The sequence below is a fragment of the Streptomyces sp. NPDC001450 genome (assembly GCF_053597295.1).
The window spans coordinates 112,724-225,089 of sequence record NZ_JBSFHY010000001.1 but is presented as its reverse complement, the minus strand read 5'-3'; the positions used below and the strand labels follow the sequence as shown (position 1 = coordinate 225,089).

Below are 112,366 nucleotides of genomic sequence, written 5' to 3'. Positions count from 1 at the left end.
GGGATCGGAGGCGTCGGCAAGACGACCCTGGCGGTCCACGTCGCCCACCGGGCGCGCCCGGCGTTCCCGGACGGACAGCTGTACGTGGACCTCCAGGGCGCAGGCCCACGCCCGGCGGAACCGGAGACGGTCCTCGGCTCCTTCCTCCGCGCGCTGGGCACGGCGGACTCGGCGATCCCGGACTCCCTGGAGGAGCGCGCGGCCCTGTACCGCTCGGTCCTGGACGGCCGCCGGGTCCTGGTCCTGCTGGACAACGCGAAGGACGCGGCCCAGGTACGTCCACTGCTGCCCGGCACGGAGGGGTGCGCGGCGCTCGTGACCTCCCGGGTACGGATGCTGGACCTGGCCGGGGCCCACCTGGTGGACCTCGACGTCATGTCCCCGGACGAGGCACTGGCCCTCTTCACGAAGATCGTGGGCGAGGAGCGCGTGGTAGCCGAACGCGAGGCCGCCCTGGACGTGGTGGCCGCCTGCGGCTTCCTCCCCCTGGCCATCCGCATCGCGGCCTCCCGCCTGGCGGCCCGCCGCACCTGGACGGTCTCGGTCCTGGCGGCCAAGCTGGCGGACGAGCGCCGCCGGCTCGACGAGCTGCAGGCCGGGGACCTGGCGGTGAAGGCCACCTTCGAGCTGGGGTACGGCCAACTGGAGCCGGCCCAGGCCCGCGCGTTCCGCCTGCTGGGCCTGGCCGACGGCCCGGACATGTCCCTCGCCGCCGCGGCCGCGGTCCTCGACCTCCCCCTGGAGGACACGGAGGACCTGCTGGAGTCCCTGGTGGACACGTCGCTGCTGGAGTCGGCGGCGCCGGGACGCTACCGCTTCCACGACCTGGTACGGCTCTACGCGCGAGCCTGCGCGGAGAGGGATGAGCAGCAGCCGCGCGAGCGGGAGGCTGCGATGTCGCGGTTGCTGGACTTCTATCTGGCCACGGCGGCGGGCGTTTACGCGATCGAGCGGCCGGGGGACCGGCTGGTGGACCACCTGGAGCCGACCGAGTATCCGGGGCTGGTCTTCGAGGAGCGGCACGAGGCCCAGGACTGGCTGTATTCCGAGGCGATCTGCCTGCTCGCGTGCGTACGCCAGTCCACCCGGCCCGATCAGCTGAGGCGGGCCGTGGACCTGTTGTGGGCGGCCATCGACCTCGCCGAGTCGGGAGCCAACTCCAAGGAGTACGAGGCAACCGGAACCGCGGTCCGTGCCGCCGCACAGAGCTGCCGTGACGAGCGTGCGGAGGCCCGTGCCCTGGTCACCCTGGCCAACGGCCACCACATGTCCGGCCGCTTCGAACTGGCGGGCCAGGAGGCCGCCGAGGCCGTGCGGCTGGCGGAGGTGGCGGGCGATCCCCTTCCCCAGTGCTGGGCGTCCAACATGCTCGGGGTCATCGCGCTGTACCAGAGCCGGTACGACGCCGGCGAGAGCCATCTGACACGGGCCATCGAGAGCTTCCGTTCCGCCGCAGACCGGCCTGGTGAGGCCAGCGCCCTGTGCAACCTCTCGCGGATACACCTGGCGACAGGCCGCACCGTGAGCGCGGTGTCCCTGGCCCAGCAGGGGACGGACATGTACGACGACATGGGCCACGCCTTCAAGGGCGCCAACGGACGCTACGCGCTGGGACTCGCGCTCACCCAGAGCGGCCAGCTCGATCTGGCCACCGAGCGCCTCGAGGAGGCTCGCGCCGTGTTCCGCGACAGCCGGCAGCGGCTGTGGGAGGGCATGACCCACTTCCGTCTCGCGGAGGTGGACCTCGCCGCCAGGCGTCTCGCACAGGCCGCCACCAACGCGGAGTCGGCGCTGACCCTCCTCCGCGGAATCGGCGGCGAGTGGCGGCGCGGAAACGTGCTCACGGCGCTCGGCCGGGCGCTGAGCGGTATCGGGCAGAGCGGTCGTGCGCAGGTCTGCCTGCAGGAAGCACTGAGCATCTTCGAAACGCTGGGTGCCCCGGAAGCCGATGAGGTGAGGGCTCTTCTCGAGGCGCGTGCAGTGGCCTGAGAGCAGGCTCCTGCACGTTCATCGTTCGTTTATCGCCGCACGGCACTCTCAGTCGTGTCGTTCCGTCGCGTCGGGGGGCAGACGGGACGTCATATGGGCGCACCTTAAGGTGTACCGGCCCATATGTGCCCGCCCGGCCGCCCTCGGGGGAGCGTCCGGGCGGGCCTTTCCGACCCATCGCACAGAGCATCAGGGGAGCAGCCATGAGCGACGCCAAGAAGACGCCGCAGCCGGAGACCTCGGTCCCCGAGGTGACCACGCTGAACACGCACGCCACCAGTGAGCCGCTGAAGCCGACCACTCTGGCGGCGGGCGAGGACACCGGCGTGGCGACTCCGGACAACACCCACGCCACCGACGAGAAGGCCTGATCAGACCTTCACCGGACGGGGATCGGCCGCGGCGGCGCGGAGGGGGAGCCGCCGCGGCCGAGGCGTATCAACAGCGAGTATCCCAGCGCTTCCTGGCGTGATCAGCGGCCCTGGAGACCGACCCGGCATTCGCCAACAATCCCCCGGTTATCCACAGGGCATGCGGCTGGTCATGGATTCTGCGATCTTGCCCGGGTGGAGCGAAGGGACTTGAGGGCGCTGGCGGACAGGGGCGTCCTGCTCACCTCACATGCCGTTGAGGCCGGCTGGCCCCGGCGCAGTCTCACGCGTGCGCTGCGGGCAGAGGGCTGGACCCAGCTTCGGCACGGTGCCTGGGCCGAGCCGGGCCGGGACCCGGATCTGTTCACCCGGCTCCGGGCGGTACAGCTCCGCGAACCCAGACTCATCGTGAGCCACGGTTCATCGGCTGCCCTCTGGCGGATCGAGACGCTCGGCGGTGGCCGCGAGGCGCCGCTGGAGTTCATCGACGGGCACCTCACCATCCGCCGCGTGGGCAGCGGCGTACGCGTGCACCGGATGCCACTCAGCGCGAGGGACGTGCTGGAACGACAGGGGCTGCGGCTCACCACCCCGCCCCGCACGCTCGCCGACCTCCTGCGACGCGGCCCGAGGGACGAGGCGATCGTCGCCGTGGAAGCACGACACTGGCCAAGAAAGCGGGCGGCCCCACAGCAACTTGGCAACACCGGGCCCTGAAGCACCGGCCCCACGGTTACTTCGCGGCGCCGCCCTTCCTCAACTCCCCCTTCACCACCTTCCCGCTCGCGTTCCGCGGCAGCTCCCCCACGAACTCCACCGCCCTCGGCACCTTGTAGTTGGCCATCTCGCGGCGGGACCAGGCGATCAGGTCGTCCCCGGTGAGTACCGAGCCCGGGCGGCGGACGACGTACGCCTTGCCGACCTCGCCGAGCCGCGCGTCAGGTACGCCGATCACCGCCACGTCGGCCACATCGGGGTGTACACCGAGCAGTTGCTCTATCTCCGCGGGGTACGCGTTGAAGCCGCCGACTATGAACATGTCCTTGAGGCGGTCCGTGATGCGGAGGTTGCCGGAGGGGTCCAGGACGCCGATGTCGCCCGTGCTCAGCCAGCCGTCCGGGGAGATCGCCTCCTCCGTCGCCGCCGGGTCCTCGTAATAGCCGCACATGACGTTGAAGCCCCGGACCTGGACCTCCCCGGGCGTGCCGGGCGGTACCCGCGAGCCCTCGGCGTCGACGACCTTCACTTCCGTACCTGGGATCGCCCGCCCGGAGGTGGACGCGATCACCGACGGGTCGTCGCCGCGTCGGCACATCGTGACTATGCCGCTCGCCTCCGAGAGGCCGTACGCCGTCAGGACAGTCCCCACACCCAGTTCGCCGCGCAGGCGTTCCACCAGGCGCAGGGGCACCACCGCCGCGCCCGTCACCACGAGCCTCAGCGCCGAGAGGTCGTGGGTGTCCCGGGAGGGGTGGTCCAGGAGGGACTGGTGGAGCGTGGGCGGGCCCGGCAGGACCGACACCCGTTCCGCCGCTATGTTCGCCAGCGCCGTGTCCACGTTGAACACCGGCTGCGGGATCATCGTCGCCCCGCGCATCAGGCACGCGATCACTCCGGCCTTGTAGCCGAAGGTGTGGAAGAAGGGGTTGACGATCAGGTAGCGGTCGGTGGTGCGCAGGCCGGCCAGGTCCGCCCAGATCTCGTACGCCGTCAGTGTCTGCTCGTGGGTGATCATCGCGCCCTTGGGGCGGCCCGTCGTCCCGGAGGTGAAGATGATGTCCGACAGGCAGCCCCCTGCCAACTCGTCGGCGCGAGCGCGCACTTCGGACTCGCCCACACCCTCGCCTCCCGCCAGGAAGTCCTTCCAGGTGCGGAAGTCCTGGGGGGCGTCGTCCGCGAGGACCACCACCTGTTCCAGCGCCGGCAAGCCCGGCAGCGGATGACCCACGCCCTCGCCGGGCGTCCCCGCCGCCCGCCTCAGCGACGCCACGTACGACGTGCCCAGGAACGTGCCCGTCACGAACAGCAGGCGGGCCCCGCTGCGGCGCAGCACGTCCGCCGCCTCCGTGCCCTTGAAGCGGGTGTTGAGCGGGACCAGGACCGCGCCCGCCGACACCGCGCCCAGCGCCGAGACGATCCAGTCGGCGGAGTTGGGGGCCCAGACCGCCACCCGGTCACCGACCCGCACTCCGCTCGCCAGGCAGGCCGCCGCCGCGCGCTCCACACGGGCGCCGAGTTGCGCGTACGTGATCCTCGTACGGCCCTCGACGACCGCCTCGGTGTCCGCGTACCGCTCGGCCGACCATCGCACCAGACCCGGGATGGTGCCCCAGTCACTCATAGCAGCCCCCTACGCCGTAGCTGACTGTCCGTCAGATTAGCTGTAACCTGACGGACTGTCAGCAGAGGAAGGGTGGGTGCATGCACCATGGCAGGAACGGGACTGAAGGACGCCACCGCCATCGTCGGGATCGGGCAGACCGCCTTCGCCAAACACCTTCCGGAGGACGAGAAGACCCTCGCCTGCCGGGCCGTGCTCGCCGCCCTGGAGGACGCCGGGATCGCGCCCGGCGAGGTCGACGCCCTCGCCTCCTACACCATGGAGGAGACGGACGAGGTGGAGCTGGCCAAGGCGGTCGGCTTCGGGGACCTCACCTTCTTCAGCAAGGTCGGGTACGGGGGTGGCGGGTCCTGTGCGACCGTCGCGCACCTCGCCGCCGCCATCGCCGCCGGGCAGGCCACGGTCGGGGTGGCGTGGCGGTCACGGAAGCGTGGGAGCGGGCCGCGCCCCTGGACCAACACCGCCGTCCAACTCCCCACCCCCGCCCAGTGGACCCGGCCCTTCGGCCTGCTCCGGCCCGCGGACGAGATCGCCATGCTCGCGCGCCGCTACATGCACGAGTTCGGCGCCACCCGGGACCACCTGTTCAACGTCGCTCTCGCCTGCCGGAACCGGGCCAACCAGAACCCGGCGGCGGTGATGTACGAACGGCCGCTCACCCGCGAGATGTACATGACCTCCCGCTGGATCAGTGAGCCCCTCTGCCTCTTCGACAACTGCCTGGAGACGGACGGCGCGCTGGCCTGTGTGGTAGTCAGCAGGGAGCGGGCCCGGGATTGCCGACAGAAGCCCGTGTACGTCCACTCCGCCGCCCAGGGGCTGCCCGCCCAGCACCACGGCATGGTCAACTACTGGAACGACGACCCGCTCACCGGTCCGGCCTGGACCGCCGCCCGGCATCTGTGGAAGCACGCCGACTTCACGCCCGAGGACGTGGACGTGGCGCAGATCTACGACGCGTTCACGGCCCTGATACCCCTCTCACTGGAGGGGTACGGCTTCTGCGGGCGGGGCGAGGGCGGCGCCTTCACCGAGCAGGGCGCCTTGGAGATCGGGGGGCGGCTGCCCGTCAACACCGGGGGCGGCGGGCTCTCCGAGGCCTACGTGCACGGCTTCAACCTCGTCAACGAAGGGGTGAAGCAGCTGCGCGGCACCAGTACCGCGCAGGTTCCCGGGGCCACCACCTGTCTGGTCACCGCCGGCGAGGGTGTCCCCACCTCCGCCCTTCTGCTGAGGAGTTGAGACAGCCATGCTGACCCCCGTCACCGACACCGACGGCGCCCCCTTCTGGGAGTACGCGGCCCATGGCGAGCTGCGCGTCCAGGCCTGCGGCGAGTGCGGCGAGTTCCGGTTCCCGCCCCGGCCCTGCTGCCCGCACTGTCAGTCCTTCGTGAGCGAGTGGCGAGCGGTGTCGGGGCGCGGGCGCGTGTGGTCGTACGTCCTGCCGCATCCGCCGCTGCTGCCCGAGTACGCGGAGCAGGCGCCGTACAACGTGGTCGTCGTGGAGCTGGAGGACGCGCCCCGGATACGGCTCGTGGGAAATCTGGTGAGCCGTGCCGGGGCTCCTCTCAACTCCCTTGATCCCCAGCGCATACGGATCGGCGGCCGGGTCCAGGTCGTCTTCTCCGGCGGGCTTCCGCAGTGGGTGCCGGCGTGAACGCCCTCCAGTTCTCGGCCGACAAGGACACCGGCGTCGCCGTCGTCACGTTGAACCGGCCGGAGCGGCTCAACGCCGTCGACGCGGACATGGTGGACGAACTCACCGCCCTGTGGAGGGAGTTGCGCTTCGAGGACTCCGTGCGCGCCGTCGTCCTGACCGGGGCCGGGGAGCGCGCCTTCTGTACGGGCATCGACCGGGCCTTCGTCGTGCCGCAGCCCTCGTCGCCGTACATGCAGGACGACCCGCTGCTGCGGATCGGGCCGAAGGCGAACGACCTGTGGAAGCCGGTGGTGGCCGCGGTGCGGGGCATGGCCTGCGGCGGGGCGTTCTATCTGCTGGGCGAGAGCGAGTTCGTCGTCGCGGACACGACGGCGGCCTTCTTCGATCCGCACACGACGTACGGGATGGTCAGCGCCTACGAGCCCGTGCTGATGGCCACGCGGATGCCGTACGGGGAGGTGGCCCGGATGATGCTCATGGGCTCCGCCGAGCGGATCTCGGCCCGGCGGGCCCACGAGATCGGGCTCGTGTCCGAACTGGTCGAACAGGGCGAAGCGTTGGAGGCGGCCGTGCGCTGTGCCACCGTCATCGCCGGGTATCCGACGGAGGGCGTGCAGGGGACGGTACGGGCCCTGTGGGCGGCCAAGGAGGCCGGCCGGGCCCAGGCGTTCGCGCAGGCGCCGCACCTCATCGCCCTCGGCAATCTGCCGGCCGAGCGGCAGGGGGAGTTGTTCGTGGGGCGGCCGCGGGAGTACCGGGTGCGTTAGGGCCTGACCTGGGCCTCCGGGTGCGCCTGACAGTGGTCGACCTTCAGCCGGAGGCGCTCGCCGACCGTCACTTGGGTGGTCGCCCTGCCCTTCGCGGGCACCGTGACCGTGTAGGAGGCATTGTCGAGGACCTCGGTACCTTCGTCGTCGTAGAAGGTGACCCGGGCCTGGAACTCGGCCTCACGGTTGTTCGGGTTAGTGATCTCGACCGTCGCATACGGCTTCTTCTCGGTCGCACAGCTGATCAGCTTCGCCGTACCGTCCTCCAGCCGCTTGCCGCTCCCACCGGAAGGGGTGGACGTGGCCCGGTGGGTCGGGCGCCGGGTGTAGTAACCCCCGCTGGTACTGCCACTCGTACTCGTACCGCTGCTGCCGTAACTGTCGTCGTCCGAGCCGCCACCCGAGGTGGACGAGGACGAACTGTCATGGTCCTGGTGGGAGCTGCTGCACCCGCCCCCGCCGCCTCCGCCGCTGTGGCGGCTGTGGTGCCGGCCGGTCGAGAAGCCGGTCAGGCTGAGGACCACGAAGGTCAGTACGGCAGTGAACTTGAGTGTGCGCCCCCGTGTTCTCATGCAATCACCCTAACGGCGGAGCGCTCACCCCGTGGCAGTGCTCCCGCACCCGGGGTGGCGTCTCTCGTCACGTGGTCAGGCCGTTCGGGCCGTCCCCGTCCCCTTCTCCGCGTCGAGCGCGTACACGCAGCGGTCCTTGCTGCACGCGTACACCACGCCATCCTTGACGACGGGCGAGCCGGTGATCTCGCCGCCGGTGGCCAGCTTCCACCGGAGCCGGCCGTCGTCGGCCTTCAGCGTGTACAGCAGGTGGTCGGTGGAGCCGAAGTGGATGCGGCCCTCGGCGACCGCGGGGGCGCCCACGACGTCGCCGCCGGCCTGGAAGCGCCACTTGGGGGTGCCGGTGACCGCGTCCAGGGTGTACAGGCCCTTGCCGCTGCCGACGTGGACATGGCCGGCGGCGACCAGGACGGGCTCGACGGAGGAGCGGGCCTCGGTGGCGATGCGCCAGCGGTCGCGGCCGTCGGTGGCGTCCAGGGCGTAGACCGTGCCCAGGTAGTCGGCGAGGTAGATACCGCCGCCGGTGACGGCCGGGCCCGGGGCGAAGGCGGGCGGGCAGAGGAAGACCGCCGGGGCCTCGAAGTGCCAGCGCACCATGCCGCTCGCCACGTCGATGGCGAGGACGCGGGTACCGGCGGAGACGTAGACGTAGCCGTCGGGGGCCGGGGTGATGCGGACCGGGACGCCGCCGCAGGAGGCCGCGTCGCCGATGGGGTACGACCAGCGCTCCTCGCCGGTGCGGGCCTCCAGGGCGCGCAGCCGGGCGTCCTGCCAGACGTAGACGGTGCCGTCGTGGACGGCGGGGCCGGCCTCGGGGGACTCGAAGTCGGTCTGGCAGCCGGAGATCTCCCACAGTTTCTGGCCGCCGGAGGCCTCCCAGGCCTGGACGCCGCCACCACGGGTGCCGGTGACGACCGTGCCCCGGTCGGCGTGCAGGGAGTACACCCAGGCGTCCGTGGACAGCCGCCACAGGTCGGCGCCCTCGCGGGCGTCCAGGGCGAACAGGGTGGGGCCGTCGGAGGCGTGGATACGGCCGTCCGCCACGGCCATCGACCAGGCGACGTCCCTCGTCTTGAAGCGCCGGCGGCCGGTGGCCACGTCCAGGGCGTGCACCTCGAAGGAGGTGACGTAGACGAGGTCGCCGTCGACGGACGGGGTGCCCCAGACGTCGTTGGACATGCGGAAGCGCCAGGGGCGCCAGCCGGACGCCGTCTCCGGGGGCGCGGGCGGGGCGGGCGGTACGGCAGGGCCTACGGCAGGGTCTGTGCCGTTGACGCCGGGGCGGGGGCGGGACCAGCTGGCGACCAGGCCGGCCTCCGGCGGGGGTGCCTTGACGGCGGCGGCGCGGGCGTCGGCGACCCGGGGGCCGGGGCCGATGGGCACCTGGGCGCCGGCCAGCCGGACCGGGCCGGTGTCGGGCGCGCCCGCCGCACCGACCGGCGCGGGGTCGTAGGACGGCGGTGGGGGTACGGCGCCCCGGCCGGCGCTGCGGGGGCCGGGCGAGGTGGGGGCCGGCTTGGCGGCGGGGCGGCCGCCGCGGCGGGCCTCGATGAGGGCGACGGCCTTCTCCGGCAGCCAGGCGGAGGCGGTGCCGCTGTCGTCGGAGCCGGAGCCGAACAGGTGCGGGGCGAGCTGGGCCTGGAGGTCGGCCGGGGAGGGGCGGCCGGACGCCTCCATCTGCATACAGACCTCGATGAGCGGGCGCAGCTCGTCGGGCAGGCCGGTGAGGTCCGGGCCCTCGCGCAGCAGCATGAAGACGGTCTCGACCGGGTTGGCGCCGTGGAAGGGCGGGTGGCCGGTGGCCGCGAAGACCAGCATGGAGCCGAGCGAGAAGACGTCGCTGGCGCCGGTGACGCTGCGGGAGTCCTTGGCCTGCTCGGGGGACATGTAGGCGGGGGTGCCGACGGCGACGTTCGTCATTGTCAAACGGGTGTTCGAGACGCCGGAGGCGATGCCGAAGTCGATCACCCGGGGGCCGTCCTCGACCACCAGGACGTTGGAGGGCTTCAGGTCACGGTGGACCAGGCCGGCGCCGTGAATGGACTGCAGGGCCTCCGCCACGCCCGCCGCCAGCCAGCGCACCGCCTGGGCCGGTAGCGGCCCGCAGTCGTTCACTATCTCCTCGAGGGAGGGGGCGGGGACGTAGGCCGTGGCGAGCCAGGGCACGGCGGCGCGCGGGTCGGCGTCGACCACGGCAGCCGTGTAGAAGCCGGAGACCGCCCGGGCCGCCTCCACCTCACGGGTGAAGCGGACGCGGAAGAGCTGGTCCTCGGCCAGCTCGGTGCGGACCGTCTTGATCGCCACGCGCCGGCCGGACGCCGAGCGTGCCAAATAGACCAGCCCCATGCCGCCGGCCCCCAGCCGGCCCAGCACCTCGAACGGCCCGATCCGCCGCGGATCGTGCTGCGTCAGCTGATCCACCACTTGCCTGCCACCTCCCCGTACGAGCCGCGCCACCCACATATGTACGCGACCGAAGTGCAGCGTCTCACCACCGCACCGCCATGGCGGCACGCACCCCGATTCTTCCTGGCCGGGCGGCTGGTTGCGAACCCGGTGATGAATCGGGGTGTCTTATGCCGAATACGGTCATTTCATCGCCGTAGTGCCTGCCTCACCGCTGCAGTACCGCGAACGACGCCCCCTGATTGTCGGTGACGACGGCCACTCGTCCGTACGACGTCTCGAAGGCTGGAGCCTGGACCCGCCCGCCGAGCCGCTGTACGGCCCCGACGGCGTCGTCCAGGTCCGTGACCCGGAAATGGGTGAGGAAGTGCGACGGCATCTCGGCCGGGAAGACGTCGGAGACGTCCGCGCGGCCGAAGTCCGGCTCGGCGTCGGCGCCGAACAGGGCGTCGTGGAAGAGGCCGCCGTAGAAGGTGTTCGCGGCGGCGGTGTCGTGGGTGTACAGCTCGACCCAGACGAAGGTGTTCGGCTCGTGCCGCCGCCCGAAGCCGGGGTGGTCGGCGGACTGCCACAGGCCGAACACGGCACCCTGGGGGTCGGCGGCAAGGGCGGCGATGCCCAGGTCGCCCACCGGGAAGGGGGCCATGACCACCTGCCCGCCCGCCGCGACGATCCGCCGGCCGAGGGCCTGGGCGTCCGGAGTGGCGAAGGACACCGTCCAGACGGTGGGCATCCGACCGTCCGTCTTGGGGGCGAGCGAGGCGACGGGCTCGCCGCCCAGCAGGGCCCATACGGCGGGGCCCAGAGCGCCCTCGAAGGTCCACCCGAAGAGCTCACCGTAGAACCGCTTGCCCGCCTCGACGTCGGGAAGCTGGGCGTCCACCCAGCAGGGGACGCCCTCTCCGTACACCGATGCCCTGTTTTCGGCCATGTCGTCAAAGTAACCGCGCCGCGCGCACCCCGCAGACCAGCCACACCACCCCCGATGCCCCCATGCACCCCATTTGCAGTCGGCCGAATCGCGCTCCGATCACCCCTCGGTAAGCTGACGGCATGACAGGACAAGTGCGTACCGTCGACGGCCGCGTGGCCGGCCGGCGTGGGCAGGCGACCCGGCAGAAGCTGCTCGACTGCCTCAGCGAGATGCTCAGCTCCTCCCCCTACCGGGACGTCAAGGTCATCGATGTCGCCCGGAAGGCGGGCACTTCGCCCGCGACCTTCTACCAGTACTTCCCGGACGTCGAAGGTGCCGTCCTGGAGATCGCCGAGCAAATGGCCGCCGAGGGCGTCGGGTTGACCGAGCTGCTGGAGGGCCGGAGCTGGGCCGGCAAGGCCGGGTGGCAGACAGCGCAGGAACTCGTGGACGGGTTCCTGGAGTTCTGGCGCAGGAACGACGCGATCCTGCGCGTGGTCGACCTCGGTGCCGCCGAGGGGGACAAACGGTTCTACAAGATCCGTATGAAGATCCTGAACTCGGTGAACAACTCCCTCGTGGACTCCATCGCGGAACTCCAGTCCAAGGGCAGGGTCGACAAGGACGTGAACCCGGCCGCGGTGGCCGGGTCGCTGGTCGCGATGCTCGCGGCGGTGGCCGCGCACCAGAAGGGCTTCCAGACCTGGGGCGTCAAGCAGGCCGAACTCAAGCCGAACCTGGCCCTGTTGGTGCACCTCGGCGTGACAGGCAAGAAGCCGACGAAGTAGCACCCGGCCCTTTTTCCAGGTCCCAAGTCCTGTCTGGCAGGCGGTGGTTCACCCGAGTGGACCGCCGCCTGCTTTCTCTTCCGGCCCGGGTACGCCACCCGGGGCCTCGGTGGCCTCCGTCCCGCCCACGGCCTCGGCGACATCCGCCCAGCTCCGGTGCCCGGGCCCGTTCGCCGTCAGCCACTCCCGTGCGTAGCCGCACACCTCGGCCCGGCGGTCCAGGGGCGGCGCCGGGTCGCGCAGCAGGGCGAGGAGCACATCGGCCGCGATGGGCCGGGAGGCGTTCTCGGCCAGCCAGGCGAGCGCACGGGTCACGGCGGCCGTCCGCCAGGGGGCGGGTCCGGTGTGCCGGAGCAGTTCGCCCAGCGGGCGTCCCACCACCGCGCGGGTCGCCCGGAAGTCCAGCCAGGCCAGGAACAGCTCGGCCGCGCGGGCCAGTTGCTCCTCGGTGAGGTCGCGCTGGGCCAGCAGGTGCGCGTACACCGCACTGGGGTTGCCCGTGCCGGGCGGGCCGAACTGGTCCAGCCAGGTCAGCGTGTGGTCGATCAGCGCCGCCCGCTGCCGCGCGCCGACCGGCACCGAGTGCAGCAGACCGATGAGGTGGGCGGCGACCGTACGGCCCTTCCTCGACCGGTTCACCACGTACGGGACCAGTCGGGCCGCGTGCTCCGGGGCGGGGCCGGGCCGGGCCAGCAGCGTCGCCAGCAGGGCGATGCCGCCGTCGGCCTCCGGGTGGCGTTCGAGCCAGGCCACCGCCAGGGCCTCGGTGACGGCCCGCAGGTCGCCGACCACGTCGGCGCGGGTCAGCAGCGGGCCCAGCACCCGGTCGGCGCCGGGGCTCGTCGCGTGGTCCCGGAGCCACCGGGTGGTGGCCCGCAGCGTGGCGGTGGCCTCGTCCGGGCCGAGGGTCTGCAGGATGAGCAGCGGCTCGAGGACGAACCCCGCCTCGTCGCTCTCGGCGTGCCCCGCCAGCCAGGCGAGGGCACGGTCCACCACCTGCCAGGCCTGGTCCTCGGGTAGGGCGTCGCGGTGCAGCAGCAGGGGGCGCAGGACGTAGCTGGCGTGCGGTTCGGTGCCGTGCTGGGCCAGCCAGTCCAGGGCGAGACGGGTGGTGTCCGCGCGGCCGGGCTCGGCGGTGAGGAGGTCGTCCAGCAGGAAGCTGGCCTCGGTGGCGGTGCCGTACCGCTTCAGCCACCGTACGGCCCTCTCGGACGCCTCGGCCCAGGCCTCGCCGCCCGGCGGGAGGCGGCGGAGCAGCCAGTGCAGCAGCGCCGAGTCCGGCCCCTGGCCGTGGACCCGCAGCCAGCGCAGGACCGCGTCGACGACCTCCTGGAGGAAGGGCTGCGGCAGGTCGCCGCGCAGGAGGTCGGCCAGCAGGTGCTGCTGGGACTCGGTCACCGGCTGCTGCCGGAGCAGCCTGCCGACGCGCTCGGCGGCCGAGTCGTCCCAGCGCACCAGGGCGCCGAGGACGAACTCCTGCGGTTCGCCGGCGCTGCGGGTCAGCCACTTGTTCGCGTGTCCGACGGCCTGCTGGGCCTCCTCCTCGGTGAGGTCGAAGCGCAGCAGGGGGCGCAGGACGAAGGAGGCCTGCGGGCGCTCGCGGTGGTCGCGCAGCCACTTCAGGGCCTGGCCGACCGCGCGGTCCCGGTGTCGCCCGAGGTCCGTGCGCCGCAGAAGGCGCGGCAGGACGAACGAGACGCCGGGGTTGCCGTTCTGCCGGACGACCCAGGTCAGCGCGGCGTCGAGCACGGATTTGGCGTGGGGTCCGAGGTCGTCGCGGTCGAGCAGCGGGCCGAGCACCACGGAGCCGGCCGAGTGCCCCGGGTTGCGGCGTATCCACTCCCGGGCCGCCTCCACCACCCGCCGGGCGGTCCCGGGGGTCAGCTCCGGGCGGCCGAGGGCGGCGGCCAGCAACTGGACGGAGCGCCGTTCGCCCTGGTGGCGCCGCACCCAGGCCAGGGCGCGGTCGGCGACCACGTCCAGCCGGTCCGGCGCCAGGCCCTCCGCGTACAGCAGGGCCTGCAGGAGCAGGCCCGTCTCCGGGGCGTGGCGGCGGGATTCCAGGCAGGCCAGGGCGCTGCCGAGCAGCTGCTGCGGCAGCGGTCCGACGATGCGGTCCACGGCCTGGGCGAGTACGGCGGGCAGGGCGCGGGGCCGCTCGCGCTCGATCTGGTCCAGCCAAGGTGCGACCAGCTCGTCCCAGAGCCGGAGCATCCCGGCCTGCCAGGGGGTGCGGGCCATCAGGTCGAACGCGGTCTCGCCGAGGGCGTCGCCGGCGAGCAGCTGGCCGATCGGGTCGGCCCGCACCTCCAGCCAGCGGGCGCACGCGTCCTCGATCCTGGCCTGCCGGGCCGCGTCCTGGTCGGTGGTCCAGCGGGAGAGGTGCCGTACGGCCTGGGTGAAGGCCGGGCCGCGGTCGAGCAGCGCGTCCAGGAGTTCCTCGGCGGTGCCGCTCTGGACGGTCTGCCCGGGGACCAGCGTGGCGCCGAGCAGACCGTCCGCGACGATGTCGTGGACCAGTTCGAGCCGGTCGGCGCCGCCCACCAGCCAGCCCTGGTCGCGCAGCAGGGCGAGCACGTCGCCGCCGCGGAGCCCGAAATCGCCGTCGGCGCGCTGGTCGAGGGCCCGGTCCACGGCCTCCCGCACGGCGGCGGAACGGTCCTGCGGGCAGGCCAGCAGGGCCACCGTGGAGGCCAGCAGCGCCACGCGCGGACGGGACAGACCCGCCTCGCGGTCCCCGGCGGTCGGGACACCGAAGTCGCGTTCGAGCCGCCGCCGCAGCCAGTCGAAGAGGCTGCCCCGGCGCAGGTCGGAGAGGTCGGGGGCGTCCTGCCCGGCCCGGGCCTGCTCCTCCAGCGCCCGCGCGATCAGCAGGGCGAGGACCGGCCGGTCGCTGCACGCGGCCACGAGCCGGTCCTCGCCCCACCGCCGCCAGGCCTCCGGAGCGACCTTCTGGAAGATCGCGGCGGCCACCCGGGCGCGGTACTCCTCACCGTCCTCCAGGGGCACCCGGCCGAAGACTCCCTGCACCTCCGACACCTGGAGCGCACCGGGCCGGGCGGAGGCCAGGCAGGCCACCCGTCCCTCCGGGTCGAGGGTCTGCAGTTCCCGGCCCAGCTCCGTCAGCCCGAGCTGCGAGTAGCTGTCCAGATAGTCGAGGACGAGCAGGACCCGGGCCGCGTCCGCGACCCGCGCGTGCGCCAGGGCCGCCTGTACGAGGTGCTCGGCGGTCACGGCGGACCCGGGTGTCACGTGCAGGACGAGCCAGGCGCCGGCGGGTTCCTGTCCGGCCAGCTTCGCCACCTCGAAGCAGGTACGGGTCTTGCCGGCCCCGGCCACGCCCTCCAGCAGCACCCCGCGCCGAGGCTCCGCGTAACCTCCGGGCTCGTACTGTGCGTCGAGCCGGTCCAGCAGGCGGACCGGGGCGGCGCCGCTGCCCGGTCCGGGGCTGACGAACTCCAGCTGCTCCGCGGTGAGGTACTGCTCCTTGTCGTCGAGGTCCCGCAGCACCTGCCCGTGTGTGCGCAGGTGCGGGGAGAACCAGGACAGCTCCCGCGGGGCGAGCGCGGCGAGATCCTCGGTCCTGGCCGTCCACACCGAGTCGCGCAGCCAGCCGTCGGTGCTGTTGTAGCGGGCGCTGACCACACCCAGGACCGCGTCGTCAGAGGTGCGGCGCACGGGGGCGCCGCTCATGCCGCGCAGCAGGTCCTTGGTGCGGAGGCGGCCGAGCCGGACGCCGTCGTCCCGCTCGGTCGTGCGCTCGCAGCGCCCGCCGGCCCTCAGGTACCGGTAGGTGTGCCGGTCGTCGTAGGCGGGGACCACCCCGAAGCCCTCGATGACCAGCTCGGTGCCGGGTTCCACGGTCTCCGTCGGCATCGCGCGGGTCACGGACGCGGGAAGGGGGCTGTCGGTGCGCAGAACGGCCAGATCGTGCGCCTGGTCCACCCGTTCGACCGTGGCCGTGCACGCCGGGCCGCCCGCCAGCGGGGCGAAGCGCACCTGCGCGCCCGGGACCGCGAGGCCGATGCTCTCCAGGACGTGGCAGGCGGTGGCGAGGACGCCGGGCGAGAGCTGGAAGCAGGTGCCCACCGGGTCGTCGGCGGCGGGGGGCAGGACGCTGCCCAGGTATCCGGGGACGCCGGAGGACGACGAGGAGGACGAGGAGGACGAGGAGGACGAGGAGGACGAGGAGGACGAGGAGGACGAGGAGGACACAGACATCAGGACGCCTCGTCGTCCGCTTCCTCGTCGCCGGCCGCCTGGGCTCCCCTCCCGTCGTATGTCAGCTTCACCTTGAGGGTGACCTCGCCGCTCGCGCCGGCCACGATGATGTCGCCCTTGGCCGAGAACTTCACCCCGAACTCCACCTCCAGGGCGTCCGGCCTGGCCGCCCGGCCCGCCTGGCGCAGAGCCGCCGCCGTGGAGGTCGCGATCTCCACGATCGTCGACTGCGCCTGCTCGAAGGCGTCCCGGACGTGCCCGGCGAGGTTCCCCGGCCGCGTGGCCGTCGGCTCCGATCCCGGCAGCCGCACGTCGACGGCCTCCACCAGGACCTGGACACCGCCCACTTCGACCGGAATGTACATGCCGTTCATGTCCGCCCCCGCCTCCCGGATCCGCTGATCGCGTTCTCGGTGTACCACAGGTGACTCCCGCCCCACAGGAGTCAACTCCCTTTCCACACGCACGATTTGAGCCATCGGGCAGCCGGGGGGGCGCCCGCCGGGCTATCCCCGCGCCGCGGGCAGCGGCCGGTCCTGCACCACGTGCTTCATCACCAGCGTCGAGGTCAGCCGCTGCACCCCCGGCAGTGTCGCGAGCCGCTCGTCGTACAGCCGCTGGAAGGCGGCGAGGTCGGCGGTGGCCACCCGCAGCAGATAGTCGGGCTCGCCGAACAGCCGCTGGGCGTCCAGGACGTGCTCCAGCTCGCTGACCGCCCGCTCGAACTCGGCGACCGTCTCCCGGTCCTCCTGCCGCATGGAGACGAAGACCAGCGCCTCGAAGTTCAGCCCGAGCGCGGCCGCGTCCACCACCGCCCGGTAGCCCTGGATGGCACCGGAGCGCTCCAGCTCGCGCAGCCGCCGGTGGCAGGGCGAGACGCTCAGGCGCACCCGGGCGGCCAGCTCGGTCACGGTCAGCCGCCCGTCCTGCTGCAGCTCGGCAAGGATTTTCCGGTCCACGTCGTCCATGAAGAAGATAATTGCTCAGATTTCGCGATCATGGGCAAATTTCAGGAACACTTTCGGGCCATTCACGCCTAATGTCCCCAGCATGGACTCAGGACTGCTCTTCTCCTTCCTCGCCGTGGACCTGCTGCTGGTGTGTGTGCCGGGCGCGGACTGGGCGTTCGTCATCGCGACCGCCCTGCGCGGCCGATCGGTGCCGCGCGCGGTGAGCGGCCTGGTCTCCGGCTACGCCCTGCACACGGTCCTGGCGACGGCGGGTCTCGCGGTCCTGGTGGCGGGCTCGCCCCGGCTGCTGACGGCACTGACCGTGGCGGGCGCCGGATATCTCCTGTGGCTGGGCCTGGGGGTGCTGCGCCGCCCGGCCGTCCCGGGAGCGGCGGACGAGACCGCTGGCGCCGACCGGCACCTGTTCCTGCGGGGCGCCACGATCAGCGGCCTGAACCCCAAGGGCCTGCTGCTCTACCTCTCCGTGCTCCCCCAGTTCCTCACCCTCCGCGGCGCCCACCTGCCCATACCCGCCCAGACCGCGGCCCTCGGCCTGCTGCACATGGCGTGCTGCGCGGCCGTGTACCTCAGCGTCGGCGCCCTGGCCCGCGTCCTGCTGGCGGCCCGCCCGGCAGCGGCCCGCGCGGTCACCCGCACGTCGGGCGCGGCGATGCTCGGAATCGGAGCGTTCCTGCTGCTGGAACGCCTGGCGACGCTCTGACGACCGCTTCCCCGCCGACCACTCCCTCGCCGACCCCTTCCTCGACGACTCCTTCCTCGACGACCCCTTCCTCGACGATCACTTCCGTACGAGCCGAAACACCCTGATCTCCCGCTCCACCCGCGCCTGGTACGTCGCGTACGGCGGCCAGAACGCCAGCAGCGTCTTCCAGGCGGCGGCCCGTTCCTCCCCCTCCAGCAGCCGGGCCGTGACGGGGATGTCCCGGCCCTTCCAGCTGATCGAGGCGTCCGGATGGGCGAGCAGGTTGCGGGTCCAGGCGGGATGGCCGGTCCGGCCGAAGTTGGAGCCGACGAGGAGCCAGCCGCGCCCGTCCTCCTCCGGCATGCAGGCCAGCGGGGTCCGGCGCGGCAGCCCGCTCCTCGCCCCCGTCGAGGTGAGGATCACGCCGGGCAGCAGCTGCGCACTGAGCAGCACCTTTCCCCGGGTGAGCCGGTGGACGGCCCGGTCGAGGGCAGGGATCACATGCGGGGCGACCTTCGCGAAGGCCCGGGTGGCGGACACCTTCTGCACGAACCGCACGCCGACGCCGGCCATCAGACCGCCACCTCCCCGCGCACGAACAGCCCGGCCTCCTCGGCGGCCCGGTCCCGCAGCCGGTGCACGGGCCCGAACAGCAGCTCGTCCCCGGCCGCCCGTTTGAAGTACAGGTGGGCCTCGTGCTCCCAGGTGAAACCGATCCCGCCGTGCAGCTGGACCGCCTCCCCGGCCGCACACCGCAGCGCCTCCAGCGCCTGCGCGAGCGCGAGCCCGCCCACCCGCCCACCCGTCTCCCGCCGCCACCCTTCCAACGAGGCGCTTCGCGCCGCGCCTTCTGATTCACGCACCGTCCCCCAGGCGGCGTAGTACGCGGCCGAGCGGGCGGCCTGCACGCCCACGTACACATCCGCCAGCCGGTGCTTGACCGCCTGGAAGGAGCCGATGGCCCGCCCGAACTGCTCCCGCTGCCCCACGTACTCCACGGTCCGCTCCAGCGCCCGGTCGGCGGCCCCCACCGCCTCGGCGGCGAGCACGGCGGCGACGGTGTCGCCGAGTCCGGCCAGGGCGGGAAGCACGTCCTGGCCGGCCGGACCCAGCGACTCGGCCGGTACGTCCCGGAGTTGGATCCGTCCCTGCGGCCGGGTGGCGTCGAGCGCGGTCTGCCGGGCCCGTACGACCCCCACCGCGTCCCCCGCGACCAGGAACAGCAGGGTCCGGGAGCGCGCGTAGCCGCCGGTGTGCGCGGCGACGACGAGCAGCCCGGCGCTGTGCCCGTCCAGCACCTGGTCGACCTGCCCGTACAGCCGCCACCCGTCCCCGCTCTGCCGCGCCTGCACGCCTCCCGCCCGGCCCCCGCCGGCCCACTGGCCGCCGTTGCCGCCGGTCAGGGCCAGCGCGGTGGTGAGGGCGGGGCCGGGAACGGCCAGAGTGGCGGTGAGGGTGCCGGCGGCGAGGCGGGGCAGCAGGTCGGCGCGCTGGGCCTCGGTGCCGAGGGCGAGGATCAGCGGGGCCGCGAGGACGGAGGTGGCCAGCAGCGGGGAGGGGGCGAGCGTCCGCCCCGTCTCCTCGCAGGCGAGGGCGAGTTCGGCCGTCGAGCAGCCGACGCCGCCGTAGGCCTCGGGGAGGGCGAGCCCGGGCAGGCCGAGCCGCCCGGCGAGGGCGGACCACAGCGCGGGGTCGTACCCGGCCGGGCTGTCGAAGGCGGCCCGCAGCGCCTCGGTGCCACAGCGTTTGTGGAGCAGTTCTCGCAGGGTACGGCGAATCTCGTCCTGCTCGGCGGTGAGACGCGTGTCCATGGCTGATCCGATCCCTCCGACCTGATCTGACGGTGCGTCATATTAGGGCGGCTGGAGAGCGAAGCCCAGGGGTGCGACACCTGCCGCGCGCCGCCGGATCTGATGTACCGTCAGATTCATGAAACCCGGGAACCGGAAAGTCGCCGTGGCCGGGGTGGCCCTCTCCGACTGCGGCCGCGTGGACGACACGACCCCGTACGCCCTGCACGCCCAGGCGGCCCGCCGCGCCCTCGCGGACGCGGGCCTGGACCGCACCCTGGTGGACGGCTTCGCCTCGGCGGGCCTCGGCACGCTGGCCCCCGTGGAGGTGGCCGAGTACCTGGGCCTGCGCCCCACCTGGGTGGACTCCACCTCCGTCGGCGGCTCGACCTGGGAGGTCATGGCGGCCCACGCGGCGGACGCGATAGCGGCCGGCCATGCGAACGCCGTACTGCTGGTCTACGGCTCGACTGCGCGGGCGGACATCAGGGCGGGCCGCCGGACGGGAAACCTGTCCTTCGGCGCGCGCGGCCCGCTCCAGTTCGAGGTCCCGTACGGCCACACACTGATCGCCAAGTACGCGATGGCGGCCCGCCGTCACATGATCGAGCACGGCACGACGATCGAGCAGCTGGCCCAGGTGGCGGTCCAGGCCCGCGCCAACGCCGCCCTGAACCCCGAGGCGATGTTCCGGGACCCGGTCACGGTCGACGACGTCCTGTCCGGCCCGATGATCGCCGACCCCTTCACCAAGCTGCACTGCTGCATCCGCTCGGACGGCGGGGCGGCGGTCCTGCTGGTGGCCGAGGAGTACGCACGGGACTGCCGTACGGCTCCCGTCTGGATCCTCGGCACCGGCGAGCACCTCTCCCACGCCACGATGTCCGAATGGCCGGACTTCACCATCTCCCCGGCGGCGGTGAGCGGCCGGCTCGCCTTCGAGCGGGCCGGGGTACGCCCCGCCGAGATCGACTTCGCCGAGATCTACGACGCCTTCACCTACATGACCCTGGTGACCCTGGAGGACCTGGGTTTCTGTGCGAAGGGCGAGGGCGGGGCGTTCGTGGAGAAGGGCCGGCTGCTGGTCTCCGGGGAACTCCCCGTGAACACGGACGGGGGCGGCCTGTCGGCTCAACACCCTGGCATGCGCGGGCTGTTCCTACTGGTGGAGGCGGTACGGCAGCTGCGCGGGGAAGCGGGTGCGCGCCAAGTACGGCTTCCCGGTGGCGAGTTGCCGTACCTCGGTGTCGCCTCCGGCACGGGGGGCTGGTTCTGTTCCTCGGGGACGGTGGTGCTGGGCCGGTGACGAGGCCGGCTCAGCTGTCGTCCGTACTCTCCTCGTCCCGCAGTCTGCGCCAGACGCGGGTGCGGTGCAGGACGTAGAGCGCGACGAACACCACGGCGACCTGCAGTCCGATGGCGAGCAGCCAGAAGACGGCCGCGCTCTCCAACTCGTCGGTCAGGTAGGTGAAGTTCATGCCGAAGAACCCCGTCAGGAACGACAGCGGCAGGAAGATCACCGACACGATGGCCAGCCGGTTGATCACGGCGTTCTGCTCGCCGGAGACGAGGGTGGTGTAGCTGGCGAAGGCGCGCCGGGAGGCGTCCTGGAGGGACTCGATGTCCGTGTGCACCAGCCTCGCCGTGTGCTGGAACTCCTGGGCGAGCCGCTGGCGCTCCTCCGGGAGGCTGCGGTGCATCATCCTCCGGGTGAACATCTCGTCCACCACCTGGAGGTAGGGCAGGAGCGTGTGGTGCAGGAGGGCGGAGTGCCGTCGTAGCTGTGACAGCCGGTAGATCTGGTCGGGGTGTCGTCCCTCGAACATCTCGTCCTCCAGTTCCTCCACCAGCAGCAGGTCCTGCACGGCGGACCGGCGGTAGGTCGCCAGGGCCTCCTGGAGCAGCAGGAAGAGCACGGCCACGGTGTCGGAAGGCTGCTCGCTCCGCAGCTGCGCGGTGAGGCTCTCCCGCAGGCCGACCTGTCCTCGGTGCACCGTGATCAGATACCGATCGGTCACCAGGGCATGGACATGAGCGACCCCGCCATCCGAGACCACGGGCACGACGAACGCGGCCTGGTCCCCGAGGAACTGGGCCCGCGCGGGTTCGCCCTCCCTGCCGAGCCAGGCCAGACCCTCTGCCTCCAGGCCGAGCTGGTGCGAGACCGGTGACGCCTCGACCGGCGGCGCCTCGGGCAGCTCGATGTCGACGAGCAGAAAACCGGACGTGGCGAGCCGCTCACGTGCCTCCGCCACGTCCGTACGCGTGACGCCCCCCTCCGGCATCGACACCACCGTTACGATCATCGCCCCTCACCGCCGGTCCCGAAGCCCGCAGGTCCCAGCCTGCGTACACTCCGGCGGCCCCGCATGCGGGGGAAGTCCGGACGGCGTACCCGAACGAGGGCCCGGAGCCCGCCCGCCGTTCCACCCCTGGCTGCCAGAGCTGGTCGGGTCCTCGCGCCGAGGGGATCCGCATGCGCCGCCATACTCGGGGGCATGGAAACGGATCTTCACGGGCTCCTGCGGTCCCTGCGGGTGTGGTCACCCGAGGAGACGGAGCTACGGCCCTTCGACCCGGACAAGGCGCCTTCGGCACCGCTGCACCTGTTCACCAGCTGGTTCGCGGAGGCCGTGGAGGCGGGTCAGCCGGAGCCGCACACCATGGCGCTGGCGACGACGGACGAGGACGGTCTCGCGGACGTACGGATCGTGATGCTGCACGGTGCGGACGCGGACGGCTGGTCCTTCGCCACACACGTCACGAGCCGCAAGGGCCGGGCCCTGACCGCCCACCCGTACGCGGCGCTGGCCTTCTACTGGCCGGTGCTGGGACGGCAGGTGCGGGTGCGGGGTCCGGTGACGTCGGCACCGTCGCAGGAGAGCCAGGCGGACCTGCACGCCCGCTCGACCGGGGCCCTGGCGGCGGCGCTCACCGGGCGGCAGAGCGCGGAGCTGTCCTCGCTGGAGGAGCTGCGGCAGGCGTCGGAGGCCGCCTGGGAGCGGGCCCGGCGAAACCCGACGGAGCCGTCCGAGACCTGGACGCTGTACCACCTCCAGCCGGAGGAAGTGGAGTTCTTCCAGGGAGACGCGGCCCGCAGACACGTACGTCTGACATACCGCCGGACAGAGGCCTCGGACGCCGCCGGCTGGTCCAGGCACCTGCTGTGGCCGTGAGAGGCTGCGGGGGGCGGCATGAAGTGGCTGATGCGGGGCCGCAAGCCTCGCACACCCGAGGTGCCGGGAACGGGCCGGTGGCACTGCCCGGTGTGGCCAAGACGGCCACGCCGAGCGCGACGCCTCGACGTCCTGCGTCACGAAGGCGGCCCGCCCCTCGCCCACCTGCGCTACAGGGGCACTCCGCGCTCCGCCGACGGCGGCTGCTTCCTCGCCGACGTCTTCGAGCCCGACGGCTCCGGGTTCCTCGACCAGCCGGGCGACCTCGTCGGCCCGTGGGCCGGGGAGGTCCCCCTGCCCGGCCCCTGTCTGCTGTACGCCCGGTCAGACGGGCCGTGGTCGATCAGTGTGCGCCCGGTGGGCGGCCAGGCCTGAGGCCCTCGAACTCCCACACCGCGAAGTCCGCCACGCCCCGGTAGCCGATCCGCTGGTACAGCCCGTTGCTGGTGCGGTTCGCGAGGTCGGTGAAGAGGAGGATCTGCTCCGTCCCGGACTCCAGGGCCGCCCGGCTCACCTCGGCGGTCACCGCGCCCGCGTAGCCACGGCCGCGCAGGTGCGCCGGGGTGTACACCGTCTGCACCCGCACCTGGCCCGCCGTCTCCGGTGTCACCCCGGCCATGGAGACGGGAGTGCCGTCGGGGGTTTCCCAGAGGGTGAGGCCGCGGTGGGCGAGGCGGGCGTCGGTCCACTCGGCCGCGCCCTGGCCGGCGCGCAGGCCGGCCGCCGCCATGAACTCGTCGTACCAGCGCATCAGCACATCCCGGTCCACCGGGCCGGCCACCCTGGGGCGCCCCTCGGGCAGCCGCTCCGGTGCGGTCAACTCCGCGAGCCGGTAGAGCCGTTGACGATGGCGGATCCCGCCCGTCGTGCCGGTGCGCCGCTGCCAGGCCGCGGCGAAGGCGGCCGCCGTGTCCTGTTCGGCAAAGACGCCGGAGACCGGACGGCCGAGGTCCAGCAGCCGGGCCGCCAGCGCATCGGCCTCCGCCGCGGCGAGCAGGGTGGCGTTGACCGGGTAGGGCGGGGTGTGCAGCAGCGTCGCCCGGACCCGGCCGTCCTCGTCGCTCAGTGTCCCGAAGAGCGGTGCATCCTCACCGAAGGCCCGCGGTCCCCGTCTGCGCAGCGCGTCCGTCACCGTCAGCTGCACCGTGTGCAGGGCCGGCCGGGAGCGCAGGAAGTCGTCGGCGCGGGTGAGGAACCCGTCCAGGTCGTGGGTCAGGTGCCAGGCGTCCGGATGCATCCCTCCATGGTTCCGCTCAGCCGGCCGGCCTGAACACCGGTTTTCCCTCCCGGAACGTCACCCGCAGGGGCATCCCGGCCGCCATGTCCCGGCACTCCACCAGCTCCGTCATCATCCGCGGGCCCTCCGCCAGGTCCACCACCGCGGCCACGTACGGGGTGCGGTCGCCGAAGGGCGGGAGGTCGTTGCGGTGCACCGTGGACCAGGTGTAGAGGGTCGCCCGGCCGCTCGCCTCCTCCCAGGTCACCTCCTCGCTCCAGCAGTGCGGGCAGAACTCGCGGGGGTAGTGGTGGGCCCGGCCGCAGGTGCCGCAGCGGCGGATCAGCAGCCTTCCCTCCGCCGCCGCGTCCCAGTAGGGCCGCGTGAAGGAGTCGGTCTCCGGCTCGTCGAAACGCGCCGCGCTCATCAGAACCACCCCAGTGCCGCGTCCACCGACCACGTCTGCCCCGCCATGCCGAAGAAGCCGACCAGCGAGATCAGCGCCATCATCGAGTTCTGCCCCTGTTCCGCCCAGTCGTGGATCATGAGGACGAAGTAGAGGACGTTCAGGGCCAGGCCGCCCAGCAGGGCCACCGGGGTCAGGAAACCGAGGATCAGGCCGAGCCCCAGGGCGAGTTCGGCGTAGGCCACGACGTACGCCATCAGCTTCGGCCGTGGTGTCACCACCGTCCCGAAGCCCGCCCGCACCGGGGCCCAGCGGTGCTTCTCCGCCACGCCCGCCGCCCAGGCGATACCGCCGCCCTCGAACCACGTCTTCTTGTCCTTGTGCCGCCAGCTCTCCAGCCACCACAGGCCGAGGCCTATGCGCAGCACCGCGAGCCACTCCGCGCCGTCGAGCCAGATCGCGTCCATGGATCTGACGGTACGTCAGACAGCAAGGAAAGCCGAGGGGGTTGCAGTCGATTCGCTGTGCGTTCGCCGTGGGGCTGTGGGCGGCCTGTGAATCACCGGCAGATTGTTGACGATTTTGTTGGCGCCGAATTACGTTCGCAAGCGCAAGGCCAGGAGCCGGCGAGACGAGAGGGCAGCAAGGTGAAGCACAGGGCAGTAAGGCGCAGGACCGTCGTCATGGGCATCGGCGCCACCGCCGGTGTCGCGGCAGTGGGCGGCATCGCCCTGAGCGCGCACGCGTCGAGCGACTCGGCGTCCTCGGCATCCTCGGCGTCGGCCGCGGACTCGCTGGTCTTCGACCCGGACGGCTACACCAAGCTGACCACGACGGTCACGGACACCGACGGCACCGACCACGCGGTCACGTACCACTTCTGGAAGGCGATCACCTACGTCGCCGATCCGGTCGACAAGACCTACCAGAGTCTCAACGTCAGCGTCCCCGTCGAGATCGACGGCACCGCCGTGGACGCCTCCGGCGCGCCGATCCTGTTCGCGAACTCCGTCGGCGGGTACATGCCCTCCTCGGTGGCCGACGCCACCGGGATCGGCGGCGGGGGCATGTCCGGCGGCGGTGCGCCCGGCAGCGCGCCCGGCGGCAGCGCCGCGCCCAGCGCCTCCGCCCCGGGCGCGGGCGCGGGCGCGGGCGGCAACACCAACGCCACCGGCGGCGCCCTGAACACCAACCAGCTCCTGGCCCTGGCCGCCGGCTACGTCGTCGTCGAGCCCGGTGCCCGCGGCCGTACCCTCAAGAACTCCGACGGCGAGTACTACGGCACCGCGCCGGCCGTGATCGTCGACCTCAAGGCGGCGGTGCGGTACGTGCGGTTCAACAAGGGCCGCATCCCCGGGAACGTCGACCGGATCGTCTCGGCGGGCACCAGCGCGGGTGGTGCCGTGTCCGCGCTGCTCGGCGCGTCCGGTGACAGCCCGCTGTACGACAAGTACCTCAGGGAGCTGGGCGCGGCCGACGCCAGTGACGCGATCTTCGCGACCGGCGCATGGTGCCCGATCACCGACCTGGAGCACGCCGACGGCGCCTACGAGTGGAACTGGGGCACGAACGTCACCCAGTCCACCGGCAAGGCCGTCGACCAGAGCGTCTCCAGGGACCTGGTCTCGCAGTTCGCCGCGTACCAGGCCGGCCTCCACCTCAAGGGGCTGAACGGCTTCGGTCCGCTCACCGCCCGCAACCTCGACGACTACCTCGTGAAGCAGTACCTGGAACCCTCGGCCACCAGGTACCTCGCGGACCTGTCGGACGCCGACCGGGCGACCTACCTCGCCGCGAACACCTTCATCACCTGGGAAAACGGCAGGGCCACCTTCGCCTGGGCCGACTTCCTCACCCACGTGGGCGCCCGCAAGAAGACCACCCCGGCCTTCGACGCCTTCGACCTGTCGGCGGGCGAGAACAACGAGTTCGGCGCCGGGACGACCGAGTCCCGCCACTTCACGGCGTACAGCCTGGAACACGACGCCACCGGCGTCACCGGCACGCGCCTCGACAGCGACATCCCCGAGAAGCTGCGGCTGATGAACCCGATGCACTTCCTGGCCGGGAAGGCCAACCCCGGCCGCTCGAAGCACTGGTGGATCCGGCTCGGCACCAAGGACTCGGACACCTCGCTGACCGTGTCCGCCAACCTCGCGGCGGCCGCCGCGGGCCTCGGCGACGACGTCGACCACCTCTACTACTGGGACCAGGGCCACGGCGCCAACACCGACCCCGGCGACTTCGTCAAGTGGATCGCCAAGGTCACCGGGTACCGGAAGGCCCGGTAGAGGAACCCCGGAAGACCGGGCGGAGGCATCCGCGAAGGCCCGGTGGAGGACCGCGGTGCCCGTCTCCCGTCATGCTTCGGACACCGCCCCGCCGCGATGCCCGGCCCCTGCGCACCGGGGCCGGGCATCGCGGTGTTCGTGCACCACTTCCGCCCATCCGAGACACCTACGACACCTGTCCCACCCATATCCCCCACCGATGTGATCAATCCGCAACCAATTCCGGTCTTGACCGAGACCCATCAACGGGGTGGGTGATTACGCTCGCGCTCATGGCCGTCTCCCGCCCCTCCCCCGCGCACCTCTCCGCGACCCCCGCCGACCGCCCCGTGTACGTCATCGGCGCCGGTCCCGGCGGACTCGCCACCGCGTACGCGCTGCGGGCACGGGGCATACGCGCCGTGGTGCTGGAGAAGGCCGACCAGGTGGGCGCCTCCTGGCGGCGCCACTACGACCGGCTCCATCTGCACACCACCCGCCGGCTGTCCGCCCTGCCCGGGCTCGCGATGCCACGCAGGTTCGGCCGCTGGGTGTCCCGGGACAACGTGGTGCGCTACCTGGAGAAGTACGCCGAGCACCACGAGCTGGAGATCGTCACCGGTGTGGAGGTGTTCCGCGTCGAGCGGTCGGCGGACGGGACGGGCTGGCTGCTGCACGCCTCCGGCGGACGGGAGCTGACCGGCAGCGCGGTGGTCGTCGCCACCGGCTACAACCACACCCCGCGCGTGCCCGAGTGGCCGGGCCTGGACGGCTACGGCGGGGAGTTCCTGCACGCCGGCCGGTACCGGAACGCCGAACCGTACGCGGGCCGGGACGTGCTCGTCGTCGGCGTCGGCAACACCGGTGCCGAGATCGCCGTGGACCTGGTGGAGGGCGGGGCCGCGCGGGTGCGGCTGGCGGTGCGGACCGTTCCGCACATCGTGCGCCGCACCACCCTCGGCTGGCCCGCGCAGTACTCGGGTGTGCTGGTACGGCGGCTTCCGGTGCGGTTCGTGGACCAGGTGTGCCGGATCCAGGCCAGGGTCGGCGTCCCGGACCTGTCCGCCCACGGCCTGCCCCGCCCGGACACCGGCCTGTACACCAGGGTCAGGCAGGGCGCCGTCCCGGTCCAGGACGTCGGTCTGATCAACGCCGTACGGAAGGGGAAGGTGGAGATCGTGGCCGCCGTCGAGTCCTTCGAGGACGGGAAGGTGGTCCTCGCCGACGGCACCCGCGTCGAGCCGGACGCCGTGATCGCCGCGACGGGATACCAGCGGGCACTGGAGGGGCTGGTCGGGCATCTCGGGGTACTGGACGACCGGGGCAGACCGACGGTGCACGGCGGTCGTACGCCGGCCCAGGCGCCCGGGCTGTACTTCACCGGGTTCACCAACCCCATCAGCGGGATGTTCCGCGAACTGGCGCTGGATGCCCAGAAGATCGCAAAGGGCGTGGCCAAGGAGTTCAGCACCGGAGAGTAACTTTGCCGCTCCGACCCATTCCTGACAGTCCGTCAATTCAAGTAATCTGACAGAGCGTCAGTTTAATGTGGCTGTCTCACAGGAGCGGGCGGACCGATGCTTGGATCAACCCACGGCACCCTCACCACCGACTCCCGCCGGGCCCGGGTCATCGCCTGCGGTGAGCAGCGGCCCGGACCGGTCGTGCACGATCAGGTCGACGACCTAGACGTCGGCGGACGGCCGTTGTACGCGGACGTACCGGATCTGGCGCGGTTCTTCCGCCCCGGGTCGGTCGCCGTTATCGGCGCCTCGGACGCCGAGGGACGGCCGAACACCGGGATCACCCGGCAACTGCTGGGCTGGGCCGAGCGGGTGGGAGCGCGGGTGCACCCGGTGCATCCGGCCCGCCCGTCCGTGTTCGGCATCCCGTGCTCCGCCTCGGTCGCCGACCTGCCGGAACAGGTCGACCTCGCGGTGCTGCTGGTGGCCGACCCGCTGCCGGTGATCGAGGAACTCGCCGAGGCGAAGGTGAAGTTCGCGGTCGCCTTCGCCTCCGGGTTCGCGGAGACCGGCGAGGCGGGGGCCGAGGCGCAGAAGCGGCTCGCGGAGGCTGTACGGCGGTCGGGGCTGCGGCTGCTCGGGCCGAACACCAACCTCAACGCCTTCGAGCGCTTCCGGGAGGACCTGGAAGGGCCCGCGATAGCGCTGATCACCCAGTCGGGACACCAGGGCCGCCCCGTCTTCGCTCTCCAGGAGCTGGGCGTCCGGCTCTCCCACTGGGCGCCGACCGGCAACGAGGCCGACCTGGAGACCGCCGACTTCATCTCCTACTTCGCCGAGCAGCCCGAGGTGGGCGCCATCGCCTGCTACGTCGAGGGCCTCAAGGACGGCCGCGCCTTCCTGCTGGCCGCCGACCGCGCCGCCCGCCGCCAGGTGCCGGTGGTCGCGGTGAAGGTGGGCCGCACGGAAGCGGGGGCCCGTACGGCAGCCTCGCACACCGGCAAGCTCACCGGCGCCGACGACGTGGTGGACGCGGCCATGCGGCAGTACGGCGTCATCCGCGTCGACGGCCTCGACGAACTCCAGGACACGGCCGCCCTGTTGGCCCGGGCGCGGGTTCCGCGGTCCGACGGGGTCGTCGTCTACTCCATCTCCGGCGGCACGGGCGCGCACGTCGCCGACCTGGCCGCCGGGACCGGGCTGCGGCTGCCGAGGCTGTCGGCGGACCGGCAGGCCGAGCTGCACCAGTGGATCCCGGAGTACCTGAGCGTCGCCAACCCCGTGGACAACGGCGGGCATCCGGTGGGCGACTGGCGCGGCCGGAAGATCATCGACGCGATCCTCGCCGACCCGGAGGTCGGGGTGCTGATCTGCCCGGTCACCGGCCCCTTCCCGCCCCTCAGCGACAAGCTCGTACGCGACCTGGTCGAGGCCGCGGAGGAGACGGACAAGCTGGTGTGCGTGGTGTGGGGGTCGCCGGTCGGCACGGAACCGGCGTACCGGGAGGTCCTGCTCGGCTCCTCCCGTGTGGCCACCTTCCGCACGGTCGGCAACTGCCTCACGGCCGTCCGCGCCTGGCTCGACCACCACCGCTTCGTCAACGACTACCGTTCCCCCTTCGACGAGGCCCCACGCACCCCCTCCCCCTCCTTCCGCAAGGCCGAAGCCCTGATGCGGCCCGGCCAGCAACTCAGCGAGCACGCGGCCAAACAGCTGCTGCGCGCCTACGGCATCCGGGTGCCGCGTGAACAGCTGGTGACCAGCGCGGCGGCCGCCGTCCGCGCGGCCGGGCAGGTCGGCTACCCGGTGGTGATGAAGGCGTCCGGCGCGCAGATCGCCCACAAGACCGAGCTGGGCCTGGTGAAGATCGGCCTCACCTCGGCCAGCCAGGTCCGGGACGCCTACCGCGAGCTGACCGACATCGCCCGCTACGAGGGCGTCTCGCTGGACGGTGTCCTGGTGTGCCAGATGGTCGAGCAGGGCGTCGAGATGGTCGTCGGGGTGAGTCACGACGAGCTGTTCGGGCCGACCGTGACCGTGGGGCTCGGCGGGGTGCTGGTGGAGGTCCTGCACGACGCGGCCGTCCGCGTGCCCCCGTTCGGCGAGGAACAGGCCCGCGACATGCTCGCCGAACTGCGCGGACGGGCCCTGCTGGACGGCGTCCGGGGCCGCCCGCCGGCCGACCTCGACGCGCTGGTGGAAGTGGTTCTGCGCGTCGAGCGCATGGCACTCGAACTCGGCGAGCAAATAGCCGAGCTGGACATCAACCCACTGCTGGTGCTGCCCCGCGGGCAGGGCGCGGTGGCGCTGGACGCGCTGGTGGTGTGCCGATGAGCGACCTCAGGCACGACGTCCGGGAGCAGGTCTCGCACATCACCCTCGACCGCCCCGAGTCCCTCAACGCGCTCACACCCGCGATGCGGGACCGCCTGATCGGACTGCTCGAGGAGGCGTCGGCGGATCCCGGAGTGCGCGCCGTCGTCCTCACCGGAACCGGCCGGGGATTCTGCGCGGGAGCGGATCTGCGGGGCGCCGCGGGGGATGGCGGGCAGCGGATCCCCGGTGACGTGGCCCGTGTCCTCCGGATGGGCGCCCAGCGGCTCGTCGCGGCCGTACTGGACTGCGAGAAGCCGGTGATCGCCGCCGTGAACGGCACCGCGGCCGGGCTCGGCGCGCACCTCGCGTTCGCCTGCGACCTGATCCTGGCGGCCGAATCGGCCCGGTTCATCGAGGTGTTCGTCCGGCGCGGACTCGTACCCGACGGCGGTGGCGCCTATCTCCTGCCCCGGCTGATCGGTCCGCACCGGGCCAAGGAGCTGATGTTCTTCGGGGACGCGCTCTCGGCGCCGGACGCGGAACGACTGGGCCTGGTCAACCGGGTCGTCCCGGACGGCGAGTTGGCGAAATCGGCCCGGGAGTGGGCGACCCGCCTGGCCACCGGCCCGACCCGCTCCCTCGCCCTCACCAAACAGCTGGTGAACGCCTCCCTGGACGACGACCGGGCCGCCGCCTTCGCCGCCGAGGCGGCCGCGCAGGAGATCAACATGACGACCGAGGACGCCGGGGAGGGGCTGCGGGCGTTCGTGGAGCGCAGGAGTCCGGGGTTCCGGGGGCGATGATGCTGAGGGCAGCGTGCCCATAGGCTCTCAGAGTGATTGAGACCATCGTGTTCGACGTCGGAGAGACGATCACGCGGGACGACCGCTACTGGGCCTCGTGGGCGGACTGGTTGGACATTCCCCGTCACACCCTGTCCGCTCTCGTGGGCGCGGTGGTCGCCCAGGGTTTCGACAATGCGGAAGCCCTCCGGCTCGCCCGGCCAGGAATCGACGTGGCCGCTGAATATCATGCGCGCGAGGCCGCCGGTCGCGGTGAACACCTCGACGAGAGCGACCTGTACGACGACGTTCGCCCAGCCCTCGCCGCACTCCGGAAAGCCGGCGTGCGCGTCATCATCGCGGGCAACCAGACCTCCCGGGCGGGTGAACTCCTGCGCGGCCTGGACCTCCCGGCGGATCTCGTCGTGACATCCGGGGAGTGGGGGGTGGCGAAGCCGAGGCCGGAGTTCTACCAGCGGGTGCTGGAGGTGGCGCGATCAGCGCCGGAGGCGACGCTGTACGTCGGCGATCACCCGGCCAACGACATCTTTCCGGCGAAGGCGGCAGGGCTGCGCACGGCGCATCTCCGTCGCGGTCCGTGGGGGTACCTGTGGGCGGGCGACCCTGAGGTTGTGGCGGCGGCGGACTGGCAGGTCGACAGCCTCACCCAGCTGGTAGAGATCGCCGGCGGCTGAACAGGCCGCAGCGTTACCCGCCCGAGGGCTGTTCAGCCAAGGTGTGTACACGCTGCGTCTCGGCGTGGGTACGGTTCGGATGGGATCCACCGAACTGGAGCCGGAATGCCTGCACTTGTGTACGGCCGGGTAGGGCGACGGATCGCCTACTACCGCAGGCTGAGGCGCATCACGCAGCAGCAGCTCGCCGATGCTGCCTGCGTCGCCCTGGGAACGATCCGCAAGATCGAGCGCGGTGAACGGGGCGCCAGCGATGCCACGCTCGAAGCAATCGCCGCAGCCCTCGGTGTGGACCCGCCTCAACTGCGAACGGACCGCGGCCCGGCTCACACGCCGGTTCATGATGCGCTACCCGTCCTCTCGGCAGTGATCGCAGCGTACGACGTCCCGGATGAGGGCCCGGTCCGCCCTCTGAACGAGCTGCGCACTGCGGTCAGGGAAGCTGCCCACTGGCGGCTGTCGGCCCAGTACACGCGCATCGCGCACAAGCTGCCCGGCCTGCTTGACGAGCTCGCCCGTGCCTATCACGCGACTCTTCCAGCTGAGCGAGCCGAAGTCGCTGGTCTCCTAGTCAGGGCTTACCGTTCCGCCGATGCCGTGGCCTACAAGTTCGGTGCCCGTGATCTCTCCGCGCGGCTGATCGAACTCATGAGGTGGGCCGTCCCCGAGGCCGGTGAGCCGCTGCTCACTGCTTCCGTCGCCTACGTGCGCACGGAGACGTTCTTCGCAGCCCACGCCCACACTGCAGGGCTGCGTGCCCTCGAACAGGCTCTGGGTGCCGCTCCCGCACCCACCACTGTGCCCGGGATCGCAGCCCGCGGCGCGCTCCACATGCGCGCAGCGGTCATCGTCGGCCGCGCGCGCGACGCTTCGGCCGCCGTCACCCATCTGGACGAGGCCCGTGCGTTCGCCGACCAGGTGCCAGAGGACGTTTACCACGGCACCGCTTTCGGGCCCGACTCGCTCCGTGTCCACGAGGTGTCCGTCGCCGTCAGCCTCGGCGACGACCACATCGGCCGCGCTCTCGATGCGGCCGGCGAGTGGAAGCCGCCCACAGAGCTTCCCGCCGAGCGGCGCTCAGGGTTCTACATCGAACTGGCCCGCGCCCAGCTCTGGTCGGGAATGGCCGACGACGCGTTCGAATCGCTGAAGGTCGCCCGGCGGATCGCACCCCAGCACACACGCGAACATCCCTGGGTGCGTGAAGACGCCGCGACGCTTCGCCGCTTGAAACGAGCCGACTCGGAGAGCCTCACGAACTTCGCCGAGTGGTGCGCTGCCACCTGAGTCAGTCACCCGACTACCCCTCACTGGGGTAGTTGTTGCTGTTCCCTGCCCCCACCATCTGTTGCACGTGTAGGAACCAGCAGATGGGAACCGGGATGCCGGATGCACTCCCGAGCGCGCCGACGGTCATCGACGGGCGCGTGAGCATCGTCCGACTGCACGGTGAGGCCTGCTTCGACTGCGGGGCGGTCAACAAGACCCTGCGCGCGACTGGGCACGTCGCGGTCCGTGGCAGCACCCGCGTGGGCAGATCGCCACGTGCGGATGCCGCAGCCAGGCGGTCGCCGCGTGAACGCCAGAGGAACGAGCCCTGGACCCCGGCGGCCGGTCACGACGGCCCCGGGGCCTGGCCAACGCTCGAACCTGAGAGGGAGCGTCGAGATGAGGATCGGTACCGCCCGGCCCTGGGCCAAAGCCACGGTCGAGCGCGGCAAAGCCACCCAGCCCCTGTACATCGACACGATGCGGGAGACCGCAGCCATGCTGCTGGGCCCCGATGACGGGCCCGAGGCCCTGCCCCCGTGTCCCGAGGAGCTGGACACGCTCACGACGATGCTGCGCGGGTACGTGGAACTGCTGATCCCCGAGGTGGAGCGGCAGGCCGAGCGGCTGCCGAAAAAGAGCGTTCCGCGACACTGCGCCCTTGCCTGTGTGGGCGAGGCGCGCAGGAAGTTGCGGCTCGGAAACGGCTGCACGCCGCCCACTCGCGTGGCCGTGGCGCGGAAGCTCGCCCGCTGTGTCAACGCCTTGTGCGACAAGTACGAGAACCTGCACGCCGAGCAGCAGTGAACAGGCCTTGGTCCTCGCCCTGGTGCCGACGCGGACGTACGGCTGACGCACCTCATGGCGACCGCCCCTGTACCACCAGCATCCGATTAGAACCGTGAGGAGACTCGATGAGCACCACTTCGCAACTCACGCCCGTCCGCCCGTGGGGACTGAGGCGTCTCGGCCCTTACCCGACGGTCGTCACGATGCCGTTCACTTCCGTCACCATCGACCCGGACACCCAGACCGGCGTGTTCCGCGATGGTGACGGCAGGGTCGTGGAGATGGGCAAGCACGGCACCAGCACCGGCACCGAGACGTCCACCGTCACGAACCAGGACTCCCGGAACGACTCCGGCCACGACCAGGACAGCAACCAGGACTGATGGCCGTGACCGACAGGCCTGTCCTGGTGGCCACTGAACCGATCGACGTCACAGCGGACATGGTGATCAGCGAACTGAACCGGCGCGGTGTGCCGGTAGCCAGGTTCAACCCCGCCGACATCGGAGACGGTCTGACGGTCTCGGCCCTGTTCGGTGTCTGCCCGGCCCCTGTGGTCGGGCAGCTCCGTACCTGGTCGAGAACCGTCAGGCTGGAACATATGCGGGCCGTGTACTGGAGACGCCCGGTGTGGCCGCAGTTCGAGAACCTGGACGCGCAGGACGCTCGCTATGCGGCCGCGCAGACCCGCCACGGCCTCGCAGGCATCCTCCACGGCCTGGAGGACACCAGATGGGTCAACCAGCCGATGCGGGAGGCTGCCGCCGACTACAAGCCCCGCCAACTCGCCGTCGCACAGCGTCTCGGCCTCACCATTCCCGCCACGCTGGTCACCAACAGCCTCCATGACGCTCGCGAGTTCATCGCATCCCACGGTCAAGTGATTTACAAAACGCTGCGCTGGACCCCATACGAACGGGACGGCAACGGCCTGACGAGCTGGGCCGAGCCGGTCACCACAGATGAGCTGGACGAGTCGATCGAGGTGACACCACACCTGTTCCAGGCCGTCGTGGACAAGACGGCCGACCTGCGTGTCCTGGTCGTCGGCGAGCAGGTGTTCGCCGTGCGGATCGAATCCGGGCTGCTGGACTGGCGCAAGGATTACTCGACGCTGTCCTACAGCGTGGTGGATCTGCCGTGCCAGGCGTGCAAGCAGTTGCTCGCCTTTCTGGATCACTTCGGCCTGGTGTCGGGCAGCTTCGACCTGGCCGTCGGCCGGGACGGCGAGCCGTACTTCCTGGAGCTGAACCCGAACGGCCAATGGGGCTGGCTGCAACAAGCCACCGGCCTGCCGATGGCTGCCGCGTTCGCTGACCTGCTCACCGAAGGGAGCACCCGACGATGACCCTGGACACCGCAGCCGCGCGGCGGGCCCTGGCCGACCGCCTTGAAAAGGCCGGAATCCTCACCCCCGTCTGGCGGTCGGCGGTCGAAGCCGTGCCGCGCGAACTGTTCCTGCACCCTGGGGTGTTCCTGCCGACCGAGAACGGGCGCTGGCGGCCGGTGACCGCACTTGGCACGGCCCTGGAAGAGTGGGCGCGGATCGCCTACCGGGAGGAGTCGCTGGTCACCCAGCTGGACGGGCACCTGACCGCCGACCAGGCGGCGGGAGTTGTCGACGGCAACCCCACCTCGTCGTCCACGACACCGGTAACCGTCGCCGCGATGATCGAGCACCTGGACGTGGACGACGGGCACACCGTGCTGGAGATCGGCACCGGCACCGGCTACTCCACCGCCCTGATGTGCCACCGACTCGGCGAGGACAATGTCACATCGGTCGAGGTGGACCCCGACGTCGCGGCCCGGGCCGACGCCGCGTTGGAAGCCGCCGGGTTCTCGACGTGGACCGTGACCGGTGACGGGCTCCTGGGACACCCCCGGCGGGCGCCGTACGACCGGGTGATCGCCACCTGTGCCGTGCGCCGCATTCCGTACGCCTGGGTGCGGCAGACCGAGCCGGGCGGAATCATCCTGTCCACCATCGGCTCGTGGCCGTACGGCACGGGACTGGCCAAGGTCACCGTCCGCGAGGACGGCACGGCCGAAGGCCGGATCATCGGTCGCTCGTCCTTCATGCAGGCCCGCTCCCAGGCCGTAGGTCACGAGGGCGTCGACCTGTCGGCGCGGACGGCATACGCCGACTCCGAGCGGCCCACCCGTATCCCGCCGTCGCTGCTGGACGAGTGGATGCCGGCCTTTCTGGCCCAGCTCACCGCCCCCGGCTCCCAGCTGCTGCATACCTCGGCCAACGGGGTCCACAGCATCTACCTGTTCGATGACGAACGAGAGTCCTTCGCCGCGTTCACCGGGGACGGCGAGGACTGGACCGTGCGGCAGGGCGGACCGGTCGCCCTGTGGGACGACATCGAGGAGACGCTGACCGCCTGGCAGCGCGCCGGCGAGCCAGGCATCAGCTCAGTACGGCTGCACATCACCGACCGCTCGCACACCTACTGGATCGGGGGCCGGCAGATCACCGGTCCGAGCCGGACCGCGTGGATTGCCGACAAGCGTGAGCTGCAATGGGAACACCGCGTTGCCTGACTCTCTTCCGGCGGCCCAAAGTCCCGCGATGTGAACTCAGGACGCGGCGGCCCGCTCCAGCTTCCGCAGGGTGCCCCCGTCCGGGTCGCCGAAGAGGACGAACAGTTCGGGGCTGTCCTCGCTGCCGCTGATCGACCAGTGGGTGTCCTCGCCGCAGTCGCCGTGGAGCTTGAGCAGCACGCCGTCCCGGTCGGTGCTGTCCGAGTCGTCGTCGGGCTCCCAGGTGCCGGATCCCCGGCACACGACGTAGTCCCGGAAGTGGTCGTCGTCGAACGGGGGCTGGGTGGGCAGCTTGACGGCCTCGGCGCTGCCGTCGGGGTGCAGCCGCAGCTCGGCCCCGCTCTCGCCGCGCCAGACCCCGGCCAGCTGAGCGGGGGTCAGCTTCGGGGGCTCGTACTGCTGGATCAGACCGGTCTCGGTGGCGAGCACCCCGCCGCCGAAGGCCAGCACGAAGAGGACGACCGAGCCGACCGCAGCCCGCCACCACACGCCCGCCGGACGCCAGGCCCGCCTGCGGACGAGGCCGACCCAGAGGGTGGGCAGGAGCCCCAGGGCCGCCAGGCCGGCCACCGTGGTGCCGAACGGCCACCCGAAGAGCACGGCGGCCGGTTCGCCCCAGAAGAGGGCGGGGCCGACCGGGGCCATCACATGCCAGATCCACCCCGGGCCGGGCAAGTGCCGGCCCGCGAGCCGGGCGAGCACCACCGAGGGCAGGGTCAGCACGAACGCCGACAGCGCACCGAGGATCGGCAGCAGCAGCGGCGCGAAGAGGAGGAAGCACAACGCGCCGAGGGCCCCGCCCAGCCCGGCCCCGTAGCTGTCCTGGGTGGTGGTCTCGTAGATCCACCACAGCAGTCCGGCCGCCGGCAGCTGGGCGCCCCCGAGGGCCGCCGCCGCGCTCAGATCATCGGGCGCCCAGGTCAGCCCGGTACTCGGCCGCGTTACACGCGTCTTTTCCCACCCCATGGGCGCAGCGTACGGGCACGCTTTCGGCCATCTGCCACCCCCTTCCCATCTGACGAACCGTCAGCTTCAATGGAGGTGTGATGGGACACGCAGGGGCGGCGGCCGCCGCCGTCCGATACCTCAGGTCGGCTCCGGCACCGGGGCCCTTGGAGGCGCTGCCGCGCCCGGAGTTGCGGTGCGTCCGCGAGGACGAGCGGGCACCGGTGGACCAGGCGGAGTTCCGGCGCGTGCTGGGTGACTTCGCGACCGGGGTGACCGTGATCACGGCACCGCCGGCCGACGGTTCGGCCTCCCCCGCGGGCTTCGCCTGCCAGTCCTTCTCCTCCCTCTCCCTGGACCCGCCCCTGGTCTGCTTCATGGTCGGCCGCACCTCCACGACCTGGCCCCGCATCGCCGCCGCGGGCGTCTTCTGCGTCAACGTCCTCGGCGCCGGCCAGGGCGAACTGTGCCGGGCCTTCGCGGTGAGCGGCGCGGACAAGTTCGCGGGGGTGGCGTACGACACCGCCCCCGCCTCCGGGGCACCGCGCCTCGCCGGCGCCGCCGCCTGGATCGACTGCACCGTCCACGCCGTGCACACCGGAGGCGACCACCTCATCGTCGTGGGCCGGGTGGTCGCCCTCGGAGCCGACGGGCGGGGGGATCCGCTGATCTTCCACCGGGGGCGGTTCGGGCGGCTCGACGGGAGCTGAACCCTTCCCGGGTTCAGGACAGCGCGGGCAGTGGAGCCGAGGTGCGCCTGATCACCAGGGCCATCAGGGCCGCCGCCGCGCACAGGGTGCCGGAGGCGTACCAGACCATGTCGTAGGTGCCGAAGACGTCGCGGGCGACGCCGCCGAGGAAGGCTATGAGGGCGGCGCCGACCTGGTGGGAGGCGAGCACCCAGCCGAAGACGATGGCGCTGTCCTCGCCGTAGTGCTCCCGGCACAGGGCCAGGGTGGGCGGGACGGTGGCCACCCAGTCGAGGCCGTAGAAGATGATGAAGAAGATCATCGGGGGGTGGACGGACGGGCCCAGCAGCATGGGGAGGAAGAGGAGCGAGATGCCGCGCAGGGCGTAGTAGACGGCCAGCAGGCGGCGCGGCTCGAAGCGGTCGGTGAACCAGCCGGAGGCGATCGTGCCGACGACGTCGAACACGCCGATGACCGCGAGCAGCGAGGCCGCCGCCGTGACGGGCATGCCGTGGTCGTGGGCGGCGGGCACGAAGTGGGTCTGGACCAGGCCGTTGGTGGAGGCACCGCAGATCGCGAAGGTACCGGCGAGCAGCCAGAACAGGCCGGTGCGCACGGCCGAGCCGAGGACCTTGAGCGTGCGGCGGGCGGCCCCCGTGACCGGCGCCGGCTTCGGTACGAACTCCTTCGCACCGTACGGCTCCAGGCCCACGTCGGCCGGGTGGTCGCGCAGCAGGAGCCACACGAACGGGACGACGGCGAGCGCGGCGAGCGCGACCGTCACGGCGGCCGGGCGCCAGTCGTAGGACTCGACCATCCAGGACAGCAGCGGCAGGAAGATCAGCTGGCCGGAGGCGGAGGCGGCCGTGAGGATGCCGCTGACCAGCCCGCGCCGCTCGGTGAACCAGCGGTTGGTGACCGTCGCGGCGAAGGCGAGGGCCATCGACCCCGAGCCGAGGCCGACCAGCAGCCCCCAGCACAGCAGCAGCTGCCAGGCCGCCGTCATCCACACGGTCAGGCCGGAACCGAGCGCGATCACCGTCAGCGCCACGGCCACCACCTTGCGGATGCCGAAGCGGTCCATCAGCGCGGCGGCGAAGGGCGCGGTGAGCCCGTACAGCGCGAGGTTGACCGAGACGGCCGCGCCGATCGTGCCGCGCGACCAGCCGAAGTCCTCGTGCAGGGGGTCGATGAGCAGGCCGGGCAGGGAACGGAAGGCGGCCGCGCCGATGATCGTGACGAACGTGACGGCGGCGACGAACCAGGCGCGGTGCACACGGTGGCGCCGGCCGGGCGGGGCCTTGACGGGGACTGCGGCTTGGGTTGTCTGAGTCACGTCATAGAGGGTCCTGTTTCGGCTCCCGCACATCGAGTGGCCCGAAGGCCAGCATTCGCTAGGATCGGGCCATGGAGCATCAGGTCGTGAAGGATCGGGCCATGAAGGATCAGGTCATGACTGGCGGCGGCCAGGAGTTCCGTCCGCACCGGATCGCCGTCCTCGCGCTGGACGGCCTGCTTCCCTTCGAGTTGGGCATCCCACACCGGATCTTCGGCCGCCCGCGGGACGCCGAGGGCCGGTCCCTGTACGAGGTCGTGACCTGCTCGGTCCGGCCGCCCGGCCCGGTCGAGACGGACGCCGACTTCGCGGTGCACGTCCCGCACGGCCCGGAGGCGCTGGAGACGGCCGACACGGTGATCGTCCCGGCGTCCTACGAACTCGGCCCGGTCTACGAGGAGGGCAGGCTGACCGAGGAGCTGACCGCCGCCTTCGCCCGCATCCGCCCCGGCACCCGCCTCGCCTCCATCTGCACCGGCGTCTACGTCCTCGCCGCCGCGGGCCGTCTGGACGGCCGCCCGGCGACGACCCACTGGGCGGACGCCGAGCGCTTCCAGCGCATGTTCCCGCGGATCAAGGTGGACGCGGACGTGCTGTTCATCGACGACGGGGACGTGCTGACCTCGGCCGGCGTGGCCGCCGGGATCGACCTGTGCCTGCACATGGTGCGCCGCGACCACGGTACGGCCGTCGCCAACGACGTGGCCCGCCGCACGGTCGTCCCGCCCCACCGCGACGGCGGCCAGGCCCAGTACATCCACCGCCCCGTCCCCGATCCCCAGCTCGCCACCACCACCGCGGCCCGCGCCTGGGCCCTCGGCCGCCTGCACGAGCCGATCCAGCTGCGGGACATGGCCGAGCAGGAGGCCATGTCGGTGCGCACCTTCACCCGCCGCTTCCGCGAGGAGGTCGGCGTCAGCCCCGGACAGTGGCTCACCCAGCAGCGCGTCGAACGCGCCCGTCACCTCCTGGAGTCCACCGACCTCTCGGTCGACCAGGTGGCCCGCGACGCCGGCTTCGGCACGGCCCAGTCGATGCGCCAGCACCTGCAACAGGCCCTCGGGGTGACCCCTACGGCTTATCGGCGGACGTTCCGGGCGGGAGTCAACGACGGGGCGGGGAACCCATGATGACGGAGTAGAACGGAGCAAAAGGGAGTAGGGCTGTCACGGGGCCGTGGGCACCCGGCTGCGGCCGCTCCCTTCGGCCGCCTCGGCTTCCCTCCGGCTCCGCGTCCGCTCCCTGCGTGTCTCGCCCCACCAGCCGATCCCGGTGAGGACCAACGTCAGCCCCACACCCGCGAGAACCGCCGTGGAGGGGGCCGCCAGCTGCAGCAGAGCACCCGCCAGGGAACCCGTGGCCGCGTACCCCGCACCCACGGAGGCGTACATGACCGAGTAGCCCGCGGCCAGCGCACCCGGCGGGAGGGCCTCGCGCAGGGACAGGTTCCGGGTGAGCATCGCCGCCGACTGGAGCAGCCCCGCCACGGCCAGGGCGGCCGCGATGCCGGCTGCGGCCGGTATCAGCGCGACCGCGGTCACCGCCGCCGACATCGCGCACAGCAGCAGCACGCTGCGGGTGGCCAGACGGCCCGGCCAGGAGCGCAGCCCGTACAGGAACGCGCCCACCCCCGCGGCCGCCGACATGCCGAGGAGCAGCGGGCCGGCCCAGCCGACGCCGATGCCGCGCTGTTCGAGCAGGGCAGGCAGGACGAGTTCGGCCAGGGCGAGCAGGGACAGGCCCGCGGCGCCGGTGACGTACGCAGGCCACGCCCCGGCCAGGACGCGGAGCTTCGACGTCCCCGCGGCCCGCTCCTCCGCCTGCCAGCCCTCGGGCAGCAGCCACAGGCCCGCGACCGAGGACCCCATCAGAGCCGCCGCGAGCAGCAGCGGCACGCCCGGGGCCACGCCGAGCGCGAGTCCGGTGACCGCGGCCGGGGACAGCGCCCAGATGCCCGACGTCAGCATCGACTCCACCGAGAGCGCCTGCGCGGCCGCGTGCCCGGGGACCAACGAGGTGAGCAGGGCCCGCAGGCCCCCGGACGCCGCTGCCGGGGCGGCACCGGCGAGGAACGCGAACGTCCCGAGTATCACGGGGTGCGCGCCCGGCAGCGCGCCGAGCCCGGCGAACCCGACGGCACCCGCGGCGAGGCCCACCGCCAGATGGGGACGGGCCCGCCGCGGGTTCAGCCGCATGCCGAGAACGGGGGCGCCGAGGATCTCGCCGAGGACGTAGACCGCGGCGAGTGCGGCACCCAGCGGGTAGCCACCCGGGCGTTCGCGGACCAGGAAGACCAGTGCGAGCGGCGCCATGGCCACCGGCATGCGGGCGCCGACGGCCACCAAGGCCCAGGTCAGGACCGGTCGGGAGACGACATCGCGGTAGCTCATGCGACGACGGTAGGGGGCGGCACGGACAATCGCCGCCGTATTTCCCGCCGCCTGTGGACAACCCACCGACACAGCACTCCCAGCAGCCGCAGCACTCGGACAAGAGTGCTCAGAACGTCAGCACCCCCCGTGCCACCCGCCCCGCCTCAGCGTCCGCCCGCGCCTTCTCGAAGTCCTCCACCGGATAGGTCTCCGTCACCAACTCGTCCAGGAGCAGGCGGCCTTGGCGGTACAGCTCGGCGTACAGGGGGATGTCCCGCTGGGGGCGCGAGGAGCCGTAGCGGCAGCCGAGGATGGCCTTGTCGAGGAACATCGAGGAGACGACGAAGGACGCCTCCGCGGTCGCCCGGGGCGTGCCGAGCAGGACGGCCTGGCCGTGGCGGTCGAGGAGGTCGATCGCCTGGCGGATCAGCTCCACGCGGCCCACGCACTCGAAGACGTGGTCAGCGCCCGTCGGCAGGATGTCCCGCACGCCCGCCGCCGAGGTCAGGAAGTCGGTCGCGCCGAACTGCCTGGCCACCGCCTCCTTCGCGGGGTTGGCGTCCACAGCCACGATCCTCAGGGCCCCGGCAAGACGGGCGCCCTGCAGAACGTTGAGGCCGATACCGCCCGTGCCGATGACGACCACGCTGTCACCGCGGTCCACCCGGGCCCGGTTGAGGACCGCGCCGACCCCGGTCAGCACACCGCAGCCGATCAGCGCGGCCGACGACCACGGAATGTCCTTCGGAATGCGGACCGCCTGCACCGCCTGCACGACCGTACGTTCCGCGAAGGCCGAGTTGCAGGCGAACTGGTGGACCGGCCGCCCCCCGCGGCTGAAGGGCCGGCCAGGGCGGCCGATCGCCTGACGGCACATGGTCGGGCGCCCCCGGTCGCACTCCGGGCACGTCCCGCAGTTGGCCAGCGTGGACAGAGACACGTGGTCACCGGGCGCGACATGCGAGACGCCCGCACCGACCGCCTCCACCACGCCCGCGCCCTCATGGCCCAGCACCACCGGCACCGGGAAGGGGATGGTGCCGTCGACCACCGAGAGGTCGCTGTGGCACAGCCCGGCCGCGGAGACGGCGACCAACACCTCGCCGGGGCCCGGCTCCCGTACCGCCAGATCGTCCACCACCTGCACCTGCTTGCCGTCGAACACCACACCGCGCATCACACGGCCCCCTTCGGCTCTCTCGGCAGACCGAGCACCCGCTCGGCGATGATCGTGCGCTGGACCTGGTCCGAGCCGCCGTAGATGGTGTCGGCCCGGGAGAAGAGGAACAGATGCTGGTCGGGGTCGAGTTCGTACGGCGCCGTCGGCGACCAGTCCGCGGGCCCCGCGGAAGCCTCCGCACCGCGCACCTGAACCGCCAGCTCCCCCAGCCGCTGGTGCCAGTTCGCCCACAGCAGCTTGGCCACACTGGGCGCGCCCGCGTCGCCGGAGCCGCCGAGGGTGCGCAGGGCGTTCCAGCGCATGGCCCGCAGCTCGGCCCACTGCCGCACGAGCCGGGCCCGTACGACCGGGTCGTCGACGGCACCCGTACGCACCGCCGCCCGCACCACCCGACCCAACTCCTCGGCGAACCCGATCTGTTGGGCGAGTGTCGACACCCCGCGCTCGAAGCCCAGCAGACTCATCGCCACCCGCCAGCCCTGCCCCTCTCCCCCGACGACGTGCTCCGCGCGCGCGTGTGCCCCGTCGAAGAAGACCTCGTTGAACTCGCTCGTGCCGGTCATCTGGCGAATGGGCCGTACCTCGATACGCCCCGGCTGGTCCATGGGGACGAGCAGAAAACTGAGCCCGTGGTGCCGACGGGACTCGGCATCGGTCCGGGCCAGCACGAAGCACCAGTCGGCCTCATGGGCGAGCGAGGTCCAGATCTTCTGACCGCTGATCCGGTAGGACGCCCCCTCCCGCGCCGCCGACGTCCGCACCCCGGCCAGGTCGGACCCCGCCCCCGGCTCGCTGTACCCCTGGCACCACAGCTCCTCCCCTGCGGCGACCGGGGGCAGGAAACGGCTCTTCTGCTCCTCGGAGCCATGGATGATCAGGGTGGGGGCAAGCAGGTTCTCCCCGATGTGCCCCGAACGCGGGGGCGCACCCGACCGCGCGTACTCCTCGGCCCAGGCGACCTGCTGGGTGAGGGTGGCGGTCCGATTGCCGTACCCGCCCTCGGGCCAGCCGATGCCGATCCAGCCGGCCTCGCCGAGGACCTTCTCCCAAGTACGCCGGTCCGCGGCGTGGTTGGCATGCGCGGCCAGCCAGGCACGGGCCTCGGCACGAAACACCTCGTCCTCTGCGGTGAACCCGAAGTCCATGGGCCTCTCCTCTCAACACCGTTCGCGCCGACCAGCCCAGGGGCGCGGGGGCTGTATCGATGTGCGGCTGCGCCGTGTGGGCGCGACAGGCCACGTCGAACCCGCAGCCGCCGAACCCAGAACGCCCCCCGAGCTCCTAGGCGTTAGGCCGCTCGCCCCGCGCAGCGGCCCTTTCCATCCCCGCCACCTGCGCCAGCATCGGCATCGGATCCACCCCCACCGACCCCGGCAGAAACTCCGCGATCCGCTCCGGCGTCCAGGCCCCCTCCCCGTAGACCGAACGGAGTTCCCGCGGCTGCGCCCACACAGCGATCTTCGGCCCGGCGATCGTGTACACCTGCCCGGTGACACCCTGCTCCTTCGCCGCGTCGGACAGCAGGTACACCACCAGCGCGGCCACGTCCTCCGGCTCCCCGATCTCCTTCAGCTCCATCGGAACGTTCGCCGACATCCGCGTACGGGCCACGGGGGCCACCGCGTTCGCGGTCACCCCGTACTTGTGCAGCCCCAGTGCCGCGCTGCGGACGAGCGAGATGATGCCGCCCTTGGCCGCGCTGTAGTTGGCCTGGGAGACGGAGCCCTGGTGGTTGCCGCTGGTGAACCCGATCAAGGTGCCCGCCCGCTGCTTGCGCATCACGGCGGAGGCGGCCCGGAACACCGTGAACGTGCCCTTGAGGTGGGTGGCGATCACCGGGTCCCACTCCTCCTCGGACATGTTGAACAGCATCCGCTCACGCAGGATGCCGGCCACACACACCACCCCGTCGATGCGGCCGTACGACGCCAGCGCCGCGTCCACGACCCGCTGCCCACCCGCCATCGTGGAGATGTCGTCGGCCACAGCGATCGCCTCGCCCCCGGCCGCCTCGATCTCCTTGACGACGGCCTCGGCGACCTCGCTGGTCGGCGAGGTCCCGTCCATGGAGACGCCGTAGTCGTTGACGACGACCTTCGCCCCCTCGGCGGCGGCCGCGAGGGCGACCGCGCGCCCGATACCTCGCCCGGCGCCCGTCACGGCGACCACCTTGCCTGCCAAGAAGTTCCCCACGCCCGGCCCCTTCCCGTGATTTCTGACGGACCGTTAGATTTTATGGCGCGTCAGATGTGCGGACACAAGCCCCGGGGAGGCACCGGATGTCACTGCCCGCCGAGTTCCATGAGATCGCCAAGCGCGTCAACAACTGGGGGCGTTGGGGAGCGGACGACGAGATCGGCACCCTGAACCTGATCACCGACGAGGTCGTCCGCGAGGCCGCGGCCTGCGTCCGCACGGGCCGACGGGTCCCCCTCGCCCTCCCGCTCCAGCAGGACGGCGTGCAGACCGGGATGATCCCGGGGCGGGTCAATCCGCTGCACGCGATGGTGCAGATCAACCAGGAGCTGTTCGGGCCGGGCACGGTGGCCTGCAGCGACGACGCGGTGACCATGGGGCTGCAGGCGGGCACCCACTGGGACGCGCTGACCCATGTCTCGCACTCCGGGAAGCTCTACAACGGCCGTCCGGCGCACACGGTCACCGCGCACGCCGGCGCACGGTTCAGCGGCATCGACAAGGCGCGGCACGTCGTCTCGCGCGGGGTGCTGCTGGACGTGGCACGCGCGCGTGGCGTGGACCGGCTGGCGGGAGGGCACGCGGTCACGCCGGAAGACCTGGAGGCGGCCGAGGAGTTCGGCGGGGTGCGGGTGCGGGCCGGGGACGTGGTCCTGGTGCGGACCGGGCAGGTGCAGGTGTATCTGGCCGGGGACAAGCACGGGTACGGCTATCCGTCGCCGGGGCTCTCGGTGCGCTGCCCGGAGTGGTTCCACGCGCGCGATGCGGCCGCGGTCGCGAACGACACGCTCACTTTTGAGATCTTTCCGCCCGAGACCGAGAATCTGTGGTTGCCGGTGCACGCGCTGGACCTGGTGGAGATGGGGATGCTCCAGGGCCAGAACTGGAATCTCGAAGAGTTGTCCACAGCCTGTGGAGAGACGAACCGGTACGCGTTCCTGCTGTCGGCGATGCCGGAGCCGTTCGTCGGCGCGACGGGAACACCCGTGGCGCCGATCGCCCTTCTGTGAAGCCGGTTGACGGCGCGCCCCCTGCGTCGACCACGCGCCGCCACCCGGTGCGACCCACACTCGACGAGGACCGCCGTCACCCAGGCCCTCGCCGTCCCCTCACGGCGAATCGTTGCCCACAAGCGTGTTCAAGCGGTCACAAGCCGTCAACACCGATACGGCGATTCATTACGTACGCCCGATTCATGGTGGCCGCGCACGGATGCACCCCCGGCGCACGCCACTCCGGGACCTACACCGCTTCGAACGCGAGGCCCTCGCGCGCGGACCGCCCGCTGCCGTACGCCACCGCTGCGCCCTCCCGGGGCTGCGAGCAGCGGTCCAGCTCGCACCAGATGCTCTTGCCGGCACCCTCGGGGCTCCAGCCCCAGCGGTCGGCGAGGCAGTCGACGAGCGCCAGGCCGCGGCCGCCGGTGGCGTTACTGCCGGCGCAGCGCGGGACGGGGGCGCGGGGGCTGGTGTCGGCCACCTCGAGGCGGACGGTGGCGGACTCGACCGTGCCCGGGGGCAGGGACAGCCGCAGCACGGCCGGACGGCCGGTGTGCACCACGGCGTTGGTGACCAGTTCGGAGACGAGCAGGATCAGCGTCTCGGTGAGCGGCTCGTCGGCGTCTATACCGGACCCGGCCAGGCGCGAACGGGCCCACCTACGGGCTCGCCCCACCTCTGCGGGGTCGGGCCGGACTTCCAGTTGCACCTGAAGCACCTGCACCGCTCACACCATCCGAACCGGCGGACACGTGACCTCGCGCCACGTACACACCGCGACGAGGGCCACGATCGTAGCCATCTTCTGCATGGCCATATCAACGACCAGCGCAAGGGTCACGGAACGTGACTCCCTTACGAGACAGCATGGTTGACGTACAGTCACCCCAACAAGCGCTTCGGGCATATTCCAGCGCGAAGGATTACCCGTGCGGCATACTGTGCGACGCTCGCAGCGGGGAGTCGAACAGGCCTGTCCCAGCCTCGCCCCGGGGGCATCACCGGCACGGCTCGCGCTCGCAGCCACTCGCATCCCACAGAAGGTACCGGAGTGAGGCGCCGACTCCAGGACGTGACGGGTCACACGAAGGACACAACCCGGTATCGACGCTCCGTGATTCCGGCACGCCACGATCCGCGACATCTTGGGCCATGGCTTCGTGGACGGACCAGCCCAGCGCGCCGCCACACGGTCAGCCCACCAGATCGGCGGCCAACACTTCCTCACTCTCCGTGCTCCCCCCACGACGCCGGGCCCGCGCCCAGGCCCGTTTGAGATGCAGATGGACCTCGGACTCCCAGGTGAAGCCCATGCCGCCGTGCACCTGGAGGCAGTCGCGGGCCCCGCGCACGGCGGCCTCGTCGGCGAGCAGCCGGGCGGCGGCGATGTCGGCGGGGTCGGCGGTCACGGCGGCCGCGTAGACCGCCGCCCGGGCCGTCTCGGTGCGTACCAACAGGTCGGCGCACAGGTGTTTGATGGCCTGGAAGGCCCCGATGGGCTGTCCGAACTGCTCCCGCGCCCGGGCGTGTTGCACCGCCAGCTCGCACGCGCGCGTGGCCGTGCCGAGCTGCTCGGCGGCGGTGAGGAGCACGGCCTCCGGGTCCGGCGCGCCGGCGTCGTTTCCGGGGACGCGGTGCAGGGGGCTCAGCGGGTCGACCGACCGCAGGGGCAGGGCACCGGAGGCGTCCCCGCGCACGGTGTCCGCCGCGTCCAGCCACTCCACCAGGGTGCCGTCCACGCGGGCCACCACGGTCTGCCCGGTGGCCGCCCCGGGTACGGTCCCGGCGGCGAGGTGGTTGGCCAGTACCGGCCCCGGCAGCAGTGCGCGGCCGGTCTCCTCGAAGACCAGCACCGCCTCCGGCAGCCCGAGGCCGACCCCGCCCCGGGCCTCCGGCAATCGCAGCGCGAACAGGCCCGCCGCGCCCAGCTCCCGCCACAGGTCCCGGTCCAGGTGCCCGGGCCGGGCCACGGCAGCCCGCAGCGCGTCCGCGCCGAACCGGCGCTCCAGCAGCTGCCGTACCCCGGCCCGCAACGCCCGTTGCTCCTCGGTGAGTCGGAAGCGCACGGTCACCGTCCCTTCGGCAGGCCGAGGATGCGCTCGGCGACGATGTTGCGCTGGATCTGCGAGGTGCCGGCGGCGATGGTGTACGACAGCGAGGAGAGCCGGTCGAGGACCCAGGGCCGGTCCAGGTCGAGACAGTCCGGGCCGAGCACCTCGGCGGCGGTGTCGTACAGCTCCTGGCGGGCGTGCGAGTACCTCAGTTTGAAGACCGAACCCCCGACACCCGGCACTCCGCCGCCGGCCTCCGCCTCGCTCACGTTCCACTGGGTCAGCCGCCACAGCGCCCGGAACTCGGCATTGAGCCGCCCGAGCCGCCGGCGCAGCACGGGGTCGTCCCAGCGGCCGTTCTCCCGTGCGGTGCGGGCGAGTTCGCCGAGCACCCGGCGGCAGCCGACGACCTCGCCGACGAAGGCCGTGCCGCGCTCGAAGGAGAGCGTCACCATGGTCACGCGCCAGCCGTCGTTCTCCGCCCCGACCCGGTTGCCGACCGGCACCCTGACCTCGTCCAGGAACACCTCGGCGAACTCCGCCGACCCGGCGAGCGTGCGCAGCGGCCGTACGGTGACGCCCTCGGCTTCCATCGGCATGGCCAGCCAGGTGATGCCCTTGTGCCTGGGGGCCTCCGGGTCCGTGCGGACCAGCAGTTCGCACCAGTCGGCGACCTCGGCGTGCGAGGTCCAGATCTTGGACCCGCTCACCACGTAGTCGTCGCCGTCCCTGCGCGCGCGCGTGCGCAGCGCGGCGAGGTCGGACCCGGCGTCCGGTTCGCTGAACCCCTGGCACCACACCTCGTCCCCGCGCAGGATCGGCGGCAGCCAGCGGTCCTTCTGCTCGGCCGTGCCCTCGGCGGCGATGGTCGGCCCCGCGTGCAGCAGCCCGACGAAGTTCGCTCCCACATAGGGCGCGCCCGCCTTCTCCGTCTCCTCCAGGAAGATCAGGCGCATGGTCGGGGAGGAGTCCCAGTGGACGTCGGCGTACCCGGCGTCGTACAGCATCCGCTGCCAGCCGAGGTCGTAGGCGCGGCGGCCGGGCCAGTCGTCCGGGGACGGCCCCGCGGGCAGGGCGGGCAGCACCTTGGCGAGCCACTCCCGCAGCCGGGCCCGGAACTCCTCCTCCTCGGGCGTGTAGGAGAGGTCCATCACGGGATCCGCTCGGTCTTCTTGTCGAGGTCCAGGCCCAGCATGCGGATGGCGTTGCCCCGCATCAGCTTGTGGACGGTCTCGTCGTCGAGGCCCTTCACATGGTCGAGGGCGACCTCCTTGGTGTGCGGGAAGGTCGAGTCGACGTGCGGGTAGTCGGTCTCGAAGGTGGCGTTGTCACGGCCGACGACGTCCAGGGACGCGACCCCGTGCTTGTCGCGGAAGAAGCAGCAGAAGATCTGCCGGTAGTAGTACGTCGACGGCGGCTCCGGGATCAGATCGCGCACCCCGCCCCAGGCGCGGTGCTCCTCCCACACGTCGTCGGCACGCTCCAGGGCGTACGGGATCCAGCCCATCTGCCCTTCGGAGTAGGCGAGTTTGAGGGTGGGGAACTTCACCAGCACCCCGCTGAAGAGATAGTCCATCATCGAGGCCATCGCGTTGTTGAAGCTGAGCGAGGCCTGGACGGCGGGCGGCGCGTCCGGGGAGGCGGCGGGCATCTGCGAGCTGCTGCCGATGTGCATGTTGACGACGGTCCCGGTCTCCTGGCACACCGCGAAGAACGGGTCCCAGTAGCCGGAGTGGATGGACGGCAGCCCGAGATGGGTGGGGATCTCGGAGAAGGTCACCGCCCGCACCCCGCGCGCGGCGTTGCGCCGGATCTCCGCGACGGCCAGCTCCACGTCCCACAGCGGAATGAGACACAGCGGGATCAGCCGTCCCCCGCTGCCCCCGCACCACTCCTCCACCATCCAGTCGTTGTAGGCGCGGACGCACGCGAGCGCGACCTCCTTGTCGTGCGCCTCGGCGAAGGTCTGCCCGCAGAAGCGCGGGAAGGTCGGGAAGCAGAGGCTGGCCTCGACGTGGTTGAGGTCCATGTCCTCCAGCCGCGCCCTGGGATCCCAGCAGCCACGCCGCATCTGCTCCCGCGTGATCCCCTCCAGGGTCATCTCGTCCCGGTCGAAGCCGACGGCGGCGATGTTGCGCTTGTACGGGAACTTCAGGTCCTCGTAGATCCACCAGTCCGTCGGCTGGCCCTCCGGGTCCATGGTGATCTGGTACTTCCCGCCGACGTACGCCAGCTCCCCGATCCCGGCGGTCAGCGGCTTGGGACCCCGGTCCCGGTACTTCGCCGGCAGCCAGGTCTCGAAGAGGTGGGCGGGCTCGATCACGTGGTCGTCGACGCTGATGATGCGGGGCAGTTCGGTCACGATGGTCCCCTCCGCCGGACAGTACTTATCTGATGGTCCGTCAGATAGCATGGCACCTGACGAGTCGTCAGCCAAGCAGGGGGCATACGTGAACGAGACCCCGCACTCCTTGAGTTCCTCCCGCACGCTGTGGGACCTGGTCGTACGCCGCGCCGACCTCACCCCCGACCGCCCCGTCCTCCTCCAGGAAGACCGCCGGCTGACCTTCGGCGAGCTGCGCGAGCGGGCCGAGCGGGTCGCGGCGGGCCTGTACGGCATGGGCGTGCGCCCCGGCACGGTGGTCGCCTGGCAGCTGCCCACGCGCATCGAGACGGCCCTGCTCTCCTTCGCCCTGGCCCGCCTGGGCGCCGTCCAGTCCCCGGTCATCCCGTTCTACCGGGACCGCGAGGTCGGCTTCGCACTGCGCGAGTCCAGGGCCGAGTTCTTCGCCGTCCCCGGCGTCTGGCGCGGCCACGACCACACGGAGATGGCCCGCCGCCTGGGCGCGAAGGGCGTCTTCGAGGCGTACGACACCCTGCCCGAGGCCGACCCGTCCGCCCTCCCCGCTCCCCCCGCCGAGGGCACCTCCGTCCGCTGGATCTACTGGACCTCGGGCACGACCTCCGACCCCAAGGGTGTCCTGCACACGGACCGTTCCCTGATCGCGGGCGGCTCCTGCCTGGCCCACGCCCTGCGCCTCACCCCGGACGACGTGGGCTCGATGGCGTTCCCGTACGCGCACATAGCCGGGCCGGACTACACGGTCATGCTGCTGCTGTACGGCTTCCCGGCGGTGATGTTCGAGCAGTTCGCCCTGCCAGACGCACTCGCGGAGTACCGGCGGCACGGGGTCACGGTGGCCGGCGGTTCGACGGCGTTCTACTCGATGTTCCTGAACGAGCAGCGCAGACAGCCGGACGCGAAGGTGATCCCCTCCCTGCGCCTCCTCGCGGGCGGCGGCGCCCCCAAGCCCCCGGAGGTCTACCACGCCGTCGTACGCGAGATGGGCGTACAACTCACCCATGGCTACGGCATGACCGAGGTCCCGATGATCACCATGGGCGACCCCGGGGACACCCCCGAGAACCTCGCGACGACCGAGGGACGCCCACCGGAGGGCATGGAGATACGGATCGTCGACGGCGAGGTCCGCCTGCGCGGCGAGGCCGTCTGCCAGGGCTACCTGGACCCCGGCCAGACGGCCGCGGCCTTCGACCCGGAGGGCTTCCTGCGCACCGGCGACCTGGGCCATGTCACCGGCTCCGGGCATCTCGTGCTCACCGGCCGGCTGAAGGACGTGATCATCCGCAAGGGCGAGAACATCTCGGCCAAGGAGATCGAGGACCTGCTGGCCGCGCATCCGGCGGTGGGGGACGTGGCGGTCGTCGGACTGCCGGACGCGGAGCGGGGGGAACTGGTCTGCGCGGTGATCGAACAGCCGCCTGGCGCCGAGGAGTTGACGCTACCGAGGGTCGTCTCGTACCTGCGCACGGAAGGGCTGTCCGTGCACAAGCTGCCGGAGCGGCTGGAGGTGGTGGACGCCCTTCCACGGAACGAGACACTGCGGAAGGTGCTGAAGTACAAGCTGCGGGAGCGGTTCTCGCAGCCGCCGGCCGCTACTCGGGAACGGTGAAGTAGCGCGCGAACGCCGGGATGATCTCCGCCTCGCCGATCCTGCCGTCGCCGTCCGTGTCGAGTGCGGTGGCGGTGGTGCGGGCGATGTCGGCCGGTACGTGGAAGACGCGGAGGACGCGGACGGTGTCGGTGAGGGTGGCGTGGCCGTCCGAGTCCGGGTCGGCCACGGCCAGGGCCGCGTGCAGGAAGGGGCGGGCGATCTCGGCGAAGCGGTCGGGGTTGTCGCGCAGGCGCTTGACCGCGCCGGTGACGAACTCCTCGCGGGTGATGCGCTGGTCACCGTCCCGGTCGGCGATGCCCGCCATGCCCTGCCAGAAGGCCTCCGCACCGGCGTACAGCGCCTGGCCCTTGTCGGAGCGGGCGGCGACGGCGAACTCGGCGAGCAGCGCCTTGGCCGCCGCGTTGAAGTCCTCGCGGTCGATGTAGCCGTTGCCGTCCTGGTCGAAGGTGGCGAACCGGGCGGCGATCCTGCGTTCGTACTCGGTACTGACCATGTCTGTTCGGGCCGCCTTACGTTGACGTGGGGGCGAATCTGGCAGGGAGCGTACGTCGCGGGAGGCGGTGAGGTGACGGAAAAGCGGGGGTTGTGCCAAGACCGGGGGAATTCTGCGACAACCTTGTGGCGTCGGCACGGCGCGGCTCGGGCCGACGCGACTCAGGCCGAGAGGGGGCCCGCCTCGTCGGCGGTGGCGGACTCGACGTCGGGGCGGACGTCGAAGAGGCGGCGGACGCCGAGCGCGCCGAGGACCCGGTTGACGTGCGAGCCCTCGTCCGCGCCCCGGTCCGGCAGGATCAGGCGCAGCCGGCCCTGACAGGAGCGGATCAGCCGGCGGGCGGCGATCAGGACGCCGACCCCGCTGGAGTCGCAGAAGAAGACCTCGGAGAGGTCCAGGATCAGGCTGTGGTGACCCTCGGCGACCACGTCGTGGACCCGCTGACGCAACACCGGCGAGGTCATCAGGTCCAGTTCCCCGGACACCCGGAGCACGGCCCACTCGCCCGGTGCACCCTGTTCGATGCTGGTCACCTTGAATGCCACGGCCACGCCCCTCCGCTCGCCGGATCTCCCGGAACCGCCCGGAAACGGAAGCAGTTCCTACGTTTCTCTCCGCGCGGCTGCCCAGCGGCCGTTCCCTGAAACTTCGGGTAACAAACCGTGAGCGGTCAACAAGGGGCTTGTTTCAGTCACTACCGATCCGGTTCGATCGGAGCTGGACACGATTTGAGTGAAGATTGTGTGAACAGGGCACTATCACCTGCGGCGCCTCGGGGGGCGCACATTGACACAAAGGGGCGTGCGTAGTCAGAGGTGCCGACTACATTCGAGATGAGGATGCGGAGACGCTGGACGGACCGGACGAGGCGAGGGGAGGAGCAGCATGGCGCAGAAGGACGTACCGCCCCGCTGGGACCGCAAGATGCAGCAGCGGCTCGCGCGCGGTGAGGCCGCCGCGCTCGGCGAGCTCTACGACCGGTTCGCCTCCCTCGTGCACAGCCTCGCCCACCGCGTCCTCGGCGACGAGCGGGCCGCCGACGGTGTCACCCGCGAGGTCTTCGCCCACGTCTGGGAACACCCGGACAGCTACGACCCCAAGGAGGGTCCGCTGCGCTCCTGGGTCGCCGCGGTGACCCACCGGCTGGCCGTGCAGCGGCTGCGCGCCACCGAGACCGCCGCGCTCAGCGGCGGCGAGAGCGGCTCCGCGGAGGAGCTGGAGAGCCTGGAGAGCAAGGTGCACCGCGCCTCGGTCGCCGCCCGCGCCGACTACATCGTCCACTCCATGCCCGCCCCGCTGCGCGCCGCGCTGGAACTGGCCTATTTCCAGCGCCGCGACTACCGCCAGACCGCCACCGACCTCGGCGTCACCGAGGACGAGGCCCGCCGCCGGCTCCGTCTCGGCCTGCAACTGCTGTCCACCGCCCATGACGTCGGCACACCGCCGGGATACGGGGGTGCGGTGTGAACGCGCCGGGAGGGTTCGAGGCGTTCGACGGGGACGACGCGTACAAGGGCGCCGCGGGAGCGGGCGGCCCCGGTTCCGGTTCGGGTTACGGCTCCGGTTCCGGTGACGGGCCGCCGGGTGCCGGTGGGTCCGGGCGCGGCCGCTCGCCCCGGATACCGATGCCCCGCGCGTCCGTCGAGGACAGCGGGTTGCCGCTGCCCGACCTCGCCTACCTGGGGGACCTTCCGCCCGTGCCGCTCGACCTGTCGCACGACGTCCTGAAGTCGCTCCTCGGCGCCTGGGCCCTGGCCGCCTGCTCGGCGGCCGAGACGGCGGCCGTGGAGGAACACCTCGGCACCTGCGGTTCCTGCGCGGACGAGGCGCTGCGGCTGCGCGAGGCGGTGGGTCTGCTGCACCAGCCCGAGAGCCTCGACCTGGACCCCGCCCTGCGCACCCGCGTCCTGGAGAGCTGCCTGGACCGCCGGCCGCCGCACATCCCGGTGCCCGAGTGGGCGGCTCCCTACGACGCCGAGAGCGCGCGACTGGACGCGCTGCTGCAGGACTTCGGCGACGCCGAGTGGCATGCGCCGGTGCGGCTGCGGTGGTTCGAGGGCGACGCGCCGACGAGTCGTCGTACCACCGTGGCCGGGGTGATCGCGCATCTGCTCTCGGTGGACGGGCTGGTCGCGACGGCGCTCGGTCTGGCGGATCCCCTGGCGGAGGTCTTCGCGAAGGGCGAGAAGGGCGAGAAGAGCAAGAACGGCAAGAAGGGCGACAGGACCGGGAAGGGCGAGATCGGCGAGCTGGGTGCTGCGGGGCCGGCGGGGCGTACCGAGGCGTTCTGGCGGGCGTCCCACTTTCCGCCGACGCGGTCCGTGCGGGGGCCGTGGCGGGAGCAGAGCCACAACCTCGTACGGACGGTGTCCTTCACGGGCAGCACCGCCGGTGGTCTCGCGGTGCCGTACGGCGCCTTCGAACTGCCGTTGCACGACGCCATGCTGGACCGCGCCTTCGAGTGCTGGGTGCACGCGGAGGACATCGCGGAGGCGGTGGACTATCCGTACGAGCCGCCCGCGCCGCGTCACCTGAACAAGATGATCGATCTCGCGGCACGGATGCTGCCGGTGGCGCTGGCCGTGCGGCGCCGGGCGGGGCTGTCCGCGCCCGGGCAGACCCCGCATCTCGTTCCTGCGGGGGCGCCGGGGCGCAGCCTGCGGCTGGAGATCGAGGGGGCGGCCGGCGGGGAGTGGCTGATCCCGCTGGACTCGCCCGCGGCGGTGGGCTCCGCGGAGTTCGAGGTGGCCCATGTCGCCCTGGACGGCGTGGAGTTCTGCCGGCTGGCGGCGGGGCACGTACCTCCGGAGGAGGCCGCGGCGGGGCAGGTGGGCGACCGGGAGGCGATCAGGGACGTGCTGTTCGCTGCCGCGGGGCTCAGCCGGATGTGAACGTGGCTCGGCTGTGCGGCTTGCCGGTTCAGCCGACCGAAAAGCCCCCTACTCAGTGCACCGAGAACCCGCCGTCAACAAAGATCGACTGCCCGGTGACATAAGCAGACGCACCACTCGCCAGGAAGACCACCGCCCCCGCGAAGTCCTCCGCCAACCCGTTGCGCCCGACCATCGTGCGCGCGGCCAGTGCCGCCACCCTCTCCGGGTCGGACGACAGCCGCGTGTTCAGTGGGGTCATCACGAAGCCCGGGACGAGGGTGTTGGCGGTGACGCCGTGCGGTGACCACGCCTCGGCCTGGGAGCGGGCCAGTGACTCCAGCGCGCCCTTGGAGACGCCGTAGGCACCGCTCTGCACGAAGGCCCGGTGCGCCTGCTGGGAGGTGATGTGGATGATCCGTCCGTAGCCCCGCTCGGCCATGCCGGGCCCGAACCGCTGCCCCAGCAGGTAGGGCGCCTCCAGGTTCACGGCCATCGTGGTGTCCCACACCTCCTCGCCCAGCTCCCCCATCGGCGGCCGCAGGTTGATCCCGGCGCAGTTGACGAGGATGTCGGGCTCCCCGAACTTCCCGGCCGACTCCTCGGCCGCCGCGCGCACCCCGTCGCGGGTGCTCAGGTCCGCGCTGACCCAGGCGGCCCGGCAGCCGTCGGCGGTCAGCTCGTCGACCGTGGCGGCCAGCTGCGCCTCCTTGCGCGCCACGGCCACCACGCTCGCCCCGGCCCGCGCCAGGGCCCCGGTGATGGCCCGGCCGATGCCGGAGCTGCCGCCGGTGACCACGGCGACGCGGCCGTCCAGCGAGAACAGTTCGGAGAGGTACGCCTGTGAGGTCATGCCCGAAGCCTAGGGGGCACGTCTCAGGCGAAGATCACCGTCCGGCGCCCGTTGAGCAGGATCCTGCGCTCCGCGTGCCACTTCACCGCGCGCGCCAGCGCCTGGCACTCCACGTCCCGCCCGACGGCGACGAGTTGGTCCGGTGTCACGCCGTGACCCACCCGCTCGACCTCCTGCTCGATGATCGGGCCCTCGTCGAGGTCGGCGGTCACGTAGTGGGCCGTGGCGCCGATCAGCTTGACGCCCCGCGCGTGCGCCTGGTGGTACGGCTTGGCGCCCTTGAAGCTCGGCAGGAAGGAGTGGTGGATGTTGATGATCCGGCCGCTGAGCTGCTTGCACAGGTCGTCCGAGAGGACCTGCATGTAGCGGGCGAGGACGACCAGTTCGACGTTCTGCTCGCGCACGATCTCCAGCAGCTGCGCCTCGGCCTGCGCCTTGGTCTCCTTCGTCACCGGAATGTGGTGGAAGGGGACGTTGTACGAGCCCACCAGCTCTTGGAAATCGGTGTGGTTGGAGACCACGGCCGCGATCTCCACCGGCAGGGCGCCGATACTGGCGCGGAAGAGCAGGTCGTTGAGGCAGTGGCCGAACTTGCTGACCATCAGGACGATGCGCATCTTCTCGTCGGCCCGGTTGAGCTGCCAGTCCATGTGGAAGGTGTCACCGATCGCCGCGAAGCTCGCCCGCAGCTTGTCGACGGTCAGCGGCGCGTCCGCCGAGAAGTGGACACGCATGAAGAACAGTCCCGTGTCGTGGTCGCCGAACTGCTGGCTGTCCTCGATGTTGCAGCCGGTCATGAACAGGTAGCTCGACACGGCGTGCACGATGCCCTGCTTGTCCGGGCAGGACAGGGTGAGGACGTACTGGTCGGCCGGGGCGGCGGCCGGGGCGGACTGCTCGTTCATGCACCACAGGGTCCCATACGGCCACGCGCCGTGGGCAATCGTCCCGCGGGTCGGGACGGGGCGGGACGGCTGCCGCGCGGGCGCCGCCCCGGGAGGGTCCGGCCCCTGCCTACGCGACCCTCGTCATGATCCGCAGTACCTCCAGGCTCCGCGGCGGGGCGTCGGGATCGTCGCCGTCACTCGCCGCGAGGCGTATGTGCGCGTCCCGGGCCGCCCGCACCGCCTCCGGCCACCCGTGGTGGTCGAGGTAGGCGGAGACCGGCGCGTCCGGGCCGACCTGGTGCATGATCCGCAGCACCCGCAGGACGGCCGTGTCGACGAGCGCCGCCTCCTGCGAGTCCCGGAATATCGTGCCGACGTACTTCTCCGCCGACCAGTTGTCCAGCCAGGTGTCCTCCACCAGGCGGTACACGGCGTCGGTGAAGTCGCCGTACCCGTCGACGCCGGCCAGCCAGACGTCGCGCTGGAACTCCGGATCGGAGAGCATGTGCAGCGCGGAGCGCACATTGGTGCGCCAGCGCCACCACGGCATGTCGTTCAGTGGCATGCCGCCCATGGTGGAGGAGCGACGGCCGCGACGGGAAGAGTTCTCCGAGCCTTGCACGGTCATCGATCGTACGTTCCTCGCCACAGGAGTCTCACCCGCCCCTGTAATTCACCTCAATGTCACCTTTCATTGACCGAGGGTCACTCCCCGGTTAGTGATGTGACGGAATCGTGCGTGTCCATGACCGGCAGGCCACGCATCCGCAGCACCTTCCTCCCCTTCCTCTCCCGGCCCGTCAGAGCCACCGCCCTGTCGGCGGGTGCCCTGGCCGCGTGTGCGTCACTCACCGCCGGATGCGGGGCCATCCCCGGTGCCACGGGGGGCTCCGGGGATGGCCCGATCAAGGTCATGACCTGGGCACCCCAGAAGACCGACGCCACCAACAAGCCCGGCATGCCCGCGATGGCCCACGCCTACGGCCAGTGGATCAACGCCCACGGCGGCATCAACGGCCGCAAGCTCGAGGTCCTGACCTGCAACGACCACAACGACAGCGTGGGCGCGGCGAAGTGCGCCCGGCGCGCGGCGGCCGAGGACGTGGTCGCGGTGGTCGGCTCCTACAGCCAGTTCGGCGACTCCTTCCTCGCCCCGCTGGAGAGCGCCGGCATCCCCTACATCGGCGGCTACGGCGTCACCAGCGAGGAGTTCACCGGCCCCATGGTGTACCCGGTCAACGGGGGGCAGCCCGCCCTCCTGGCCGGCCTTGGCAAGGCGCTCGCCGCCACCTGCGGCCAGATCGCCCTGGTCCGCCCCGACAGCATCGCCGGGGACCAGCTGCCCGCGCTGCTCGGCTCGGGCCTGAAGGCGGGCGGGCACGCCCCGGCCGGCGACCAGCTCGCCGCCGAGAACGCCACCGAGTACGACGGCCAGGTCGACCAGGCGCTGCGGTACGCGACCAAGGACACGCTCAAGAAGGGGTGCGTGGTGCCCGCGCTCGGGGACCGCACCGACACCTTCATGGACTCCTTCCGGCGGGCCCGCGAGGGCTACCCCGCGGTGCGGACGGCGACCGTGCTGGGCAGCGTCGACCAGACGGTGATCAACTCGACGGGCGGGGCGTCGGGGCCGTACGAGGGGTCGTACATCACCGGCTGGTACCCGGTGTCGTCCGACCCGCGCTGGGACCGGATGAAGAAGGTGATCAACGAGGAGGCCTTCGGCGACAACCGCATCGACCCCGCGGACGCCGGAGTGCAGACCACCTGGATCGCCTACACCGTACTGAAGGCCGTCCTGGAGAAGATCGGCCACGGCGAGGTGAGCTCCGACACCGTACGGCGCACCCTCGACGACGGCCTGAAGGTGTCCACCGGCGGCCTCACCCCGACCCTGCGCTGGCCCTACGAGAGCAAGCTCGCCGGGGTCGGCTTCCCGCGGCTCGTCAACGCCGACGTGACCCTCCAGGTCGTCAAGGACGGCCGGCTGGTCGCGGCGAAGAAGACCGCGGGCTCGGGCTTCAACGGGATCACCGACATGACGAGCACGCTGGAGAACGCCGACCTGGACTGACCCGGCCGCCGGGGCCCGCCCCGGCGGCCGCCCGCCTCACAGCTGGGTCGGCTGGCGCTGGGTCAGGCCGTACTTCTGCGCGATGGTGTTCCACAGCGCCGCCGCCTTCACCTTCTCCGCGCTGGCGGTGGCGCTCTCCCGGTTGCCGGCCTGGGTCTGGGCGGTGCCGCGGGCCTGGCCGTGGTGGCAGCCCTTCCTGCCGCCGCCCACCTGGTCGGCCCAGGCCGCGTAGTGGTTGTCGGCGGCCGCGGACGCCTGCCAGGCCTTGGTGAGGGCGGCGGTCAGCTCGGTGTTTCCCGGCAGCTTGTCGACGGACAGCTTGCCGAGCCGGGTGACCAGGTCGGTGCGCTGCTTGGCCGCGTCGCGCAGGTTGGAGGCGGACTGGCCGAGGTTGTCGCACTGCCTGACGTTCGCCACCGCCTGGATCACCGAGGCGCGGCTGCTGCCGCTGTCGGCGAGCAGCTTGTCCAGGGCGGCCGCCTGCTGCTGGGCGGGGTCGGCTGCGGCCGAGGCCGAGTCCTGGGTGGCCGGGGAGGCGGCGGCGACGTTCTTCTTGTCGCTGCCCTTGTCCCCGCCGCCACCGCTGAACATCGCGCCGACCCCGAAGCCGACGACGACGATGCCGATGCCGATGGCGGCGATCAGCGGCACCCGCGAGCCGGTACGGCCGTCCCGGCGCCCGCCGCCGTCCTCGTCCATGTCGATGGGCTGGATGTACGACGGCTGCGCCGGGCCCGGGTAGCCGTTCGGCTGGACACGCGGCATCTGCTGGGTGGAGCCGGCGGTGCTCTCCCCGCCGCCCGGCCCACCGCGGAAGAGGTTGTCGAACTCGGCGGGAGGCTGCCGCTCCCCGCCCGGCGCCTGACCGGTGTACGGCGGGATGTACTGCGTGGCCGCGGCGTCGGAGGCGGCCGGCTGGCGCACACGCCCCAGGTACCGCGTCTCCTCACCGGCGGACTCGGGCGGCAGCGTGCCGGTCGCCACCGGAGGGATGAACTGCGTGGCGCCCTCGTCGACGGGGGCCGCCGGGACCGGCGGTATGTACTGGGTCGCACCCTCGTCCACGGAGGCGGGAGCCGGAGCGAGGCCGGGCATGGGGGCAGCCCCCCTGGCGACCGGCGGTATGTACTGGGTCGCGCCGTCGGTCGCCGGGGGCAGGGACGCGGCCGGGTACGCCTCCGGCACGGCAGGCGGCAGGGGCGCGGAGGGGGCGGAGGGAGCGGGCGAGGCCGGGTACTGCTGCTGGTACGGGTCCGGGGCGCCGTAGGCGGGCGGTCGGCCCGCACCGTCCTGAGGCTGCTGGCCGCCGCCGTACTGGGGCTGCTGCCCCGCCCCGTACTGGGGCTGCTGCCCCGCGCTGTACTGGGGCTGCTGATCGCCGCCGTACGCCTGCGCCTGACCCGCGGAGCCGTAGGCCTGGTCGCCGTACGACGGAGCCGGCGCGCCCTCGGGAGGCAGCGGGCCGGGGCCGTTGCCCGCAGGGGGCTGCTGGTCCGGGGAGCCCCACTGCTGGGCGGCCGCCGGGGGCCAGCCCTGGTCCGGCTGGGGTGCCTGCCGGCCGCCGGGGCCCCATGCGTCGCCCCAGGCCTGGCCGCCGGCCGGGGCCGCGGGGGTGGGGGTCGGGGCGCTTGTCATGCCCGGCAGCAGGGGCTCGCCTCCGTCGGAGGGCAGCACGATGCCTTCGTGCGCGGGTCGCGCCGAGGGCTCCTCGCCCTGTCCACTCTGCGTCACCGGGACTCCTACGATTGGGGGACCTTCGGAATCGTCGGCTCACGCTACCGGGTCCCCCGAGCCGGGTGCCACGCAGCTCAGGGCGCGATCTTCTTCCCTGTGACAGCAGTAACAAAACAGCCCCGCGGTTCGCTGTACAAGGCAACCTTCCTGGGTCCTGGTGCCGTTTCCCGTGTGTTCACGAACCGCGGGGCCGTTGTTCAGGCGGCCTGCTGGAGGTCGAGACGGGCCCCGAACTCCCGCACGACCGCCTCGTCCCGGAAGGGCTCCAGGCGTTGCTGGAGGTCCTCCAGATACTCGGCGCCCCGGTTGGAACGGAGCGTCTCCAGCAGCTCCACCGCCTTCATCCCGGTGCTGCAGGCCTGCTCGATCTCGCGCTGCTGCACCTGGGCCGTGGCGAGCAGCACATAGCCGATGGCGCGGCGCCGGGCCCGCGTCCCGGGATGTCCGGCCAGCGACTGCTCGGCGTACCGCGCCGCCGCCTCGGCCTGTCCCAGGTCGCGGTGGCAGTGCGCCAGCTCGTCGGCCAGATAGGCCTCGTCGAAGTGCGCGATCCACACCGGGTCGTCCCCGAAGGCCGCGTCCGCCTGTTCCATCGCCGAGACAGCCCGCCCGGAGGCAGCCTGCGCGGCCCGTACGTCACCGAGCAGGGCGTGCCCGCGGGCCTCGGCCGCGTGGAACATCGCCTCCGCGCGCGGGGTGACCCGCCCGCGCGCCCCTTCCTGCGCGGCCCGCGCCAGCTGGGCGATCTCGCGCGGGTTGCCGAGCTGTGCGGCGAGGTGGCTCATGGAGGCGGCCAGGATGTAACCGCCGTAGCCGCGGTCGCCGGCCGCCTGCGCCAGGCGCAGCGACTGGATGTAGTACCGCTGGGCCAGACCCGGCTGCCCGGTGTCCACCGCCATGTACCCCGCCAGCTCGGTCAGCCGGGCGACGGTCGCGAAGAGGTCGCGGCCGACCGCCTCGCGGTACGACCCCGCGAGCAGCCCGGAGACGACGCTGTTGAGGTAGTGCACGACGACCGGGCGCACATGACCGCTGCCGTACTGGTGGTCGAGGTCCACCAGCGCCTGGGTCATGGACCGTACGGCGGCCACGTCGGACTGGCCCACGCGCGGGCCCGCCTGCCGGGCCACCTGGGGGTCCGGCATGGAGATCAGCCAGTCCCGGCTGGGCTCGACCAGCGCGGAGGCGGCGACGGAGGAGCCGGACAGGAAGTCCCGCCGGCCCACGTCGCTGCGCCACAGCTCACAGACCTGCTCGATGGCCCCCAGTACCGTCGGCGAGAACTGGAGACCGACCCCCGAGGCGAGGTTCTTGCCGTTGGCCATGCCGATCTCGTCGATCGTGACCGTACGGCCGAGCTTGCGTCCGAGCGCCTCCGCGATGATGGCCGGGGCCCGGCCCCGCGGCTGCTGGCCGCGCAGCCAGCGGGCCACGGACGTCTTGTCGTAGCGCAGGTCGAGACCGTGCTCGGCGCCGCACATGTTGACCCGCCGGGCCAGCCCGGCGTTCGAGCACCCCGCTTCCTGGATGAGTGCCTGCAGCCGTTCGTTCGGCTGCCTCGCAACGAGAGGCCTCGCGGCCATGTGCTACCCCCTGCGAACCCCTGGAGCGTGAAGATCCGGCCGGAAGGATCCGGTCGGGAAGATCAATGCCCAGCTGACATACCGTCAATGCGTGACATGTGCGGTTTGCCGGGGTAAAGGCTGATGCCACCCCCACCCCTGGCTACCCATCCCACGCCCCGCTTCCTCCCGCGCGCCCCCACCTGTGCACCCATGCGCCCCGGCGGGGGAGGCGATGCTCCTCCCCTGACCGGGCCCTGGCCGTAACTCCAGGTGAGTGGGGGAGTTGAGTGAAACGTGGAAGAGACGATCGCAGGCACGCAAGCCGCTCAGATTCCGCAGCAGCGCGGGGAATCGCTGCTGGAAACCGCCGTACGCTACGCCGAGGAGCGCCACTGGGACCTGTTCCCGGGCGCCTGGCTGGAAGCCGTCGACGGGGTGCAGCGCTGCTCGTGCGGCGATGCATCCTGCCTCGCGCCGGGTGCGCACCCCACGCGCCCCGACTGGGCGACGCAGGCGACCGGCAGTGTGACCGTCGCGCGCCGGATGTGGCAGAAGCAGCCGACGGCGTCGATCCTGCTGCCCACGGGGCGTACGTTCGACGCGTTGTCCGTCCCGGAGAGTGCGGGGTTCTTGGCGCTGGCCCGCATGGAGCGGATGGAGCTGACCCTGGGACCGGTGACGTTGACTCCCGACCGGCGCATGCATTTCTTCGTACTGCCGGGGGCTTCGGTGAAGGTTCCCGAGCTGGTGCGGAAGTTGGGGTGGTCGCTGGCTTCACTGGATCTCGCGCCGTTGGGCGAGGGGAGTTACGTGGCCGCTCCGCCGACCCGTTTCGGCTCGCGTGGCGCTGTGCAGTGGGCTTGTCGGCCCACGCCCGCGAATCGGTGGCTCCCGGATGCGGAGGAGCTGATCTCGCCGCTCGCCTATGCCTGCGGCCGGGACCGGTAGCCGTCCCCCTTCAGGTCGGCAGCGGCCCCGTAGGGTGCTGGCATGACCGAGGCTGCGGTTCGTGTGCGAGGGCTCTGGAAGCGGTTCGGGCAGCAGGTTGCCGTGGGCGGGATCGATCTCGATCTTCCCGCCGGGAAGTTCATCGGGCTGGTCGGGCCCAACGGGGCCGGGAAGACCACCACGTTGTCCATGGTGACCGGGTTGCTGCGGCCCGATCAGGGGTCCGTCGAGGTCGTCGGGCACGACGTGTGGCGGGACCCGGTGGCCGTGAAGGCGCGGATCGGGGTGCTGCCCGAGGGGCTGCGGTTGTTCGAGCGGCTGTCGGGGCGGGAACTGCTCGGGTACTCGGGGCGGCTGCGGGGGCTGCCCGGTGCCGAGGTCGACAAGCGGGCCACTCAGTTGCTGGACGTGCTCGACCTGGCCGGGGCGCAGCACAAGCTCGTCGTGGACTACTCGACCGGCATGCGCAAGAAGATCGGGCTCGCGGCCGCACTCCTCCACAATCCCGACGTGCTGTTCCTCGACGAACCCTTCGAGGGCGTCGACCCGGTGTCCGCGCAGACGATCCGGGGTGTGCTGGAGCGCTACACCGCCTCCGGCGCCACCGTCGTGTTCTCCTCACACGTGATGGAGCTGGTCGAGTCGCTGTGCGACTGGGTGGCCGTCATGGCGGCGGGCAGCATCCGGGCGACCGGCCCGCTGACCGAGGTCCGCGGGGAGCACCCCACCTTGCAGACGGCCTTCCTGGAGCTCGTGGGGGCACGCGGCCGGGACGCCGCCTCCGATCTGGACTGGCTGGGCGGCGGGGCGGCCCGATGACGAGCCTGACCGCCACCGTCGTACGGCTGAAGCTGTCACTGCTGCGCAACGGGCTGAGGCAGTCGGCGGGCCGACGGGCCGCGTTCGTCGCCTCGGCCGTCGTCGCCCTGCTGTTCGCACTGCTGCAACTGCTCGGCCTGGTCGCGCTGCGCGGGCACGCGCACGCCGAGGCCGTCGCCGTACCCGGTACGGCCGTGCTGGCGCTCGGCTGGGCGGTGATGCCGCTGTTCTTCCCCGGCGGCGACGAGACGCTGGACCCCACCCGGCTGGTGATGCTGCCGCTGCGCCCCCGGCCACTGGTCCGGGCCCTGCTGGCCGCCTCGCTGGTCGGGATCGGGCCGCTGTTCACACTGCTGGTGCTGGTGGGATGCGTGCTGTCGGTCGCGCACGGGACAGCTGGGTACGTCGTCTCCGTCGTCGCCGTGGTCCTCGCACTGCTGGTCTGCGTGGCGCTCGCGCGGGCCGTCGCCGCAGCCAACGTACGGCTGCTGACCAGCAGGAAGGGGCGCGATCTGGCCGTGCTGAGCGGTCTGGTGGTCGCCGTCGGGGCGCAGCTGGTCAACTTCGGCGCGCAGCGCCTGGGTTCGGCGGGGCTCGGCCAGCTGCAGCCGGCGGCGGACGTGCTGTCGTGGGTGCCGCCCGCGTCGGCCGTGGGGGCGGTGCGATCGGCGAGCGAGGGCTCGTACGGCACGGCCCTCGCTCAACTCGCCCTGTCGGCCGCCGGGTCAGTCCTGCTGATCGCAGTCTGGGCGCGCAGTCTGGCGCGGCTGATGACCTCGCCCGACGGGTCCACGCTCCAGGCTCCCGACGCCGGGGCGCGGGACCGTACCTCCTCCGCCGGGCTCCGGCGGCTGCTGCCCGACGGGCGCACGGGCACGGTCATGGAGCGCACCCTGCGCTACATCTGGCGCGACCCCAAGACCAAGGCCGCGTGGGTCACCTCGCTGGCCATCGGGCTGATCGTGCCGGTGTTCAACGCGATGCAGGGCACCGGGTCGGTCTACTTCGCGTGCTTCGCCGCCGGAATGCTCGGCATCCAGATGTACAACCAGTTCGGGCAGGACACCTCCGCCTTCTGGATGGTGGCCCTGACCATCTCCTCGCCGCGGGACGCGCACGCCGAGCTGCGCGGGCGGGCACTGGCCCTGCTGGTGATCACCCTGCCGTACGCCACCCTCGTGACCGTCCTGACGACCGCACTTCTCGGCACCTGGAACCGCCTCCCCGAGGTACTGGGACTCTCCCTCGCCCTGCTCGGCGCGATGCTGGCCACCGGCGCCTGGACCTCGGCCCGCTTCCCGTACTCCATCCCCCAGGAGGGCCACAAGAACGTGGCCCCAGGCCAGGCCGGCCTGGCCTGGATCTCGATCTTCGGCGGCATGGTCGCGGCGGCCCTGCTCTGCTCCCCCGTCATCACCGCCACCATCTGGCTGAACGTGAGCGCGGACGGGCATACGTGGAGCTGGGTACTGCTGCCGGCGGGGGCGGGTTACGGCACGATGCTGACCCTGCTGGGCCTACGCCTGGCGGCCCCCCGAACGGCGGCCCGCCTACCGGAGATCCTGACGGCAGTGAGCAAAGGCTGACGGAACTTTTCGCGGCTCCGCCGCGGGGCGCGACAAGCCACGTCTGACCCGCACCCGCCACCGCACAGAAACCACGCGGACGAGAAGGCGCTCAACCCGCCAGAACCGAATCGAGAAACGGCTCGACAGCCAACCGCCAAGCCACCGGCTGGTCATAGTGGACAAGATGCCCGGCGTCAGCCACCTCGGCATACTCCCCGCGAGGGAGAACCCGCACCATCTCCTGCGCCTCGGCCCGCCCCAGCTCACCGTCAAGGCCACGAACGACCAGCGCAGGACACCGAACCTGGGCCAGCTCCTCCCAGTGCGCGTCGTACACCCAGCTCTCCCGGGTCGCGAGCATCTGCTCCGGCTCGAAGGCGGGCCGCCAGCCGTCGGCGGACTCGTGCATGACCTCGGCGTAGAAGGCGCCGCGGGCGGGGTGCGGACGCTCCACCCAGGGATCGTCCTCGCCGAACCACTTGCGGACGTCGGCGAGGGTGGCGAAGGGGACGGGCCAGGACCGGAACCAGTCGGCCCACTCGCGCTGTGAGGCCGAGCCGAGAGCGGAGGCCCGCATGTCGCAGATGATCAGGCCGCGCACCAGGTCGGGGCGTTTCGCGGCGAGCTGCCAGGCGGTCAGGGCGCCCATGGCGTGGCCGATGAGGACGGCGGGGGCGAGGCCCAGCTGTTCGAGGGCGGCCTCGGCGTCCTCGACGTAGGCCTCCCGGGTGTACGCGGCCTGTGGGAGCTTGTCGCTCTGGCCGTGGCCGCGCTGGTCGAGCGCGACGGCGCGGTGGCGCTCGGCGAGCCAGCGGGCGGTGGACGCCCAGTGCGAGGCGCGGCCCATCAGGCCATGGAGTAACAGCACGCCCGGAGCCCCGGGCTCCGCCTCCGGTTTCGGCGGGTCCGCGAACTCCCAGGCGGCCAGGCGCACCCCGCCCGCTCCCGCCACATCGATACGCCGTGCCATCGGCCTGGCACCCCCCAGCTCCGCCTGCCTCGTACCGGTGTACTGCCGTTGTCGCAGTCGTACTGTCGCTCGTACTGCCTGTCGCTCGTACTGCCTGTCGCTCGTACTGCCTGTCGCTCGTACTGCCTGTCGCTCGTACTGCCGCCGCAGACTATCGAACACCTATTCGAAAATACTTCCTCTGCGGACAACACCCCTCATTCGAGTGACACCTCTCAGGGAATGATCGCCGCCGCCGAGGGGATCTTTCTGGCGGGAGGCGGACCGCTCGGGGAAAACCGGTCCGAGGGGGATGACCCTGAGAGCTCGGGGCTCCGGGTCAGCACAGGGGAGGACAGGCCCCGGCGCCACACGGCGCCGGGGCCCTCTCATGCTCAGCGCTTGGCCACGAACACATGCGAGGCGACGTCCGCCTCCAGCTCGGCCGCCTCACCGCCACTGCCCACCAGCACCCCGCCGGCCGACTCCGTCACACTCACCACCGAACCGGGCTGCACACCCGCGCGACGCAGCGTGTACATCAGCTGGGCGTCCGTCTGGATCGGCTCACCGATACGGCGCACGACGACCGTCTTGCCGTCACTGCCCGGGTCCAGATCGGCCAGCGACACCATGCCCTCGTCGAGGAACGGGTCGGCGCCGTCCTTCTCCCCCAGCTCCTCCAGGCCCGGGATCGGGTTGCCGTACGGCGACTCGGTCGGGTGCCGCAGCAGCTCCAGCACCCGGCGCTCCACGGCCTCGCTCATCACGTGCTCCCAGCGACACGCCTCCGCGTGCACCTGCTCCCACTCCAGGCCGATCACGTCGACCAGCAGACACTCCGCGAGGCGGTGCTTGCGCATCACCCGCGTGGCCAGTCTGCGGCCCTCGTCGGTCAGCTCCAGGTGCCGGTCGCTGGCCACCGAGACCAGACCGTCGCGCTCCATGCGCGCCACCGTCTGACTCACCGTCGGCCCGCTCTGGTCCAGCCGCTCCGCGATGCGGGCGCGCATGGGGACGACGCCTTCCTCTTCGAGTTCGAGGATGGTGCGGAGATACATCTCCGTGGTGTCGATCAGTCCGGACATACGTGCCCCTCGATTACCTCTGCCGGAAGCTCGCCGCTCTCCGGCGCGTGCGCTGGCCCTGGATTCAATTCTGCCGGATACCACTGACAACCGTGCCGCACCGCGGAAACCACCGCGTGAAGACTGCTCCGGCGCATGGCCCGTCCGCACACCCCCGTATTGACACCGCACTGGTCCAGACCGCACGGTGATCCGCGACACAGACGCTGCGAAGGGGCACCGCATGAGCGACGGCACGCCTGCCGACCTGTTCTTCGACGCCGCCATCGGCCTGCTGCAACGGGTCCGGGAGGAGGAGGCCGAGGCGATCACCGCGGCCGGCACCCTGCTCGCCGACACCGTCGCCGCCGGCGGCCGCCTGTTCGCCTTCGGCGCCGGACACTCCTCACTGGCCGCCCAGGACGTCGTATACCGCGCCGGCGGACTCGCCCTGATGAACCTGCTCGCCGTCCCCGGCGTCGTCGGCGTCGACGTCACCCCGGCGACCCTCGGCTCCGCCCTGGAACGCGTCGACGGACTCGCGAGCGCCGTCCTCGACACCTCCCCGCTCCGCGCCGGCGACGCCCTCGTGATCATCTCCCTGTCCGGCCGCAACGCCCTGCCCGTCGAGATGGCCCAGGGCGCCCGCGCCCGCGGCGTACAGGTCATCGGCGTCACCTCCGTGGCCTACGCCACGCAGACCGAGTCCCGGCACAGCTCCGGCACCTTCCTCAAGGACCACTGCGACATCGTCCTGGACTCGAAGATCGCCGTCGGCGACGCCGAACTCACCCTCGACACCATCCCGGCCCCCTTCGCCCCCGCCTCCACCGTGGTCACCACCGCCCTCATGCAGGCCGTCATGGCCACCACCGCCGCCACCCTCGCCGACCGCGGCCTCGAACCCCCGCTGCTGCGCTCCGGCAACGTCGACGGCGGCCACGACTGGAACGAACGCGTCATGACGGAGTACGGCGACCGGATCTTCTACCAGCGCTGAGCCTGACTGGTACTTCGGGACCCACGCGCGTCGTGAGTGACTTCGAGGCGATGGCATCGGCCTCTCAGGAGGGTACGGGCAGCTCGTCAGGCCCGGACGTGAAAGTCGATGCTGAGGGGCAGCAGGAAGTCGGCCTGGCTGTGCTCGGGGTAACGGCGGATCATCTCGGCCATGGCCTCCTCCCGGCCGGTGGCGGTTTGGGTGACGGCGAGGAAGTCATCCAGGTAACGGCGGATCTCCTCGTAGCGGGCCGTGTCGCCTTCCGGACCGTGGCCGGGGTGGACGGTCACGTGGGTGCCGTAGCGCTCCTGCAAGGTGTCCAGGGCCGACAGCCATGACTGGATCTTGTCCCTGGTGACCTGCGGGCCTTCCCAGGCATGGACGCCCGAGTAGACCAGGTCGCTCGTGAGGACCGCGTTGGCGTCGGGGACGTGCACCACAGTTGTGTGGTCGGCTTCCGCGGCGGGCCAGTCGGTGTCCAGCCGTACGACCGCTCCCCCGGCGAGTGCCAGTTCCGGGCGGTCGGCAACCCGGATGAGGCCGTAGTCGAAGCCGTCGGGGTTGGCGGTGCTGCGCGGCTTCATGGTGGGTTCGGCGTCCAGCCAGCCGACGGACTCCATCCAGGCGGTGAAGCCGGTGATGTCGTCGGCGATCTCCTGGGACGCAACGAGCAGAGGAACTTCCGGGAAGCGTTCGGCGAAGGTACGAAGCCCGATGTAGTGGTCGGGATGACCGTGGGTGACGACCACTGCGAGGAGCTGCTTGCCGGCGGCGGTCACCTCGTCGGCCAGCTCGGCGGCCTCCGCACTGCTGCGCAGGACGTCGACAACGATGAGGCTGGTGTCATCGGCCACCAGCCAGCTGTTCACACTCGCTGTCGGCGCGGCGAACCTGTTCACGGTCACGGACACGGGTATCTCCGTTGAATAAAGTGGGGCAAGGGCGACATAACGAATTGTGGCGCATTCGGGTGTGCGGCCCAGGGAACTCGGGACGGCGCGGCAGGTTCGCGCACGAGCACCGGCTACTGCTCCCCCGGCTTCTCCCGCACCGCCTCCGCGAGATCCAGCGCCGCCGCGATCCGTACGGCCACGTCCTCCGCGTAGGCCGCGTCCGCACGCTCGAAACGGCTGCGGCCGGCCCCGCGCAGGAACGTGACCACGCCCAGCGTCCGCCCCCGGCTGCGCAGCACCACGCACATCGCGTGCACCGCGTCCTCGGGCCACTGCCGGGCCAGCGCCCACTCACGCGCCCGCTCGGCCGGAACCGACCCGGCATCCGCCCGCACGGTCCCGGCCCGCTCGACACAGCTCAACGCCGGATGCCCCTCCTCGTACCGCAGCGGCAGCCCGGCCGCCCCCGAGAGGAGACTCGGCCCCGGTGCCCCCGCGGGCGTGGCCGCGAGCCGCACCAGCCGCACCGGAACCGCCTCGTCCCCCTCCGCGCGCGGGGCACCCGCCACACGGTCGAGCAGGGCATGATCGGCGAAACCGGCCAGCGCGAAATCGAGATGGACGGTGGCCGCCTCCGCCGGGTCCTCGCACTCGGCGGCCGCACGGGCCGCGCGGTGCAGCTGATTGCTACGGAACCGCAGCAGCGCCGCCTCCTGCTCCCCCTGCTTTGCCTCCGTGACGTCCTGGAACAGCCAGCCGACCCCGAGCGGCACGGGCTCCTCCGCGAGCGGCGAGGCCAACCGCACGAACCCACTGCGCCAGCAGCGCCGCTTCGCCCCCTCCGGCACCCGCACGGTCACCCACATCTCGGCAGGCGCGGGCGGCGCACCTTCGGCCAGGACATGGGTCAGCGCACTCTCCAGCTCCTCCACACCCTGCGCCAGCAACTCGCCCAGCGGCCGCCCGAGCGCGGACGTACGCCCGATACCGAGCGCACGCGCCGCATGCGCGTTGACCACAGCGGGCCGCAGATCGGCGTCGACCAGCACCACACCCCAGGAGGCGTTCTCGAACAGCGCCTCGCTCAACGCGATGGACCGCTCCAGGTCGATCTGCGCATGCACCTCACTGAACGCGCAGTACAAACCCGCCGGCTTCCCGTCCGGCCCACGGACGGCAGCGGACTGAGTCCGCACGAGCACCCGCCCGCCGCCCTTCGTGACCAGGGCGAACTCATGCACCTGCCGGCCAGGCGCATCCATCGCCGACATCAGACGCGCCTGCACATCCTCGGCGTCCGCACTGCGCACCGCCCACCCGGCGAACCCGTGCCGCCCGACCGCCTCCGCCGCGGTCCAGCCCAGAATCCGCTCGGCCTCCCGGTTCCAGTGCGTGACGACCCCGTCCGCGTCGAAGGCACACAGCGCCGCGTCCATGCCGTCCAACAGCGCGGCGAGCAGATCGGAGCCCGAATCCTCCGGCCCGTCAGGCCCGTCATGGGCGTGCGGACCATCCCGCTCGGGCTCGTCCGGCCCCAGCTCGTCGGTGGTCCCACTCCGCCGGGAAGCACTCACCTCGACCCCCTGGAGGCTGCGTCGGCGCACCTACGGCGCCCGGTTCGCTCACTGGCCTTCATTCAACTGGAACGTGACGCAGCCCACATCCTGTTCCCGCAGATTGAAGGAATCAATGCCCGGCACCGGGCTCCGGCTCCAGCCGCAGATCGACCCACTCGTCGGTCTCCCCGTCCAGCACGTACCGATCGGTCTCCACGAACCCACGCCGCTCGGCAAACCGCAGCCCGTCCACGTTCACGGCCAGCACACACGTCTCGACCACCCGCGCACCCAGCACGCGCGCTCGGGCGAGCCCGTTCTCGTACAACGCCGCACCGAAGCCACGCCCCCGGAACTCGGGCAGCACGCGCGCGATGACCGTCGCGACGCCCTCCTCCCCGACCGGCGGCCGCACGGTGGAACACCCGACGAGCACGTCCCCCAGATACGCGTTCTCCAGCCGGTAACGCTCACGGCGCGCCCGTGCGTCGTCCAGGGACATGGCGGCGGGCGGCACGATGACGTTGTGGACGTGGCGCCATTGTTCGAGCTCGGCGTCGTTTTCTACGGCTTGGATACGAAGATCGGTCACGCGAGCAGCCAACCGGCCGTGCCTGCACCGGGTCAACCGCATAACTGATCGTCAAAGAAGGACGTCCTTGGCTGGCTGTCCTGCACACCACCATGCACCCGTGGAAACCGGAGGGCATCCGGCTCGTCGTCGCGCTGCTGCGTGAGCCGGCCGCACTTGCCGAAGACTGGAGCCAGCCCGCCGGGACGCTGGAGTGGAACTGTTGGGAGACCGCCGAACACCTTCCAGCCGAGGCCGTGGGGTGCGCGGGAGTGACGGCAGGGTGCTGGCTTCCGAACTGGACCGAGACCCGGCGTCTGGCCTCGCCTACATGCCGCCATGGTGGTCGAACTACGCCGGACGGACCCTCTTGACCTGGACGACTGCGCCGCAGAGAGGTCGCACGGCCGGCTCTCGAACGACTCCGCAGCCGATACGAGCAACGCGCCGACATCCACATCAGCCGGGCAAGTCAGTACCACCCTCACCGCTTACGCGTTCGGGTAATCCGGCAGGTTCGCAAATCCGAGCGACTTACGGCTGATCGTCTCAGCCTCTCAATCCTCGTTCACTAGCGTCACCTGTGCACCGAAGAGGGGAGGCCGCTCGCTCCCTGGCCGCAAGGCTGTCGAGCAGCCAGCCCCAGTCATCAGGATCGGACGATCAGGGAGGTGCCCCGATGACTACGTTTCCTGCAGGCGAGCAGACCCACCAGGCTGTGCTTCCTCAGCAGCCTGCTCTGGAATCCGTGAGAGCAGACACCCCGGGAGCAGGGACGAAACGGCTCACGGACACCCCGCCACTGCGCGGGGCACCGGCGGGGAACATGGGCGAGGGGAGACCGACAGGCGCGGCACCAGAACCCGTCGGCGTCACGCCAAGAGCGCTGCCCAGGCAGCGCAGGCGGCAGAGAGCGGGAGCGGTGACGCTCCCACGCACAACCCGTCGCACTCGGGCGGGACCGGCGCGAGCAGGGTCTTCGTCCTCGCCAAGGACGGGCAGCCGCTCATGCCCTGTCACCCAGCACGAGCACGAGAACTCCTCCGCAAGGGGCGGGCGGCAGTCGCACGTCAGGCGCCTTTCGCCATCCGCCTGAAAGATCGCACACTGGCCGACTCAGAAGTCGACGGCGTGCAGTTACGTATCGACCCCGGTTCCAAGGGCACCGGTCTCGTCCTCACCGACGAGAAGAAGGAGCCCACCGAAGACGGCGCCACCGTGACTGTCCGACGCGGGCTCGTCTCGGTCGAACTCCATCATCGAGGCGCGCAGATCCACAGTTGCATGCAACAGCGCGCAAGCTACCGGCACAGGCGACGCTCGGCCAACTGCCATTACCGGACTCCACGCTCGCAGAACAGAGTCCGCCCCAAAGGATGGCTCCCGCCCTCTCTACGCCACCGCGTCGACACGATCTTCTCCATCGCCAACCGCCTGTGCCGCTACGCCCCCGTCACCGACATCCATCTGGAACGCACGGCCTTCGACACCCACTCCATGAGCGCGGGCAAACCGCTCTACGGTGCGGAGTACGCACAAGGCCCCCTGGCGGGAACCACTACGCGCTCCTACCTGCACGCCATGTGGGACAGCGCCTGCGCCTACTGCGGCGCCACCGGCGTACCCCTGAACATCGAGCACGTACGCCCTCGCAGCCGACGAGGATCCAACCGCATCTCGAACCTCGTCCTCAACCGTCCAGCGGTCGCGGCTCATACGCCCGCACCACGCCGGATCGGTACGGATTCCCCCGGCTGCGGCGGGCCCGTAAGAAGCAGCACTTCGGGTACGTCACCGGAGACCTGGTACGCGCTGTCATGCCTTCCGGCAAGTGGGCAGGTACTTGGACCGGCCGTATCTCCGTCCGGGCCAGGGGCCAGCACCGCCTCACCACCTCGGTCGGCCGGATCAACGTCTCTCACTGGAATCTACGACTGCTGCAGCGGGGCGACGGGTACAGCTACAGCCTCCGTCCGGAAGCCGTTCCATCAGCATCTCCGAAAAACAGTTGAGCCCGTCTCGGCAGCTTCTTAGGGTGGGCGTTACGTCGAAAGGAGGTGATCGGGTAAATGAGTGAAACCCGGACGCGCGAGGTGGCTGCGGGCTAGCGGTCCGCCACCACACGATGTGCGGTGCCGGACCCGCGTGTGAGAAACACGCAGCCGGCCTAATCCAACACAGTCACCCGACCCGCGAGCTCGCCGGTACGTCCGGCCGGCTCCCCCGCTGATCAGGCGGAGGACCGAGCTCGCGGGTCGTCTGCGTTCAGGGAGGGGCCAGCGCCTTCAGGGGCTGAGCCGCTCCACATCCCACGCCCCGTCCGGCCGAGCCACATACCGCAGCCGGTCATGCAGCCGGCTCTCGCGTCCCTGCCAGAACTCGACCGTCTCCGGCGCGATCCGGAACCCGCCCCAGTGCGGCGGAACCGGCACCTGCTCCCCCTCCGGGTAGCGCGCGCCCAGCTCCTCGTACGTGGCATCCAGCTCGTCCCGGGACGTGATCACCGAGGACTGCGCACTGGCCCAGGCACCCAGCTGGGATCCGTGCGGGCGGGTGCGGAAGTACGCCGCGGTCTCGTCCCGGCCCGTGCGGCGCGCGACACCCGTGACGATCACCTGGCGGGCGATCGGATGCCACGGAAAGAGCAACGAGATGTACGGGTTGTCGGCCAGCTCACGCGCCTTGCGGGAGTCGTAGTTCGTGTAGAAGACGAAGCCGTCGGTGTCGTACTGCTTCATCAGGACCGTGCGGGAACTGGGCCGGCCCGCCGCGTCCGCCGTGGAGACCACCATCGCGTTGGGCTCGTACAGCGTCCCGTGCAGAGCGGCCCGGGCGGCGTCCTCGAACCAGCGGGAGAACTGGTCCATGGGGTGCGCGGCGAGATCCTTCTCGTCGAGGCCGGCGGCCCGGTACTGCTTGCGCATGGCGGCGGGATCGACGAGGGGGTCGGGGCTGAGGTCGCTGTCGGTCACGCGGTCATCCTGCCGTATCGAACGTGCGTGGCACTCAGTGTCGCGTGGGCTCCCCAACTATGGCACTCGGGGTTATCGTGCTGGTTCCCCCTGCGGTTGGGTGACCACCGGCTGATCGGGGCATCACCGGGGTGACCGCCGCCGACACTTTCACGAGGAGCCGCCTGATGTCCGATTTCGTACCCGGGCTCGAGGGAGTCGTCGCGTTCGAGACGGAGATCGCCGAACCCGACAAGGAGGGCGGCGCCCTGCGCTACCGCGGCGTCGACATCGAGGACCTGGTCGGGCACGTCTCCTTCGGGAACGTGTGGGGGCTGCTGGTCGACGGCGCCTTCAACCCCGGACTGCCGCCCGCCGAGCCGTTCCCGATCCCGGTCCACTCCGGTGACATCCGTGTGGACGTACAGTCCGCACTGGCCATGCTCGCCCCGGTCTGGGGCCTGAAACCCCTCCTCGACATCGACGCCGACCAGGCCCGCGACGACCTCGCGCGCGCCGCCGTCATGGCGCTGTCGTACGTCGCCCAGTCCGCGCGCGGGCAGGGTCTGCCGATGGTGCCGCAGCGAGAGATCGACAAGGCGCACTCGGTCGTCGAGCGCTTCATGATCCGCTGGCGCGGCGAGCCGGACCCCAAGCACGTCGCGGCCGTCGACGCCTACTGGACGTCCGCCGCCGAACACGGCATGAACGCCTCCACCTTCACCGCGCGCGTCATCGCCTCGACCGGCGCGGACGTCGCCGCAGCCCTCTCGGGAGCGGTCGGCGCCATGTCCGGACCGCTGCACGGCGGCGCCCCCTCCCGAGTGCTCGGCATGATCGAGGAGATCGAGCGGACGGGTGACGCCGAGGCGTACGTCAAGAAGGCCCTGGACCGCGGAGAGCGGCTGATGGGCTTCGGTCACCGGGTGTACCGGGCCGAGGACCCCCGCGCGCGCGTGCTGCGCCGTACCGCCAAGGAACTGGGCGCGCCGCGCTTCGAGATCGCGGAGGCGCTGGAGAAGGCGGCCCTGGAGGAGTTGCACAACCGGCGGCCGGACCGGGTGCTGGCCACCAACGTCGAGTTCTGGGCCGCGATCATGCTGGACTTCGCGGAGGTTCCGGCGCACATGTTCACGTCGATGTTCACGTGCGCGCGGACCGCCGGTTGGTCGGCGCACATCCTGGAGCAGAAGCGGACCGGTCGGCTCGTACGGCCGTCCGCTCGGTACGTCGGCCCCGCGGCGCGCAGCCCGCAGGAGATCGAGGGGTACGCGGACATCGCCCACTGAGAGCGGTGTTCGGGGCCGCGTGGGCGGCTGCAGGTCCATTGTGGCTTGTCGCGCCCACGCGGCGGAGCCGCATATCGATACAGCCCCGCCCCCCTGCGGAGTTGATCACGCCGGAGTCAGCAAGTCCCCGTGGTGCCGTTCCGCCACCAGTGGGTGTGCCCTCAGCTTGCCCTTCAGTTCGTTGTAGCCGTACTCGGCGAAGAGGGGGTTGGCCGGGTCGGTGGTGATGCCGGGGGCCGTTGACGCGTGGGGGAAGGGCAGGGGCTCGACCCTGGCGTCCAGGCGGGGGTTGTAGAAGAACGGGACCGAGAAGCGTTCCGTTGCTCCGGGCGGGCTGATCACTCGGTGGTTGGTGGCGATCAGGTAGCCGTTGGTGGCCACCTCCAGGAGTTCGCCGAGGTTGACGACGAAGGCGCCCTCGAGTGGGGGTACGTCGTGGAAGAGGCTGTCCTCGCGTTGGACCTGGAGGCCGCCGACCGTGTCCTGCAGGAGCAGGGTGAGGAAGCCGTAGTCCTTGTGGGCGCCGACGCCCTGGCCGGTGCCGTCGCCCGCGCTGCCGGGGTAGCGGACGAGCTTGAGGTGCGGGTGGGCGTGGTCGCCGAAGACCGGGTCGTAGAAGTCGGCGGGGGCGCCGATCGCGGTGAGGAGTTCGTGCAGGAGGCGCTGGGCCACTCCGCTCAGCCTGTCGATCCAGGCGAGGGCTGCCGTGCGCAGTGCGGGGAGGGCGGTCGGCCACTGGTTGGGGCCTTGCAGCCACCAGTACGGGGGCTCGCCGGGGCCGGGGACGTGGGCGGGGCGTTCGGCGCCTATGTCGAGTTGGTCGCGCCAGTCGCGGGCGCCGGCGGTGCGTTCGTCGCCGGTGCGGGTGTAGCCGCGGAAGTGCGGGGAGTTGATGTTGTCGAGGGCGAGCCGGTCGGCCTCGGGGAGGTCGAAGAAGGCGCGCATGGCGGTGAACAGGGCGTCGGTCTCGGCCCGGGTCACGCCGTGTCCGACGAGCTGGAAGAAACCGACGTCGTGGGCGGCGCTGTGCAGCTGGGCGTGGAGGAGGGCGCGGGCCTGGGGGCCGCGGTCGGCGGCGGACAGGTCGATGATCGGGAGCTGGTCGTACGACGTGGTCGTCGCGGAATGCGTCGTCATGGGAGCGTCCACAGGGTGTGTGGGCCACGGGCAGGCCGCCGGAGGGTGGGGCGGTGCCCGGAATGCCGCAAAAGGGAGAAAAAGAGAGAAAGGCGGGGCTGGGTCAGGCAGAAGGCCGACAGCCCATGCTCGTGACGCGCACGTAGTCCACGTGGCGGCGGCGAACGAGCATCGGAAGCATGGGGCCAAGGGTAACGCGCTCCCGCGGTGGCCCCCTCAGCCCCAGCCCCGTGTTCCCCAGCCCCGTGTTTTCCTCAGCCCAGTGTTTCGTCCAGCAGCAGCGCCCATTGGGCGACCACGCGCTCGCGGCGGGCCGTGTCGTCGGTGAGGAGGTTGGCGAGGCCGAGGCCGCGAGCCATGTCGAGCAGGCCCTGGACGGACTCCCGCACGCCGGGGCGGGACTCGTCGGCGCCGAGCAGGTCGACGGCGATGCGGTGGGTCTCGCGGCCGACGCGGGCCTCCAGCTCGGTCACGCGCGGGCGCAGCTGCTCCTCGTCGGAGGCGGCGACCCACAGGTGGAGGGCGGCGCGGAAGAGGGGCCCGGTGTAGAGGTCGACGAGGGCGAAGACGACGGCGCGGCGGTCGGCGGCGCCGTCCGGGAAGAGGGCGCGCAGGGCGGTGGAGCGTTCTTCGGCCACGTACTCGACGGCGGCCGTGAAGAGGTCCTCGCGGGTCGGGAAGTGGTGCTGGGCGGCGCCCCGGGAGACGCCGGCGCGTTCGGCGACGACGGCGACGGTGGAGCCTGCCCAGCCGTGCTCGGCCAGGCAGGACACGGCGGCCTCCAGGAGTCGCTGCCGGGTGGCCCGGCTGCGGTCCTGCTTGGGTACGCGGTCGCGTTCCGCCGTACTCACACCACCCATGCCGCATCCCGTCTTTCCAGGAAGGCCGTCATCCCCTCCCGGGCGTGGGCGGTGGAGAACAGCCGGGCCGAGAGCGCGGTCAGCTGGGCCGCGTCCCGGTCGAACGTCTCCAGCACCCTAGCCGTGAGCAGCTGTTTCGTCTCGGCCAGGGCCTGTGGGGCGGAGCGGCGCAAGCCGTCCAGGACGGGGGCGAGGGCTTCGTCGACGTCGTCGGCGGTGGTGGTGAGCAGGCCCAGGCGTACGGCCTCGGCGGGGTCGAAGCGTTCGCCGGTGAGGTAGTAGCGGGCGAGGGCGCGCGGGTCGGTGCGCGGGATCACCGGGAGGGAGATCACCGCGGGGGCGACGCCGATGCGGACCTCGGTGAAGGCGAAGGTGGCATCGGTGGAGGCGGCGGCGATGTCGCAGGCGGCGAGGAGGCCGAGGCCGCCCGCGCGGACGTGTCCGGTGATCCGGGCGAGCACGGGTCTGGGCAGCTCCACGATCTGCCGGAGCAGGCCCACCAGTGTGTCCGGGTCGGGTGGGTCGCGCAGGTCGGCGCCGGCGCAGAAGGTGGTGCCGGTGTGGGTGAGGACGACCGCCCGGACCTCCGGGTCCTTGCCGCAGTCGGTGAGGGCCTCGGCGAGCTGGGCGACGAGGGCGGCCGAGAGGGCGTTGCGGGTGTCGGTGGCGTCCAGGCTGAGGGTTGCGACGCCGCGCGCGTGCGTGCGTCCGATCAGTGCGCTCACGTGTGCTCCCTGAGCTGTCGGCGCAGGATCTTCCCGCTGGCCGCGCGGGGGACGGTGTCGATGAAGGTGATCCGGCGGACGCGTTTGTAGGGGGCGACGCGTTCGGCGACGTAGAGCATGATCTCGTTCTCGCTGAGGTCGGCGGCGGTGGGCTGGCGGACGACGAAGGCGTGCGGGATCTCGTTGCCGTCCTCGTTGTAGGCGCCGACCACGGCCGCGTCGGCGATGCCGGGGTGGGTGAGCAGGAGTGCCTCCAGTTCGGCCGGGGCCACCTGGAAGCCCTTGTACTTGATGAGTTCCTTGACGCGGTCGACGACGAAGAGCCAGCCGTCGTCGTCGACGTGGCCGATGTCGCCGGTGTGCAGCCAGCCGTCGGCGTCGATCATGTCGGCGGTGGCGTCGGGGCGGCCGAGGTAGCCCTTCATCACCTGGGGGCCGCGGATGAGGATCTCGCCGGGCTCGCCGGGGCCGAGGTCCTTGCCGGGGTCGTCCAGGGAGACGATCCGCATCCCGGTGCCGGCGATGAGCTTGCCGACCGTGCCGGGGGGCGCCTGGTGCAGGGCGTCGAGCGGGACGACGTGGGTGCCGGGTGACAGTTCGGTCATGCCGTAGGCCTGGCCGATCGGGGGCAGGCCGAGGCGTTCGGCGCAGGCGGTGGCGAGGGCGGCGTCCAGGGGGGCGGCGGCGCTGATGACGTACTTCAGGGAGGAGAGGTCGTAGCGGGCGACCGCCGGGTGCTTGGCGAGGGCGAGGACGATCGGCGGCGCGACGTACAGGCCGGTGATGCGGTGGTTCTCGATGGCGGCGAGGAAGGTCTCGAGGTCGAAGCGGGGCAGGACGACGACCGTGGCGCCCTTGCGCAGGGGCGCGTTCATCAGGGCGGTGAGGCCGTAGATGTGGAAGAACGGCAGTACGGCGAGGATGCGGTCGCCGGGTCCGGCCGGGACGGGGGGTTCCAGCTGGGCGAGGTTGGTGGCGATCTGCCGGTGGGTGAGCATCACGCCTTTGGGGACGCCGGTGGTGCCGGAGGAGTACGGCAGTGCGGCGACGTCCTCGGCCGGGTCGAAGTCGATCACCGGTTCGGGTGCGGTCGTGGCGAGCATGTCGATGAGCGAGCGGTGTCCGGGTGCGTTGTCGCACACGAATATCTCCCGTATGCCGCCGGCGAGTTCGGCTGCCCGACGGGCGGACTCCAGCAGCGGGGAGACGGTGACGATCCAGCGGGCGCCGCTGTCGCCGAGCTGTTTGGCGAACTCCTCGGGTGTGGCGAGCGGGTGCACGGTGGTGACGGAGGCGCCCGCGCGCGTGGCCGCGTAGAAGGCGGTCGGGAAGGCGATCGTGTTGGGGCTGTGCAGGGCGAGGACGTCGCCCTTGCGTACGCCGGCGTCGGCGAGCGCGGCGGCCAGCCGCCGGTGGAACCGGTCCACTTGCTCGTACGTGAGGGTGGTGCCGTCCGTGCCGTCGATGAGGGCCGGCCGGTCGCCGAATTCGGCGGCGCGGCCCAGGACGGCCTCGTGGATGGGAAGTTCTACGGGCGGGACGTCTGCGTACTCGCTGCGGAACACGGTTCCTCCAAGCGGCTGCTTCGGCTGCGGCCTAGTACGACTTGGGCAGGCCCAGGGTCTGGTGGGAAACGTAGTTGAGAATCATCTCCCGGCTCACCGGAGCAATACGAGCCACGCGTGCGGCTGTTATCAACGAGGCGAGTCCGAACTCGCGCGTGAGGCCGTTGCCGCCGAGGGTGTGCACGGCCTGGTCGACGGCCTTCACGCAGGCCTCCCCGGCCGCGTACTTGGCCATGTTGGCGGCCTCGCCCGCGCCGATGTCGTCGCCGGTGTCGTACAGATGGGCCGCCTTCTGCATCATCAGCCGGGCCAGTTCCAGGTCGATGTGCGCCTGCGCCAGGGGGTGGGCGATCGCCTGGTGGGCGCCGATGGGGGCCTTCCAGACGGTACGGTCGCGGGCGTACTCGATCGCCTTGGAGAGCGCGTAGCGGCCCATGCCGATCGCGAAGGCGGCGGTCATGATGCGCTCGGGGTTGAGTCCGGCGAACAGCTGGAGCAGGCCGGCGTCCTCGTCGCCGACGAGCGCGTCGGCGGGGAGCCGTACGTCGTCCAGGACGAGCTCGAACTGCTTCTCGGCGGCGTTGAGTTCCATGTCGATGGGGTGCTTCTGGAAGCCCTCTGCGTCCGTCGGGACGATGAACAGGCAGGGCTTGAGGCGTCCGGTGCGGGCGTCTTCGGTGCGGCCGACGACGAGGACGGCGTCGGCCATGTCGACGCCGGAGATGAAGACCTTCCGGCCGGTGAGGAGCCAGTCGGTGCCGTCTCGGCGGGCTGTGGTCGTGATGCGGTGGGAGTTCGAGCCGGCGTCGGGTTCGGTGATGCCGAAGGCCATGAGGCGGGTGCCGTCGGCGAGTCCGGGCAGCCAGGTGCGCTTCTGTTCCTCCGTGCCGAAGCGGGAGATCACTGTGCCGCAGATGGCGGGTGAGACGACGAGCATGAGGAGGGGGGAGCCCGCTGCGCCCAGCTCCTCCAGGACGATGGAGAGTTCCGTGATGCCACCGCCCCCACCGCCGTGTTCCTCCGGGAGGTTGACACCGAGGTAGCCCAGTTTTCCTGCCTCGGACCAGAGTTCGGTGAGGGGTTTTCCCGCGGCGACGGTGCGGGTGAGGTAGTCGCGGCCGTAGCGCTTGCCGAGGGCGGCGACGGCGGATCGGAGGGCCTTGTGCTCTTCGGACTCGATGACGGCGGTCATGGGGCTCCTAGGACGAGGTTTCCTGTACGACGGCGAGCAACATGCCCGGCTCCACCTGCTGGCCGGCCTTGGCGTGCAGGGCGCTGAGCGTGCCGGCGACGGGCGCGGCGATCTGGTGCTGCATCTTCATCGCCTCCAGCCAGATCAGGGGCTGGCCCGCCTGTACGGTCGCGCCCTGCGACAGTCCCTCGGCGATGCGTACGACCGTGCCCGGCATCGGAGCCAGCAGGGAGCCGGGGGCGAGCTGGGCGGTGGGATCGGGGAAGCGGGGCAGGGCGGTGAGGCGGGACCCGTTGACGTACACCTGGTCGCCGTAGCGTGTGACGTCGAACTTGCGCTGTACGCCGTCCACTTCGAGTACGACTCGACGCGCGTCGGCGTGTACGACCCGTACTCCGTCGGCGGTGACGCCCTGCCGGGTGTGCCGGTAGTGGACCTCGTGCTCCTCGCCCGCCATCTCGTACCGCTTGGCCTGCGGCTGGGACGGTACGTTGCGCCAGCCGCCGAAACGGGAGCGGCCGTGGGCGTCGGCGAGGGCCGCGGCGAGAGGGGCGTACGGGTCGGGTGCGGGCTCGGTCAGGTCGGCGAGGTGGCGGTCGTAGAAGCCGGTGTCCATGCGGGCGCCCACGAGTTCGGCGTGGCGCAGGGAGCGCACCAGCAGGTCCCGGTTGGTGACCGGGCCGTGGAGTGCGGCCCGCTCCAGGGCGCCCGCGAGCCTGCGGATCGCCTCCGCGCGCGTGGGGGCGTGGGCGACGACCTTGGCGAGCATCGGGTCGTAGTGGACACCGATGGTGTCGCCGTCGGCGTAACCCGTGTCGAGGCGGACGCCGGCGGGTACGGCGAGGCGGTGCAGGGTGCCGGTCTGCGGGGCCCAGTCGCGGGCCGGGTCCTCGGCGTACAGGCGGGCTTCGACGGCGTGGCCGTGTGCGCGGGGCGGTTCGGCGGGGAGGGGGTGGCCCTCGGCGACGCGGAGCTGTTCGGCGACCAGGTCGAGGCCGAAGACCGCCTCGGTGACCGGGTGTTCGACCTGGAGGCGGGTGTTCATCTCCAGGAAGTGGGCCCTGCCGTCGGCGACCAGGAACTCGACCGTGCCGGCGCCCACGTAGGACACGGAGCGGGCCGCGCGCACGGCCAGCGCGTACAGCTCCTCGGTGAGTCGGGACGTCAGACCCGGTGCCGGGGCCTCCTCGATCACCTTCTGGTGGCGGCGCTGCAGGGAGCAGTCGCGGGTGCCGAGCGTCCAGACGGTGCCGTGGGTGTCGGCGAGGATCTGCACCTCGACGTGGCGGCCGTGCTCGACGTACGGCTCGACGAAGACCTCGCCGTCACCGAAGGCGCTCGCGGCCTCGGCGCGTGCGCCCTCCAGCGCGGACTGCAGCTCCTCCAGGCGGCGCACGATCCGCATCCCGCGCCCGCCGCCGCCGGCGGCCGCCTTCACCAGCACCGGCAGGTCGGCCTCGGTGACCTCGCCCAGGGGCGCGATCCCCATCAGCTCCTTGGCGCGCGTCTTGGACGCCATCGCCTCGATCGCCTCCGGCGGCGGCCCGATCCAGACCAGGCCGGCGTCGAGGACGGCACGGGAGAACTCGGGGTTCTCGGAGAGGAAGCCGTACCCGGGGTGCACGGCGTCCGCTCCGGCGGCCAGCGCCGCCTTCACGATCAGGTCGCCACGCAGATACGTCTCCGCGGGCGTCGCCCCGGGCAGCCGTACCGCCGTGTCGGCCACGCGCGCGTGGAGCGCGTTCTCGTCCGCGTCCGAGTGCACGGCGACCGTCCGGATTCCCAACTCACCGCAGGTGCGGAAGATCCGGCAGGCGATCTCGCCCCGGTTGGCGACCAGCACAGTCGAAATCATGAGCCTCACATCCGGAAGACGCCGAAGCCGCCGCGCGCGCCCTCGTAGGGGGCGGTGTGGATCGCGGACAGGCACAGGCCGAGGACGGTGCGGGTGTCGCGCGGGTCGATGACGCCGTCGTCGTACAACCGCCCGGACAGGAACATCGGCAGCGACTCGGACTCGATCTGCTGCTCCACCATGGCGCGCAGGGCGGCGTCCGCGTCCTCGTCGTACGGCTGCCCCTTCGCCCCCGCCGACTGCCGGGCGACGATCGACAGCACGCCCGCGAGCTGCTGCGGGCCCATGACGGCCGACTTGGCGCTGGGCCAGGCGAACAGGAAGCGGGGGTCGTAGGCCCGCCCGCACATGCCGTAGTGGCCGGCGCCGTACGACGCCCCCATCAGCACCGACAGATGCGGGACCCTGCTGTTGCTGACCGCGTTGATCATCATCGCGCCGTGTTTGATGATGCCGCCCTGCTCGTACTCCTTGCCGACCATGTAGCCGGTGGTGTTGTGGAGGAACAGGAGCGGGATGTCGCGCTGGTTGGCGAGCTGGATGAACTGGGCGGCCTTCTGCGACTCCTCGCTGAACAGGACGCCCTGGGCGTTCGCCAGGATGCCGACCGGATAGCCGTGCAGGCTTGCCCAGCCGGTCGCGAGGCTCGTCCCGTACAGCGGCTTGAACTCGTCGAAGTCGGAGGCGTCGACCAGGCGGGCGATGACCTCGCGCGGGTCGAAGGGGATCTTCAGGTCACCGGGGACGATGCCGAGCAGTTCGTCCTCGTCGTACTTGGGCGGAGCCGCCGGGCCCGGATCGCCGTACGCCTTGCGGTGGTTGAGGCGGGCGACGACCCGGCGGGCCTGGCGCAGGGCGTCCTGCTCGTCCACGGCGAAGTAGTCGGCGAGGCCCGACACCCGCGCGTGCATCTCGGCGCCGCCGAGCGACTCGTCGTCGCTCTCCTCGCCGGTCGCCATCTTCACCAGCGGGGGCCCGCCGAGGAACACCTTCGCCCGCTCCTTGACCATGATCACGTGGTCGGACATGCCGGGGACGTACGCCCCGCCGGCGGTGGAGTTGCCGAAGACGACGGCGACGGTGGGGATGCCGGCGGCGGACAGCCGGGTGAGGTCCCGGAAGATGGCCCCACCCGGGATGAAGATCTCCTTCTGCGAGGGCAGGTCGGCGCCGCCGGACTCCACCAGGCTGATGCAGGGCAGCCGGTTGGCGAGCGCGATGTCGTTGGCGCGCAGGGCCTTCTTCAGGCTCCAGGGGTTGCTGGCGCCGCCGCGCACGGTCGGGTCGTTGGCGGTGATCAGGCACTCCACCCCCTCGACCACGCCGATCCCGGTGACCAGGGAGGCGCCGACCGTGTAGTCGCTGCCCCAGGCGGCCAGCGGCGACAGCTCCAGGAAGGGTGTGTCCGGGTCGAGGAGCAGCTCGATGCGTTCGCGGGCGAGCAGCTTGCCGCGCCCCCGGTGCCGCCCGACGTACTTCTCACCGCCGCCCGCGAGCGCCTTTGCGTGCTCGGCCTCCAGGTCGGCGAGCTTGGCGAGCATGGCCTCGCGGTTGGTCTGGTAGTCGGGGTGCTGGGTGTCCAGGGCCGTCTCGAGAACGGTCACAGCAGGGCCTCCGGGATGTCCAGGTGGCGGGAGCGCAGCCATTCGCCGAGGGCCTTGGCCTGCGGGTCGAAGCGGTGCTGGGCGGCGACGCCGGCGCCGAGGATGCCGGTCACGACGAAGTTGAGGGCGTGGAGGTTCGGGAGCACGTGCCGGGTGACGGGCAGCTCCCGGCTCTCGGGGATCAGCTGCCGGAACCTTTCCACGGTCAGCTCGTGGACGAGCCACCGCCAGGCCTCCTCCGACCGCGCCCACACCCCCACGTTGGCGTTCCCGCCCTTGTCCCCGCTGCGGGCCCCGGCGACGAGGCCGAGGGGGGCGCGGCGGGTCGGTCCGGCCGGGAGGGGCTCGGGCAAGGGCGGCTGCGGTACGTCGTCCAGGGCGCGCGTCTTCTGGGGCGGCGGCACAGGGATACGGCGTCCGTCGTGGAGGACAGCCACATGGCCGACGGCACCATGGGGGACGTACACATCCTCGAAGACCCCATAAGGCGCGCCCTTTCCGGGTGGCGCGAGCACATGGAACCCGGGGTAGCCGGCCAGCGCCAGCTCGATGGCGGCCCCGCTCAGCGCACGCCCGACGACCTGCTGGTCCGGGTCCCGTACGACAAGCCGCAGCAGGGCGCTGGCCGTCTCCTCGGTGTCGGCGTCGGCCCGGTCGGTGCGGACGAGATCCCAACGGACCTCCATGGGCGGCGACTTGGCGAGCGCGTCGCCCAGCTGCTCCCGCACTAGGTCCGCCTTGGCCTCGATGTCGAGCCCGGTGAGCACGAAGACGACCTCGTTGCGGAAGCCGCCGAGCCGGTTGAGCCCGGCCTTGAGCGTCGGCGGGGGCGCCTCCCCGCGCACACCCTCGATCCGCACCCGGTCCGCCCCGTCCTGGCTCAGCCGTACGGTGTCCAGCCGGGCGGTGACGTCGGGGCCGAGGTACCGGGCACCCCCGGTCTCGTAGAGCAGCTGCGCGGTGACCGTGCCGACGTCGACGAAGCCGCCGGTGCCGGGGTGCTTGGTGATGACGCTGCTGCCGTCCGCGTGGATCTCGGCGAGCGGGAAGCCGGGACGGCGTACGTCCCCCTCGCGGAAGAAGGAGTAGTTCCCGCCGGTCGCCTGCGTCCCGCACTCCAGCACATGCCCGGCGACGACGGCCCCGGCGAGGCGGTCGTACTCCCCCGGCTGCCAGCCGAAGTGGGCCGCGGCGGGCCCGGTGACGAGCGCCGCGTCGGTCACCCGGCCGGTGATCACGACGTCGGCGCCGGCCCGCAGGCACTCGGCGATCCCGAAGCCTCCGAGATAGGCGTGGGCGGCGAGGGCGCCGGGATACTCGGGGGTCAGGTCATCACCCTCGACGTGGGCGACCCGTACGGGGATACCGAGCCGCTCGGCCAACTGCCGTACCGCGGCCGCGAGTCCGGCCGGATTCAGGCCGCCCGCGTTGGTGACGATCCGCACCCCGCGCTCGCGGGCGAGGCCGAGGCAGTCCTCCAGCTGCCGCAGGAAGGTACGGGCGTATCCGGCGGCCGGGTCCTTCAGCCGGTCCCGGCCGAGGATCAGCATGGTCAGCTCGGCGAGATAGTCGCCGGTGAGGACGTCGACCTCGCCGCCGGTGAGCATCTCGCGCAGGGCGTCGGCGCGGTCGCCGTAGAAACCGGAGAAGTTGCCGATGCGCAGAGCCGTCACGCCGGGTCCCCCTTCGCCTTGCGCCCGGTGCCGGGCGGGCCCGCGAAGGCCTGGGCGATGTCGAGCCAGCGGTCGGCGTCCGGGCCCTCGGCGTGGAGGGCGAGGTCGGCGCGGTTCGCGCGCTGGGTGACCAGGAGGCAGAAGTCGAGGGCGGGGCCGGTGACGCGTTGCGGGGCGTCTTCGGGGCCGAATGCCCACGGGGCGCCGGAGGGCGCGGTCAGTTCGACACGGAACTCCTCGGCCGGCGGGGTCAGTCCGTGCACACCGAAGGCGAAGTCACGGGTCCGCACCCCGAGCCGGGCCACATGCCGGAGCCGGTCGGACGGTGGGCGCACCACACCCAGGGCATCGGCGACGTCCAGTGCGTGAGCCCAGGTCTCCATGAGCCGGGCGGTGGCCATGGAGGCGGCAGACATGGGTGGGCCGTACCAGGGGAAACGGGCGCCGGGCGGCGCGGCGCGCAGGGCCTGGTCGAGGGCGGCGCGCCCCTCGCGCCACGTCGACAGCAGCTCTGCGGTCGGAAGCTGAGCACCCTCCTCCGCCCCTTCGTCGACGAACGAGTCGGGACGGCCGAGCGCCTTCTCGACCAGAGTCTGGAAGGCATCGGCGTCGGTGACGGCCAGCAGCGCCGAGCGGTCGGTCCAGGCGAGGTGCGCGATCTGGTGGGCGACGGTCCAGCCGGGCGCGGGAGTGGGAAGACCCCAGCGTTCGGGGCTCAACTCGGCCACTAGCAGGTCGAGTTCATCGCTCTCGGCACGCAGGTCGTCGATGACGGGCGTCGGGTCGGCCATGGCTGGGAGCATGGCAGCGGCACGAGAAACAATCAAGCGTGCTTGCATGAATTTGTTTCCGCGGCTTGAAGCCCGCCAACTCACGCGGGGGCGCCTCCGAGTGGTTAAGAGCGGTTACGAGTGGTACAGCACCCTGACCACCATCGTCTCGGGCGGCAGGGCGTCGAGGTAGGCGTTGAACTCTCGGCGGTAGTCCGGTCCGCCGTACTCGACCCACCGGCCGTCCAGCGTGAGCAGGGCGGGGGTGGGCAGCACCTCTGCGGCGCACTCCTCCACGAACGCCTCTCGATCGGGGCCGAAGAAGCCGATCGGGTCGTACGGGAACCGTTCCCGCAGCTCCGGGTCCTCCATGAAGGCCCGGATCAGCGGCTGGGAGGCGTACTCGGCCCGGGCGCGCTGCTCGGGATAGCCGGCCGGGTCGAGGTACGCCCGGTCGAGGTAGTGGCCGGCGGGCAGCGCCGGCGGGTGGCCGGCGGCGAACCGCGCCCAGTCGTCCCACCGCCGGGCGGCCTCCTGCGCGGCCGCCTGCCGGTCGGTGTCGAGGTCGAGCAGGGCCCGGGGCCCGCCGTGGCAGCGGTCCCAGGGCAGGTCCTCCGACGGTCTCCACTCGTCGTGGCGGACCAGCCGGGGGTCGTCCTCGTGACCGGGGAGAACCGCAAAGGGGCAGTTGGAGCCGGAGACGAACCAGTAGTCCCACTCGCCGACCCAGCCGGGGTGCGGTATGTCCTCGCGCCAGTAGTAGTAGGGAGCCATGGCCTCCCCGATCGCCCGGCGCAGGGCGTCGGGGTCGGCGGGGTCGCTGGGCGGCGGGATGCAGACGGTGATGCGCTGTTTGGCCATGATCCCTAATGAATCACCACCCTCGGTGAGGGGGGTGGTTGGTGTGCGAATCCGCGAACTCGACCCTGGTGCGTCACCGTTGGACTACTACGGCTACGAGCTGCGCCGGGCGCGGCAAGCAGCGGGGCTGACGCCGGCACAACTCGGCGAGCTGCATCATCTCTTCGTTCAGGCCTCACCTCCCGTGGCCCGTTCCCAGGCGTCACGGACCACCGCGGGGATGGGGCCCCGGAGAGGAACGCCGTCAGCGTGCCGGCAAAGGTCACGCGTGAAGGCTGACGTGGAGCCGTCGTCGTGGCGCAGGCTCACGACCGGCCCATGACGTCGCGTTCGTACGTGAGCGACTGCCCTGCGGCGTTGATGCGGCGTATGAGGCGGCCGAGCGGATCGTGTTCGTAGGTGACGGTGCGCCCGTCGAAGTCCGTCTCCGACGTCAGGCGGCCCGCCGCGTCGTAGTGGTACTGCCACTCGAGGCCCTGGGCATTGGTGACAGTCTTCAGGCGCAGCTCGGTGTCGTGGGGCTTGCCCTGGACCGTCCAGCCCTGCCGGAGGGTCTCGCCCAGGGCGTCGGTGGCCCTGGTGACGCGGCCGAAGGCATCCCGTACGAAGGTGGCGCGGGCACCGTCGGGTGCAGTGATCGCGACAGGCAGACCGGCGGAGTTGCTCCGGATCCCGGTGATCCTTCCGGCGGCGTCGCGGATGGCCGTCACATGGCCTTCCAAGGCCTTGCGGCTGCCTCCGAAAAACCGCGCGCATGGCGGGCCGTCGTCGCAGTACCGTCGGCCGGTGCTCGATGAAGACGGTTACTTCGGAGAAGCGGTCGCGGCGCGGTACGACGAGTCGTCCGGTGAGATGTTCGACCCGGAGGTCGTGGACCCGGCCGTCGACTTCCTGGCGGAGCTGGCAGGTGAGGGCGGCCGGGCCCTGGAACTCGGCATCGGCACCGGACGCATCGCGCTGCCGCTGGCCCGGCGCGGGGTCGAGGTGCACGGCATCGACCTGTCCCGGGCGATGGTGGAGCGGCTGCGGGACAAGCCGGGCGGTGAGGCGATCGGAGTGACGATCGGGGACTTCGCGGCGACGCGGGTGGACGGGGGCTTCTCCGTCGCCTACCTGGTCTTCAACACGGTCATGAACCTGACGTCACAGGACGCCCAGGTGGACTGCTTCCGCAACGCCGCGAACCATCTCGAGCCCGGCGGCTGCTTCGTCGTCGAGGTCACGGTGCCCGATCTGCGCCGGCTGCCTCCCGGGCAGAACGCGGTGCCGTTCCGCGTGGAGGACGGGCGGCTGGGCTTCGACCTGTACGACGTGGCGACGCAGTCGATGAGCTCGCACCATGTGCGGGTGGTGGACGGCCATGGCACGTACCTGTCCGTTCCGTTCCGGTACGTGTGGCCTGCGGAGCTGGACCTGATGGCCCGGCTCGCGGGGCTGCGGCTGCGCGAGCGGTGGGACGGCTGGAGCCGGGAGCCGTTCACGAGCGAAAGCCGGCAGCATGTGTCGGTGTGGGAGAAGCCGGACGAGTGATGCCGGCCGGCGGAGCGCGCGTCAGGCCTCCGGGCTCTGTGCCCGAGCCCTTCCCCGGCCCACCTGAGTCCGCACCGCGCCGATGCTCGCCGCGATGACCAGGGCGATCGCGGCCGCCTCCGTGGCGGACAGGGCCTGACCGAGGATCAGGAAGCCGGCCGTGGCCGCGAGGGCCGGTTCGAGGCTCATGAGGATGGCGAACGTGGAGGCGGGCAGGCGGCGCAGGGCGAGGAGTTCGAGGGTGTAGGGCAGCACCGAGGAGAGCAGGGCCACCGCCGAGCCGAGGGCGACGGTGGTGGGGTCGAGGAGACGGGTGCCCGCCTCGACGATGCCCAGGGGCAGGAAGAGCAGGGCTGCTACGGCCATCGCGAGGGCCAGTCCGTCCGCCTGCGGGAAGCGGCGGCCCGTGCGGGCGCTGAAGACGATGTAGGCCGCCCACATGGCGCCGGCGCCCAGGGCGAAGGCGACACCGGTGGGGTCGAGGTCGCTGAAGCCTCCGCCGCCGAGCAGGAAGACGCCCGCGAGGGCGAGGCCCGCCCAGACCGCGTTGATCGCGCGGCGGGAGGCGAGGACGGACAGGGCGAGCGGGCCGAGGACTTCGAGGGTGACCGCGGGGCCCAGCGGGATGCGGGCGACCGCCTCGTAGAAGAGGCCGTTCATCGCGCCCATGGTGATGCCGAAGACGACCACCGTGCCCCAGTCGGTGCGCGAGTGGCCGCGCAGCCGGGGCCGGCAGACCACCAGGAGGACCACGGCCGCCGCGAGCAGCCGCAGGGTGACGACGCCGAGCGCGCCGGCCCTCGGCATCAGGGTCACCGCGAGCGCCCCGCCGAACTGGACCGAGATCCCGCCGGCCAGCACCAGCCCGACAGGACCGAGGGAGCCGAGGCGACGCGGCACACCACCCGAGGGTGCGGGCGCTTGCTGCGTCGAGGGGGCGGTGGCGCTGGGGGTGCTCACGGGCGGTCCTGGGGGCTGGCTCGGATCAGATCATGTTCATCTCGCTGTACTGCCGAGTCCAGGGTAATAGACTCCGTCAGGAGTGTGAACCCTTTATGTAGCTGTCCTGGATGCTGAGATGCGCGGCGGTCAGGTGCCGGACCAGGGCTCATGAACAGGCTGGGGCCAGGCGGTGGCCTCAGCCGCGGTGTGGTACGGGCCATAGCCGTACGCCACATGTCCGGGCGCGTACTCATGTTCCGGCGCCGGGGCCGGCGTCGGCGCGGTGGGCTGCGCCTCCTCGAACAGCGGCAGTCGCAGTTCGGCCGTGTCCATCACCGCGTTGTTCTGCGAGCGGTGCAGCCGTGCGTAGGCCCCGCCCCGTGCGAGCAGTTCCTCGTGGCGGCCCGTCTCGACGATACGGCCGCGGTCCACGACGAGGATGCGGTCGGCGTCGGGGGCGAGGTTGAGGTCGTGGGTGATCACGATCGTCGTACGGCCGGCCATCAGGCGGCGCAGGGGCTTGACCACTCGGCGGGCGGCCATCGCGTCCAGGCCGGTGGTCGGCTCGTCCAGGACCAGGACCGGGGCGTCGCGCAGGATGGCACGGGCGATGGCCAGGCGCTGGAGCTGGCCGCCGGACAGCCGGGCCGAGTTGGGGTCGACCCTGGTGTCGTAGCCGTCGGGGAGCCGGACGATGAAGTCGTGCGCGTCGGCCGCCCGCGCCGCCTCCTCGATTGCCTGGTCGCTGGCGCCGGGGCGGCCGCAGGCGATGTTGGCGCGGACCGTGTCGTGCAGGACCAGGGTCTCCTGCGGGAGCAGGGTGACGTACTCGCGCAGGCGGGCCAGCGGGAAGTAAGGCAGGGGCACGCCGTCCAGCAGGATCTCGCCGGCGTCCGGGTCGTAGAAGCGGAGCAGGAGCTTGGAGACCGTGGACTTTCCGGCGCCGCTCGGGCCGGTGACGATCACCAGTTCCCCGGGACTGACCGTGAAGGACAGTCCTTCGAGGGCCGTACGGTCGGCGCCCGGGTAGCGGAAGGAGACGTCGCGGACCTCGACCGTGCCGTCCGGGCGGCCGGTCTCCGTGCCCCGCCTGGGGTCGGTGACCGAGGGCCGCACGTCCAGGATCTCGATGAGCCGCTCGGCGCCCGCCGTGGCCGCGGTGACCGTGAGCCCGAGCTGGGCCAGGCCCCGCACGGGCGGGTAGAGATAACCGAGGAACGCGGCGAAGGCGAGGAGCTGACCGAGGGTCATCCGGCCGGTGGAGATCTCCCAGGCGCCGATACCGATCACGGCGAGCACGCAGACCGTCTCGATGACCTGGACGAGCTGCTCGTAGGCCTCGCCCAGCCGGGTCGAGCGGACCGAGGCGCGGAACCAGGCGTTCGCCTCCTCGTTCAGCCGCCGGCGCTCGGCGTCCCGGCGGTCGTAGGCCTGGGTGAGCACGATGTTGCCGAGGGACTCCTCGACGACGGAGGTGATCGCGCCGTCGGCGACCCGGCCCGCGCGGGAGACGTCCTTGATGGAGCCGGAGAAGCGCCGGGCGGCCAGCCAGAACAGGGGCGCGAGGACGAAGGTGGCGGCGGCCAGGTCCCAGCGCAGCCAGAACGCGGCGGCCGCGTAGAAGAGGGCGGAGAAGGCGGCCGAGGCGGCGCCCACCAGGCCGGACACGACCAGCGTCTCGATCGCCTCGACGTCACTGGTCAACCGGGAGAGCAGGTCGCCCTGGCGGTGGCGCTGGAAGAAGTGCGGGGGCAGCTGCTGCACATGGTCGAAGACGTGCTCGCGCAGCCGCATCACGAAGCGCTCGGTCGCCCACGCGGCAAGGGAGTTGCCCGCGTACGCGACCAGCGCGCCGACCACGGCGATGCCCAGCCACTTGGCGGCCGGACTCCAGAATGCAGCCAACGAGCCCTTCTGCAGGGCGTGGTCAGTGAGGTCGCTGAAGAGCAGAATGGCCTCGGTCTCGGCGAGCGCGGCGAGCACCGTGCACACCCAGACGAGGAGCAGCCATTTCCTGAGCCCCTTTGTCAGCGGCCAGAAACGGCGAAACGCCGCCCGGGCGGGAATGCCAGGCATCTCGTACTCGAATTCGTCACTCTCGCCAGTCACCAGAATCCCCTTCCGAATCACCTTCCTGAATGAAGACGAAAAGGGGTCGACGGTGCACCATCGACCCCTTTCAGCTCAGCGTCGGATCACTGGTCCCGGCCGGGCAGCGGCTTGGGCAGCGGCTTGTGAGCGTGCTTCTTGGGCTTCGGCTTCGGCGGCGGCGGGAGCTGCTTCGACTTGGGCTTCGGGGGCAGCGGGGCAAGCTTCTTGAAGCTCATTTCCGACTCCTGGTTGTTCGCAGTTCTGTGGTCCGGGAATTCCGCGTCCCGAACCCGACACCGAAGAAGCTACACAGGTGCTCTGTGATTCCCCTTGGAATACCTAGGAATTGCTTGAGGGGGCTCAGCGCCGGGACATGTAGACGTCGAGCGCCTTGTGCAGCAGCCGGTTGAGCGGGAAGTCCCACTCCCCCACGTACTCCACCGCCTCGCCGCCCGCGCCCACCTTGAAGCGGAGCAGCCCGAGCAGGTGGTTGGACTCCTCCAGGGTGTCGGTGATGCCCCTGAAGTCGTAGACATGGGCGCCGAGTTCGTGGGCGTCGGCCATCATCCGCCACTGCATCGCGTTGTTGGGCTGGACCTCGCGCCTGCGGCTGGTGGAGGCGCCGTAGGAGTACCAGACGTGGCCGCCGACGATCAGCATGGTGGCCGCGGCGAGCACCTCACCCTCATGATGCGCGAGGTACAGCCGCATCCGGTCTGGGTGTTCGGCGGCGAGCGCCGTCCACATGCGCTGGAAGTACGGCAGCGGGCGCGGGATGAACCGGTCGCGCTCGGCGGTCTCCGTGTAGAGGCCGTAGAAGACCGGCAGGTCCTCGTATCCCCCGCGTACGACCTGTACGCCCGCCTTCTCGGCCTTCTTGATGTTGCGCCGCCACTGCTGGTTGAGCCCGCGGTGGATGTCGACCAACGGCCGCCCGGCATACGGAACTTGGCACACGTAACGGGGCTGCCCGGCGGCGAAACCCTCCTCACTGCCCGCCTCGGCCTGCCGCCAGCCCATACGACGCAGCCGCTCCGCCAGCTCCACGGCACGCGGCTCGGTCGACGTCGCCTCCGCGTCCCGCAGCCGGTGCGCGCCCGGGTCGGCGATCGCGGCCTTGACCGCCTCGGGACTCCACCGCCGCACGACCACGGGCGGCCCCATCTTCACGGAGAAGGCACCGCGCCCCTTGAGATAGGCCAGCAACGGACCCAGCCAGCGCTCCAGGTCAGGCGCGTGCCAGTCGATGACGGGCCCTTCGGGCAGGTACGCCAGATACCGCTTCACCTTCGGCAACGGCCGCAACAACACCAGCCCGACACCGACCAGCCGCCCGCCCCCGTCGAACCAACCCAGGCTCTCCGCCCGCCAGTCGGGCTTCACCTCGCCCCAGGACGGGAGCTGCATGTGGCTCACCGAGGGCAGGGAGTCCACGAAGGACAGGTGCTCGGCGCGGCTGATGGGCTGAAGACGGAGGGGAGTCATATGGCTGGGCTCCTTCGGGGTTGCTTGGCTCCGTCACCCTATGAACCCGCTGCTACGAAACCTCGGAGGCTTCCCTGCCGTCCCTCGGGCCGAACGCCGTCAGCGCCTCCGTGTCCGTCACGCGGGAGTTCAGGTAGAAGTCGGCCCACTCGGCGATCTCCGGGTACGCGCACCCGGCGGTGAGCCGGGTCACCGCCCCCGGTATGTCGTACGACGTCACGCGCAGGTCGGCTCCGGGGCCCAGGAGGCACCAGTGGGCGCCAGGACGCCCGTACGGCATGCCGATGCTGCCCGGGTTGACCACCAGACGACCGTTGGCCAGGCGGACGTACGGCATGTGGGTGTGCCCGCAGACGACCGTGCCGATGTCGGTGTCGAGGCCGGATAAGACCTCTGTCCAGCGCTCAAGTCGGGAGTCCACCAGCACCACCTCCTCGTCGTCACGCGGGGTGGCATGACAGAACAGCACCTTGCCGAGGCCGCGGACGCGCAGGGTGAGGGTTCTGGGCAGCGTGGCGATGAAGTCCACCTGGTCCTCGCGGAGCGCCTGCGCCGCGAAGGGGCCGATCGGATCCGGGATCTCCGTCCGTTCGCCCCGCCGGTACTCCACCAGCTCCCGGTCCGCGTTCCCGCCGACCCACAGCACCCGGTCACCCAGCGACCGCAGCAGGTCCAGCACCTCGGCCGGCTGTGGACCCGCCGTGATGTCGCCGGTGAGGACGATCCGGTCGGCGCCGGCCACTTCGGGCTCTGCAAGGACGGCCTCAAGTGCGGGGAGTACGCCGTGGATGTCCGAGAGGACTGCCAGCCTGCCGTGTTCCTCGGTCACTTCCCACCCCCGTTTCCTTCTCCAGTCCCTCCGCCAGCACCTCCGCCAGGTGTCTCCCCCGCACCCCCGCCAGCTGCTCCAGCTGCGTACGGCACGAGAAGCCGTCCGCCAGGATCACCGTGCCCTCGGCCGCGCCCCGTACCGACGGCAGCAGTTGCTCCTCTGCGCACGCCTCCGACACTTCGAAGTGCCCTTTCTCGAAGCCGAAGTTGCCCGCCAGGCCGCAGCAGCCGCCGCTCAGCTCGCCGGTCAGGCCCGCGGACTCGCGCAGGCCGCGGTCGGCGGTGTCGCCGAGGACCGCGTGCTGGTGGCAGTGGGTCTGGCCGGCGACCGGGCGGTCGACGGCGGGCGGGGTCCAGTCGGGGGCGTGGCGTTCGAGGGCCTCGGCGAAGGTGAGGACCGATGACGCCAGCCGGGGGGCGAGCGGGTCGTCGTGCAGGAGTTCCGGGAGGTCGCCGCGGAGCGCCGCGGCGCAGCTCGGTTCCAGGACGACGATCGGGGTGCCTCTGCGCAGCACCGGTTCCATCAGGTCCAGCGTGCGGCGCAGCACCGCGCGGGCCCGGTCCAGCTGGCCGGTGGAGATGTAGGTCAGGCCGCAGCAGACCGCGCCGCCGAGCGGGCGGGACGGTGGCAGGACCACCCTGAGGCCGGCGGCCTCCAGCACCCGGACGGCCGCCTGTCCGACCGAGGGCGAGAGGTGCTCGGTGAAGGTGTCGGGCCACAGGACGACCAGGTCTCCCACAGTGCTGCCCCTGCCCCTGCCCCTGCCCCTGCGCCGCCACCAACGGGTGAAAGGCTCCTCCGCGATCCTCGGGATCTCCCGCTCGGGTGCGATTCCGCCCAGTCGCTTCCCCGTCCGGGCCAACAGACGCACGGACGCGAGTCTGTTGAGCAGCGGGACCGTGCGCGTTCGTGCCGCCCAGCGCAGCCACAGCGGCAGCCACCCCAACGTGTAGTGGGCGGCCGGGCGGCGTCGGCCCTCGTAGTGGTGGTGCAGGAACTCGGCCTTGTAGGTGGCCATGTCGACACCCACCGGGCAGTCCGAGCGGCAGCCTTTGCACGACAGGCACAGGTCCAGGGCGTCCCGGACCTCGGTGGAGCGCCAGCCGGTCGTGACCAGTTCGCCCGCGAGCATCTCGTGCAGCAGCCGGGCCCGCCCGCGGGTGGAGTGTTCCTCCTCGCCGGTCGCCCGGAAGGAGGGGCACATCACGGCGGGCCCGGCGGACGTGGTCGTACGGCACTTGGCGACGCCTACGCAGCGGCGGACGGCGGCGCTGAAGTCGCCGCCGTCGGCCGGGTAGCCGAAGGCCACGTCCACCGGGCGGCGGGGCAGGACGGAGAAGCGGAGGTTGGTGTCGAGCGGGGCCGGGCGGACCAGCATGCCGGGGTTGAGGAGGTCGTCGGGGTCCCAGACCGCCTTGGCCCGCTCGAAGAGCCGTACCGTCTCCTCGCCGTACATCCGCGGCAGCAGCTCCGCGCGGGCCTGGCCGTCGCCGTGCTCCCCGGACAGCGAGCCGCCGTGGGCGACGACCAGGTCGGCCAGTTCCTCGGAGAAGCGCCGGAAGCGGCCGACACCCGCCTCGGTGAGCAGGTCGAAGTCGATGCGGACGTGGATGCAGCCGTCGCCGAAATGGCCGTACGGAGTGCCGCGCAGGCCGTGGGCGGCGAGCAGGGCGCGGAAGTCCCTGAGATAGGGGCCGAGCCGTGCGGGGGGCACCGCACAGTCCTCCCAGCCGGGCGAGGCCTCGCTGCCATCGGGCAGGCGGGTCGCCGTGCCCGAGGCGTCCTCGCGGATGCGCCACAGGGCCCGCTGGGCCGCCGCGTCCGTCACCACCAGGGAGTCGACGACGTCGGCCGCGCGGACGATCGCCTCCGCACGCGCGCGTGCCTCGGCCGGTGTCTGCCCGCCGGTCTCCACGAAGAGCCAGGCGCCGCCCTCGGGCAGCCCGGCCGGTGAGCGCACCAGGTCGGCCGCCATGCCCTCCACTGTCAGCGGGCCGAGAGGCAGGAGTCCGGCGGCGGCCTCGGCGGCGCCGGACTCGTCGCCGTACGCGAGCACAGCGAGGGCACGCGCGCGTGGGGCCTCCACCAGCCGTACGACCGCCTCGGTGAGGATGCCGAGGGTGCCCTCGGAGCCGCAGAAGGAGCGGGCGACATCGGCGCCCTTCTCGGGGAGCAGGGCGTCCAGGGCGTATCCGGAGATGCGGCGGGGCAGGTCGGGGAAGCCGGTGCGCAGGCGGGCCAGGTCGCCCTCCACCAGGGCGCGCAGCCCGTCCGGCGCTCCGGCCCAGTCCCGGCCCGGCCGCAGCCGCTGCCCGCGGGCGGTGATGACGGACAGCTCCCGGACGCTGTCCGCGGTCGTCCCCCAGGCGACCGAGTGGGAGCCGCAGGAGTTGTTGCCGATCATTCCGCCGAGCGTGCAGCGGCTGTGCGTGGACGGGTCGGGACCGAAGCGCAGGCCGTGCGGGGCGGCGGCCTCCTGGAGGCGGTCGAGGACCAGGCCCGGCTGGACGACGGCCGTGCGCGTGGCCGGGTCCAGCTCCAGCAGGCCGTTCATGTGCCGGGTGAAGTCCAGCACCACGCCCGTGCCGGTCGCCTGCCCCGCGATCGACGTGCCCCCGCCGCGCGCCACCACCGGCACTCCGCGCGCCCGGCACACCTCCAGCACCGCCGCCACGTCCTCGGCGTCCCGCGGGGCCACCACCCCCGCCGGGACCCGCCGGTAGTTGGACGCGTCCATGGTCACGAGCGCCCGGGAGGTGACATCGAAGCCGACCTCACCCCGGACGACCCCACGCAGCTCCGCCTCGAGGCCCGAGAGATCCGTCATGCGTCCAGGATGCATCCGATCACACACAGTCACCGTTACTTTTCCACAGCCCGCCTGTTTCGTCGTACAACCACACAAGTCCACAGTTCAGCGATCTCGTCTCATCGGACGGACACGGTTCCGTCCCGTTTCGCGTGGGCGATACCCTCCGACTTGTGGCCGACATCCAGATTCCCGCTGACATCAAGCCCGCCGACGGACGATTCGGCGCGGGCCCCTCCAAGGTGCGTACCGAGGCCCTCGAGGCGCTCGCCGCCACCGGAAGCTCCCTGCTCGGCACCTCCCACCGCCAGGCCCCGGTCAAGAACCTGGTGGGCCAGGTCCGCGAAGGCATCAGCTCCCTGTTCTCCCTCCCCGACGGCTACGAGGTCGTCCTCGGCAACGGCGGGTCCACCGCCTTCTGGGACATCGCCACCCACGGACTGATCGAGAACAAGTCCCAGCACCTCAGCTTCGGTGAGTTCTCCTCCAAGTTCGCCAAGGCCGCGAGGCTCGCCCCGTGGCTGGCCGAGCCCACCGTCATCGCCACCGACCCGGGCACCCACCCCGAGGCGCAGGCCGAGGCGGGCGTCGACGTGTACGCCTTCACCCACAACGAGACCTCCACCGGTGTCGCCATGCCGATCAAGCGCGTGGCCGGCGCCGACGAGGGCGCGCTCGTCCTCGTGGACGCCACCTCCGGCGCGGGCGGCCTCCCGGTCGACGTCGCCGAGACGGACGTCTACTACTTCGCCCCGCAGAAGTCCTTCGCCTCCGACGGCGGCCTGTGGATCGGCGTCTTCTCCCCGGCCGCCATCGAGCGCGCCGAGCGTGTCCACGCCTCCGGCCGCCACGTCCCGGAGTTCTTCTCGCTCCCCACGGCGATCGACAACTCCCGCAAGAACCAGACGTACAACACTCCGGCCCTCGCCACCCTCTTCCTGCTGGGCCAGCAGCTGGAGTGGCTCAACGGCCAGGGCGGTCTGGCCTTCTCCACGGCCCGCACGAAGGACTCCTCGACCCGCCTCTACACCTGGGCGGAGGAGTCCAAGTACGCCACCCCGTTCGTCTCGGACCCGGCCAAGCGCTCGCAGGTCATCGGCACGATCGACTTCTCCGACGAGATCGACGCGGCCGCCGTCGCCAAGGTGCTGCGCGCCAACGGCATCGTGGACACCGAGCCGTACCGCAAGCTCGGCCGCAACCAGCTGCGCATCGCGATGTTCCCGGCGATCGACCCGGCGGACGTCGAGGCGCTGACGAAGTGCATCGACTACGTGATCGAGAAGCTCTGATCTTCTTCCCGCGTACGTCCACGAGGGGCGCCCCGGTGTCTGCCGGGGCGCCCCTCGTCGTACGACGGTCACCGACGCCTACGACTTCGCGGGCCGGCCCGTCATGAGTGCGGTCGCTCGATGGACAGGTGGCCGGAGTCGCAGATGGTGAACAGGTGTGCCGTGACCGTGGGCAGCTGCCCACCGCCGTGGTCGAGTCCGCCGATGTCCCACTGCTCGGGAACGGGCTCGCTGTAAGTGGCGTCGGTGGGGAGCATGACCAGCGCGGTCGTACCACCGGAGTCGGAGGTGCGCAGCTGGATGCAGATGCCGTGGCGCTGGGACAGACGACCGACCATGAACAGACCCATGCGGCGGGACACCGAGACGTCCACGGTGGCCGGCGAGGCGACCCGCTCGTTGATCTCGGCGAGGTCCTCGGGGGAGAGGCCGATACCGGTGTCGTGGATCTCGATCAGCACACGGCCGTCGGGCAGCGCGTGGCTGATGGCCCTGACCCTGGTCTGCGGCGAGGAGAAGGCGGTGGCGTTCTCGAACAGTTCGGCGAGCAGGCGCACGAGGTCGTTGACGACGCGGCCGGCGATCTCGACGGTGGGCACGGCGGTCAACTCGATGCGCTCGTACTGCTCCACCTCGGACGCGGCGGCGCGGAGCACGTCGACCAGCGGGACCGGGCGGGTCCAGCGGCGGCCGGGCTCTTCACCGGAGAGAACGAGGAGGTTCTCACCGTTACGGCGCATACGCGTCGCGAGGTGGTCCAGTTTGAACAACGACGCCAGCCGGTTCGGATCCGTCTCGGAGTCCTCCAGCTCGGAGATCAGCGACAGCTGGCGCTGGATCAGACCCAGCGAGCGACGCGAGAGGTTGGTGAACATCGCGTTGGTGTTGCTCCGCAGGAGGGCCTGGTCGACGGCCAGTTGTACATATGCGCGGTGGACGGTGTCGAGGGCCTGGGCTGTCTGCCCGATGTCGTCCAGGCTGTGGATGCCGATGGGCGGCACAACGATGTCCACGTCCTGCGGGTCCGCCTCCGACAGCCGCTTGACCAACTCGGGCAACCGGACATCGGCCATCTGCTGCGCGGCCTCCTTCAACTGGCGCAGCGCGGCTGATCTCCTGAGCACCGAAGGCCGGACTTTCGTGGCTCTGAGCGTTGCCTCCTGCAGCAACTCGTCGGCCTGGGTCTTGGCCACCTCCAACTGGGTCGCGGCCTCCCGGGCGGCTGCCAGGCGTACCTGTTCGGCTTCCAGATGAACGCGCTCCAGGTCCGCCAGACGGTGCTCGGCCACCTCGGCGGCCTTGGCCAGGCGCAGCCTCTCCTCCCTCGCCCGCCGCTCCAGCTCCGCTCGCTCGGCGGCCTCCTGCGCGTCGGCCAGTTCGGCTTCCAGCTCCCGGCAACGCGTCCGCGCGGCGTCCCGTTCCCGCTCCGCCTCCTCGAGCGCCCTCTCCAGACGAGCGACCTTGTCCCGCAGACGCGCGCACGCCTCCTCCAGCTCCTCCTTGCGCATCCGGTGCCGTTCCAGGTCCGCCCGTAACGAGCCCCGCTCCTGCTGCTCCGCCGCCGCGAGCTGACGAAGCTGGGACTCCAGTGCCCACAGCTGCCGCTTCTGCCCCTCCGCGGCCTTCCTCAGCTCCCGGATCTCCAGCTGCGCCTCCTCCTCACGCAGCACGGCGTCCTCCAGCCGGTCGCTGGCCATCTGTTCCCGGTACCGGGCCGGGTCCTCGGCCAGCAGCGCGTCCCGATGCAGCCGGTACATCCGGCCCTGCAGCTCCGCACTGACCTCCGTGCCGTGAGCCTTGCAGGCCGACTTCATCAACCCGTCGAGAAAGTGCTTGTCCGGGATTCGTTCCCCGCTCAGATAGCGCGAGACCGTGGAGACGCCGATGTGGTGATAGACCGCGAACTGCCGCTGCGACTTTCCCGAGCCCTTCAGCAGGCGGCGCAACGCCCCAGCCAGCTCCCGCACTTCGGGACGCAGCTCTCCCGACAGCGGCTTGAAGCCCTCCGCGTCACCGAAGGCCGCGTCATCGAAGACTGCCTCCTCGCGGTCATCGTCCCCCACCATCGTCTCCTCTCCCCGGATGTGTGCCCCTCACCGTCATGTCAACGACGGCAACCCGTCTCGGTCAGTGCGTCTGATCGATGACGGAGTTGAAGAACGCCACGGCGGCCGCGAAAGCGGTCGCGCCCACCATGACCGACTTCGCCTCGCCGCCGCCGTCGGAACAGGCGGTCAGTACTCCCGCTGCCAGGCCGACGAGAACACCCAGCAACAGAATCAGCGCCGAGCGCATGGTCAGCAGTGATCGATTCACTTGAACCCTCCTGGATGCGGCGGCACTCCGTATCGCGACGAACGAGAGCACCGGAGCCGGCGTACGGTCCTCTCAGTCTGCCGGGACGGGAGGGCGTTCCCGGCCGGGAACAGGGTGTTCCCATGCAGGTGGGAACACATGAGAAGAGGGCGCCCGGTGCAGCGCCGGGCGCCCTCTTCTCATGTGGCGTCCACATGGACGTGATCTGCTGTCACCTTCTCGGCCGTGAGCGGCCAAGCTTGTGCGCTCGGCGGTTCACACCTCGTCGCGCTCCTCGGCTGCCGCCGGCTGCGGCATCGAGGTCGCATCCGCCCCGACGGGCGCGGGACCGGTGACAAGGCCCCACACCGGGAAGACCCCGGTGACGCCGGCCTGGTCGGCGCCAACCACAACCGTGTCCCTGGCAAGCCGGTTCGTGCCTTCACAGGGCTCGCAGACTGGCTGGGCCGGCCTGGCGGGCACCACCCGCTCCCGACCCGGCACTCGGAAACAAGGGTGCCTTGATGCTCGCCAGATACCCGTCCTTCACCGTGTCCACGGACACCCAGTCGTCCTTCAGGATCCCGCCCGTGTCACCGGAGTCCGGGTTCCACGACCAGAAGGTCCACTGGAAGCCGTCCGCGCCGTACGCCGACGTCGGCCGCAGGTAACTCACCAGTGCCGCCAGCCACTTCTGGTCCACGGCGGACTGCAGGGTCGTACCGAACTCACCCACCCAGACAGGAGCGATGTTCTGCTTGAAGACGTAGCCCCAGTACTTGTCCCAGACGCCGGGCATGTTGGCCGGGAAGGACGGGTCGCCGAACCAGCTCTGCTGGGCGACGCTGGTGGCGTAGTCGTGCGCGGAGTAGACGACCCGGTCGGCCACGCTGAGCCGCACCGGGTACTGGGCGACCCCCATCAGGTTGCCGCCCCACCAGCCGGACACGCCGTTGTACGACTGCACGCCCTCGACGAAGACCAGCAGGTCCGGGTTGACGGACAGGACGGCGTTCCCGGCGCGCTGGGCGGCGAGGCGCCAGTCGGTGGCCTGGTCACCACAGCCCCAACAGGCGGGATCGTGCGGCTCGTTGTGCAGGTCGATGCCGATGACGGTGTCCTGGCCCCGGTAGCGGGCGGCCAGTGCCTTCAGATCGGCGATCCATGTCGACTCGGGGACGGACGCGGTGTACCAGAGCGCGGACTGACCGCCGGAGTCGGGGCGGTGCCGGTCCAGGATGACCTTCAGGCCGTCCTGGCCGGCGTACGCCACGATCCTGTCCATGACCTGGAGGGACGTCAGCCCCTGGAGGTCGGCGTTCTTGCCGCCGGAGAAGTCGATGCTGTCGGGCGTCGTGCCGTTCTTGAGGATGTCGTCGCTGTAGGGCAGCCGGATGGTGTTGTAACCCAGCGACTTCATCTGGTCGATCATGCTCTTGCAGTCGCGCGACCAGAGACCGTGCACCACGTGGTTGCCGGTCTCGAAGCCGAACCAGTTGATCCCGGCGATACGCACCGGCTGCCCGGCCGCGTCCAGGATCTGCCGGCCACTGGTGTGCCAGTGACCGGCTCCGGGGGTGGCGGCCGCATGCGCGGGGTGCACACCGGCCAGGGGCAGGAGGAGCGCGGCGGCGGCACACAGCACTCTTCGCAAGCTGCGGAACATGTGCCTGGTTCCTCTCGGGGAGGCGCGGCCCCGGAACAGAATGGGAGCGCTCCCATATACCGCGCACCTCCCAGAGAACTGACACCCCACACGCGCGTCAAGACATCCGGCGCCCACCGGTTCAACTCCTGCGCCGCAGCCGCCGCAGCCCGAAGAGAGCGGCCGCGCCCACGACGACGACGACGGCGCCGACCTTGATGCTCCCGCTGTTGCCGGCACCGGTGCCGCTGCCACCGGCGGAGACGGAACTCCCGCTGCCGGACGGCTCCTTGCTCGCCGCCCCGGCAGGCGCGTCCTGCGCCTCCACCGAACTGCCGGCCCCCTCGCTGCCGTACATCAGCTTGGTGCCGTCGGCGGAGTACGAGACGGACTCCCCCTGCCCCTGCAGGGGCACGTCGAGCCGCCCTTCGCGCTTGATCTTCCCGCCGTTCCAGTCGTAGTAGATGCCGCCGAAGTACCCCCGGACCGCGAGCTGTCGGCCGTTGGGCGAGAAGGCGGCATCGGTGGCCCACAGGTCGACGGCGGCGACGGGCCTGAAGATGTTCGCGCCGGCGGTGGAGAGCTGCGCGGGCCCCTCGTACAGGTGCCCCCCGTTCTCCTTCTTGTCGATGATGTAGACCCGACCGGTCCTGGGGTGCACGACCAGCGACTCGGCGTTCCTCGCCCCGTCGGCGTACTTCACGACGTACTGCGTCGCCGTCAGCGTCTGGTCCTTCAGTACCTTCGGCTCGGGCAGCCGGTAGATCCACACGTACGGCCACTTGCCGTCGAGGTTGTCGCCGATGTCGCCGACGTAGATCTGGTTGTCCGGCCCGATGGAGATGGCCTCGACATCGCGCGGGGAGCCGACGCCGCGCAGGGTCACCGTGGCGACGGTCTTCCCGGTCGCGCTGTCCACGGCGTAGATGTACGGCCCGTCGTCGCTGTCGTTGTGCGTCCAGTAGATGCCGGGGTGCAGGTGGGAGGCGGCCAGGCCGCTGGACTCGGTGATACGGGGGTCCTTGATGGTGAACCCCTGATCGCCCTCGCCGCCGGTGGCGGAGGCAGGCGCGGCGAGGGCACCCGTGAGCAGGAGCCCGGCGATGAGGGCGAACGATCGACGCATGCCCCAAGCCTGCCATCCCGGCGGGCCGTTCACCGGGCGTGGTCGGCCTCACACCCCACGGGCCGCCGCGATCGTCCATCATGAGCGGATGCTTAGGTTCATGCCCGTGGGCGACTCCATGACGATCGGGAGCGCGGGCGAGCACACGTGGCGTTACCGGCTGTGGCGACACCTGTGCGAGTCGTACGGCGGTCCGTTCACCTTCGTCGGTCCGCGCGAGGAGCTGTACGACAAGACGGCCGAGGCAGCGACGTCGCACGCGTACGCCGAACCCGGCTTCCCCCGCGCCCACCTGGCCGGCTGGGGCGAGGGCTGGCTGCACATGGCTCCACTGATCGGGGAGGCGGTACGGGAGCACCGGACCGACGTGCTGCTGATCTCCCTCGGCCTGATCGACCTGGGCTTCTACACGAACGCCGAGCAGACGGCGGAGAACGTACGGGCCTTCGTCGCGGGCGCCCGTGAGACCCGCCCGCGCATCCGCATGGTGCTGCTGCCGGTGATCCCGAACATCCGGGCCGCGACGGACGCGCCCTTCGCCGAGCAGGTGGACCGGTTCAACGTCCTGCTCGCCAAGGCGGTCGCCGACCTGGACGAGCCCCGGTCGCCGATCCTGCTCGCCTCGCCGCCGGAGTCGTACGACATCCACGCCGACACGTACGACGGGACGCATCCCAACGCGAGCGGGGAGCACCGGATCGCGGGGGCGTTCGCGGGGGCGATGTGGGAGGCGTGGGGAATCGGACAGGCGTACGCGGCCGGAACGGATTGACCTGATCCCGGCGTCTCCTGGTCACCGTGCGTATCGTTGAAGTGCGCGGCTGCACCTTTCCGTGGGGCAGCCGCGGAGGAGCGCCACGATGACCGTCCTGGAGGACAGGATCGAGATGGCCGACGCCGACGCCAACACCAAGGCTTTGGACGACTGGTTCGAGCGCCTTGAGCGGATGCCCGTCCCCGAAGGATTCAGGGTCGAGATCGTCGGGGGCAACGTCCATATGACGTCGCAGCGGAACACGCATTGGCAGATCATCCGCCGGATCCTGTGGGCCCTTGAGGACAGGTTCGGGAGGGAGATCACCGCGTTTACGGACGTCCGGATCGACTTCCCGGGCCACGAGAACGGCTTCTGCCCGGACGTCGCCATGCTCAGCGACGAGGCGAAGGCAGACGACGAAGGCCACTGGCGTACCAGGACGTGCGGTTCGTCGCCGAGGTCATCTCCGCGGGTACGGCCGCCAACGACTACGGCCCGAAGAAGACCGCCTATGCGATGGCCGAGGTTCCCGTCTACGTCATCGCCGATCCCTACCAAGGGCGGTGCTACGCCTACACCCACCCCAAGGACGGTGACTACGCCATGAGGACGTGGGTGGACTTCGGCACCGACATCGACCTGACCGGCACCGCGGTCGACCTCATCCTCAAAACCGACGACTTCCCCCGCGACTGACACCCCGCCCTCACACCCAGGGCCCACTCCCCCCACCTACACAGTTCAGCGCACCGCCCCGCCCCAGCGCCACGCTCCCGGCGGGGCGGCTCGCGTCCGTCCGCCAACGGCACCAGGAGACGCAGGGCGCCCTGGGCCGCAGCAGAAACCAGCAGAGGTTCCTGGCCGCGCTCGCCCACAAGGCCGCCGAACCGGGCACGGCACTCGGTCCGCTGCGCGCCTATCCCCTGCTGAACGCCGCGCTGCACACGCTCGTGGTCGACAAGGGAACGGACCTGCAGACCCTCGTGTCGCTGTTCCAGGCCATGCGGAGCGCTCGGCCGGTACCGGCAGGCAGCTCAACGTCCCCGTGTCCGAACGGGGCCTGCGCACGTCCGAGGGCAGCGCCGTGCGCTGGGACGCGGCGAAGGCGCAGCGGCTGTTCGTCGAGCTGAGGGAGGACCGGCCAGTGCGACCGGAGTGACCGGCCGTGTGACTGGAGTGACGGGTGTGACAGATGTGACGCACCGTCCGATCCCTGATGTGTAGGGGCCGTAAGTAAATGATGTACGACCAAGGAGGATTCGAATGCGCCCGTTCACGCTCAACTACACCACCCCCAAAGGGATTCCGGCCCAGCTGCCGCCGTACCGGTTCGACGCGTCGCTCCAGCTGAACCTGCTCCCCGACGGCCGCCCGGCCGTCAGCGACCCGGACCTCCTCCTGGCGGCCGGCACGACCACCTCGACCGCCGGGTCCGCGACGCACTTCGACGACTGACGACCCGTCACCGACACCCGCAGCCGAGATCCCGAATGGACGACCCCGCAACCGCATGACCGTACTGATCCTCACCTCCGAGGAGGACGTGACCGCCGACATGGTGGTGGCCAGGCTGCACCGGACGGGTACCCCCGTGATGCGGCTGGACCCCGCCGATCTGCCGGGGAAGGCCGTGCTGTCCGCCGACTACGCGCACGGCGACTTCGACGGCCACCTGTCGGTCAACGGGCACGTGCTCAGCATGAGAGGCCTGCGCTCGATATGGATGCGCCGGCCCGGGGAGCCGGGCGCGCACGCGGCGCACCCCTCGCCGTGGCTGACCGCCGAGACCCGCCAGGCGCTGTACGGCATGCTGCACTGCGCCGCCGTCCGGTGGATGAACCATCCCCGCAGTGCCGACCAGGCCCGGCTGAAACCCTGGCAGTTGAGGGTCGCCCACCTCAGCGGCTTCGCCGTACCGCCGACCGTCTTCACCACCTCACCGCGCCTGGCACGGCAGTTCGCCGAGCAGCACGGGAACGTCGTGGTGAAGTCCGCCTCGGGGCCGCCGCGCGGTGATCCCGCGCTGGCCCTGCCCACGACCCTGGTCGGGCCCGACGCGGACTTCACCGGCGTCGCGGCCGGTCCGGCTCTGCTGCAACGGTACGTACCCAAGCGTGCCGACATCCGGCTGACCTGCGTCGGCACCCGGCTGTTCGCCGCCCGGAAGACGGCCGAGCCCGGCCAGGTCGACGGACGCTACGGCGACACCGAACACGCCTGGCGGCCGGTACCGGTGCCCACGCGGATCGGCAGGTCGGTGCACGAGTACCTGCGTGTCGCCGAACTGGCCTACGCGGCCTTCGACTTCGCCGAGGACGAGGACGGCGTCTGGTGGTTCCTGGAGTGCAACCAGGGCGGCCAGTTCGGCTTCGTGGAGCTGGAGACCGGGCAGCCGATCTCGGAGGCGGTCGCCCTGTGGCTGGCCCGGCGCCCCGGGTGAGGGCCGCCTGCGGGGTGGCCCGTTCGCAGGAAGGTACGGCCACCCCGCCCGGCCGCCCTTGCCTGGAGTGCGCTCCAAGCCGTTGGCTAGGACACCATGAAGTACACGCAGCTAGGACGCACGGGACTCAAGGTCAGCCGACTGGTCCTCGGCACGATGAACTTCGGACCGCAGACGGACGAGGCCGACAGCCACGCGATCATGGACGCGGCGCTGGACGCCGGCATCAACTTCTTCGACACCGCCAACGTGTACGGCTGGGGCGAGAACAAGGGCCGTACCGAAACGATCATCGGCAACTGGTTCGCCAAGGGCGGCGAGCGGCGCGACAAGGTCGTCCTCGCCACCAAGGTCTACGGCAACATGGGCGCCGACGGCGAGGCCTGGCCCAACCACGACAAGCTCTCCGCGCTGAACATCCGGCGCGCTGTCGACGCCAGCCTGAAGCGGCTGCAGACCGACCACATCGACGTCTACCAGTTCCACCACGTCGACCGCCGGACCCCGTTCGAGGAGATCTGGCAGGCCGTCGACGTGCTGGTGCAGCAGGGCAAGATCCTCTACGTCGGGTCCAGCAACTTCCCCGGCTACAAGATCGCCCAGGCCAACGAGATCGCCGCCCGGCGCGGCGGCTCCATCGGGCTGGTCAGCGAGCAGTGCCTGTACAACCTCGCCGAGCGGCGGGCCGAGATGGAGGTCATCCCGGCCGCGCAGGAGTACGGCCTCGGGGTCATCCCGTGGTCGCCGCTGCACGGCGGTCTGCTCGGCGGTGTGATCAAGAAGGAGGCACAGGGCGGACGCCGTGCCTCCGGCCGGGCCGCCGACTCGCTCGCCAACACCACCATCCGCGCGCAGATCCAGTCGTACGAGGACCTGCTCGACAAGCACGGTGTGGAGCCCGGCGAGGCCGCCCTGGCCTGGCTGCTCACCCGGCCCGGCGTGACCGGCCCGATCGTCGGCCCGCGCACGCCGGCGCAGCTGGAGTCGGCCCTCCGGGCCGTGGAACTGGAGCTGAGCGAGGAACTGCTGGCGGGCCTGGACGAGATCTTCCCGGGCCCGGGGCCGTCCCCGGAGGCCTTCGCCTGGTAGCCGTGGCCGTACGCCACAGCCGGTGGTACGGCCCTGTCGGCGGCGGTCTACTTCCCGACCGCCGCCGACACGGCCACCACCACGAACATCAGCACAAGCACACCGGCCATGATCCGGTTCCGGGTTTTCGGGTCCACGTACCCGAGCCTAACCGGCGCCGCCGAGCGCCCAGTGGGCGACCGTCTCGTAACGGGGCTGCTCCCCGGGCACCCCGGACCTCGGCAGGTTGCTGCGCACCAGGGCCAGCTCGGCCACGGTCCAGGAGCGGCTGGCGAAGGCGTTCAGGGCCTCGACGTACGGTCGCGCGTTCACCGAGTACCGGCTGCGCGCCACCGTCAGATGGGCCAGATAGCGACGGTGCTCCCCCATCGGCACCCCGGACCTCACCGCCGCCGCTTCCGTACGGTCGGCCAGCAGCCGCAGGGCCGGCAGGTCTCCGTCCGCGCCCACCCACAGCACCTGCCCGCGCCCGAACTGCCCGCCGCCCCGCAGGGCCAGCGGGAAGGGGGACGTACGTCGAGCCGCGCGGCCCAGGCGGGCCGACAGGTCCGGTACGACGGCCTCGTCGACCTCGCCGTAGAAGGCGAGCGTGAAGTGCCAGCCGGGACGGTTGGTCCAGCGCAGCCCCTCCGCGCCGGGCAGCCTCTTCAGCTTCGCGACCTCGGTGGCGAGGTCATGGACGACGTCCTCCGGGGGCAGCACGGCGGCGAAGAGTCTCATGCCGTCACCCTTCCAGAAATGCCGTGGCCCTGACGCGTCCCCTGGGCATGATCGGATACATGGAGAAGAACGGGAAGATCAGCATCAGAGCAGGCAGGCCTGACGACATCCCCGTGATCCTCGGCATGTTCGACAGTGCCGTGGAGTGGCTGGTGGCCCAGGGGCGTACCCAGCAGTGGGGTACGACACCCTGGTCGAAGAACCCGAGGGCCGTGGCCGTGATCACCCGGTACGTCACCGAGGGTGCCCCGTACATCGCCGAGTACGACGGTGTCCCGGCGGCCACGCTCACCCTCACCGACGCGCCCGGCGAGTATCTGCGGCCCGCCGACGAGCCCGAGCGCTACATCCACACCTTCGCCTCGGACCGCCGCTTCAAGGGCCACGGCGTCGGTGCCGCCCTGCTCGCCCACGCGGCCGAGGAGACCCGCCGGGCCGGGGTCTCGCTGCTGCGGGTGGACTGCTACGCGGGCGGCGACCGCAAGCTGGTCTCCTTCTACGAACGCAACGGCTTCTGCCCGACCGAGTCCTTCAGCGTCAGCATGCTCGGCACGGACGACTGGCCGGGGCAGGTGCTGGCCCGGAGGGTCCTGTAGGGACCCTCCGGGGGCGCGGAGCCCTCAGGCCGCCGTCGCCAGCTGCTCGCGCTCTCTCGGCACGAACCGCACCCGCGGGTGGCCGTGGTGCCAGCCCACGGCCAGGCGCAGGCCGCCGATGCGGGCGAGGACCAGGCCGACGGTGGCGGCCGCGGCGGCGGAGATGACGCCGCCGAGGACGAAGCCGACGCGGGGGCCGTAGGTGTCGGTGATCCAGCCGACGACCGGCGCGCCCAGTGGCGTACCGCCCATGAACACCATCATGAACAGGGCCATCACCCGGCCGCGCATGGCCGGGTCGGTGGCCATCTGCACGGCCGTGTTCGCGGTGACGTTGACCGTCAGGCCGAAGACGCCGATCGGGACCATGAGCAGTGCGAACAGCCAGTACGACGGGGCCAGCGCGGCCACGGTCTCCAGTGTGCCGAAGGCCACCGCGGCGGCGATCAGGACGCGCAGCCGGGCCGTGCCGCGGCGGGCAGCCAGCAGGGCGCCGCCCAGCGAGCCGACGGCCATCAGCGTGTTGAAGAGGCTGTAGGCGCCGGCACCTGCGTGGAAGACGTCGTCGGCGTAGGCCGACAGCCACACCGGGAAGTTGAACCCGAAGGTGCCGATGAAACCGACAAGGACGATCGGCCAGATGAGCTCCGGGCGCTTCGCCACGTAGCTCAGGCCCTCGCGCAGCTGGCCCTTGCCTCTGGGCGCGCGCTCGACCACGTGCAGCTCACGGGCGCGCATCAGCAGCAGGCCGGCGACGGGGGCGACGAAGGACAGGCCGTTGAACAGGAACGCCCAGCCGGTGCCCACGCCGGTGATCATCAGGCCGGCGACGGCGGGGCCGACCAGGCGGGCGGACTGGAAGTTGGCGGAGTTCAGGCTGACCGCGTTCTGCAGTTGCTCGGGGCCGACCATCTCGGAGACGAAGGACTGCCGGGCCGGGTTGTCGAGCACCGTGGCGAGGCCGACGGCGAAGGCGGCGACGTAGACGTGCCAGACCTGGACGTGGCCGGTGAGGGTGAGCGCCGCGAGCGCGAGGCCCGTGACGGCCATGGAGGTCTGGGTGACGAGCAGCGTGGGGCGCTTGGGGAGGCGGTCGACCAGGACGCCGCCGTAGAGGCCGAACAGCAGCATCGGCAGGAACTGCAGGGCCGTCGTGATGCCGACGGCCGCGGAGGAACCGGTGAGGCTGAGCACGAGCCAGTCCTGGGCGATGCGCTGCATCCAGGTGCCCGTGTTGGAGACGACCTGGCCGGTGAAGAACAGGCGGTAGTTCCGGATCCTCAGCGAGCTGAACATCGAGGATCTGCCGGGGCCAGGGGTGGTAGGGGTGGTCGGTGCGGGGGCGGAAGGTGCTCCGGATCCCGAACTCAAAAGGGGTCGCCTCCTTGCGATACGTCCTTACAGATGCGCGAGCTTCTCCAGCACGGGGGCGGCGGCGCGCAGTTTGGCCCACTCGGCCTCGTCGAGGCCCTCGACCAGGCCGGCCAGGAACGCGTTGCGCTTGCGGCGGCTCTCCTCGAGCATCGCCTCGGCCTGCTCGGTCTGGGTGACGACCTTCTGGCGCCGGTCCTCGGGGTGCGGCTCCAGCCGGACCAGCCCCTTGGCTTCGAGCAGCGCGACGATGCGGGTCATCGACGGCGGCTGGACGTGCTCCTTGCGGGCCAGCTCGCCCGGCGTGGCCGAGCCGCAGCGGGCCAGGGTGCCGAGCACCGACATCTCGGTGGGGCTCAGCGACTCGTCGACCCGCTGGTGCTTGAGCCGACGGGACAGCCGCATCACGGCGGAGCGGAGAGCGTTCACGGCGGCAGCGTCGTCGCCATGGGTAAGGTCCGGCATGTTCTTTAGCGTAACTCATTACCCTCGCTAAAGACCACCGCGACACGCCCGAGTGCCCGTGACGCCCGCCACTGAACCGACCGATCACTCATACGAGTGAGTCTGTTCCGGAAAGTGACGCACCGGGTGGCCGGATGTGGCGACCCTCGTACGCATGGGGACCAGTGTGCTCAGCCTGCGCATGGACGGGGAGCTGCTCGAGAGGCTCCGGCACCATGCGGCCAAAAGAGGAATGAGCGTGCAGGACTATGTGGTCCGCACGCTCATCCGGGACGACTTCGACGAGCGGTTCCAGGCCGCCGTCGAGGAGACGGAGAAGTTCTACGGGGTCACCTGACCCCGGGTGATCAGGCCAGGCCCAGGGCCGGCATCAGATAGAAGAAGAGGAAGACGGCCGAGACGACG

102 protein-coding genes and 3 pseudogenes (2 of these 105 cut by a window edge) are annotated in these 112,366 nt (G+C 71.4%); 43 read left to right on the top strand and 62 right to left on the bottom strand.

The features are described from left to right. From ACWC5O_RS01055 to ACWC5O_RS01045, 3 genes are all read left to right on the top strand, one after another. On the top strand, nt 1-1,989 hold the 3' portion of the coding sequence (locus ACWC5O_RS01055; protein WP_450589192.1) for an AfsR/SARP family transcriptional regulator. 978 nt of this gene lie to the left of the window's left edge; only the last 1,989 of its 2,967 coding nucleotides appear in the window; the start codon falls outside the window, past its left edge; it ends in the stop codon at nt 1,987-1,989. Nucleotides 1,990-2,192: 203 nt separating this feature from the next. Next, complete coding sequence (locus ACWC5O_RS01050) at nt 2,193-2,360, top strand: hypothetical protein (RefSeq protein ID WP_450589194.1); 168 nt, start codon at nt 2,193-2,195, stop codon at nt 2,358-2,360. Between the two features lie 408 nt (nt 2,361-2,768). Beyond that, complete coding sequence (locus ACWC5O_RS01045) at nt 2,769-3,077, top strand: hypothetical protein (protein ID WP_450589196.1); 309 nt, start codon at nt 2,769-2,771, stop codon at nt 3,075-3,077. A 16-nt stretch (nt 3,078-3,093) separates the two neighbouring features. On the opposite strand, the gene ACWC5O_RS01040 is transcribed toward ACWC5O_RS01045, so the two are convergent. Further along, entirely contained in the window at nt 3,094-4,701 is a 1,608-nt protein-coding gene (locus ACWC5O_RS01040; RefSeq protein ID WP_450589197.1) for a FadD3 family acyl-CoA ligase, read from the bottom strand. An 87-nt stretch (nt 4,702-4,788) separates the two neighbouring features. Here ACWC5O_RS01040 and ACWC5O_RS01035 point away from each other — a divergent pair, with 87 nt between their 5' ends. Genes ACWC5O_RS01035 through ACWC5O_RS01025 form a run of 3 tightly spaced genes read left to right on the top strand, consistent with a single transcriptional unit; the run spans nt 4,789 to nt 7,128 of the window. Continuing rightward, nucleotides 4,789-5,943 carry a lipid-transfer protein gene (locus ACWC5O_RS01035; protein WP_450589199.1) on the top strand — a complete coding sequence of 385 codons (1,155 nt, stop codon included), beginning with the start codon at nt 4,789-4,791 and terminating at the stop codon, nt 5,941-5,943. A gap of 7 nt (nt 5,944-5,950) precedes the next feature. Further along, complete coding sequence (locus ACWC5O_RS01030) at nt 5,951-6,358, top strand: Zn-ribbon domain-containing OB-fold protein (protein ID WP_450589201.1); 408 nt, start codon at nt 5,951-5,953, stop codon at nt 6,356-6,358. Next, nucleotides 6,355-7,128, top strand: coding sequence for an enoyl-CoA hydratase/isomerase family protein (locus ACWC5O_RS01025; protein ID WP_450589202.1), 774 nt, complete (start codon nt 6,355-6,357; stop codon nt 7,126-7,128). Before ACWC5O_RS01030 ends, ACWC5O_RS01025 begins: the two co-directional genes overlap by 4 nt. On the opposite strand, the gene ACWC5O_RS01020 is transcribed toward ACWC5O_RS01025, so the two are convergent. The 3 genes from ACWC5O_RS01020 to ACWC5O_RS01010 all read right to left on the bottom strand — a co-directional run bounded on the left by ACWC5O_RS01020 (nt 7,125) and on the right by ACWC5O_RS01010 (nt 11,037). Beyond that, nucleotides 7,125-7,700 carry a hypothetical protein gene (locus ACWC5O_RS01020; RefSeq protein WP_450589203.1) on the bottom strand — a complete coding sequence of 192 codons (576 nt, stop codon included), beginning with the start codon at nt 7,698-7,700 and terminating at the stop codon, nt 7,125-7,127. The genes ACWC5O_RS01025 and ACWC5O_RS01020 overlap by 4 nt on opposite strands. Before the next feature lie 75 nt (nt 7,701-7,775). Continuing rightward, complete coding sequence (locus ACWC5O_RS01015) at nt 7,776-10,124, bottom strand: outer membrane protein assembly factor BamB family protein (RefSeq protein ID WP_450589205.1); 2,349 nt, start codon at nt 10,122-10,124, stop codon at nt 7,776-7,778. 190 nt (nt 10,125-10,314) lie between these two features. After that, on the bottom strand, nt 10,315-11,037 hold the full coding sequence (locus ACWC5O_RS01010) for a VOC family protein (RefSeq protein WP_450589207.1): 723 nt from the start codon (nt 11,035-11,037) through the stop codon (nt 10,315-10,317). A gap of 134 nt (nt 11,038-11,171) precedes the next feature. Between ACWC5O_RS01010 and ACWC5O_RS01005 the strand changes: the two genes are divergently transcribed. After that, entirely contained in the window at nt 11,172-11,807 is a 636-nt protein-coding gene (locus ACWC5O_RS01005) for a TetR family transcriptional regulator (RefSeq protein ID WP_450589389.1), read from the top strand. 48 nt (nt 11,808-11,855) lie between these two features. On the opposite strand, the gene ACWC5O_RS01000 is transcribed toward ACWC5O_RS01005, so the two are convergent. From ACWC5O_RS01000 to ACWC5O_RS00990, 3 genes are all read right to left on the bottom strand, one after another. Beyond that, on the bottom strand, nt 11,856-16,028 hold the full coding sequence (locus ACWC5O_RS01000) for a trypsin-like peptidase domain-containing protein (RefSeq protein WP_450780877.1): 4,173 nt from the start codon (nt 16,026-16,028) through the stop codon (nt 11,856-11,858). After that, nucleotides 16,028-16,402 (bottom strand): CU044_2847 family protein, encoded by a 375-nt coding sequence (locus ACWC5O_RS00995; protein WP_450589211.1) that lies wholly within the window; start codon nt 16,400-16,402, stop codon nt 16,028-16,030. Before ACWC5O_RS00995 ends, ACWC5O_RS01000 begins: the two co-directional genes overlap by 1 nt. 132 nt (nt 16,403-16,534) lie before the next feature. Continuing rightward, nucleotides 16,535-16,996 (bottom strand): Lrp/AsnC family transcriptional regulator, encoded by a 462-nt coding sequence (locus ACWC5O_RS00990; RefSeq protein ID WP_094217252.1) that lies wholly within the window; start codon nt 16,994-16,996, stop codon nt 16,535-16,537. A gap of 82 nt (nt 16,997-17,078) precedes the next feature. Here ACWC5O_RS00990 and ACWC5O_RS00985 point away from each other — a divergent pair, with 82 nt between their 5' ends. After that, the gene (locus ACWC5O_RS00985) at nt 17,079-17,699 is read left to right on the top strand and encodes a LysE family translocator (RefSeq protein ID WP_450589212.1); all 621 of its coding nucleotides are present in this window, start codon (nt 17,079-17,081) and stop codon (nt 17,697-17,699) included. A 78-nt stretch (nt 17,700-17,777) separates the two neighbouring features. On the opposite strand, the gene ACWC5O_RS00980 is transcribed toward ACWC5O_RS00985, so the two are convergent. Both ACWC5O_RS00980 and ACWC5O_RS00975 read right to left on the bottom strand, forming a co-directional pair. Then, nucleotides 17,778-18,254, bottom strand: a complete 477-nt coding sequence (locus ACWC5O_RS00980; RefSeq protein WP_450589214.1) for a nitroreductase family deazaflavin-dependent oxidoreductase — start codon at nt 18,252-18,254, stop codon at nt 17,778-17,780. Further along, nucleotides 18,254-19,492 carry an acyl-CoA dehydrogenase family protein gene (locus ACWC5O_RS00975; RefSeq protein WP_450589216.1) on the bottom strand — a complete coding sequence of 413 codons (1,239 nt, stop codon included), beginning with the start codon at nt 19,490-19,492 and terminating at the stop codon, nt 18,254-18,256. Before ACWC5O_RS00975 ends, ACWC5O_RS00980 begins: the two co-directional genes overlap by 1 nt. Nucleotides 19,493-19,610: 118 nt before the next feature. Between ACWC5O_RS00975 and ACWC5O_RS00970 the strand changes: the two genes are divergently transcribed. Further along, nucleotides 19,611-20,777 (top strand): thiolase C-terminal domain-containing protein, encoded by a 1,167-nt coding sequence (locus ACWC5O_RS00970; RefSeq protein ID WP_450589218.1) that lies wholly within the window; start codon nt 19,611-19,613, stop codon nt 20,775-20,777. 10 nt (nt 20,778-20,787) lie between these two features. Here ACWC5O_RS00970 and ACWC5O_RS00965 read toward each other — a convergent pair whose 3' ends face one another. Further along, the gene (locus ACWC5O_RS00965) at nt 20,788-21,777 is read right to left on the bottom strand and encodes a CorA family divalent cation transporter (protein WP_450589219.1); all 990 of its coding nucleotides are present in this window, start codon (nt 21,775-21,777) and stop codon (nt 20,788-20,790) included. A 192-nt stretch (nt 21,778-21,969) separates the two neighbouring features. Between ACWC5O_RS00965 and ACWC5O_RS00960 the strand changes: the two genes are divergently transcribed. Further along, nucleotides 21,970-22,647, top strand: a complete 678-nt coding sequence (locus ACWC5O_RS00960) for a pyridoxine/pyridoxamine 5'-phosphate oxidase (RefSeq protein WP_450589221.1) — start codon at nt 21,970-21,972, stop codon at nt 22,645-22,647. 18 nt (nt 22,648-22,665) lie between these two features. After that, a complete protein-coding gene (locus ACWC5O_RS00955) occupies nt 22,666-23,022 on the top strand; it encodes a hypothetical protein (RefSeq protein ID WP_450589223.1) in 357 nt (118 codons plus the stop codon). Here the strand turns inward: ACWC5O_RS00955 and ACWC5O_RS00950 are convergent. Genes ACWC5O_RS00950 through ACWC5O_RS00940 form a run of 3 tightly spaced genes read right to left on the bottom strand, consistent with a single transcriptional unit; the run spans nt 22,991 to nt 24,736 of the window. Continuing rightward, nucleotides 22,991-23,884 carry a GNAT family N-acetyltransferase gene (locus ACWC5O_RS00950; protein WP_450589224.1) on the bottom strand — a complete coding sequence of 298 codons (894 nt, stop codon included), beginning with the start codon at nt 23,882-23,884 and terminating at the stop codon, nt 22,991-22,993. The genes ACWC5O_RS00955 and ACWC5O_RS00950 overlap by 32 nt on opposite strands. 16 nt (nt 23,885-23,900) lie before the next feature. Then, entirely contained in the window at nt 23,901-24,290 is a 390-nt protein-coding gene (locus tag ACWC5O_RS00945) for a Zn-ribbon domain-containing OB-fold protein (RefSeq protein WP_450589226.1), read from the bottom strand. Next, the gene (locus ACWC5O_RS00940; protein ID WP_450589228.1) at nt 24,290-24,736 is read right to left on the bottom strand and encodes a DoxX family membrane protein; all 447 of its coding nucleotides are present in this window, start codon (nt 24,734-24,736) and stop codon (nt 24,290-24,292) included. Before ACWC5O_RS00940 ends, ACWC5O_RS00945 begins: the two co-directional genes overlap by 1 nt. 216 nt (nt 24,737-24,952) lie before the next feature. On the opposite strand from ACWC5O_RS00940, the gene ACWC5O_RS00935 reads away from it, so the two are divergent. From ACWC5O_RS00935 to tgmC, 10 genes are all read left to right on the top strand, one after another. Next, entirely contained in the window at nt 24,953-26,560 is a 1,608-nt protein-coding gene (locus ACWC5O_RS00935; protein WP_450589230.1) for a subtype B tannase, read from the top strand. Between the two features lie 272 nt (nt 26,561-26,832). Beyond that, the gene (locus ACWC5O_RS00930; RefSeq protein WP_450589232.1) at nt 26,833-28,020 is read left to right on the top strand and encodes a flavin-containing monooxygenase; all 1,188 of its coding nucleotides are present in this window, start codon (nt 26,833-26,835) and stop codon (nt 28,018-28,020) included. Nucleotides 28,021-28,116: 96 nt separating this feature from the next. Continuing rightward, on the top strand, nt 28,117-30,336 hold the full coding sequence (locus ACWC5O_RS00925) for an acetate--CoA ligase family protein (protein WP_450589234.1): 2,220 nt from the start codon (nt 28,117-28,119) through the stop codon (nt 30,334-30,336). Beyond that, on the top strand, nt 30,333-31,121 hold the full coding sequence (locus tag ACWC5O_RS00920) for an enoyl-CoA hydratase/isomerase family protein (protein WP_450589235.1): 789 nt from the start codon (nt 30,333-30,335) through the stop codon (nt 31,119-31,121). Before ACWC5O_RS00925 ends, ACWC5O_RS00920 begins: the two co-directional genes overlap by 4 nt. A gap of 32 nt (nt 31,122-31,153) precedes the next feature. Next, a complete protein-coding gene (locus ACWC5O_RS00915) occupies nt 31,154-31,795 on the top strand; it encodes an HAD family hydrolase (RefSeq protein WP_450589237.1) in 642 nt (213 codons plus the stop codon). Between the two features lie 105 nt (nt 31,796-31,900). Beyond that, nucleotides 31,901-33,082, top strand: a complete 1,182-nt coding sequence (locus ACWC5O_RS00910; RefSeq protein ID WP_450589239.1) for a helix-turn-helix domain-containing protein — start codon at nt 31,901-31,903, stop codon at nt 33,080-33,082. 381 nt (nt 33,083-33,463) lie between these two features. Next, on the top strand, nt 33,464-33,871 hold the full coding sequence (locus tag ACWC5O_RS00905) for a DUF6415 family natural product biosynthesis protein (RefSeq protein WP_450589241.1): 408 nt from the start codon (nt 33,464-33,466) through the stop codon (nt 33,869-33,871). Between the two features lie 107 nt (nt 33,872-33,978). Further along, a complete protein-coding gene (tgmA, locus tag ACWC5O_RS00900) occupies nt 33,979-34,236 on the top strand; it encodes a putative ATP-grasp-modified RiPP (RefSeq protein WP_450589243.1) in 258 nt (85 codons plus the stop codon). Continuing rightward, on the top strand, nt 34,236-35,201 hold the full coding sequence (tgmB, locus tag ACWC5O_RS00895; protein ID WP_450589244.1) for an ATP-grasp ribosomal peptide maturase: 966 nt from the start codon (nt 34,236-34,238) through the stop codon (nt 35,199-35,201). Before tgmA (ACWC5O_RS00900) ends, tgmB (ACWC5O_RS00895) begins: the two co-directional genes overlap by 1 nt. Continuing rightward, nucleotides 35,198-36,403, top strand: a complete 1,206-nt coding sequence (gene tgmC / locus ACWC5O_RS00890; protein WP_450589246.1) for an ATP-grasp peptide maturase system methyltransferase — start codon at nt 35,198-35,200, stop codon at nt 36,401-36,403. The genes tgmB (ACWC5O_RS00895) and tgmC overlap by 4 nt, the downstream gene beginning before the upstream one ends. A 36-nt stretch (nt 36,404-36,439) precedes the next feature. Here the strand turns inward: tgmC and ACWC5O_RS00885 are convergent, their stop codons facing one another. Further along, nucleotides 36,440-37,369: a hypothetical protein gene (locus tag ACWC5O_RS00885; protein WP_450589248.1), complete on the bottom strand. Its 930-nt coding sequence runs from the start codon at nt 37,367-37,369 to the stop codon at nt 36,440-36,442. An 80-nt stretch (nt 37,370-37,449) separates the two neighbouring features. Here ACWC5O_RS00885 and ACWC5O_RS00880 point away from each other — a divergent pair, with 80 nt between their 5' ends. After that, entirely contained in the window at nt 37,450-38,058 is a 609-nt protein-coding gene (locus ACWC5O_RS00880) for a flavin reductase family protein (protein WP_450589250.1), read from the top strand. A gap of 13 nt (nt 38,059-38,071) precedes the next feature. On the opposite strand, the gene ACWC5O_RS00875 is transcribed toward ACWC5O_RS00880, so the two are convergent. Next, complete coding sequence (locus ACWC5O_RS00875; RefSeq protein WP_450589252.1) at nt 38,072-39,373, bottom strand: MFS transporter; 1,302 nt, start codon at nt 39,371-39,373, stop codon at nt 38,072-38,074. Nucleotides 39,374-39,474: 101 nt separating this feature from the next. Here ACWC5O_RS00875 and ACWC5O_RS00870 point away from each other — a divergent pair, with 101 nt between their 5' ends. Further along, the gene (locus ACWC5O_RS00870) at nt 39,475-40,503 is read left to right on the top strand and encodes a GlxA family transcriptional regulator (RefSeq protein WP_450589254.1); all 1,029 of its coding nucleotides are present in this window, start codon (nt 39,475-39,477) and stop codon (nt 40,501-40,503) included. Nucleotides 40,504-40,539: 36 nt separating this feature from the next. Here the strand turns inward: ACWC5O_RS00870 and ACWC5O_RS00865 are convergent, their stop codons facing one another. From ACWC5O_RS00865 to ACWC5O_RS00850, 4 genes are all read right to left on the bottom strand, one after another. Next, nucleotides 40,540-41,763: an MFS transporter gene (locus tag ACWC5O_RS00865; protein WP_450589256.1), complete on the bottom strand. Its 1,224-nt coding sequence runs from the start codon at nt 41,761-41,763 to the stop codon at nt 40,540-40,542. Nucleotides 41,764-41,872: 109 nt separating this feature from the next. Beyond that, complete coding sequence (locus tag ACWC5O_RS00860; protein ID WP_450589258.1) at nt 41,873-42,922, bottom strand: Zn-dependent alcohol dehydrogenase; 1,050 nt, start codon at nt 42,920-42,922, stop codon at nt 41,873-41,875. Beyond that, nucleotides 42,922-44,070, bottom strand: a complete 1,149-nt coding sequence (locus tag ACWC5O_RS00855; RefSeq protein ID WP_450589259.1) for an acyl-CoA dehydrogenase family protein — start codon at nt 44,068-44,070, stop codon at nt 42,922-42,924. The genes ACWC5O_RS00860 and ACWC5O_RS00855 overlap by 1 nt, the downstream gene beginning before the upstream one ends. Before the next feature lie 136 nt (nt 44,071-44,206). Further along, nucleotides 44,207-45,118, bottom strand: a complete 912-nt coding sequence (locus ACWC5O_RS00850; protein ID WP_450589260.1) for an SDR family NAD(P)-dependent oxidoreductase — start codon at nt 45,116-45,118, stop codon at nt 44,207-44,209. A gap of 86 nt (nt 45,119-45,204) precedes the next feature. On the opposite strand from ACWC5O_RS00850, the gene ACWC5O_RS00845 reads away from it, so the two are divergent. Then, on the top strand, nt 45,205-46,131 hold the full coding sequence (locus ACWC5O_RS00845; RefSeq protein WP_450589262.1) for a cyclase family protein: 927 nt from the start codon (nt 45,205-45,207) through the stop codon (nt 46,129-46,131). Nucleotides 46,132-46,363: 232 nt separating this feature from the next. Here the strand turns inward: ACWC5O_RS00845 and ACWC5O_RS00840 are convergent, their stop codons facing one another. The 4 genes from ACWC5O_RS00840 to ACWC5O_RS00825 form a co-directional block, all read right to left on the bottom strand. After that, nucleotides 46,364-46,828 carry an ATP-binding protein gene (locus tag ACWC5O_RS00840; protein ID WP_450589264.1) on the bottom strand — a complete coding sequence of 155 codons (465 nt, stop codon included), beginning with the start codon at nt 46,826-46,828 and terminating at the stop codon, nt 46,364-46,366. A gap of 484 nt (nt 46,829-47,312) precedes the next feature. Then, nucleotides 47,313-48,185, bottom strand: a complete 873-nt coding sequence (locus tag ACWC5O_RS00835; protein WP_450589266.1) for an acyl-CoA dehydrogenase family protein — start codon at nt 48,183-48,185, stop codon at nt 47,313-47,315. Nucleotides 48,186-48,187: 2 nt separating this feature from the next. Continuing rightward, the gene (locus ACWC5O_RS00830; RefSeq protein WP_450589267.1) at nt 48,188-49,321 is read right to left on the bottom strand and encodes an acyl-CoA dehydrogenase family protein; all 1,134 of its coding nucleotides are present in this window, start codon (nt 49,319-49,321) and stop codon (nt 48,188-48,190) included. Then, complete coding sequence (locus tag ACWC5O_RS00825; protein WP_450589391.1) at nt 49,321-50,535, bottom strand: amidohydrolase family protein; 1,215 nt, start codon at nt 50,533-50,535, stop codon at nt 49,321-49,323. The genes ACWC5O_RS00830 and ACWC5O_RS00825 overlap by 1 nt, the downstream gene beginning before the upstream one ends. Nucleotides 50,536-50,620: 85 nt before the next feature. On the opposite strand from ACWC5O_RS00825, the gene ACWC5O_RS00820 reads away from it, so the two are divergent. Further along, complete coding sequence (locus tag ACWC5O_RS00820) at nt 50,621-52,144, top strand: class I adenylate-forming enzyme family protein (protein ID WP_450780875.1); 1,524 nt, start codon at nt 50,621-50,623, stop codon at nt 52,142-52,144. Here the strand turns inward: ACWC5O_RS00820 and ACWC5O_RS00815 are convergent. Both ACWC5O_RS00815 and ACWC5O_RS00810 read right to left on the bottom strand, forming a co-directional pair. Then, entirely contained in the window at nt 52,128-52,640 is a 513-nt protein-coding gene (locus ACWC5O_RS00815; RefSeq protein WP_450589270.1) for an EF-hand domain-containing protein, read from the bottom strand. The two genes, ACWC5O_RS00820 and ACWC5O_RS00815, sit on opposite strands and share 17 nt — an antisense overlap. A 161-nt stretch (nt 52,641-52,801) precedes the next feature. Further along, nucleotides 52,802-53,191: an STAS domain-containing protein gene (locus ACWC5O_RS00810; RefSeq protein WP_450589272.1), complete on the bottom strand. Its 390-nt coding sequence runs from the start codon at nt 53,189-53,191 to the stop codon at nt 52,802-52,804. 334 nt (nt 53,192-53,525) lie between these two features. Between ACWC5O_RS00810 and ACWC5O_RS00805 the strand changes: the two genes are divergently transcribed. Together ACWC5O_RS00805 and ACWC5O_RS00800 are read left to right on the top strand one after the other, a co-directional pair. Beyond that, on the top strand, nt 53,526-54,107 hold the full coding sequence (locus ACWC5O_RS00805) for an RNA polymerase sigma factor (RefSeq protein WP_450589274.1): 582 nt from the start codon (nt 53,526-53,528) through the stop codon (nt 54,105-54,107). Between the two features lie 158 nt (nt 54,108-54,265). Next, on the top strand, nt 54,266-55,531 hold the full coding sequence (locus ACWC5O_RS00800) for a zf-HC2 domain-containing protein (protein ID WP_450589393.1): 1,266 nt from the start codon (nt 54,266-54,268) through the stop codon (nt 55,529-55,531). Between the two features lie 52 nt (nt 55,532-55,583). On the opposite strand, the gene ACWC5O_RS00795 is transcribed toward ACWC5O_RS00800, so the two are convergent. The 3 genes from ACWC5O_RS00795 to ACWC5O_RS00785 all read right to left on the bottom strand — a co-directional run bounded on the left by ACWC5O_RS00795 (nt 55,584) and on the right by ACWC5O_RS00785 (nt 57,878). Continuing rightward, the gene (locus tag ACWC5O_RS00795) at nt 55,584-56,363 is read right to left on the bottom strand and encodes an SDR family NAD(P)-dependent oxidoreductase (RefSeq protein WP_450589276.1); all 780 of its coding nucleotides are present in this window, start codon (nt 56,361-56,363) and stop codon (nt 55,584-55,586) included. A gap of 23 nt (nt 56,364-56,386) precedes the next feature. Next, nucleotides 56,387-57,268 (bottom strand): formyltetrahydrofolate deformylase, encoded by an 882-nt coding sequence (gene purU, locus ACWC5O_RS00790; RefSeq protein WP_450589277.1) that lies wholly within the window; start codon nt 57,266-57,268, stop codon nt 56,387-56,389. 109 nt (nt 57,269-57,377) lie between these two features. After that, nucleotides 57,378-57,878, bottom strand: a complete 501-nt coding sequence (locus tag ACWC5O_RS00785) for an SCO4402 family protein (protein WP_450589279.1) — start codon at nt 57,876-57,878, stop codon at nt 57,378-57,380. A gap of 117 nt (nt 57,879-57,995) precedes the next feature. Here ACWC5O_RS00785 and ACWC5O_RS00780 point away from each other — a divergent pair, with 117 nt between their 5' ends. Next, nucleotides 57,996-59,324, top strand: a complete 1,329-nt coding sequence (locus ACWC5O_RS00780; RefSeq protein WP_450589281.1) for an ABC transporter substrate-binding protein — start codon at nt 57,996-57,998, stop codon at nt 59,322-59,324. 36 nt (nt 59,325-59,360) lie between these two features. Here ACWC5O_RS00780 and ACWC5O_RS00775 read toward each other — a convergent pair whose 3' ends face one another. Together ACWC5O_RS00775 and ACWC5O_RS00770 are read right to left on the bottom strand one after the other, a co-directional pair. Continuing rightward, on the bottom strand, nt 59,361-61,055 hold the full coding sequence (locus tag ACWC5O_RS00775; protein WP_450589283.1) for a hypothetical protein: 1,695 nt from the start codon (nt 61,053-61,055) through the stop codon (nt 59,361-59,363). A gap of 200 nt (nt 61,056-61,255) precedes the next feature. Beyond that, nucleotides 61,256-62,641 (bottom strand): transcriptional regulator, encoded by a 1,386-nt coding sequence (locus tag ACWC5O_RS00770; protein WP_450589285.1) that lies wholly within the window; start codon nt 62,639-62,641, stop codon nt 61,256-61,258. A 276-nt stretch (nt 62,642-62,917) separates the two neighbouring features. Here ACWC5O_RS00770 and ACWC5O_RS00765 point away from each other — a divergent pair, with 276 nt between their 5' ends. From ACWC5O_RS00765 to ACWC5O_RS00755, 3 genes are read left to right on the top strand one after another with little or no spacing between them, the layout of a single operon-like run. Next, a complete protein-coding gene (locus tag ACWC5O_RS00765) occupies nt 62,918-63,571 on the top strand; it encodes a bifunctional DNA primase/polymerase (RefSeq protein WP_450589286.1) in 654 nt (217 codons plus the stop codon). 42 nt (nt 63,572-63,613) lie between these two features. Beyond that, the gene (locus ACWC5O_RS00760; protein ID WP_450589288.1) at nt 63,614-64,390 is read left to right on the top strand and encodes an ABC transporter ATP-binding protein; all 777 of its coding nucleotides are present in this window, start codon (nt 63,614-63,616) and stop codon (nt 64,388-64,390) included. Continuing rightward, a complete protein-coding gene (locus tag ACWC5O_RS00755) occupies nt 64,387-65,976 on the top strand; it encodes a transporter (protein WP_450589289.1) in 1,590 nt (529 codons plus the stop codon). The genes ACWC5O_RS00760 and ACWC5O_RS00755 overlap by 4 nt, the downstream gene beginning before the upstream one ends. A 91-nt stretch (nt 65,977-66,067) precedes the next feature. Here ACWC5O_RS00755 and ACWC5O_RS00750 read toward each other — a convergent pair whose 3' ends face one another. Beyond that, a complete protein-coding gene (locus tag ACWC5O_RS00750; protein WP_450589291.1) occupies nt 66,068-66,928 on the bottom strand; it encodes an alpha/beta fold hydrolase in 861 nt (286 codons plus the stop codon). Nucleotides 66,929-67,302: 374 nt separating this feature from the next. Then, nucleotides 67,303-67,995 carry a metal-dependent transcriptional regulator gene (locus tag ACWC5O_RS00745; protein WP_067120881.1) on the bottom strand — a complete coding sequence of 231 codons (693 nt, stop codon included), beginning with the start codon at nt 67,993-67,995 and terminating at the stop codon, nt 67,303-67,305. A gap of 223 nt (nt 67,996-68,218) precedes the next feature. Between ACWC5O_RS00745 and ACWC5O_RS00740 the strand changes: the two genes are divergently transcribed. Then, nucleotides 68,219-68,974, top strand: coding sequence for an SIS domain-containing protein (locus tag ACWC5O_RS00740; RefSeq protein ID WP_450589293.1), 756 nt, complete (start codon nt 68,219-68,221; stop codon nt 68,972-68,974). 86 nt (nt 68,975-69,060) lie between these two features. On the opposite strand, the gene ACWC5O_RS00735 is transcribed toward ACWC5O_RS00740, so the two are convergent. The 3 genes from ACWC5O_RS00735 to ACWC5O_RS00725 all read right to left on the bottom strand — a co-directional run bounded on the left by ACWC5O_RS00735 (nt 69,061) and on the right by ACWC5O_RS00725 (nt 72,015). Continuing rightward, the gene (locus tag ACWC5O_RS00735; RefSeq protein ID WP_450589295.1) at nt 69,061-69,885 is read right to left on the bottom strand and encodes an MBL fold metallo-hydrolase; all 825 of its coding nucleotides are present in this window, start codon (nt 69,883-69,885) and stop codon (nt 69,061-69,063) included. A 113-nt stretch (nt 69,886-69,998) separates the two neighbouring features. Further along, nucleotides 69,999-71,441 (bottom strand): PAS domain-containing protein, encoded by a 1,443-nt coding sequence (locus tag ACWC5O_RS00730; protein ID WP_450589297.1) that lies wholly within the window; start codon nt 71,439-71,441, stop codon nt 69,999-70,001. A gap of 112 nt (nt 71,442-71,553) precedes the next feature. Then, nucleotides 71,554-72,015, bottom strand: a complete 462-nt coding sequence (locus ACWC5O_RS00725) for a GNAT family N-acetyltransferase (protein WP_450589299.1) — start codon at nt 72,013-72,015, stop codon at nt 71,554-71,556. Between the two features lie 987 nt (nt 72,016-73,002). Between ACWC5O_RS00725 and iscB the strand changes: the two genes are divergently transcribed. After that, nucleotides 73,003-74,028: an RNA-guided endonuclease IscB gene (gene iscB, locus ACWC5O_RS00720; protein WP_450589301.1), complete on the top strand. Its 1,026-nt coding sequence runs from the start codon at nt 73,003-73,005 to the stop codon at nt 74,026-74,028. Between the two features lie 251 nt (nt 74,029-74,279). On the opposite strand, the gene pdxH is transcribed toward iscB, so the two are convergent. Further along, entirely contained in the window at nt 74,280-74,966 is a 687-nt protein-coding gene (gene pdxH, locus ACWC5O_RS00715) for a pyridoxamine 5'-phosphate oxidase (protein ID WP_450589302.1), read from the bottom strand. Nucleotides 74,967-75,133: 167 nt separating this feature from the next. Here pdxH and ACWC5O_RS00710 point away from each other — a divergent pair, with 167 nt between their 5' ends. Continuing rightward, a complete protein-coding gene (locus ACWC5O_RS00710) occupies nt 75,134-76,234 on the top strand; it encodes a citrate synthase 2 (RefSeq protein ID WP_450589304.1) in 1,101 nt (366 codons plus the stop codon). A gap of 105 nt (nt 76,235-76,339) precedes the next feature. Here ACWC5O_RS00710 and ACWC5O_RS00705 read toward each other — a convergent pair whose 3' ends face one another. From ACWC5O_RS00705 to ACWC5O_RS00655, 11 genes are all read right to left on the bottom strand, one after another. Further along, entirely contained in the window at nt 76,340-77,371 is a 1,032-nt protein-coding gene (locus ACWC5O_RS00705; protein ID WP_450589305.1) for an isopenicillin N synthase family dioxygenase, read from the bottom strand. A gap of 254 nt (nt 77,372-77,625) precedes the next feature. Then, the gene (locus ACWC5O_RS00700) at nt 77,626-78,231 is read right to left on the bottom strand and encodes a TetR/AcrR family transcriptional regulator (RefSeq protein WP_450589307.1); all 606 of its coding nucleotides are present in this window, start codon (nt 78,229-78,231) and stop codon (nt 77,626-77,628) included. Then, complete coding sequence (locus ACWC5O_RS00695) at nt 78,219-78,956, bottom strand: enoyl-CoA hydratase family protein (protein WP_450589308.1); 738 nt, start codon at nt 78,954-78,956, stop codon at nt 78,219-78,221. Before ACWC5O_RS00695 ends, ACWC5O_RS00700 begins: the two co-directional genes overlap by 13 nt. Continuing rightward, a complete protein-coding gene (locus tag ACWC5O_RS00690) occupies nt 78,953-80,521 on the bottom strand; it encodes a 4-coumarate--CoA ligase family protein (protein ID WP_450589310.1) in 1,569 nt (522 codons plus the stop codon). Before ACWC5O_RS00690 ends, ACWC5O_RS00695 begins: the two co-directional genes overlap by 4 nt. Nucleotides 80,522-80,552: 31 nt before the next feature. Next, nucleotides 80,553-81,713 carry an acyl-CoA dehydrogenase family protein gene (locus ACWC5O_RS00685; RefSeq protein WP_450589312.1) on the bottom strand — a complete coding sequence of 387 codons (1,161 nt, stop codon included), beginning with the start codon at nt 81,711-81,713 and terminating at the stop codon, nt 80,553-80,555. Between the two features lie 7 nt (nt 81,714-81,720). Continuing rightward, nucleotides 81,721-83,568, bottom strand: a complete 1,848-nt coding sequence (locus tag ACWC5O_RS00680; RefSeq protein WP_450589314.1) for an acetyl/propionyl/methylcrotonyl-CoA carboxylase subunit alpha — start codon at nt 83,566-83,568, stop codon at nt 81,721-81,723. 5 nt (nt 83,569-83,573) lie between these two features. After that, on the bottom strand, nt 83,574-85,172 hold the full coding sequence (locus ACWC5O_RS00675) for an acyl-CoA carboxylase subunit beta (RefSeq protein WP_450589315.1): 1,599 nt from the start codon (nt 85,170-85,172) through the stop codon (nt 83,574-83,576). Further along, complete coding sequence (locus ACWC5O_RS00670) at nt 85,169-86,845, bottom strand: acyclic terpene utilization AtuA family protein (RefSeq protein ID WP_450589317.1); 1,677 nt, start codon at nt 86,843-86,845, stop codon at nt 85,169-85,171. The genes ACWC5O_RS00675 and ACWC5O_RS00670 overlap by 4 nt, the downstream gene beginning before the upstream one ends. Further along, complete coding sequence (locus ACWC5O_RS00665; RefSeq protein ID WP_450589318.1) at nt 86,842-87,636, bottom strand: TIGR03084 family metal-binding protein; 795 nt, start codon at nt 87,634-87,636, stop codon at nt 86,842-86,844. Before ACWC5O_RS00665 ends, ACWC5O_RS00670 begins: the two co-directional genes overlap by 4 nt. 114 nt (nt 87,637-87,750) lie before the next feature. Further along, nucleotides 87,751-88,476, bottom strand: a complete 726-nt coding sequence (locus ACWC5O_RS00660) for a hypothetical protein (protein WP_450589319.1) — start codon at nt 88,474-88,476, stop codon at nt 87,751-87,753. A 305-nt stretch (nt 88,477-88,781) separates the two neighbouring features. Beyond that, nucleotides 88,782-89,186 carry a hypothetical protein gene (locus ACWC5O_RS00655; RefSeq protein WP_450589321.1) on the bottom strand — a complete coding sequence of 135 codons (405 nt, stop codon included), beginning with the start codon at nt 89,184-89,186 and terminating at the stop codon, nt 88,782-88,784. 76 nt (nt 89,187-89,262) lie between these two features. Here ACWC5O_RS00655 and ACWC5O_RS00650 point away from each other — a divergent pair, with 76 nt between their 5' ends. Continuing rightward, nucleotides 89,263-90,006 carry a class I SAM-dependent DNA methyltransferase gene (locus tag ACWC5O_RS00650; RefSeq protein ID WP_450589323.1) on the top strand — a complete coding sequence of 248 codons (744 nt, stop codon included), beginning with the start codon at nt 89,263-89,265 and terminating at the stop codon, nt 90,004-90,006. A 21-nt stretch (nt 90,007-90,027) separates the two neighbouring features. Here the strand turns inward: ACWC5O_RS00650 and ACWC5O_RS00645 are convergent, their stop codons facing one another. The 6 genes from ACWC5O_RS00645 to ACWC5O_RS00620 form a co-directional block, all read right to left on the bottom strand. After that, nucleotides 90,028-90,966 carry an EamA family transporter gene (locus ACWC5O_RS00645; RefSeq protein WP_450589325.1) on the bottom strand — a complete coding sequence of 313 codons (939 nt, stop codon included), beginning with the start codon at nt 90,964-90,966 and terminating at the stop codon, nt 90,028-90,030. 129 nt (nt 90,967-91,095) lie between these two features. After that, on the bottom strand, nt 91,096-93,024 hold the full coding sequence (locus ACWC5O_RS00640; protein ID WP_450589394.1) for an ABC transporter ATP-binding protein: 1,929 nt from the start codon (nt 93,022-93,024) through the stop codon (nt 91,096-91,098). Between the two features lie 119 nt (nt 93,025-93,143). Continuing rightward, nucleotides 93,144-93,275: a hypothetical protein gene (locus tag ACWC5O_RS00635; RefSeq protein ID WP_359061989.1), complete on the bottom strand. Its 132-nt coding sequence runs from the start codon at nt 93,273-93,275 to the stop codon at nt 93,144-93,146. 124 nt (nt 93,276-93,399) lie between these two features. Further along, nucleotides 93,400-94,524, bottom strand: a complete 1,125-nt coding sequence (locus ACWC5O_RS00630) for a lipid II:glycine glycyltransferase FemX (protein WP_450589327.1) — start codon at nt 94,522-94,524, stop codon at nt 93,400-93,402. Nucleotides 94,525-94,576: 52 nt separating this feature from the next. Then, the gene (locus ACWC5O_RS00625) at nt 94,577-95,353 is read right to left on the bottom strand and encodes a metallophosphoesterase family protein (protein WP_450589328.1); all 777 of its coding nucleotides are present in this window, start codon (nt 95,351-95,353) and stop codon (nt 94,577-94,579) included. After that, complete coding sequence (locus ACWC5O_RS00620) at nt 95,289-98,183, bottom strand: FAD-binding and (Fe-S)-binding domain-containing protein (protein ID WP_450589330.1); 2,895 nt, start codon at nt 98,181-98,183, stop codon at nt 95,289-95,291. Before ACWC5O_RS00620 ends, ACWC5O_RS00625 begins: the two co-directional genes overlap by 65 nt. Nucleotides 98,184-98,338: 155 nt before the next feature. Here ACWC5O_RS00620 and serC point away from each other — a divergent pair, with 155 nt between their 5' ends. Further along, a complete protein-coding gene (gene serC / locus ACWC5O_RS00615; RefSeq protein WP_450589332.1) occupies nt 98,339-99,457 on the top strand; it encodes a phosphoserine transaminase in 1,119 nt (372 codons plus the stop codon). A gap of 215 nt (nt 99,458-99,672) precedes the next feature. Here the strand turns inward: serC and ACWC5O_RS00610 are convergent. The 5 genes and pseudogenes from ACWC5O_RS00610 to ACWC5O_RS00590 all read right to left on the bottom strand — a co-directional run. Further along, nucleotides 99,673-100,560, bottom strand: a pseudogene (locus ACWC5O_RS00610) (sensor histidine kinase); the annotation flags it as partial. Nucleotides 100,561-101,584: 1,024 nt separating this feature from the next. Next, nucleotides 101,585-101,773, bottom strand: a complete 189-nt coding sequence (locus tag ACWC5O_RS00605; RefSeq protein ID WP_450589333.1) for a hypothetical protein — start codon at nt 101,771-101,773, stop codon at nt 101,585-101,587. A gap of 255 nt (nt 101,774-102,028) precedes the next feature. Further along, nucleotides 102,029-102,163, bottom strand: coding sequence for a hypothetical protein (locus tag ACWC5O_RS00600; protein ID WP_450589335.1), 135 nt, complete (start codon nt 102,161-102,163; stop codon nt 102,029-102,031). Between the two features lie 55 nt (nt 102,164-102,218). Further along, nucleotides 102,219-103,418, bottom strand: a pseudogene (locus ACWC5O_RS00595) (glycoside hydrolase family 5 protein); the annotation flags it as partial. 121 nt (nt 103,419-103,539) lie between these two features. After that, nucleotides 103,540-104,523, bottom strand: coding sequence for a WD40 repeat domain-containing protein (locus ACWC5O_RS00590; RefSeq protein ID WP_450589337.1), 984 nt, complete (start codon nt 104,521-104,523; stop codon nt 103,540-103,542). Between the two features lie 88 nt (nt 104,524-104,611). On the opposite strand from ACWC5O_RS00590, the gene ACWC5O_RS00585 reads away from it, so the two are divergent. The 5 genes and pseudogenes from ACWC5O_RS00585 (at nt 104,612) to ACWC5O_RS00565 (ending at nt 108,809) form a co-directional block, all read left to right on the top strand. Next, nucleotides 104,612-105,295 (top strand): SGNH/GDSL hydrolase family protein, encoded by a 684-nt coding sequence (locus ACWC5O_RS00585; protein ID WP_450589339.1) that lies wholly within the window; start codon nt 104,612-104,614, stop codon nt 105,293-105,295. Nucleotides 105,296-105,383: 88 nt separating this feature from the next. Continuing rightward, a pseudogene (locus ACWC5O_RS00580) lies at nt 105,384-105,976 on the top strand (Uma2 family endonuclease). 567 nt (nt 105,977-106,543) lie between these two features. Next, nucleotides 106,544-106,735: a putative ATP-grasp-modified RiPP gene (tgmA, locus tag ACWC5O_RS00575; protein WP_450589341.1), complete on the top strand. Its 192-nt coding sequence runs from the start codon at nt 106,544-106,546 to the stop codon at nt 106,733-106,735. 55 nt (nt 106,736-106,790) lie between these two features. Then, nucleotides 106,791-107,720: an ATP-grasp ribosomal peptide maturase gene (tgmB, locus tag ACWC5O_RS00570; protein WP_450589343.1), complete on the top strand. Its 930-nt coding sequence runs from the start codon at nt 106,791-106,793 to the stop codon at nt 107,718-107,720. A 96-nt stretch (nt 107,721-107,816) separates the two neighbouring features. Continuing rightward, nucleotides 107,817-108,809, top strand: a complete 993-nt coding sequence (locus ACWC5O_RS00565; protein ID WP_450589345.1) for an aldo/keto reductase — start codon at nt 107,817-107,819, stop codon at nt 108,807-108,809. 147 nt (nt 108,810-108,956) lie between these two features. Here the strand turns inward: ACWC5O_RS00565 and thpR are convergent, their stop codons facing one another. Beyond that, nucleotides 108,957-109,529: an RNA 2',3'-cyclic phosphodiesterase gene (gene thpR, locus ACWC5O_RS00560; protein ID WP_450589347.1), complete on the bottom strand. Its 573-nt coding sequence runs from the start codon at nt 109,527-109,529 to the stop codon at nt 108,957-108,959. A 59-nt stretch (nt 109,530-109,588) separates the two neighbouring features. On the opposite strand from thpR, the gene ACWC5O_RS00555 reads away from it, so the two are divergent. Then, nucleotides 109,589-110,125 (top strand): GNAT family N-acetyltransferase, encoded by a 537-nt coding sequence (locus ACWC5O_RS00555; RefSeq protein WP_450589349.1) that lies wholly within the window; start codon nt 109,589-109,591, stop codon nt 110,123-110,125. A 24-nt stretch (nt 110,126-110,149) separates the two neighbouring features. On the opposite strand, the gene ACWC5O_RS00550 is transcribed toward ACWC5O_RS00555, so the two are convergent. Beyond that, nucleotides 110,150-111,421 (bottom strand): MFS transporter, encoded by a 1,272-nt coding sequence (locus ACWC5O_RS00550; RefSeq protein ID WP_450589351.1) that lies wholly within the window; start codon nt 111,419-111,421, stop codon nt 110,150-110,152. A 102-nt stretch (nt 111,422-111,523) separates the two neighbouring features. Further along, complete coding sequence (locus ACWC5O_RS00545) at nt 111,524-111,961, bottom strand: MarR family winged helix-turn-helix transcriptional regulator (protein WP_450589353.1); 438 nt, start codon at nt 111,959-111,961, stop codon at nt 111,524-111,526. Between the two features lie 154 nt (nt 111,962-112,115). On the opposite strand from ACWC5O_RS00545, the gene ACWC5O_RS00540 reads away from it, so the two are divergent. Then, nucleotides 112,116-112,298, top strand: a complete 183-nt coding sequence (locus tag ACWC5O_RS00540) for a ribbon-helix-helix protein, CopG family (RefSeq protein ID WP_086168767.1) — start codon at nt 112,116-112,118, stop codon at nt 112,296-112,298. Nucleotides 112,299-112,308: 10 nt separating this feature from the next. Here the strand turns inward: ACWC5O_RS00540 and ACWC5O_RS00535 are convergent, their stop codons facing one another. After that, nucleotides 112,309-112,366, bottom strand: partial view of an NCS2 family permease gene (locus ACWC5O_RS00535; RefSeq protein WP_450589355.1) — the final stretch only. The gene runs 1,394 nt beyond the window's last position; 58 of the gene's 1,452 nt are visible here — the last part of the coding sequence; the start codon falls outside the window, past its right edge; its stop codon occupies nt 112,309-112,311.

Excerpts from the sequence above, each read along its gene's own strand:
- tgmA (WP_450589341.1), top strand. The coding sequence starts at position 106,544 with ATGCGCCCGTTCACGCTCAACTACACCACCCCCAAAGGGATTCCGGCC.
- ACWC5O_RS00865 (WP_450589256.1), bottom strand. The coding sequence starts at position 41,763 with ATGAGCTACCGCGATGTCGTCTCCCGACCGGTCCTGACCTGGGCCTTG.
- ACWC5O_RS00555 (WP_450589349.1), top strand. The coding sequence starts at position 109,589 with ATGGAGAAGAACGGGAAGATCAGCATCAGAGCAGGCAGGCCTGACGAC.
- ACWC5O_RS00990 (WP_094217252.1), bottom strand. The coding sequence starts at position 16,996 with ATGGACGACGTGGACCGGAAAATCCTTGCCGAGCTGCAGCAGGACGGG.
- ACWC5O_RS00630 (WP_450589327.1), bottom strand. The coding sequence starts at position 94,524 with ATGACTCCCCTCCGTCTTCAGCCCATCAGCCGCGCCGAGCACCTGTCC.
- tgmB (WP_450589244.1), top strand. The coding sequence starts at position 34,236 with ATGGCCGTGACCGACAGGCCTGTCCTGGTGGCCACTGAACCGATCGAC.
- ACWC5O_RS00685 (WP_450589312.1), bottom strand. The coding sequence starts at position 81,713 with ATGACCGCCGTCATCGAGTCCGAAGAGCACAAGGCCCTCCGATCCGCC.
- ACWC5O_RS00785 (WP_450589279.1), bottom strand. The coding sequence starts at position 57,878 with ATGACCGTGCAAGGCTCGGAGAACTCTTCCCGTCGCGGCCGTCGCTCC.
- ACWC5O_RS00545 (WP_450589353.1), bottom strand. The coding sequence starts at position 111,961 with ATGCCGGACCTTACCCATGGCGACGACGCTGCCGCCGTGAACGCTCTC.
- ACWC5O_RS00905 (WP_450589241.1), top strand. The coding sequence starts at position 33,464 with ATGAGGATCGGTACCGCCCGGCCCTGGGCCAAAGCCACGGTCGAGCGC.
- ACWC5O_RS00975 (WP_450589216.1), bottom strand. The coding sequence starts at position 19,492 with ATGGACACGCGTCTCACCGCCGAGCAGGACGAGATTCGCCGTACCCTG.
- ACWC5O_RS00680 (WP_450589314.1), bottom strand. The coding sequence starts at position 83,568 with ATGATTTCGACTGTGCTGGTCGCCAACCGGGGCGAGATCGCCTGCCGG.
- ACWC5O_RS00590 (WP_450589337.1), bottom strand. The coding sequence starts at position 104,523 with ATGCGTCGATCGTTCGCCCTCATCGCCGGGCTCCTGCTCACGGGTGCC.
- ACWC5O_RS00640 (WP_450589394.1), bottom strand. The coding sequence starts at position 93,024 with ATGCCTGGCATTCCCGCCCGGGCGGCGTTTCGCCGTTTCTGGCCGCTG.
- ACWC5O_RS00985 (WP_450589212.1), top strand. The coding sequence starts at position 17,079 with ATGGACTCAGGACTGCTCTTCTCCTTCCTCGCCGTGGACCTGCTGCTG.
- ACWC5O_RS00710 (WP_450589304.1), top strand. The coding sequence starts at position 75,134 with ATGTCCGATTTCGTACCCGGGCTCGAGGGAGTCGTCGCGTTCGAGACG.
- ACWC5O_RS00925 (WP_450589234.1), top strand. The coding sequence starts at position 28,117 with ATGCTTGGATCAACCCACGGCACCCTCACCACCGACTCCCGCCGGGCC.
- ACWC5O_RS00665 (WP_450589318.1), bottom strand. The coding sequence starts at position 87,636 with ATGGCCGACCCGACGCCCGTCATCGACGACCTGCGTGCCGAGAGCGAT.
- ACWC5O_RS00745 (WP_067120881.1), bottom strand. The coding sequence starts at position 67,995 with ATGTCCGGACTGATCGACACCACGGAGATGTATCTCCGCACCATCCTC.
- purU (WP_450589277.1), bottom strand. The coding sequence starts at position 57,268 with ATGAACGAGCAGTCCGCCCCGGCCGCCGCCCCGGCCGACCAGTACGTC.
- tgmC (WP_450589246.1), top strand. The coding sequence starts at position 35,198 with ATGACCCTGGACACCGCAGCCGCGCGGCGGGCCCTGGCCGACCGCCTT.
- ACWC5O_RS00870 (WP_450589254.1), top strand. The coding sequence starts at position 39,475 with ATGAAGGATCAGGTCATGACTGGCGGCGGCCAGGAGTTCCGTCCGCAC.
- ACWC5O_RS00800 (WP_450589393.1), top strand. The coding sequence starts at position 54,266 with ATGCCCCGCGCGTCCGTCGAGGACAGCGGGTTGCCGCTGCCCGACCTC.
- ACWC5O_RS01000 (WP_450780877.1), bottom strand. The coding sequence starts at position 16,028 with ATGTCTGTGTCCTCCTCGTCCTCCTCGTCCTCCTCGTCCTCCTCGTCC.
- ACWC5O_RS00780 (WP_450589281.1), top strand. The coding sequence starts at position 57,996 with ATGACCGGCAGGCCACGCATCCGCAGCACCTTCCTCCCCTTCCTCTCC.
- thpR (WP_450589347.1), bottom strand. The coding sequence starts at position 109,529 with ATGAGACTCTTCGCCGCCGTGCTGCCCCCGGAGGACGTCGTCCATGAC.
- ACWC5O_RS00955 (WP_450589223.1), top strand. The coding sequence starts at position 22,666 with ATGAAGTGGCTGATGCGGGGCCGCAAGCCTCGCACACCCGAGGTGCCG.
- tgmB (WP_450589343.1), top strand. The coding sequence starts at position 106,791 with ATGACCGTACTGATCCTCACCTCCGAGGAGGACGTGACCGCCGACATG.
- ACWC5O_RS00945 (WP_450589226.1), bottom strand. The coding sequence starts at position 24,290 with ATGAGCGCGGCGCGTTTCGACGAGCCGGAGACCGACTCCTTCACGCGG.
- ACWC5O_RS00950 (WP_450589224.1), bottom strand. The coding sequence starts at position 23,884 with ATGCATCCGGACGCCTGGCACCTGACCCACGACCTGGACGGGTTCCTC.
- ACWC5O_RS00660 (WP_450589319.1), bottom strand. The coding sequence starts at position 88,476 with ATGGCCAAACAGCGCATCACCGTCTGCATCCCGCCGCCCAGCGACCCC.
- ACWC5O_RS00750 (WP_450589291.1), bottom strand. The coding sequence starts at position 66,928 with ATGGCACGGCGTATCGATGTGGCGGGAGCGGGCGGGGTGCGCCTGGCC.
- ACWC5O_RS00755 (WP_450589289.1), top strand. The coding sequence starts at position 64,387 with ATGACGAGCCTGACCGCCACCGTCGTACGGCTGAAGCTGTCACTGCTG.
- ACWC5O_RS00565 (WP_450589345.1), top strand. The coding sequence starts at position 107,817 with ATGAAGTACACGCAGCTAGGACGCACGGGACTCAAGGTCAGCCGACTG.
- tgmA (WP_450589243.1), top strand. The coding sequence starts at position 33,979 with ATGAGCACCACTTCGCAACTCACGCCCGTCCGCCCGTGGGGACTGAGG.
- ACWC5O_RS00805 (WP_450589274.1), top strand. The coding sequence starts at position 53,526 with ATGGCGCAGAAGGACGTACCGCCCCGCTGGGACCGCAAGATGCAGCAG.
- ACWC5O_RS00980 (WP_450589214.1), bottom strand. The coding sequence starts at position 18,254 with ATGGCCGGCGTCGGCGTGCGGTTCGTGCAGAAGGTGTCCGCCACCCGG.
- ACWC5O_RS00550 (WP_450589351.1), bottom strand. The coding sequence starts at position 111,421 with ATGTTCAGCTCGCTGAGGATCCGGAACTACCGCCTGTTCTTCACCGGC.
- ACWC5O_RS01035 (WP_450589199.1), top strand. The coding sequence starts at position 4,789 with ATGGCAGGAACGGGACTGAAGGACGCCACCGCCATCGTCGGGATCGGG.
- ACWC5O_RS00585 (WP_450589339.1), top strand. The coding sequence starts at position 104,612 with ATGCTTAGGTTCATGCCCGTGGGCGACTCCATGACGATCGGGAGCGCG.
- ACWC5O_RS00880 (WP_450589250.1), top strand. The coding sequence starts at position 37,450 with ATGGGACACGCAGGGGCGGCGGCCGCCGCCGTCCGATACCTCAGGTCG.
- iscB (WP_450589301.1), top strand. The coding sequence starts at position 73,003 with ATGCCCTGTCACCCAGCACGAGCACGAGAACTCCTCCGCAAGGGGCGG.
- ACWC5O_RS00885 (WP_450589248.1), bottom strand. The coding sequence starts at position 37,369 with ATGGGGTGGGAAAAGACGCGTGTAACGCGGCCGAGTACCGGGCTGACC.
- ACWC5O_RS00940 (WP_450589228.1), bottom strand. The coding sequence starts at position 24,736 with ATGGACGCGATCTGGCTCGACGGCGCGGAGTGGCTCGCGGTGCTGCGC.
- ACWC5O_RS01040 (WP_450589197.1), bottom strand. The coding sequence starts at position 4,701 with ATGAGTGACTGGGGCACCATCCCGGGTCTGGTGCGATGGTCGGCCGAG.
- ACWC5O_RS01020 (WP_450589203.1), bottom strand. The coding sequence starts at position 7,700 with ATGAGAACACGGGGGCGCACACTCAAGTTCACTGCCGTACTGACCTTC.
- ACWC5O_RS01050 (WP_450589194.1), top strand. The coding sequence starts at position 2,193 with ATGAGCGACGCCAAGAAGACGCCGCAGCCGGAGACCTCGGTCCCCGAG.
- ACWC5O_RS00845 (WP_450589262.1), top strand. The coding sequence starts at position 45,205 with ATGTCACTGCCCGCCGAGTTCCATGAGATCGCCAAGCGCGTCAACAAC.
- ACWC5O_RS00995 (WP_450589211.1), bottom strand. The coding sequence starts at position 16,402 with ATGAACGGCATGTACATTCCGGTCGAAGTGGGCGGTGTCCAGGTCCTG.
- ACWC5O_RS00760 (WP_450589288.1), top strand. The coding sequence starts at position 63,614 with ATGACCGAGGCTGCGGTTCGTGTGCGAGGGCTCTGGAAGCGGTTCGGG.
- ACWC5O_RS00740 (WP_450589293.1), top strand. The coding sequence starts at position 68,219 with ATGAGCGACGGCACGCCTGCCGACCTGTTCTTCGACGCCGCCATCGGC.
- ACWC5O_RS00830 (WP_450589267.1), bottom strand. The coding sequence starts at position 49,321 with ATGGACCTCTCCTACACGCCCGAGGAGGAGGAGTTCCGGGCCCGGCTG.
- ACWC5O_RS00540 (WP_086168767.1), top strand. The coding sequence starts at position 112,116 with ATGGGGACCAGTGTGCTCAGCCTGCGCATGGACGGGGAGCTGCTCGAG.
- ACWC5O_RS00770 (WP_450589285.1), bottom strand. The coding sequence starts at position 62,641 with ATGGCCGCGAGGCCTCTCGTTGCGAGGCAGCCGAACGAACGGCTGCAG.
- ACWC5O_RS00910 (WP_450589239.1), top strand. The coding sequence starts at position 31,901 with ATGCCTGCACTTGTGTACGGCCGGGTAGGGCGACGGATCGCCTACTAC.
- ACWC5O_RS00700 (WP_450589307.1), bottom strand. The coding sequence starts at position 78,231 with ATGGGTGGTGTGAGTACGGCGGAACGCGACCGCGTACCCAAGCAGGAC.
- ACWC5O_RS00860 (WP_450589258.1), bottom strand. The coding sequence starts at position 42,922 with ATGCGCGGTGTGGTGTTCGACGGCAAGCAGGTGCAGGTGGTGGACGAT.
- ACWC5O_RS00795 (WP_450589276.1), bottom strand. The coding sequence starts at position 56,363 with ATGACCTCACAGGCGTACCTCTCCGAACTGTTCTCGCTGGACGGCCGC.
- ACWC5O_RS00635 (WP_359061989.1), bottom strand. The coding sequence starts at position 93,275 with ATGAGCTTCAAGAAGCTTGCCCCGCTGCCCCCGAAGCCCAAGTCGAAG.
- ACWC5O_RS00935 (WP_450589230.1), top strand. The coding sequence starts at position 24,953 with ATGGGCATCGGCGCCACCGCCGGTGTCGCGGCAGTGGGCGGCATCGCC.
- ACWC5O_RS00705 (WP_450589305.1), bottom strand. The coding sequence starts at position 77,371 with ATGACGACGCATTCCGCGACGACCACGTCGTACGACCAGCTCCCGATC.
- ACWC5O_RS00620 (WP_450589330.1), bottom strand. The coding sequence starts at position 98,183 with ATGACGGATCTCTCGGGCCTCGAGGCGGAGCTGCGTGGGGTCGTCCGG.
- ACWC5O_RS00920 (WP_450589235.1), top strand. The coding sequence starts at position 30,333 with ATGAGCGACCTCAGGCACGACGTCCGGGAGCAGGTCTCGCACATCACC.
- ACWC5O_RS01030 (WP_450589201.1), top strand. The coding sequence starts at position 5,951 with ATGCTGACCCCCGTCACCGACACCGACGGCGCCCCCTTCTGGGAGTAC.
- ACWC5O_RS00960 (WP_450589221.1), top strand. The coding sequence starts at position 21,970 with ATGGAAACGGATCTTCACGGGCTCCTGCGGTCCCTGCGGGTGTGGTCA.
- ACWC5O_RS00965 (WP_450589219.1), bottom strand. The coding sequence starts at position 21,777 with ATGATCGTAACGGTGGTGTCGATGCCGGAGGGGGGCGTCACGCGTACG.
- ACWC5O_RS00855 (WP_450589259.1), bottom strand. The coding sequence starts at position 44,070 with ATGGACTTCGGGTTCACCGCAGAGGACGAGGTGTTTCGTGCCGAGGCC.
- ACWC5O_RS00930 (WP_450589232.1), top strand. The coding sequence starts at position 26,833 with ATGGCCGTCTCCCGCCCCTCCCCCGCGCACCTCTCCGCGACCCCCGCC.
- ACWC5O_RS00815 (WP_450589270.1), bottom strand. The coding sequence starts at position 52,640 with ATGGTCAGTACCGAGTACGAACGCAGGATCGCCGCCCGGTTCGCCACC.
- ACWC5O_RS00970 (WP_450589218.1), top strand. The coding sequence starts at position 19,611 with ATGAAACCCGGGAACCGGAAAGTCGCCGTGGCCGGGGTGGCCCTCTCC.
- ACWC5O_RS01010 (WP_450589207.1), bottom strand. The coding sequence starts at position 11,037 with ATGGCCGAAAACAGGGCATCGGTGTACGGAGAGGGCGTCCCCTGCTGG.